Below are 115343 nucleotides of genomic sequence, written 5' to 3'. Positions count from 1 at the left end.
CACCCCGGCTACGGCTTTCTCAGCGAGAACGCTGGCTTCGCCCGCCGGGTGATCGACGCCGGACTGGTGTGGGTGGGTCCCGATCCCACGACCATCGAGCTGATGGGCGACAAGGCCCGCGCGATCGTCGCCGCACGAGCGGCCGCCGTCCCCACCCTCCCAGGCAGCGACGGAGCCCTGGGCGACGACGACGACGCGCCGGCTGCGGCCGCCGCCGTGGGCTTCCCCCTCCTGATCAAGGCGCGCGCGGGCGGCGGGGGCCGCGGCATCCGTCTCGTCCGCTCCCCCGACGAGTTCGACGAGGCGCTCTCCATCGCCCGCAGCGAAGCCCGCGCCTCGTTCGGCGACGACGCGGTGTACCTCGAGCGCTTCGTGAATCACGCCCGGCACGTCGAGGTGCAGATCCTCGGAGACGGTCGGGATGCCATCCACCTCGGCGACCGCGACTGCTCGATGCAGCGTCGATCGCAGAAGGTCCTCGAGGAGGCACCGGCGCCGGGACTCCCCGACGCCACGCGCGAACGCATCCGCCGATCGTCGGTCGACCTGGCCCGCGCGTGCGGATACTCCGGGGCCGGAACCGTCGAGTTCCTCTACGATCCGGCATCCGGAGACGCGTTCTTCATCGAGATGAACACGCGTCTCCAGGTGGAGCATCCCGTCACCGAGACGCTGACCGGGCTCGATCTGGTGGCAGAGCAGCTGCGCATCGCCGATGGCGAGCCGCTCTCGCTGACGCAGGACCTGGTCGAACTGAACGGCCACGCGATCGAATGCCGCATCAACGCCGAGGACCCCGCGCGCGGGTTCTTCCCGAGCCCCGGCACGATCGAGCGCTTCTCGTGGCCCGAGGGGGTGCGGATGGATGCCGGCTTCCGCACGGGCTCGGTGGTGACACCGTTCTACGACTCGCTCGTGGCGAAGCTCATCGTGCACGCCGACGATCGCGACACGGCGATCCGCGCCATGTCGAGCGCTCTCGCGGACACCGTGATCGACGGCATCCAGACGACCCTCCCCCTCCATCGCGCTCTCGTGGACGCCCCCGCGTTCCGGGACGTGGCGCACTACACGACGTTCATCGAAGCCGAACCGGAAGCGTGGAACCGCTCATGACCGATGTCTCGATCGCCCCCGCCCGTCTGACCTGGGGAGGGGATGAGTTCCTCTTCGCCGAGATCGACGAGGCGATGGGTCTCGCCGCCAACTTCCGCGCGATGACCATCGCGCGCGGGGTCGCCGACCGCGCCCTGCCGGGGGTGATCGACATCTGCCCCGCGAACGCGTCGTTGCTCATCCGCTTCGATCCCGATGTGCTCTCGGCGGGGACGCTCGAGAGGGTCGTCCGAGAGATCGAGGCCGGCGTGACGGATGCCGACGACGTTCTGCGCACGCGGATCATCGAGGTGCCCGTCTGGTACGACGATCCCTTCACCGCCGAGACCGCGCAGCGCTTCCGCGAGGGGTACCACCAGGACCCGTCGTCGGGCGACCTCGACTACGCGGCACGGGTGAACGGGCTCAGCGACAAGGCGGAGTTCATCCGACGCCATCACTCCCAACCGTGGCTGGTGTCGATGGTCGGCTTCGTGGCGGGGCTTCCGTTCCTGTACCAACTCGTCGATCGCGAGCAGCAGCTGGAGGTGCCGAAGTACCTCAGCCCGCGCACCGACACGCCCCGGCTGACTCTCGGTCACGGCGGGTGCTTCGGGGCGATCTACTCGGTCCGCGGGGCGGGCGGCTACCAGATGTTCGGCATCGTCGCCCCACCCATCTATCAGCCCGAGCAGACGCTGCCCGACTTCGCCGAGTCGTCCGTGCTCTTCCGCGCCGGAGACATCGTGCGCTTCCACCCCGTGGACGAGGCGGAGTACACCCGCATCCAGGATGACGTCGAGGCTGGCACCTACCGCTACCGTCAGGCTCCCGTCACCTTCTCGCTCGGCGCCACGCTCGCCGACCCGCTCGCCGCCAACCGCACGATGATCGAGGTTCTCGATGGCATGTGAAATCCGCCAGCCCGGGCTGGCCACCACCGTTCAAGACCTCGGTCGCATCGGGCATTACGCGCTGGGGTTCCCGCAGGGCGGGGCGATGGACCAGGAGTCAGCGCGCCTCGCGAACGCGCTCGTCGGCAATGGTCCCGAGGCGGCCGTGCTCGAGTGCGCGTACATGGGCCCGGTCATCGCCGCGACCGCTCCGATCGAGATCGCCGTCACGGGCGCGCCCATCGAGGTCCACGTGAACGGTGCGCCGCGCCCCGCCTGGACGCGTCTGCAGCTCGAGGCGGGCGACGAACTGTCGTTCGGCGTCATCCAGGGCGGCACGCGATTCTTCATCGCCCTGCGCGGCGGGATCGATGTTCCTCTCGCCCTGGGGAGTCGCTCGACCTACGCGATCGGCGGGATCGGCGGAATCGAGGGCCGCGCGCTGCGTGCCGGAGACGTCGTGGAGACCCTCGAGCCCACCCACCCGCTACCCGCCGGCGACACCATCGCCGAGTCCGACAGGCCCGTCTTCTCTCGCGAGCAGGAGGTGCGCATCATGTTCGGCCTCTACGACCACCTGCTCTCGAGCGAGGGGCGCCGTCGCCTCGTCGAGGAGGACTGGACGCTCACCCCGACCGCCGACCGCATGGGACTGCGCTACTCGGGTCCCGGCGTCGAGTGGAGGGAACGCGAACAGCCCTTCGGGGCGGGTCAGGACCCCTCGAACATCGTCGACGCCGGGTACGCGGTCGGCTCGATCCAGATCCCGGGCGGTACGCAGCCGATCGTGCTGCACCGCGACGCAGTGTCGGGCGGCGGCTACGCGATGGTCGCCACTGTCATTAGCGCCGACATGGACCTTGTCGCTCGCGCCGCTCCCGGCACGCGCACCCGGTTCGTTCCGATCGACATGGACACCGCCCTTGGCGCACGCGCCGAGCGACGTTCCCGCATCGCCCGGGTCGTGGGCGGTCTCACCACGGGCTGAGCCGCGCCGACGTCCGCCCCGCTCCTGTGCGTCGAGACCGCGGCCGAGAGTCGCGGCATCCCTCTCCGGCCCGATAAACGCCGTTCCTGCCGATACACGCCGCGACACCACGTGTCTCGACACGGACGGCGTTTATCGCGGGGTCCGTCCACCGCCGCGTGCATCGTTCGCCGCACATCACGGCGTAAAGCGGAACGCCCCGCCCCTCGCGAGAGGGACGGGGCGTTCCGCGTGGCGGTCAGACGCCGGGGTAGTTGCGCTCGGCGGCACCCGTGTACAGCTGCTGCGGGCGGCCGATCTTCGTCTGGGGGTCGCTGATCGCCTCGCGCCACTGGGCGAGCCAGCCGGGCAGACGGCCGATCGCGAACAGCACCGTGAACATGCGCGTGGGGAAGCCCATCGCCTTGTAGATCACGCCGGTGTAGAAGTCGACGTTCGGGTAAAGGCGACGCTCCTTGAAGTAGTCATCCTCGAGGGCGATCTGCTCGAGCTCCTTGGCGAGGTCGAGCAGCGGGTCGCTGACGCCGAGTGCGGTGAGCACCTCGTCGGCCGACTCTTTGACGAGCTTCGCGCGCGGGTCGTAGTTCTTGTAGACGCGGTGACCGAAGCCCATGAGCTTGACGCCCTGCTCCTTGTTCTTCACCCGCTCGACGAAGCGCTCGACGCTCTCGCCCGAGTCGCGGATGCGCGCGAGCATCTGCAGGACGGCTTCGTTCGCGCCACCGTGCAGGGGGCCGGACAGCGCCTGGATGCCGGCGGAGATTGACGCGAACTGGTTCGCTCCGGTCGAACCGACCAGGCGCACGGTCGAGGTCGAGGCGTTCTGCTCGTGGTCCTCGTGCAGCATCAGCAGCAGGTCGAGGGCCTTCGTCATGACCGGGTTGGCCTCGAAGGGCTCGCTGTGCACACCGAAGTTGAGCTTGAGGAAGTTGTCGACGAAGCCCAGGGAGTTGTCGGGGTACAGGAACGCCTGTCCGATGCTCTTCTTGTGCGCGTAGGCCGCGATCACGGGGAGCTTCGCGAGCATGCGGACCGTGTTGAGCTCGACGTGCTCGGGGTTGTGCGGGTCGGACTCGGCCTCGTAGTAGGTCGAGAGGGCCGCGGTCGCCGCCGAGAGCACCGACATGGGGTGCGCGGTGGGCGGCAGCGCCGAGAAGAGGCTCTTGAGGTCTTCGTGCAGCAGCGTGTGACGGCGGATCCGCTCGTCGAACGACGCGAGCTCGGATGCCGAGGGCAGCTCGCCGTAGATGAGCAGCCAGGCGACCTCGAGGTAGGTGCTGTTCTTCGCCAGCTGCTCGATGGGGTACCCGCGATAGCGGAGGATGCCCTGGTCGCCGTCGATGTAGGTGATGTCGGACTTCGTCGAGGCCGTGTTGACGAAGCCGTAGTCGAGCGTGGTGTGACCGGTCTGCTTCGTCAGCGACGCGATGTCGATGCTCGGAACGCCGTCGGTGCCTCGCAGGACCGGGAATTCGGCGGTGGTGCCCCCTACCGTGAGAGTGGCCTTGTCCTGCTGCGTGCCCGCGTCGCTCACCGCGCCTCCTTGCGATTTCTGGTCGCCCGTGTGGTCGACCGCGGGGCTTGCGGCACCCCGCGATCTTCTCGCCCGCTGAATGCCACGGGAATGGCATCCGGGTCGGCGGGGCGCACGGAGGATGACCCCGGACGACCTGCCTTTACAGCCTAGTAGGCACTCCGGCGTACAGATGACACCGCTAAAGGTTGCCCCCATCGAATGGAGGGAACCTCCTGGTCAGGCGCGCAGACGCTCCGCGGCGGCGGCGATGCGCTCGTCGGTCGCGGTGAGCGAGAAGCGCACGTGGTTCGGGAAGTGGGTGCCGTAGAAGTGCCCCGGTCCCACCAGGATGCCGAGATCGGCGAGCCGGTCGACGCTCTCCCACGCGTCGCGCCCCTCGGTCGCCCAGAGGTACAGGCCGCCCTCGCTGCGGTCGATCGTGAAGCCGGCGGCCTCGACGGCGGGCTTGAGGACCGCGCGACGGCGGGCGTAGCGCTCGCGCTGCGCGGCGACGTGCTCGTCGTCGCCGAGGGCGACGGTCATCGCGCGCTGCACGGGCGCGGGAGGCATGAGTCCGAGATGCTTGCGCCCGGTCAGCAGACGCGAGACGAGCGCGGGGTCGCCGGCGAGGAACGCCGCGCGATATCCCGCGAGGTTCGACTGCTTGCTCAGCGAATAGACCGAGAGCACGTCGGTGAGGTCGCCGTCGACGACAGCCGGGTCGAGGACGCTCGGGACGGGCTGCGCATCCCACGGGGCGTCCCAGCCCAACTCGGCGTAGCACTCGTCGGAGGCCAGGACGGCTCCGATCTCGCGCGCTCGGGTCACGGCATCCCGAAGCTCGTCCGTCGAGAGGACGCGCCCGTCGGGGTTGCCGGGTGAGTTGATCCAGATCAGGCGCGCGTTCGCGGGCCACGAGGAGGGATCGTCGGATGCCACGGCCTCGGCACCCACGAGACGCGCTCCGACCTCGTAGGTGGGGTAAGCGGCGCGCGGGTGGACGACGGCGTCGCCCGGGCCGAGACCGAGGAGCAGGGGCAGCAGGGCCACGAGCTCTTTCGAGCCGACCGTGGGCAGGACGTTCTCGGCCGAGAGGCCGGGGACGCCGCGCCGGCGGTGGTACCACTCGGCGATGGCCTCGCGCAGGGCCGGGGTGCCCGCGGTCTGCGGGTAGGCGTGCGCGTCTGTCGCGTCAGCCAGAGCCGCGGCGACAACGGCGGGAGTCGGGTCGACGGGCGAGCCGATCGACAGGTCGACGATGCCGTCGGGGTGGCGTCGGGCGCGTTCCGCGTACGGGGCGACCGCGTCCCACGGGTAGTCGGCGAGGTCGGCGACGCCCACGGGTCAGTGCGCCTGCGGGGGCAGTGCGGTGATGACGGGGTGGTCCTTGGCTATCACGCCGACCTTGGCCGCACCACCGGGCGAGCCGATGTCGTCGAAGAACTCGACGTTGGCCTTGTAGTAGTCGGACCACTCCTCGGGGAGGTCGTCCTCGTAGTAGATGGCCTCGACGGGGCAGACCGGCTCGCACGCACCGCAGTCGACGCACTCGTCGGGGTGGATGTAGAGCGATCGTTCACCCTCGTAGATGCAGTCGACAGGGCACTCATCGATGCAGGCGCGGTCTTTCACATCGACGCACGGGAGGGCGATCACGTAAGTCACCCGCCCAGTCTAATCGTGCGGGGGCGACCCACTCCGCCGCCGAGCCCGCGGGCTTAGGATTCGGCCGGGCGCGCCGGCGCCTGCATCCTGCTGAAGTCGGGCCACAGCGCGACCAGCACCATGAGCGCGGGTCCGACGACCGTCCACACGAGCGGGATCCACTCGGTCCCCGCGGTGGGCGCAGCGACGATCGCGGAACCACCCGGCCCCACCTGCGAGAACAGGTAGGTGGCGGCGGTGATCCCCAGTCCCCCGGCGAGGGCGTTGACACGGTCGCCCGTGAGGGTGCGCAGCGCGATGAGCAGGGCCGCACTGCCGATCGTCGCGAGGATCAGGCCGATCGGCACGGGACCGACGAGGAAAGCCTGGCCGACGGTGCCCGCGGCTCCGTAGAAGGCTCCGACGAGAAGAGCCACCACCCAGCCGACGACGCGAAGAATCGTGGAAGTCACCGCCCGAGTCTAGGCGGGACGGCTATGGGTCGGCCGGGGTGCGTCACGCCGCCCACCCCCAGAGCCGCAGCAGCGCCGCCGTGAGGGCAGCCGCGGCGACCACGACGAGAAACGGAGCACGCGCCCGGAGCAGCAGAGCCGCGACACCGACCGCTGGAAGTCGCGCGTCCACGACCACCGCCGACCCCGCGCCGAGCGTCTGCACCATCACGAGGGCGGAGAGCAGGGCGACAGTGAGGAGATCAGCGATCCGCGCGGGGCGCGGCTTGTCGAGCCAGTGAGCGGGAAGCAGATAGCCCGTCGCCTTGAGGGCGACGCAGATGATGGATGCCGTGAGCACCGCGGTCCACAGGGTCATGGCATCCGCTCCCCTGTCGCCGGCGGCGTGGCGGGCCGGGCGTCGAACAGCCCCACCGCGACCGCGACTCCCGCCGCCGCGATCACCGGAATCCCCGGCATGAGCCACGGGGTGAGCAGCGCGGCGACGATCGCCGCTCCCGCGGCCACCGCCAGGGGCTGACGTCCGCGAAGACGCGGCCACAGCAGAGCGAGAAACGCGGCGGCCGCTGCCGCATCGAGACCGTAGGCACGGGGGTCGCCGAGCACGTCGCCGAGGAGCGCGCCCACGAGGGTCGAGAGGTTCCAGCCGACCCAGATCGCGATGCCGGTGACCCAGAAGCCCGCCTGTCGGGCTCGGGGTTCGTCCTGCGCGAGGCCCACCGCGACGGATTCGTCGATCGTGAAGTGCGTCGCCGAGGCCTTCCGCCAGAATCCCCCCGCGACGACCGGAGCCATGCGCATGGCGTAGGCGGCGTTTCGCACCCCGAGCAGCACCGACGACGCGATCGCCGCGGGGGCTGCGGCAACTCCCCCGGCCGCGATCACGCCGACGAAAGCGAACTGCGACCCGCCGGTGAACATCAGCAGGCTCAGCACGCAGGTCTGCCAGATGTCGAGACCGGATGCCACGGACAGGGCGCCGAACGAGATGCCGTACGCGCTCGTGGCGAGGGCGACGGCAAGGCCCTGCCGAGCGGCAACGCCCTCGGGTGTTCGGTGAAGCGAACGCATGGACATCATCGTGAACGATCGGACGCGCGTTCGTCAAGTCGAACGTCCGGTTGCCATAATGAACACATGAGCGACCTCAGCGACCGCATCGCCGTGAGCCTGCGCCGCGAGCGAGAGAGACGCGACCTCAGCGTCTCGGAACTCGCCCGGCGGGCGGGAGTCGCCAAGGCCACCGTCTCGCAGCTCGAGAACGGGGGCGGCAACCCCAGCGTGGAGACCCTGTGGGCGCTGGCCTCGGCGCTCGAGATCACGTTCGCCGACTTCGTCGACGAGGGAGCGCACTCCCCCACCCTCATCCGGGCCGGCGAAGCCGGTACGGCCGTGGCCTCATCGGCATCCGACTACATCGCCGTCCTGCTCTCGGCGAGCCCCCCGCACGCTCGCCGCGACATCTACCTGCTCTCGGCCGAACCGGGAGCCCCCCGCCGATCCGACCCGCATCCCCGGGGGACGATCGAGCACCTCGTGATGGTCTCGGGTCGAGGACTCGCCGGCCCGGCCGATGCCCCGTTCGAGCTCGCACCCGGCGACTACCTCTCGTACGCCGGTGACGCGCCCCACGTCTTCGAAGCGCTCACGGCGGGTATGAGCGCCGTCTGCGTCGTCGAGTCCCGCTGACCCGACGACCGCGTCGACAGGGGCTGGACGCGGGGATATCGTGCTGGCATGTCCCGCGTCTTCGACATGACCTTCTCGTCGGTGTATCCGCTGTACGTCGCGAAGGTCCAACGCAAAGGGCGCACCACCGACGAGCTCGACACGGTGATCCGCTGGCTGACCGGCTTTGACGACGCAGACCTCGCCCGCCACGCGCAGGGGTCGACCACGTTCCGCGAGCTCTTCGACGAGGCGCGGCTCACCCCGCAGGCCGCCGAGATCACCGGAGTGGTCTGCGGAGTGCGGGTCGAGCAGATCGACGACCCGCTGATGTACCGCATCCGACTGCTCGACAAGGTCGTCGACGAACTGGCGAAAGGCAAAGCGCTCGCGAAGGTGATGCGCGCGGGAGCGTCCGGAGACAGCTGAACACCCGCCGGTCCGCGCCCGACCGCGGACGAATCCCCGACGCGCCGCCTACCCCGCCGCGCCACCCACGACCCAGCCGTCAGGCACGCCATGGCATCCGGATGCCACCCACCCGCAGACTCCGCAAAGCGAACGGCCCCGCCGAGCACGAGGCTGGGCGGGGCCGTTCGAGACGGGAACGCTTACGCGTTGGCGTCCTGACGCTTCAGGCGCGAGGCGGAGCGACCGCGCGCGGTCGCGTCGAGCTCGACCTTGCGGATGCGCACCTTCTCGGGCGTGACCTCGACGCATTCGTCGTCGCGGGCGAACTCCAGCGACTCCTCGAGCGTGAGGATGCGCGGGGGCGTCATCGACTCGAAGGAGTCGGAGGTCGACGAACGCATGTTCGTGAGCTTCTTCTCCTTGGTGATGTTGACGTCCATGTCGTCGGCGCGCGAGTTCTCGCCGATGACCATGCCCTCGTAGACCTCTTCGGTGGGCTGCACGAAGAAGCTCATGCGCTCCTGCAGGGCGATCATGGCGAACGGGGTGACGACACCCATGCGGTCGGCGACGATCGAGCCGTTCTGACGGGTCGTGATCGAACCCGCCCAGTCGTCGTAGCCGTGCGAGATCGCATTGGCGATACCGGTGCCGCGGGTGATCGTGAGGAACTCGCTGCGGAAGCCGATCAGGCCGCGCGAGGGCACGACGAACTCCATGCGCACCCAGCCGGTGCCGTGGTTCGTCATGTTGTCCATGCGACCCTTTCGGGCGGCCATGAGCTGCGTGATCGCACCGAGGTGCTCTTCGGGAGCGTCGATGGTCAGGTGCTCGAAGGGCTCCTTGAGCTTGCCGTCTTCACCGCGCTTGGTGACCACCTGGGGCTTGCCGACGGTGAGCTCGAAGCCCTCGCGACGCATGTTCTCGACGAGGATCGCCAGGGCGAGCTCGCCTCGACCCTGGACCTCCCACGCGTCGGGGCGTCCGATGTCGACGACCTTGAGCGAGACGTTACCGATCAGCTCGCGGTCGAGGCGGTCCTTGACCATGCGGGCGGTGAGCTTGTGGCCCTTGACCTTGCCCATGAGGGGCGAGGTGTTGGTGCCGATGGTCATCGAGATGGCCGGGTCGTCGACGGTGATCGCCTTCAGCGGGCGCACGTCCTCGGGGTCGGCGATGGTCTCGCCGATGGTGATGTCGGGGAAACCGGCGATGGCGACGATATCACCGGGGCCGGCGTCTTCGGCCGGGTAGCGCTCGAGGGCGCGGGTCTTCAGCAGCTCGGTGACGCGGGCGTTGCTGGTGGTGCCGTCGGCACGCACCCAGGCCACGGTCTGGCCCTTCTTGAGCGTGCCGTTGAACACGCGCAGCAGAGCGAGGCGACCGAGGAACGGCGAGGAGTCGAGGTTGGTGACCCAGGCCTGCAGGGGCGCCTCGTCGTCGTAGGCGGGAGCCGGAACGTGCTCGAGGATCGCGCCGAAGAGCGGCTCGAGGTCTTCGTTGTCGGGCAGCGAGCCGTTGTCGGGGCGGTTGAGCGACGCGGCACCCGCGCGGCCCGAGGCGTAGACGACGGGAACGTCGAGCAGGGCGTCGACGTCGAGGTCGGGCACATCGTCGACCAGGTCGGACGCGAGGCCCAGCAGCAGGTCGTGCGCCTCTTCTTCGACCTCGGCGATGCGCGCGTCGGGGCGGTCGGTCTTGTTGACCAGCAGGATGACGGGAAGCTTGGCCTCGAGGGCCTTGCGCAGCACGAAGCGGGTCTGGGGCAGCGGGCCCTCGGACGCGTCGACGAGCAGCACCACGCCGTCGACCATCGACAGGCCGCGCTCGACCTCGCCACCGAAGTCGGCGTGGCCGGGGGTGTCGATCACGTTGATCGTCACCGGAACGTCGCTGTGCACGCCGTTGTAGGTGATCGCCGTGTTCTTGGCGAGGATCGTGATGCCCTTTTCGCGCTCGAGGTCGTTCGAGTCCATAGCGCGCTCTTCGACGTGCGCGTGGTCGCCGAACGAGCCGGTCTGGCGGAGCATGGCGTCGACGAGGGTCGTCTTGCCGTGGTCGACGTGCGCGACGATCGCGACGTTACGGAGGTCAGGACGAAGGGCGTGCGCCATGGAGGGTCTCCAGGAAAATTCGGGGTGATGCCCGGAATCGGGCGTCCTTAGTCTACCGGGCGCCTACGACACTCCCGGGCAGGAGACGCACAGGTAACGGGAACGCACGGAAAAGGGGCGGAATCCCGCAGGATCCCGCCCCTTTCCGTCAGCGGATCAGGAGTTCGCGAAGCCCACGATCGTCCAGTCGATGGTCTCGAACTGGGTGGCTCCCCAGTTCACGAGGCCCTGCTTGACGGCGTAGACGTTCGGCAGCGGCGCGATCGGGATGATCGGCACGGACTCCCAGAGCACCTTGTTGATCTCCTGCGCGGTCTGCTGACGCGCAGCGGGGTCGAGCTCGGAGTTGGCCTTCTCCCACAGGGCGTCCAGGCGCGGGTCGGCGACGCCGGTGTAGTTCTGCGCCGAGTCGACCGGCGTGAACAGTGAACGGCTCGACGAGATCGGGTACGCGGTGCCCTGCCACGAGAACGTCACCATCTCGAAGTCACCCTTGATGATGTAGTCCGAGAAGTAGCTGCCGACGGGAACCGAGACGAGCTCGACCGGGATGCCGACCTCGGCGAGGTCCGCCTGGATCTGCTCGGCGCGCTGGATGTTCGTCGTCGTGTCGGCCGGGACCGTCACCTTGAACGACAGCGCGGTGCCGTCCTTCGTCCACGAGTCGCCGTTCTTGGTGTAGCCGGCGGCCTCGAGGTACTTGGTGCCCGCGTCGACGTCGTACGGAAGCGAGTCGTCGGTGTAGCCGTCCTGGCCGGGCATGAAGATGTAGCTGCCCTGCGTGATGGCGGGGACGCCGACCGGCGAGTTCGCGTTGGTGGCGATCTGACTGCGGTTGACGATGGATGCGATCGCCTTGCGGACGTTGACGTCGGCGAGGGGTCCGCTCGAGGCGCGCATCGTGATGTGCGTCCAGGTCAGACCGTTCGACGCCTGGATCTCGGCACCCGGGACGTTCTGGGCCGTCTGGTAGAGATCGGCGTTGGAGCTGATGTTCAGCGCGTCGATCTCACCGTTGCTGAACGAGGTGCCCTGCTGGGCCTGGCTCACGGCGCGGAAGACGACCGAGTCGAGCTTGGGCTTGGCGCCCCACCAGTTGGGGTTCCGCTCGAGCGTCGCCACACCGGCCGTCGAGTCGAAGCTCGCGAGCTTGAAGGGACCCGATGACGGAAGCGCCTTCGTGAGGTAGCCGGTGTTGAAGGTGTTCGGGTCGTTGGCGACACTCGCGGGCAGGACCTGGCCGAAGAGGCTCTGCCAGTCGGCGAAGACCGACGAGAAGGTGATGACGACGTCGAACTGGTCGGTGCCCTGCTCGACGGACGAGATCTGGTCCCACCCGGTGGTCGAGATGACCACGTACGCGGGGTTGCTGCCGTTGTTGGCCTTCCAGGTCGCCTGGTAGTCGGCCACCGTGATGGGCGTGCCGTCTTCCCACTTGGCATCCGGGTTGAGCTTGATCTCGACCTTCTGGGGGTCCGAACTGGTCAGCTCGACGGAGGAGGCGTAGTTCTGATCGACGATCGGCTTGCCGTCCTCGCCGATGCGGATGGGCCCACCCTGCATCGCGGCGACGATGTTGTTCGTGTTGGCCTCGTTGCCATCGATCTGGAAGTTGTTCCAGTTCACGGGCATGGAGTCGACCGCGAGAGTCAGCGTGCCGCCGTCCTTGACGTCTGCGGCATCGGCGCGCACCCACGCGGTCGACGGCAGCGAGTTCTGATCCTCGGGGTTCGCCGACGGAGCGGCGGTGTTGCCCGGCGCGCACCCGGCGATCGCCAGGGCGGCGGCGCTCAGCAGCGCGAGAGCGCTGAGGGCCTTCGCTTTACGCATTCTCATGTGATCAATCCTCTCGTTGGTGATCGGGGAGGGCCCCCGGCGACATGGTGCCGTCGGTCGGGGACGTTCGGGGGGAGCCGGCCGACACCGTCTCGAGGACGAGGTCGGACCGTTCGGCGTAGTGGCACGCCACCTGGGAGTGCGCCTGAGAGCGCAAGCCCGGGTCGTCGTTGTCGCACCGGCGCCGGTCGGCGTCGGGCAGCAGGCGGTAGAGCGGGCACCGCGTGCGGAAACGGCATCCCGAGATCTCCTGCGTCGGGCTCGGGAGGTCGCCGTCGAGAAGGATGCGCGTTCGTGCCCGCTCGATGCGCGGGTCGGGAATGGGCGCGGCCGAGATGAGGGCCTTCGTGTAGGGATGCCGCGGGTCGTCGAACACCTCGTCGACGGGACCCTGCTCGACGATGCGGCCGAGGTACATGACCGACACGTCGTCGGCGATCTGGCGGACCACGGCGAGGTCGTGCGCCACGAAGAGGAACGACAGGCCGAGTCGTTCCTTGAGGTCTTCGAGCAGGTTGATGACTCCGGCCTGGATCGACACGTCGAGGGCCGACACCGGCTCGTCGAGGACGACGACGGCGGGGTCGGTCGCCAGGGCGCGGGCGATGCCGATGCGCTGACGCTGACCGCCCGAGAACTCGTGCGGGTACCGGTCCGACATGTTCGGGTCCAGCCCGACGAGATCGAGCAGCTCGCGCATCTTGCGGTCGCGCTCCGCACGCGGCACGCCCTGGACCAGCAGGGGCTCGGTGATCACCTCGCCCACCGGCAGGCGCGGGTCGATCGCGCCCATCGGGTCCTGGAACACGATCTGGATGCCCTTGCGCAGCACGGCCTTGTCCTTGCGGCTCACCGTGGCCACGTCGGTGCCGTTGATGCGGATGCTGCCGCTCTGCGGGGCGACCATCTCCATGATCTCGAGGATCGTCGTGGTCTTGCCGCAGCCGGACTCCCCCACCAGTCCCATCGTGCGACCGGGCTGGATCGAGAACGAGATCCCGTCGACCGCGCGCACCGTGCCGACGCGGCGCGGGAAGACCGCGCCCTTCATCAGCGGGAAGTGCTTCACGAGATCGGTGACCTCGACCGCGGGGGTCGCGTCGGGGCGGAGCGGCGGGATCTCGCCGAGAGCCTCGGGCCGCGGGAAGATATCGGGCCGCGCGAGGGCGCCGGAGGCGATCTCGCCCGAGCGGATGCACGCCGCGACGTGGTCGGGCACCGCTCCGTGCACCTCAAGCACGGGCTCGATGTCGTGACACGCGTCGATCGCGATCGGGCAGCGCGCGGCGAAGGGGCATCCCTTGGGCAGCGAGGCGAGGGACGGCGGGCGCCCCTCGAGCGGGACCAGTCGGTGCGAGCCCGCGGTCTGCATGTTCGGCACCGAGCGCAGCAGCCCCACGGTGTACGGCATGTGCGGGTCGTGGAAGATCTCGTCGACCGTGCCCCGCTCGACGAGCTTGCCCGCGTACATGACCGCGACGCGGTCGGCGTGGCCGGCGACGACGCCGAGGTCGTGCGTGATGAGCACGACGGCGGCGCCCGTCACCTCGCGGGCCTTCTGCAGCACCTCGAGGATCTGCGCCTGGATGGTGACGTCGAGGGCGGTCGTCGGCTCGTCGGCGATGATCACGCGCGGGTCGTTGGCGATCGCCATGGCGATCATCGCGCGCTGTCGCATACCGCCCGAGAACTCGTGAGGGTACGCGCGCGCCCGACGCTCGGCATCCGGGATGCCGACGAGCTTGAGCAGCTCGACGCTGCGGGCGTGCGCAGCCTGTGCGCTCAGGGCGCGGTCGTGCAGACGCAGTCCCTCGGAGATCTGGTCGCCGACGGTGTAGACCGGGGTCAGAGCCGACAGGGGGTCCTGGAAGACCATCGCGAGCTCGGCGCCGCGGATCTTCGACAGTTGCCCGTCGTTCATGCCGAGCAGCGAACGACCGTCGTAGAAGATGTCGCCCTCGACCTGCGCGTTCGAGGGCAGCAGCCCCATCACGGCGAGCGACGACACGCTCTTGCCGGAGCCGGACTCGCCCACGATGCCGAGGAACTCCCCCTCGTGCACGTCGTACGAGATGCCGCGGACGGCGCGGACGGGAGAACCGTCGCGCTGCGGAAAGGTGACGCTGAGGTCGCGGACCGACAGCAGCGGCGAGCGGCCGGTCGAGGACAGCAGGGTGGCGGATCGAGTGTCAGTCACGGTTCGCTCCCGAGGTGGGGTCGATGGCGTCGCGCAGGGCGTCGCCGATGAGGCTGATGGCCAGGAGCAGCACGATCAGCACGCCGGCGGGGTACACGAACAGCCACGGGCGGGTCACCGCGGCCGACGTCCCCGACGCGAGCAGCGTGCCGAGCGAGACGTCGGGCGCCTGGACGCCGAAACCGAAGTAGCTGAGCGAGGTCTCGGCCATGATGGCCGCGACGATGCCGAGGGTCGCGTCGATGATGAGCAGCGACGCGATGTTGGGGATGATGTGGCGGCCGAGGATCTGCCGGGTCGGCATGCCCATGTACCGCGCCGCGCGCACGAAGTCGCGGTTGCGCAGGGACCGGGTCTGGTTGCGGACGACCTGAGCGAGGATCATCCAGCTGAACACCGCGAGGAAGAACGTGAGGGCGAGCCACGACAGTCCGCGGGTCAGCGGACTCAGCAGCACCAGAATGAAGAACGACGGGATGACGAGCAGAAGGTGGATGAGCCACCCGATGACCGCGTCGATCTTGCCGCCCAGGTAGCCTGCGAGGGATCCGACGGCCGCCGCGATGAGCGTGGCGCCGATGCCCGCCAGAGCGCCGATTATGAGCGACTTCTGCAGACCCACAAGCGTCTGCGCGTAGATGTCCTGCCCGATGCCGTTCGTCCCGAACCAGTGCAACTGGGTCGGCCCGAGGCCCACGTTCAGGAAGTCGCGCTGGGTCGAGTCGTAGGGGTAGAGCAGCGGGCCGATGAAGGCCCACAGCACGATGAAGACGAGGATGCTCGCGCCCACCCAGAAGCGGGGCATCTTGCGAAGTCGCGAGCGCACCAGCGCTCCGCGCGACAGCGGTTTGCGGTCGCGGGTGACAGGGCTCGTGGCGACGAGCGTTCCGTCGAGGGCTTCTTCCTGCATGGTCATGTCAGCTCCTCACTCTCGGGTCGAGTGCGGCGTAGAGCACCTCGGACAGGGTCGATGACAACAGCACCAGCACGGCGACGAAGAGCGTCGATCCGGCGACGGCGTTGATGTCCTGCTGGGTCACGGCGTTCAGCTGGAACTGCCCCATGCCCCGCCACGAGAAGACGATCTCGAGCATGGTGGAACCGGCGATGAGCGTGCCGAAGCTGTACGCGAAGAACGTCGACATCGGGATCAGGGCGATGCGCACGCCGTGGCGGAAGAGCGCCTGCGTGCGAGGCAGGCCCTTCGCGCGGGCGGTGCGGATGTAGTCCGCACCGAGCACGTCGAGCATCATGCTCCGCTGGTAGCGCGAGTACGACGCGGCGCTGATGAGCACGAGCGCCAGCGTCGGCAGCAGCAGGTGGACCGCCCGATCGGCGATCATCGGCCAGAACCCCTCGACACCGGCGGTGTACTCGCCGGTGAAGCGGATGAGCTGCGTTCCGGCGGCGTTGTTGAGGTTGGTCGCGCCGATCATCAGCAGCACGCCGATGACGAAGGTGGGGGTCGCGAAGACGAGGTACGAGGCGTACGTGGTCACCTGGTCGGGGGCCCGGTACTGGCGCACCGCACCCCACACGCCGATGAGCACGCCGACGATCGCGCCGATGAGCGAGCCGATCAGCAGCAGGCGCAGGCTCGTGCCGGCGCGCGTCGCGATCTCGGTCATCACGTCCTGGCCGCCGATGGTGGTGCCGAGAGAGAACTTCGTGAACAGGTTGACCAGCCAGTTCCACAGGCGGACGAGGATCGGCACGTCGGGGTTGGCACCGAGGGCGTCGAGGCTCGCGATGATCGACTCCTGGGGCGGCCGGGGGTTCATGCCGTAGAAGCGGTCCTGGGGTCGCAACAGCGCGCTGCCGAGGACGTACGCGAGGCACGTCGCCAACAGGCTCAGGACGGCGTAGTTCAGGAACCGTCGCAGAACGTACAGCGTCATGAGGTGCGCGGGCCCGTCCGGAACACGTCGGGGGTGTGCGTCATGGTGGTCCTCTCGCCTTCGAGATCCCCGCCTATTCGTTTGCCTGGCTAAGGATCTTCAGCGACCCTACGTCGGCTTCCCATGAAACGTGCGCCGGGGGAACACACTTTTCACGACCGTAACAAAGCTCTTACATGGCGCTTTGCCACCGCGGTATCCGTCGAGCGCAGCATCGCGCTCAGCCGAGACCGCCTCAGATGAACAAAGCGATAATAACCCAGCAGATCAGAACCAGCAGGGAAATGACCGAGGGAATGTCCCACGACCGGCGGACGACGCCGGTCTTCGACGCGGTCGGGCGCGCCGTCTCCCATGCTTCCTGGATGAGCTGCAGGTCGCGGATCGCGGGAGGCTCGCGCCGTCCTCGCTCATCGTCACGACGGATCGAGGGACGACCCGGACGACCCGCCACGGGGCCGCCGAAGGCCTTCACGACGCGGGGTTCGTCGGTGCGGACCTCGAGCTGCCAGCGCATGTCGATATCGGCGACGCGCGCCCACGCGATGTCCGCGATGCGCAGAGGATTGTGGATGCGGATGCCCTCGGCGTCGATGCGCACATGCGGGGCGAACAGCAGGGCGTAGACCGCCCACAGCGCCAACAGCACCCAGGGCGCCAACAGGAGCATCTCGCCCACCCCGGCGCGCAGCGCGGCATCCCCCAAGAGAACGAGCGCGAGCACCACGCCCAGGATCAGGCCGAAGATCGACGACGGGGCACGGAACACCCGCGGGTGTCCCGTGCCCCGGAAGCGCTCGTCGCGCGTCACGCGCCGCCCAGCGAGAGGGAGGCGCCGGGAATGGCGTCGAGCAGGCGCTGCGTGTACTCCTGCGAGGGCTGCGCGAAGATCTCGTCGACCGTTCCCTGCTCCACGAGCTTGCCGCGCTCCATGACGCACACCAGGTCGGCGGCGACACGGACGACGGCGAGGTCGTGCGTGATGAACAAGTAGGTCAGACCGAGCTCGGACTGCAGCTCCGCCAGCAGCTGGAGGATCTGCGCCTGCACCAGCACGTCGAGGGCCGACACGGCCTCGTCGAGCACGAGGATGTCGGGCTTGAGCGCGAGCGCGCGCGCGATGGCGACACGCTGGCGCTGTCCGCCGGACAGCTCGTTCGGATAGCGGGATGCCAGCTCCTGCGGAAGCGCGACCTGCTCGAGCAACTCCTCCACACGGGCTCGACGCGACGCGTTGTCGCCCACCTTGTGGATGTTGAGCGGCTCGGCGATGAGGTTGCCGATACTGCGCAGCGGATCGAGCGACCCGTACGGGTCCTGGAAGACCGGCTGCATCCGGCGGCGCAGGTTGAAGGTGTCCTTCGCGCTCAGCTTGCCGGTGTTGACCCCGTCGACCTCGATCGAGCCCGAGGTCGGGTCCTCGAGCTTGAGGACCATCTTCGCGATCGTCGACTTGCCCGAGCCCGACTCCCCCACCAGCGCCAACGTCTTGCCGCGCGGAATCTCGAACGAGACCCCGTCGACGGCGCGGAACTGCTCGCTGCGGAACCCGCCCTGGCGGATCTTGTACTCCTTGACGAGGTCGGTGACCTTGACCGTCGCGGGAGCGTCGATGTCGGACTCGCGCAGGATGCCGCGGTCTTCGACCTTCGCCTGGATGCGCTGCGACGCGATGCTGGGCGCGGCGGCGACGAGGCGCTGGGTGTACGGGTGCCGCGGGTTCTCGAGGATCTCGCGGCTGGGACCCGACTCGACGATCTCGCCCTGGTTCATCACGACGATGGTGTCGGCGCGCTCGGCGGCCAGACCCAGGTCGTGCGTGATGAGCAGCACCGAGGTCCCCCGCTCACGCGTGAGGGATGCCATGTGATCGAGGATCACGCGCTGCACGGTCACGTCGAGGGCCGAGGTCGGCTCGTCGGCGATCAGCAGCTTCGGGTCGGCGGCGAGGCCGATACCGATCAGCGCGCGCTGGCGCATACCGCCCGAGAACTGGTGCGGGTACTGGTGCAGTCGACGCTCCGCGTCGGCGAGACCAGCCTGCTTCAGCACCTCGATCGCGCGCTTCTCGACCTCTTTGCGACCGGTGGCGATGCCATTCGCGCGGATCGCCTCCTTGACCTGGAAGCCGATGCTCCACACCGGGTTGAGGTTCGACATCGGGTCCTGGGGGACGTAGCCGATGTCCTTGCCTCGGACCGACTCGAACTGTCGCGAGGTGAGGTCGGTCAGCTCGCGCCCGTCGAGCGTGATGCTGCCGCCGGTGACGTGCCCGGTGCCCGGGAGCAGACCGATGACCGCGGAGGCGGTCGTCGACTTGCCCGAACCCGACTCGCCCACGATGGCGACCGTCTGACCGGGGAAGACGTCGAGGCTGACTCCGTGGAGGACCTCGCGCGTTCCGCCTTCTCCCTCGAACGCGACCTTGAGGTCGCGGACGGACAGCAGCGGCGTCTGGGTGGCGTCGCTCATCGGCGGGCCCTCGCTCTCGGGTCGATGGCGTCTCGGATGAGCTCGCCCAGCAGGATGAAGGCCAGAACCGTGACGGTCAGGGCGATCGACGGCCAGATCAGCGCCATGGGCGCGATGCGCAGCGACTGCTGCGCCTGGCTGATGTCGTTCCCCCACGACATGGTGCTGCCGCCGAGGCCGACGCCGAGGAACGACAGGGTCGCCTCCGCGACGATCGCCGCGGCGAGGCTGATCGTGGTGACCACGAGGAGCGGGGCGATGGCGTTCGGGATGACGTGGGTCAGCAGCGTGCGGAAACGCGTCTGTCCGAGCGCCTGCGAGGCTGCCACGTAATCGGCCTGGCGCACGCGCAGAACCTCGGCGCGCACGACACGGGCCGTCGATGCCCACGCGAACCCGCCGATCGCGAACGCCAGGGTGAGGACGTTGCGGTACTGCGAGAACACGCTCATCACGACAATGGCCGCGAGGATGTAGGGGATCGAGAAGAAGATGTCGCCGACGCGCGAGATGACCGCGTCGAGCCATCCGCCGTAGAACCCCGACAGGGCGCCCATGATCAGGCCGATGATCGTGCCGATCGCGGTGGCCAGCAGGCCCACCGACAGCGAGGTGCGGGCACCCCACACGATGCGCGAGAACGTGTCGCACCCCTGGAACGTGAAGCCCAGGATGTGTCCCGCCGTGGGACCGCCGTTGCTGTTGGACAGCTGGCAGTCGTTGTCGGGCGGCACCTGCGTGAACAGGGTCGGGAACGCGGCCATCAGGATCACGATGGCCATGACGACCAGGGCGATCCAGAAGGTGGGGCGACGACGGAGGTCGCGCCACGCGTCGAGCCACAGGTTGCTCTTGCGGGCGGCGACGCGGACGGCGTCGACCGAGATGGTCTCGGTCTTGATCGGCGCGACGTAGTGGGGCGCCGGGAACTGACTACTTGACATAGCGGATCCTCGGGTCGAGAAGGCCGTACAGGAGGTCGACGACGAGGTTGACCAGCACGTAGATGATGACGAAGACGGTCACGAACGACACCACCGTGGGGCCCTCACCGCGGATGGTGGCCTGGTAGAGCGTGTTACCGACACCGGGGATGTTGAAGATGCCCTCGGTCACGGTGGCGCCGACGAGGAGCACACCGAAGTTCGTCGCGGAGTTCGTGATGACGGGGATGAGCGAGTTGCGCAGCACGTGCACGGGGATCACGCGGCGACGCGAGAGGCCCTTCGAGTACGCGGTGCGCACCCAGTCCTGGTTGAGCGTGTCGATGACCGACCCGCGCATGAGGCGCATGCTCGTCGCGAACAGGCTGAAACCGAGCACGATGGCCGGCAGCAGCAGATCACCCCAGTTGTTCTGGGCGCCCACCGTGGGACGGAACCATCCCAGCTGGATGGCGAGGAAGTACTGCGCGAGGAAGCACGCCACGAAGATCGGCAGCGCGACGAACAGCAGGGCGATGATGAGCGCGACGTTGTCGAACAGCTTGCCCTTGCGGATCGCCGAGATGGTGCCGACGACGACGGCGAGCACGAACTCGATGAGCAGAGCCATGACGGCCAGGCGCGCCGTCACGGGGAGCGTGCGGGCGAGCACCTCGTTGACGGACTGACCCGAGAAGGTCGTTCCCAGGTCCCCCTGGAAGATCCCGCCCAGGTACAGGAAGTACTGGACGATGAAGGGCTGGTCGAGGTGGTACTGGGCCCGCAGGGCTTCGACGACCTGGGGCGCGGGGGTCTTGTCGCCGAAGAGGCCGAGGATCGGGTCCCCCGGCATGGCGAAGACCATGAAGTAGATCAGCAGCGTGGCCCCGAAGAATACGGGGAGCACCTGCAGCAGACGTCTGAGGATGTAGCCGAGCATCCGCTCTCTTTTCGAACGTGGGAAACGCCTCATCAGACGTTTTGTGGGGGGGCACGGGCCGAAAAGGACCCGTGCCGTTCTATCACACGTCGTGATGAGGCCTGGCGGGCAGACCGCGAGGCGGTGACGAATCCGTCACCGCCTCGCGGGTGAGATCGGAAGGGTTACTTCGTGATCTCGTAGTACAGCGGAACCGAGTTCCAGCCGAACTGGACGTTGTTCACGCCGTCGGCGAAGCCGCCGGTGACGTTCGAGTACCAGAGCGGGATGGCCGGGAGGTCCTTCAGCAGGATCTCCTGAGCCTTGGCGAAGTCGGCGTTCTGCGTGCCCAGATCGGTCTCGGCGATGCCGGCCGTGATCTGCGCGTCGAACTGGGGGTTCGAGTAGTCACCGTCGTTCGACGAGGCGCCCGTCGCGTACAGCGGCGCGAGGAAGTTGTACGCACCGGGGTAGTCGGCCTGCCAGCCCGAACGGAACGTGGTCTCGATGCTGCGGTTGGTGACCGCCGAGCGCAGTTCCTTGAACGTCGGGTACGGAGCACCCGAGGAGTCGATGCCCAGGGTGTTCTTGAGCGAGTTCGTCACAGCGTCGACCCAGGACTGGTGTCCACCGTCGGCGTTGTACGCGATCTGCAGCGAGCCGCTCCACGGCGAGATGGCGTCGGCCTGGGCCCACAGCTGCTTCGCCTTGTCCGCGTTGTACTTCAGGACGTCGGCGCCCGTGAGGGAGTCGGACCATCCGGCGATGACCGGCGAGGTGAAGTCGCTGGCCGGGGTGCGCGAGCCCTGGAAGATCGTCTTGGTGATCTCGTCGCGGTTGATGGCCATCGAGATGGCCTGACGACGGAGCTTGCCCTCGTCGCCGCTGAAGTGCGCGAGACGCTCGGGGATCGTGAACGACTGGAAGATCGCGGCCGGCTGGTTGACCGCACGGTCGCCCAGGTCGGAGGTGAAGGTGGCCAGCGACGACGAGGGGACACCGTCGATCACGTCGACGTTGCCGCCGAGGAGGTCGGCGTACGCGGCATCCTGGGTGGCGTAGAAGACGATCGAGAGACCGCCGTTCTTGACCGTGCGACCGCCCTGGTAGTCGTCGTTCTTGACGAGGTCGATCTGCACGTTGTGCTGCCAGGCGCCGTCGCCCTTGAGCTTGTAGGGGCCGTTGCCGATCGGGTTCTCGCCGAACGCAGCCATGTCGGTGAACGCGACGTCGGGCAGCGGGAAGAACGCCGAGTAGCCCAGGCGCAGCGCGAAGTCGGCGGCGGGCTTGGAGAGGGCGATGGTGAAGGTGTAATCGTCGACCTTCTTCAGACCGGTCAGCTCGGAGTCAGCGTCGTAGCTGAATCCGACGATGTCCTCGAAGAACGAGCTGCTCACCTGGTTGTTCGACAGCTGGGCGCCGTAGTTCCACGCCTTGATGAAGTTGTCGGCCTTGACCTCGGTGCCGTCCGTGAACTTCTGACCCTTCTTCAGGGTCACCGTGAGGTTCTGGGGGTCGTTGGTGACGATGGACTCCGCCATGTCGTTGACCGGGGCGCCGGTTCCGTCGTAGTAGACCAGACCCGCGAAGATCGAGTCGAGGATCTTTCCTCCACCGACCTCGTTGGTGTTGGTCGGGATCAGCGGGTTCTGCGGCTCGGAGCCGTTCGTCCGAATGATCGCCGAGGCGTCGCCGCCTGATGACGAGCCGCCATTGTCTCCGCCGCCCGAGCAGCCGGCGAGCATGAGCCCGACAGCTCCCAGCAGGGCGAGACCGGAGAGGGCAATCTTGTTGCGCTTCACAGTTCCTCCAGGGAAGGGATGATCATCGCCCGCGCAGGGCTTCCACGCAGCACAAGGCGCGTCAAAGATCCGTCGGGCAGGATGAGAACACACTAGGCACGTTTACCCAGGTGCCCCAAACTCCTCTGAAAAACGTTACACAGCATTTACTCGAGAGGCTCTCGATGGAGCAATCTGACAAGCGCACCCGGCTGCAGGTCCCAGCGGACTGGACGTATCCTCCGACGCTGAAGCGCTCGGACACCTACCTCCGCCGCCGTCTCGGCTGGGAGATCGGGATCGTGCTGCTCGTCAGCGTCGGCCAGTCGGCGATCTACTCGGTGGTCTCGTTCATCCGCGCCGCCACCCGCGCACCCATCTCGCAGCAGCAGACGCAGCTGAATCCATCGCGCAGCGCCGAGCCGGTGTGGGACGCGATCTACCAGTTCCTCGACATCTTCTTCTCCCTGGCGCTCGTGGCCCTGGCGGTCTACCTCCTATGGGAGCCGACGAACAACGCGCTCCGCCGCATCGGGCTGGACTTCCGCCGCTTCGGAGGTGACTCCGCGCGGGGTCTCCTGCTCGTCGTCCTCATCGGCGCGCCCGGTATCGGTGTCTACGCGATCGGCCGCGCTCTCGGGCAGAGCATCGCGGTGATCCCCGCTCCCCTGGACTCGTCGTGGTGGGTGATCGCGCTGCTGGTCCTCGCGGCACTGCGCGCCGGCCTCACCGAAGAGGTGATCTTCCTCGGATTCCTCTTCGACCGTCTCCGCCGGCTCGGCTGGTCGTGGACGTGGATCATCGTGTCGACCGCCCTGCTGCGCGGCAGCTACCACCTCTATCAGGGGTGGCCCTCGGCGCTGGGGAACGTCGTCATGGGGCTCGTCTTCGGCTGGTGCTACAAGCGATGGGGGCGGGTGATGCCCCTGGTGATCGCACACACGGTCATCGACATCGTCGCTTTCGTGGGGTACCCGCTCGCCGCGGCCTGGTGGCCGGGGATCTTCGCCCCGACCCCCGCGCCGTCGCCGACGCCCTGACTGTCAGGACTGGGGCGGCGACCAGGTCCAGAACGCCGGGGGCAGCCCGTTGGGCTCGGAGGTGTACGTCACTCCCCCGACGCCCGCGGCGCTGACCACGGCGCCCGTGCGCTCGAGCAGAGGCACACCCGCGTACGCGGCGAACAGCGATCGGTCGATGAGCTTCGCCTCCGATAGCACGTCGACGGGGTCGGTGTGCGTGGTGAGGTCGTCGAAAAGCTCTTCGGTGTCGCCGCCGTCGATTCCCTCCGCAATGCGGTCACGCGCCGACCGGTAGAGGCTCTCATCCTCGCCGACCCACGAGAGGGTGGCATCCGGAATCTCCGTCGCGGTGGCGGCGCGGACCGCGATCCCGGCCTTGGCGGCCATCGAAACGAGGCGCGGGAACACCAGCGACGCCGTCGGATCGGTCGTGTCGTAGGCGACGCGGAGCACGGCCGCCCGGTCGTTCAGCGCGGAGCGCGCGCCGTTCACGTCGGCCCCCATGCCGGGAGCGCCGTTCCCCGAGACCAGGTCGTTGTACAGCTGCCCGGTCGCCGGAGACGACAGGAACGACTGGAGGGGCTGGGCGTCCGGACGCACGGCACCCAGCACGTCCTGGACGAGCGAGGCCCGATCGAGCGACAGCGTCGTCGCCTGACGGAGATCGGATGCCGCCGTCGTGGCGAACCGGAGTTGAAGCGTCTCGGAGGTGGGCCCGACCTGGACGTTGAACCCGGCATCGGTCAGGGTCTTGCGCTCCGCGACATCGAGATCGCCGACGTTGGCCACGTCGACCGTTCCCGCTTCGATCGCCGACAGCTGCGCCGCGCGATCGGGGAAGAACCGGACCGTCAGCCCCTCGAGACCCGGGAAGTGCGCCCCTTGGTAGCTGTCCCGACGGGCCAATTGGATCGTGTCGGCCGTGATCTCCGAGACCGTCCACGGGCCCGACGACACGACACCGGCCGGGTCGGGCGTCGTTCCCGGAGCGACGTCGAATCCAGTGTTCCACGCCTGCGCTGCCGCAGCCAGCACCGGATTCGGAGCCGCCGGAGCCTGAGGGTCGCCCTCCGGCGCCGTGAGGATCGCGGTGAGCAGATCCTTGACGCTCACGCCCGCCCGCTGCGCGACGACGTGGACCGGGCGGTCGAGCAGCCACTGCCGGTTCCAGTCGGCGAAGGGCTGGTCGTAGGTGAGCATGAGGGTGTCATTCGCCCGGTCGAGGCGCGGACGCGTCGTGCGGGCGTTGGGGTCGGCGGGGAGCGCGGTGTCGAAGTACCGCGTGCCCGAGACGACCTGGCCGTTGGCGTCGTAGGTGGCGTCGTCGAAGAAGTGGGAGGTGACAGCCCACCCGAACAGCAGGTCGTCGAGGGTCACCGGAGTGCCGTCGGACCAGACGCGGTCGGCGAAGAGTTCGTAGCTGACGGTCAGCGGGTCGCCCTCGACCCGCGTGATGCGCCCGAGACCGTTGTTGGGCACGACCTGGAGGTTCCCATCGAGGGAGCCGAGCTTTTCGTCGAGGAGGGCCGACACCGCGCGGTTCGCCGCGGTGTCCCCGGTCGCGCTGGCGGCGTTGAAGCTCGTGAGCGAGCCGACCACACCGACCGTCAGGCTCGTGCGCTGCTCTTTCGCGGGGACCGGCGCGGGGTCGGTCGCCGAACAACCGGCCAACGCGAGACCGGCGGCGACGAGAAGGGCGATCACCCGTCCCGGGCCGCCACGGCGTCGAAGCGGTCGAGGAACGTCGTTCAGCCCGTGGTGCACAGGGGCACTTTACTAAACGCCCCCTGAGGATCTCCCGGTCCGCCGGGTGCGACCGGACACGCGCGGCGCCGACCCCGGACGCCGAGACCCACCGCTGTGCCCGCGATAAACGCCCTCGCGAGTGAAACACGCGGTGGCGCGGCGTGTCTCGCTCGGCGGGGCGTTTATCGCGAACTGGGAGCGTTGGCGTGCGACCTACGCGAACGCCTCCGGAGGCGGGCACGAGCAGACCAGGTTGCGGTCGCCGTACGCCTGGTCGATGCGGCGCACCGGGGGCCAGTACTTGCCGCGGATCAGCGAGCGGGTCGGGTACACCGCGGTCTCGCGCGAGTACGGGTGCTCCCACTCGCCCACCACGACCGTCTCGGCGGTGTGCGGGGCGTTGACCAGCGGGTTGTCGTCGGCGGGCCACTCCCCCGCGGCGACCGCCAGGGCCTCCTGCTTGATCGCGATCATGGCATCGACGAAACGATCAAGCTCGGCGAGGTCTTCGCTCTCGGTCGGCTCGACCATCAGGGTGCCGGCGACCGGGAACGACATCGTCGGGGCGTGGAAGCCGTAGTCGATGAGGCGCTTGGCCACGTCGTCGACGGTGACGCCGGTCTGCTCCTTGAGGGGACGCAGGTCGAGGATGCACTCGTGCGCGACGAGTCCGCCCTCACCGGCGTACAGCACCGGGTAGTGCTCGCGCAGGCGCGTGGCGATGTAGTTCGCCGAGAGCACGGCGGCGGCCGTCGCCTGACGCAGCCCCTCGGCGCCCATCATGCGCACGTACGCCCAGGAGATGGGCAGGATGCCGGCAGAGCCGTGGGGAGCTGCCGACACGGGGCCACCGTCGAACACGCCGCCGGCGTGATCAGCCCGCTGCGAGAACGGGTGCGACGGCAGGTACGGCGCGAGGTGCGCCTTCGCCGCGACCGGGCCCACGCCGGGTCCACCGCCACCGTGCGGGATGGCGAACGTCTTGTGCAGGTTGAGGTGCGACACGTCGCCGCCGAGGTCGCCGAAGCGGGCGAAGCCCAGCAGCGCGTTGAGGTTGGCGCCGTCGACGTAGACCTGTCCGCCGGCGTCGTGCACGGCCTGCGTGATCTCGAGCACGTCGTGCTCGTACACCCCGTGGGTCGAGGGGTACGTGATCATGAGCGCCGAAAGCTCCGCGGCGTGCTGCGCGATCTTCGCGCGCAGGTCGCCGAGGTCGACGTTGCCAGCCTCGTCGCACGCGACGACGACGACCTTCATGCCCGCGAGGATCGCCGAGGCGGCGTTCGTGCCGTGCGCCGACGACGGGATGAGGCACACCGTGCGCTCGGTGTCCCCGTTCGCGAGGTGGTAACCGCGGATCGCGAGGAGGCCTGCGAGCTCGCCCTGCGACCCGGCGTTCGGCTGCAGAGAGACCGCGTCGTAGCCGGTCACCTCGGCGAGCCAGCGCTCGAGCTGCTCGATCATCTCGAGGTAGCCGTGGACGTCGGCCTCGGGGGCGAAGGGGTGCACCCGCGAGAACTCCGGCCACGACACCGCCGCCATCTCGGTGGCCGCGTTCAGCTTCATCGTGCACGAGCCCAGCGGGATCATGCCGCGATCGAGCGCGTAGTCGCGGTCGGCGAGGGTCTTCAGGTACCGCATCATCGCCGTCTCGCTGCGGTGCGCGTGGAAGACGGGGTGCGTGAGGAAGGCGTCGTCACGGTGCAGGGCCGCATCGATCCCGCGCAGCGCCTCGCCCTCGGGCAGCAATTCCGTGGCGAGGCCGAAGGCGTCGAGGATGACCGAGACATCGGCATCCGTCGTCGTCTCATCGACCGAGACGCCGACCGTCGCGTCGTCGACCCAGAGCAGCTGATATCCGCGCTCGCGGGCGCGGTCGATCACGTCCTGCGCGCGCCCCGGCACGTGCACGCGCACCGTGTCGAAGAAGGCGTCGCTCGTGAGAGTCAGGTCGGAGGAGCGCAGAGCGGATGCCAGGGCGTCGGCCTTGCGCGCGACCTGCATCGCGATCGCGCGGAGTCCGTCGGGACCGTGGTACACCGCGTACATCGCCGCCATCACGGCCAGCAGCACCTGCGCGGTGCAGATGTTCGAGGTCGCCTTCTCGCGGCGGATGTGCTGCTCCCGAGTCTGCAGTGACAGGCGGTAGGCGGGGGCGCCCACGGCATCCTGCGACACGCCGACCAGGCGGCCGGGCAGCTGACGCTCGAGGCCCGCGCGCACGGCCATGTAGCCCGCGTGGGGTCCGCCGAAGCCGAGCGGCACGCCGAAACGCTGGGTCGTGCCCACCGCGACGTCGGCGCCGAGCGAGCCGGGCGAGCGCAGCAGGGTCAGGGCGAGCAGGTCGGCGGCGGCCACGACGAGGCCGCCCGCGGCGTGCACCGTCTCGGCCACGGTCGAGAAGTCCCAGATACGACCGGTCGCACCGGGGTACTGCACGAAGGCGCCGAACGCCTCGGGCAGATCCCCCTCGTACGAGGTCTCGACGACGCGGATGCCGACGGCCGCGGCGCGGTGGTGCAGCAGCGCCTTGGTCTGGGGCAGGGCGTCGACGTCGACCAGGAAGAGGTCGGTCTTCGCCTTCGACGCGCGGCGGGCGACGAGCATGCCCTCGACGACCGCGGTGGACTCATCGAGCATCGATGCGTTCGCCGTCGCGAGCCCGGTGAGGTCGGTCACCATCGTCTGGAAATTGATGAGCGCCTCGAGCCGGCCCTGCGAGATCTCGGGCTGATACGGCGTGTAGGCGGTGTACCACGACGGGTTCTCGAGGACATTCCGCGCGATCACCGACGGCGTGAAGGTGTCGTAGTAGCCGAGACCGATCATGGGGCGGGCGGAGCGGTTGGCGGATGCCAGCTCCCGCAGTTCCGCCAGGGCCTCGGCCTCGGTGGCCGCGGTCGGAATCGCGCTCGTGGCGCGGGCCTGCACGTGGATCGAGGCCGGGACGGCGGTCTCGACGAGCGCCTCGACGCTGTCGTAGCCGACCACCTCGAGCATGTGCGCCTGAGCGCCGGCACCGATGCCGATGTGGCGGTCGGTGAAGGCGGCCGGGGTCCCGGCATCCGTGCGGGGAGGGAGGACGGAGGTCATGCGGTGAGGTCCTCGTAAGCGGCGCGGTCGAGCAGGTCGGAGGGAAGATCGCCCTCGACGCGAATCTTGATGAGCCACCCGCCGGCGAAGGGCTCGGCGTTCACCAACGAAGGGTCGTCGACCACGGCGTCATTGACCTCGACCACCGTGCCGTTCAGGGGCGCGTAGAGCTCGCCGACAGACTTGGTCGACTCGATCTCGCCGCAGACGTCGCCGGCCGAGACGGCCGAGTCGGCGCCGGGCAGCTCGACGAAGACGACGTCACCGAGCTTGTCGGCGGCGAAGTCGGTGATGCCGACGGTGGCGATGTCACCCTCGAGGGCGATCCACTCGTGCTCGGAGGTGTAGCTGAGGGCGGTGAGGTCGGTCATGCGTTTCTCCGATAGAAGGGAAGGGCGGTGACGGTCGCGGGGATACGGGTTCCGCGCACGTCGATGGACAGTTCGGTTCCGATGGCGGATGCCGCGGGTGCGACGAACGCCATGGCCACGGGGTGGCCGAGGGTGGGGCTGAGGGCGCCGCTGGTGATCTCGCCGACGGTGTCGTCGCCGTGCAGGACGGCGTAGCCCGCGCGACCGGCGCGACGTCCCTCCGAGACGAGGCCGACGAGCACGGGGGCGTCGGCGGGGCCGGACGACAGGCCGTCCTTGCCGACGAACGCTTCTTTGTCGACGGCGACGACGCGGCCGAGACCCGCCTGTGCGGGGACGATGTCGCGCGAGAGCTCGTGGCCGTACAGCGGCATGCCGGCCTCGAGGCGCAGGGTGTCGCGCGCGGCGAGACCGCACGGCACGAGGCCCCGGTCGGTGCCCGCGGTGAGAGCGGCATCCCACAGGGCGGCGGCCTGCGCGGTGGGGATCATGAGCTCGTAGCCGTCTTCGCCGGTGTACCCGGTGCGGGCGACGAACAGTGGCGCCCCGTCGAAGGTGCCCTCGGTCCAGGCGTAATAGCCCAGCTCGTCGAGGGCGGTGCCGGTGATCTCGACTCCCGGGGTGGAGTTCAGGATGCCGCGGGCCTCGGGGCCCTGCAGGGCGATGAGGGCGTAGTCGTCGGTGACGTCGGCCACCGCGAGGGTTCCGGTCCCTTCGACAGGCTCCGGGACCTCGGTCGCTGGCGCGGGGACCCACGTGCGCTGAGCCAGGTCGAACGCCGAGGCCACGGCATCCCGATTGCCGGCATTCGAGATGACGAGGAAGCTCTGCTCCCCCAGGCGGTAGACGATGACATCGTCGACGATGCCGCCGCTCTCGGCGAGCACGAGCGAGTACTTGGCCTTGCCGATCTTCATGGTCGACAGGCGGCCGGCGAGCACGTAGTCGAGGAACGCGGCCGCTTTCTCTCCCTCGACGCGGAACTCGGCCATGTGCGAGATGTCGAACAGGCCCGCGGCCTCGCGCACGGCGCGGTGCTCGGCGAGGTCGGAGGTGTAGCGCACGGGCATGTTCCAGCCGCCGAAGTCGGTGAACGAGGCGCCGAGGGCCTCGTGCCGATCGTTCAGCGGGGAGGTGCGCGGTGGAGCGGGGGTTTCGGTCATGAGTTCTGCCGTTCGCGATGACGGACAGACGCCGGACGGCGCCTGAAGAACTCCCCCTCTGTCATGGGCCTGAGAGTTTCACCGCGCGGATCGCGCGGCTTTCACCGTCGGCGGGCTCGGGGACGTGGCATCCCGAACCTCTTTCCAGAGTGGCCCGATCGACGCGGTACGCGTACCTGAGAGATTGGCGGGGAGGCTTGCTCCTTCGGTGCCCGGCTGCGTTCGCCGGAGCTCTCCCGCATCGATCATGGGGCCGGTGTGGACTTGTGGGGTCAGCCTAGCGGAGCTTCGGCGAGCGCCGTGAGATGTTCAGGCGTTGTCCTGCTGGCGGAAGGCACCGGGCGAAGAGCCCCTGTGGAGGACTTCGCCCGGTGGATCGCCTCGCGCCGCGTGTCACCCCGTGGGGGCGAGGCCCTTCAGCCATGACGCGTCGCTCGAGGGGGTGTCGTCGCCGAAGGTGACCGCGTAGGCGAGGGTGTCGAGGCCCGCGGCCATCTTCTTCTGCATGCACGCGGCGAAAGCGTTGGTACCCGCCTTGTCCGTCCACACGCCAGCTGCCGTCTGCCCGCCCTTGGCCGCTCTCGCCTTCGCGTTCGTGGCGGCGACCGTTGCCTTGATGGCCAATCCGGTGGCCGACGCGCCGGTCATCGCGGGTTCAGCCGCGATCAGAGCCCTCTCCACCGAGTTGACCATCTTCGTGAAGCTGGTCGACTTCGCGAAGGCCGTCGTCGTCTGCGTTCCGTACGTGGCTCCGAGAGCGATGCCACCGCCGACGAAGTTCTGCATGGCGAACAACATCGTGTCGTCGCCCCCGGCGGAGTAGGCGGTCAGGCAATCGAACGGAGCCGCCAACATGTCCACCACGGAGTTGATGGTCTGTCCCGCGGCTCGGATTCCGTCGACGGCCTTTCCGCTCACGTTCAACACCGTCAGCACATCGGCGGTGGCGGACAAGGCGACGCCCGCAATCCCCACCACGCTGGTCAGGGAGCGAACATACGCGCCCGCCGCAGCGGTGGCGAAGCCGGTCATGACCTTCGCTGTCGTCGACATCGTCATGACGAAGCCGTCGCCGAAATCCTTGAACTTCTCGGAGGTCGACGTCGACGAGTAGTAGGCGACGAGGGTCTTGTCGCTCGACATGTGGACGCCGGCGTACTCCCCGTCTTCGCTGCTCGTGGAATCCGCGCCGGAACTCCAGTGTCGGAATCGCGGGTTGCCTCCCGTGCTGGCGCTCACCACGACGTCCGTGCCGCCGAGGTAGCGATACGTCGTGGGGTGCGGGACCGTGAACCCCAGAGGGCCCATCGAATCGTCCAACCAGGGCAGCGTCTGCTCCTCGCCGGGACAGTTCGGCGGTGTCATGACCGTGAGCTGCTGCGTGTCGTGCGGCAGCGACAGCGTGTAGCACTTGGCCTGGAACGTCGCGGTCACGCGCTTGTGCAGGTAGTCACCGTCCGCCGTTCGCCCGGCGCCGGAGAGCACCACGGGGGCGTCGGGGCTGGTGCCGGTGCCCGCGGCATCCCCCTCCCAGGAGACGACGCTGAACGCCTCAGGGTCGACGGCCGCCCGCAGCTGCAGGTCGGTCCCCGCGAGCCAGGCGTAGCCACCCCGGGTGTACTTCGGGTTCGCCCCGACCCCGCAGTCCGCCGGAGCGGTAGAGATGTAGTCCTCGATCGGGCTGCCCTTGACCTGGTTGGTCGCGTAGAGGTCGGGCAGTACCGCTCCCGAGGGCGAGAGAATCCGCGCCGAGATCGAGGCGAACTCGCACGCTCGCGCCACGACGGCCGAGTCTCCATGGAACTTCTGCGAGAGATACGAACCCTCCTGCCACAGGTTGACCGCGGGGCGGTCCTCCTTCGCCGCGGGCCCGTTCCCCACGTCCGCGAAGGTGTTGGACTTCGACGCCCAGACGATCGTGGCGCCCTTTGCGGCCTCGCTGATCGGGGTCGCGTTGAACGTGAGTTCCTGACCGCCCTCGGTGCCCTGATCGTAGAAGCGAGCGTTCACCCCCTTGTAGGCAACGTCGCACGGGTTGCCCTGCGGACCGAAGTCGAGGCTGACGTCGAGAGCACCGGCCGGCTGCGACGACAGGTCGATGCGCTTGCAGTTCTGCCACTTGCCGTATGCCGCGACGGCGGAGGTGTCCTGGGTCAGAACAGCGGTCACCTTCGCTACCGCGTTGGCCGAACCCTTCACGGGCAGACCAGCCCACCCGAGGAATGACAGTCCGCTGGAGCCGCCCGTCGCCTCCATCGTCACCGCGGTGCCGGAGATGTACCAGGGCGAGGACGCGGTGCCGCCCACCGCGGGACAGTTACCGGGCGTTTGGATGTCGACCTTTCCGTCGTCGTACAGATCACCCACCATCGATGTCGAGAGCGACACACAGGTGCCGTACGTGGCACCGATGGTGAAGGGACGGTCGCCGATCGAGAACGAGAACCGGCGGCTCCCCAGAGGCGCGGTGCTCTCCGAGATCGGCGAGTATCGATCCGTGCTGCCGGCCCAGGCGGCGAAGTAGGTCTTGGCGCCGGCCCCCGTATCCTTCAGCGTTCCCGCGACGGTCGTCCCGTAGCGGTACGCCGACGTACCGGTCACCCGGTCATAGCAGTTCGTCGGGGTGTCGACGGTGATGGTGCCGCCGATCGGCTGGGCGATCTCGGGAAGCGCGTAGCATTTCGGCTCCACCGCAGCCGATACGAAGGCCGTGTCAGGCGTCACCTTGACCGTGATCGAGTCGGCGCGGACGCCGCCGCCGCTGATGAGCTGTGCGCCGTCTCCCCATCCCACGAACTGCTCGCGTGAGCGCACCTTCGAGCGGTCGAGGGTGACGGTGAAATCGAAATCCCACGCGGCCATCGTCTCGATGCGATCGCCGGTCCTCTTGACGTCGTAGCCGCACTTGCCGCGAACGTCGTACCGCAACGCGTCGCTGGGAAGGACTGCCCCGTCGTAGTTCTGGACGGACAGCACGACCGGAATGCAGCGTGCGCTCGCTGTCGCGGTGACCGTCATGGGGCGGAGCGAATCCGGTCCGGCGATCGACACGGGCGGGTTCACGAACTGCCCGACGGTCGCACCGATCGAGACGCCGTTGACGGTGACATCGTCGACGTCGTACTTCTCGCCCGCTGCGACTCGGACGAATACCGGGGTCGACTCGAAGTACCCGGTCCCGCCGCCGCAGTCCGGGGCCGTGACGAGCTCGACGCTCGCGGAACCGGCGGGCGAGGCGGTGGGTGCCGTAAACGGGACGCACGCGACGATCTGCCCCTGGCGGGTGACAGTGGTCGCCTTCCAGGCCTTCGTCCCGCTGTAGTCGAGGGTGAAGAGAGCGTCGCCGTTCGTGCGCTGATACGCCGGCAGGGTGACCTGACAGGTGCCGCTGAGGACGGCCGCCGTGCACACCACGGTGTCACCGCGGCGGATCTCGACCGTGCCGAGATCGCTCCCGGCACGCGGGCCCGCCACCGACCACGACACGGGAACGGTGGTCAGGCCGCCCCAGCGCTCGTTCTGCCCCACGGTCAGGCTGACCGTCGGCTCCGACAGGCCGAACTCGACGAAAGCCGAGCCGGTGCCCGCGGCGTAGTTGTCAGCCCCCGCGTACGTTGCGGTCACGATGCGATAGCCGCCGCCATCGAAGAGAAGGTCGCATGAGCCGGATGCCGCACGATCGGCGTCGCCGTCGGTGGGACCGACGTACGCGGTACAGGTCGCGCCCTGGCCGTCGCCGATGACGACGGCACCCTGAGGCGCGCGCGCGGGAAGGGCGCTGCCGAGGAGGAGGGGGTTCGCCTCGTGGGCGTATCGAACCGCGACCTTCACCGGGTTCAGACGACCCGCCTGCGGCTGACCGGGGTCGACCGTCACGACGACCGGAGCCGCGATCCAGTCCTGCGCGATCTGCGCGGAGCTGGGCGCGAAGCGATCGTCACCGGGGAGGAACTGCGCCTCGACCGTGCCGGTCTGGATGCCGGATGTTCGAGCGGTCACTCGCACCGAGCCCGTCGGACCGACGACACCGGTCGCAAAAGGCTTGCCGTTGCGCGAGAGCCGCACGAGACCGGTCGGCTGCGCACCGGCGGCGTCTACCGACACCTGGTACGAGGTGACCGTGTCGGCGAACACGGCGTCCGCGCCGGGGCGCTGATCACCGGGAGCCAGCAGCACCCGCGTGGGGATACGGGTGACGCGGACGGTGAATTCCTGGCTGGTGCCCTCCGTGTTGGCCGCGTCGCCCGAGTAATCGACCACGAAGCGGTAGTCGGTATCCATGCGCAGTAGCGTCTGCGGCAGCGGGAAGGTCGCCGTCGCGGAGCCGTTGACGAGGGTGGCGTCCGATCCGAGGTCATCGACGAAATGGTCGGCGCTGCGAATGCGGACCGTTCCCGTCGGCTGAACGACGCCGGTCACCGTCACCGGGATCGACAGCGTCGATCCCACTGAGACGGAGGACGGGGGCGTCAGACCGAACGCGACCGCGCCCGGGAAGAGCTGCACGGTGTCGAAGGCGTAGTTCCCTCCCTGCGGCGCGACGTACCGGTCGTCGCCGTTCTGCCCGAGGTACGAGACCGACACAGTGTACGACCCTCGACTGGTGGCGCGAACCTTGCCGAGCCACGTCGACGACAGCTTGGCGACACCTCCGACGAGACTGGCGCTGTCATTGCCGATGTCGCGCCCGTCGGGTCCTCGAAGGGTGAAGCGCACGCCCCCCTGAGCCACGAATCCCGCCGGGGCGCCCGGTACAGAGATGGATGCCACAGCCTCGACGAAACCGCCGAGCTCTGCGGTCGTCTTCACGCTGGCTCGCGTCTCGAGCGCGGTCAGGGTGATCGTCTGCGACGCGGGGGCGTTCCAGACGTCGGTCGCCGTCGACGATGCGAAGGCACCGGTGGCCTCGAAACGCGCGGTGAGGGCGCCGGAGGAGCGCAGACTCTGGATCTGCTCGCCGAAGTGGGCGGGGACGACGACGTGTCGCTCCCCCGCGACGCCGGTATCGTCCGCCGCGGACACCGTCGTGCGGCCGACCTCGATGCCCGAGAGGGTGACGATGACGAGCCCCTCGGGCCGCGCCTCGCCGGAGCGGTTCATCACGCTGACCCCGACGCCGAGGTCGCTGTTCCACGACACCGTCCTCGGGGAGTCGCTATCGAGGGAGGTGCTCGTCGACGCGGCGTTGACGACGAGCGTGCGCGTCGCCGAAGCGGGTTCGAAGCGCTCGTCCCCCGCGAAGTCGGCAGTCACGGTGTAGGTGCCGGGGACCAGGGTGGTCCCGGCCTGCAGGCGGACCGCACCGTTCGAGAGAGACGGCGTGCCGAGCGGAATCGAGGTCCCGTCGGCCGCGACCGCGCGGAGGGTCACGACGCCGTCCTCGGGGTGCAGGCCGTCCGCAGCGACCTTCACGTCGACGGTCGCATCCGCCGAGTAGGCGATCGCCCCGGGGGCGTCGAGGGTCAGGGTGGGAATGGCGCGAGCGACCGTGAGGGCGACCTCGTCGGACGTGGATGCCGCGAAGACGGGCGAGCCGACGTACCTCGCGACGACCGGCCCGCCGCCGACGCCCAGCGATCCCGCCGGGGCGGCGAAGGTCGAGGTGGCGCAGCCCGGGCCGCTCGCACACGCGGCGAGAGCCACGGAGGCGAGCACCGTCGTCCCGCGCACGAACTGCACCGAACCCGAGGGGGTTCGGGAGTCACCGGCGGCCGTGACCGTCGCGGTGAAGGTCACGGCATCGTTCCAGCGCACCGCGGTCGCCGAGGCCTGCAGCGACGTGACTGTGGCGGTCGCGACGACCCGGACCGGCTGCGCGGCACTGGTGGAGGCCGAGAATCCGCTGTCGCTCGCGAAGGCGGCGGTCAGGACGTGGTCCCCGGCGGCGAGCGCGTCGCCGGGGACGACAACGGTGAAGCTCGTTCGAGTTCCGTTGGCGGAGTCGATGCCGATTCGCGCACCGGTCACCGGGACGCCGTCGGACAGAAGCGTGAGAGCACCCCGGGGGATGACGGCGCTGGGAGCGACGGCATCGACGAAGACGGTCGCTGTCACCGGCAGACCGGCCGTCACCGACGACGGAGTCGCGGAATCGAACGCGGTGGTCGTCGCTGCCTCGGTCACCCGGAGCGGGACCGCCTCGGACGCGGCTCGTCCGTAGACCTCGTCGCCGAGGTAGGTAGCGGTGAAGGAGTCGACGCCCCACGGGATGTTCGCGCCGTTCACGACGGCCCGCCCCTGCGCGTCGAGCGTGGCGGACTGACCGCCCACGAAGACCGTTCCCGTCGGCACGGGGCCCGATCCAGTGACCGTCACCGTCGCCGCGGAGCGCACGGGGTCGCCGTACAGCGCTGTCGTGCCCGGGAAGGACAGCGTCACGGTGGCCGATGAACGGATCAAGAGCGTCTGCGAGCGTGCCGTGACTCCGCCGCCGGACGAATCGTCGCGGGTGTACACCGCCCAGAGGACGTGCCGACCGGCACCGAGGGTTGCGCCGGACAAAGAGAATGATGCCGTGCCGTCGGTCACGGCCACCGGTCCGGCGACCACGGTCTTGCCGGTGGCGTCTGAGGACAGCACCACCGTGCCCGGCTGATCGTCGGCGACGGTCACGACGGCGGAGAGAGCAGCGGCATCCTCCAGCGTCCAATCCGCTCCCGAACACACCCCGCGGGGCGTCTCCGCCGCACAGTCGAGAGAGACGGCGACGACGTCGCCCGCGATCGTGAGGGTCTGCGTGATCGACGCACTGTCGGTGTAAGGCGCTGTGCCGGTGAATACCGCCGCGTAATCGTACGAGGCGCCGCCGCGCAACCCCGGCACCTGCACGACGGCCGTGTCCATGATCCCGTTCGGAATCGAGGCCTCGGTGAGGCGAACAGGGCCGTAGGTTTTGCCGTCGACGGTGAAGGTGACAGTGCCCTGCGCCGCTCCGGGGGTGGTCGCCCGGACCGTCGCCCGGAAGGTCGCGCTGCCGCGCACATCGGTGTCGGTACTCGCGCTGGCCGCCAGGGAAGTGGAGCCGTCGAACTGCACGGCTCCGAGGTCGCAGCCCTGGGCCGGACGGTGGCCGCCGCGCGCGTCGAGGCTCGGGCAGTCGGTTCCCGTGCCGGCCACCACGTTCAGCTGTGCCCCGCCGAGGGGGTAGACGGGGACGGCGCCGGTCTCATCGAGGGCCCCGAAGTAGGACTGGCCGCGGTTCACGGTCGGCGAGCCGGGGCAGCTGCCGTCGCCCTGCGCGTGCGCGTTGTGGTCGCCCGACAGTCGACCGGAGCAGGCGAGGGCCGGGGTATCGATCGCGTTCGTGCTGAACAGGGAGTTGCGCACCGTCGAGGTCGGAACGGCGCCCCCGTCGGTGCTGGTCGACGGGCTGCCCAGCGATCCGCCGTCGAAGTCGACGAAGGTCGAGTTGACGACCGTCATGCCGGCGTCGGCCCACACGTCCGCGCCTTGGTTGCGCGTCTTGTCCCACTGGTCGGTGATCTTGTTGCGGCCGAACGTGGAGTTGACGATGGTCGTCGCACCCGTGGTGTAGATCGCCGCGCCGCGCGAGCCCTCGGAACCCAGCGAGAGGGTGTTGTCGAGGAAGCTGCTCGAGTCGACGGTCAAATCGCGCGCGAAGACGGCACCGGCGCTGAAGCCGCCCTGGTTGCCGCGGAAGACCGTCCGCGTGAGGGTCGTTGACGTCATCGCGGCGATGAGCGCTCCGCCGGTGTACGTGTCGAAGCCGCCCCGCAGGGTGAGGTCGCTGATCGAGAGCGCCCAGTGATCGCTCGCGGCCCACAGCAGACGCATCGTTCCGCCACCGTCGATCACGGCGCCGTTGCCGATGATCTCGAGCGTGCCGCTGGTGATTGCCGAGGGAGTTCCTCCGCTCGACCCGCCGCCCGTCTCCGAGCCGGTCTCCCCGGACGACGCCTCGGTGGTGGTCTGCGCCGAGGAGACGACGTTCGACGCGAGCTTCATCACGGCACCGCCGAGCTCGCCCGCGGACGACGCGGAGGGAGCAACGGATGCCGAGGGCTCGGGCGTGGGCGAGGGCGCAGGAGTCTCCGAAGACGCCGGCGACGGGTCACCGCCCTCCGACGGACTCTCCGTCTGCACCGGAGCGGGGGTCTCCGAAGGAGTCGTCTCGGACGGGGCCGGCGTCGGGGTGGGGTGGTCCTCCCCCGTTCCGGGCTGTTCCTCTCCCCCGGTGCCGCCGGATCCACCGCCGGTGGTCACCGTGTCGGGCTCGAAGCGCAGAGGAGCCGCCAGCGTGATGACCGGGGCACCCGAGATCGTGATGGTCGCTCGCGGCGCCCCCGACGCGGCGACGTCCGCCGCAGCGGCGAGCGCGGCGCGCAAGGTGCAGTCCCCGCTGCCCGCGAGACACGAGGCCTTCTGAGACGCGAGGGCCGTGGCATCCGTCGTGTCCGCCGCCGAGGTGACCGTGAACGAGGTGACCGGGGTGACGGCATCCTGAGCGATCGCCGCGGAGCCCGTGGTCGCCGTCCCCAGGGGCAGGACCAGCGCCATCACCACGGCCGTCGCCACGCGCGCCATCACCGGAGAGGGCACCGGCGTCGTCGAGGGCACTACGGGCGATGCCACGGGGAGGACACGCCCCGACGGGCCCGCAGCACGACGGTAGAGCGCGACGGCCACCACCAGCGGCAGCGGAGCGAGCAGTAGCGGCACGATCCCCGACAGCAGAGCGCCGGAAGTGGCATCGAGCGTCTGCCCGAGCAGACCGGCCCCGGTCACGACGGCGAGAGCGACGAGCACGCTGAGCAGCCACGCCCCGAGAACCTGCCGGCGACGACCGGCTGCTGCCTTCTCTGCGGCGATCACGGCCGCGCGCGGCCACGCCGGTTCGAGCACGGCGGCCGGCACGAGCAGCACCGCCGTGGGGAGCACGCGCCCCAGCACCCCGAAGGGCACAGCGAGCACCAGCCACAGGCGCCAGCGGGTGACATTCGGTCGTCCGCTTCGGCGGCGGATGAGGGAGCGGATGCCGAGGACTGCGAGCGCGAGAACGCCCAGCGCGCTCACGAAGGGGGCGCAGATGAAAGCGAGGGCGACGGCGAGGACGGAGATCCCCGCGGCGAGGAGAAGACGCGGGACAAGCCGCACCCCGGCCAGCAGCGAGCGCCACATCCGCGGGCGCTGGCCCGCCAGCGAGGCGTCGACCAGGCGCGCGAGCGCTGCGATCGTGACGAGGACGAGCGGGGAACCCGCCAGGGCGACGATCGCCGAAGCGAGCACTCCGACCGCGGCGATGCGAGGCTCGACCGTAGCCGGCGCCTCGGACACCCAGTCGTACAGAGCGGTGCCCTGGGCCGCGAGCGCAACCCCGAGGGCGAAGAAGACCACGGTCAAAGCGACGGCGAAGATCGCCTGAACCACCAGTAGCCTCCACCACGACGACGCGATGGCTCGACCGGAATCACGCAGGGCACCCAAGAGCATGTGCTCATGTTCGCTGACGGCGGACTGTCAACCCCTAGGTGGAACCCACCTACTCATGCTGACACCACCTGGGCACGGCTCCGGCGACGCGAATCGGACAGGACTGCGCCGAGGGGCCTCACGCGCACGGCATACTGATCGACGTGAAGAGCCCGGGTGCCCCCGACGGCGACCGGGTCGCCGCCCTCGCCGACCGCATCGAGGCCGGGCGGGGCCGCGCGTGGCTCATCGAGGGCGTGCCCGGCGCGGGCGCCACCCATCTCTCCGAGCACCTCGCCGATCGCCTCGGCGAGCGCGGGTTCGACGTCGTGCGCACCTTCGCGCTGCCCGAACTCCGTGGCATCCCTCTCGCTACTCTTCTTCCGCTGCTGCGGCTTGACCCGACTCGAGAAGTCGACGACGATCCCTCTCGCCGCCTGCAGCGCGTGACGGCGCGACTGGCGGGCACGGCGAAGACGACGGTTCTGATGATCGATGCCGCCGCGTGGCTCGACGACGTGTCCGCGGCCGCGGTGCATCAACTCGTCCGGTCGTACGGGGTTCGGGTCGTGTTGACGGCGCGCGTCGGGCAGACGCTCCCCGCGCCCCTCCGCCGCCTCGGTGATGAGGGGCTTCTCGAGCGCATCGCGGTGCCCCCGCTCAGCGACGACGAGGCCGTCGCGGTGATCGACCTCGCCTCGGGAGGCCGGGTCTCCCCGCCGAGCCTGGTCGCGTTCCTGGACCGCGTGGGCGCGCATCCGCTGTTTCTCAGCCTCCTCGTCGCGCAGTCCCTGCGCTCGGGACTCGCCCGGCAGACCCCGCTCGGGCTGGACCTGGGGCGGCCGTCACCTCCGAGCCGTCTGCGCGAGCTCGTCGCCGAGTGGGTCGAGCTCGCTGGAAGCGCTCGAGCGGAGGCGCTCGGACTGCTGGCGGTGTCGACGTCGCTTCCCCGGGATGTCCTCGCCGAAGCCGATGTCGCCGCCCTGGTCGAGGCAGGGCTCGCCGTCGGCACCCCCGATCGCGTGCGCATCGTCTCGCCGCTCGTGGGCGAGGTGATCTCGGACGGGATGCCACCCGCCCACCGCCGCGAGACCGCTGCGCACGCGTCCGCCCGACTCACCGGGTACGACGATCCCCGCAGTCGACTCACCCGCATCACCCTCGCCAGCGCCGGCGACACCCCGCCCGCGACGGAGGAGCTCGCTGCCGCCGCGCGGACCTGCACGGCCCTCGGCTCCCACGCGCTCGCCGTCGACCTGAGCTCTCGCGCCCTCGCCCTCGCGAAGCAGCGGCGAGAACCGGTCCCGCCCGACGCGGTCGTGCTGCGGGGAGAATCGCTCTGGCTGCTCGGACGCCACGACGAAGCCGACCGGGCGATGGACCTCGCCGTCCGCGTCGCACCCGATGACTCCACCCTGGCGCTGGCCGCCTCGCGCGCCGGTTCGTACTGGTCGCTTCGGCGGGAGGATCCCGCGCGGGCCTACCGCGTGACGGGCGACGCCCTCGATCGAATCACCGACCCCCAGGCCGCCGCGTTCCTGCGCACGAGCATGACCAAGTGGCAGATCATGCTCGGCGACCTGCCCCGTGAGGCCCCGACCGGCGGCCGCCTGGGCACCGACGGCGCCGGGGTGGCGGTCGCGTCTCTCGACCCCATGCTGTCGACCGTCCTGGCGGCCTGTCTGTCGGGCGACACGGGCGCCGCCCGCGCGGGAATCACCGCCGGGCGCCCGCACGCGCAGGCGGCCCTCGCCGTCATCCGGCACGCGGCAGAGCTGTTCGACTACGCCGAGGCGATCGCCGATTGCGCGGACGGCAACCTCTCCGCCGCGCGCGACGCCTTCCGCGAGCACGTGACGCACCGCTTGAGCGAGGCCGTGGGCATCTGGACGCTCGGCGCCTCGTGGAGTGCGTTCATGCAGGGGGATGCCGACAGCGCCCTCCTCCACGCCCGCGAGGCGACGCACCAGCTGGCGTGGAGAGACCTCCTCGCCTTCGAGGGGCTGGCCGTCAGCACGCGCGCGACGGTCGCCGCGTGGCTCGGGCGTCCCGCGGAGGCGCAGGAATGCCTGGACCGGCTCACCCCGGGCATGCGGGCTCTGGTCATCACCGACCTCGAGGCGGCGCAAGCCGAATCGTGGCTCGCCTTCCGCGCGGGTGCGCCGTCACCGGCCGCCCCGGTCGAACGCGCCGTGGAAGCAGCCGAGGGACGCCACCACGACTGGTGGCTCGCTCTCGCCGCCCTGAGTGCCATCCGCATGGGGCAGCCGTCCGCGGTCCTTGCGGTGCTGCGACGGCTTCCGGCCGCCCACGCCGGCGCCTCGGTGCGCCTGTTCGTCGCGTACGGAGCGGCCCTCGAACAGGGTGATCCCACCGCGCTCGTCGCCGCAGCCCAGGGGCTCGAGACTGCCGGATACCTCGCCGCCGCTTACGACGCGGCCCGCCAGACTCTGGCGCTCGGAGCCCACCCCGACGCGGCGACCGCCGCCCGCCGCGCCCGCGTCATCGTCACCCGCGTCGGTGCGCTCCTGTCGCCCTCGCCGACGGCGCGGTCCGGCATCGCCGACCTGCTCACGGCGCGCGAGTGGGCCGTCGCCAGCGCCGCCGCCACACGCGCACGCAACCGCGAGATCGCGGAGAGCCTGGGCCTGTCGCACCGCACGGTCGAGAACCATCTCGCCGCCGTCTATCGCAAGCTCGGCGTGAGCGGGCGGGATGAACTCCGCGAGGTCGTCACCGCCGCAGCGACCGCGTGACCTCTCGTCGCGCACGGGTGACGGCCCTCGACGCGTGACGCGGCCGCCGACGGGCGGGCTCCGTCAGCCCCGCGTGCAGCTCCCGGATGCCACGGGTGCCGACAACGACCCCATCTGGGCCATCACGGGCTCGAGTTCGGCGGGGGTCATGGCGTAGCCGACGTTGTCGTCGGTGTCGGATCGGGCGAACACGATCCCCGCCACCTGACCGGACGTCGTCAGCAGCGGGCCGCCCGAGTTGCCCGGCCGGACGATCCCGGCCAGGGCGTAGATGTCACGCGGGGCGGAGGAATCGTCGTAGATGTCGGGCACCGGAACCGTGCCCTCCGACAGGATCTGCGCGCTCCCCGAGGTGAAGGGGCCGCCACCCGGGTACCCCTGCACGACGGCGGGGGAACCGACGGCCAGCGTCTGCGCGATCGGCAGGGCGGCGGCATCCAACTGATCCACGGAGATCACCGCGATGTCGTCGACCGGGTCGAAGTACACCACGCGTCCCTCGCGCGCCGGACGGCCCGGCAGCTCGACGAGCGGGGTGTCCACGCCCGCGACGACGTGGGCGTTGGTGACGACGCGGCCGTCCGCGACGACGAAGCCCGACCCGCTCGAGGTGATGCCGCAGGCGTAGGCGGTGCCCGAGATCCGCGCCACCGACTGTGCCGCCTGAGTCAGTGCGGGGTCGTCGAGGGCGATGCTCGGGGTCGTGGGGACCGGGCCGATCTGGATGAGCTCGCCCAGGCGCGGGATGCCGTCGGCGAAGATCGTTCCGCGCAGGTCGGCGAGCGCTCCGCGCACGGGTGCTGGGGTGAGGTCGTCGATCGTGCGCACCACGGTCGAGGAGCCGAGCGCGGCGGAGACGACGGGCACCCCGACCGGGGTCAGGGAGCCGGCGACGAACGAGATCGTGAGGGCGGCGGCGGCCACGTTCACCACCCCGCCGAGGAGGCGCTCGGGCACGCGCAGCTTGATCCGGTCGGCGCCGCGCCGGAAGACGTTGCCGACGGCGCTGCCGAGACCCGAGCCGATGACGAGCAGGGCGATGCCCGCGCCGATCATGGCGGGTCCTCGCCACGCGAGGTCGGTGACCCACTGCCCCACGAACGGAAGCACCCAGTAGGCGGCGACCGCCCCGAGCGCGAGGCCCGCGAAGAAGCCGATGGTGGCGAGGAAGCCCCGGGAGAGCCCCACGGCGAGTGCGACCGCCAGAAGGGCGATCAGGGCGATGTCGACGACCGGCATCCGACCTCCTGTGTTCGCTTCGAGGCTAGAACGCCCGTCTGGGAGAACCCTTTCGACGCGCGGCGGGTCGGCGGCGCGGCGGATCCGCGGCGCGGTCGGCGGCGCAACCCGCAGAACATCCCGCCCCCGTGGTTCGGGGCGGATCCCGTCGCTCGGGGCGTGAAAACTCCGCCCCAACCGACGGAATGCGCCCCGAACCCACTGGCTGGACCCGACGGGTCGCTCTTCGAGTCGAGTTGACACTAAGATCGATCCCGGAGATATGGTCACCATGACACGAACCCCTCAGTCCGAGTCCCGCGACGCCGATGTGCGCGTCGCGGTGTCGACCGTGATCTTCAGCGTGCGCCGCGGCGCCGACGACGACCCCGTCCTCTCGCTCCCCCTGGTGCGCCGCACGCGCGACCCCTTCGACGGGCGGTGGGCGCTGCCCGGCGGCTGGCTCGACGCGAGCGAGGGGCTCGACGCCGCGGCATCCCGAACCCTCGCCGAAACCACCGGCCTCACCCCCAGCTACCTCGAGCAGTTGTACGCGTTCGGGGCGGTCGACCGCTCCCCCACCCGGGTGGTCTCGATCGTGTACTGGGCGCTGCTGCGCTCCGACGAGGTCGACGCCCAGGTGGCCGCGCACGCCCGCGAGGGCGATGCCCCCGAGAACGTCGAGTGGTTCGACGCGACCGACCTCCCGGCCCTCGCCTTCGACCACAACGACATCGTCGAGTACACGCTGTGGCGCCTGCGCAACAAGGTCGGCTACAGCCGCATCGCCCACGGCCTGCTGCCCGACGAGTTCACGCTGGCGGACCTCCGCGAAGTGACCGAGTCGATCCTTGGCAAGCGCCTCGACCCGGCGAACTTCCGGCGTCAGGTCGACACGTCCGACACCCTCATCCCGACCGAGCGCTTCCGCACCGGAAGCCACCGACCCGCCCGCCTCTACCGCTACAACCGCGACGTGGAGCTCGCCGACCGCGGCCCGCTCCCGTCCCGTCACTGATCGGAAACGCCCATGTCCGCCACGCCTCTCACCCTGCAGCCCCGCCCCGCGATCGACCCCAGCGTCGACCACGCGATCCAGGCGATCGTCTCGGGCGCCTCGACCGATGCGACCTGCACGACCGACCTCGCCGTCGGTCCCTGGGACTTCGACACGCGCCCCGGCTACGGCCCCGGCTCGTCGATGGGCGACGTCATCCCCACGGGGGCGCCGCGCCAGGGCGAGCTGCCGCAGAAGTACCGCGATGCCTCCGCCGACGAGCTCGACGCCCGCGTCCGCGCGGCGAAGGCGACGCTCGGCGACCGGGTCGTGGTGCTCGGGCACTTCTACCAGCGCGAAGAGGTCGTGCGTCACGCCGACTACGTGGGCGATTCGTTCCAGCTCGCGAACGCTGCCAAGGAGCGCCCCGAGGCCGAGGCGATCGTGTTCTGCGGCGTGCACTTTATGGCCGAGACCGCCGACCTGCTGTCGCGCCCCGACCAGGCCGTGATCCTGCCGAACCTCGCCGCGGGCTGCTCGATGGCCGACATGGCCGACATCGACCAGGTCGAGGAGTGCTGGGAGCAGCTCGAAGACGTGCTCGGAGACCTCGAGACCCCGGATGCCGAGGGCCTGGTCCCCGTGATCCCGGTGACGTACATGAACTCCTCCGCCGCCATCAAGGGCTTCGTCGGGCGTCACGGCGGAATCGTCTGCACCTCGTCGAACGCGCGCACCGTGCTCGAGTGGGCGTTCGCGCGCGGCCGACGCGTGCTGTTCTTCCCCGACCAGCACCTGGGCCGCAACACTGCCAAGGCCATGGGTGTACCCCTCGAGCAGATGCCGATGTGGAACCCGCGCAAGCCTCTCGGCGGCTCGACGGCCGAGGTGATCGAAGACAGCCGCGTCATCCTCTGGCACGGCTTCTGCTCGGTGCACCGCCGCTTCACCGTCGACCAGATCGACAAGGCCCGCGCCGAACACCCGGGCGTGCGCGTGATCGTGCACCCCGAGTGTCCGATGGACGTGGTCGACGCCGCCGACGAAGCGGGCTCGACCGACATCATCCGCAAGGCCATCGCCGCCGCGACCGCGCCCACGACCTTCGCGATCGGCACCGAGATCAACCTCGTGCAGCGCCTGGCCGCCCAGTACCCGCAACACGAGATCTTCTGCCTCGACCCCGTGGTCTGCCCCTGCTCGACGATGTACCGGATCCACCCCGGCTACCTCGCCTGGGTGCTCGAGTCGCTCGTCGCGGGCGAGGTCGTCAACCGCATCACGGTCCCGGCCGACGTCGCCGAGCCCGCGACCGTCGCGCTCGAGCGCATGCTCGCCGCCAAGCCGAACGGCGCGGTGAAGTGACCACCGTCGTCGTGGTGGGCAGCGGCATCGCCGGTCTCACGGCGGCGCTGCACGCAGCCGAGTCCGGATGCCGTGTCACGGTCGTGACGAAGGGCGCCCTGCCCGACACCAACACGCGGTGGGCGCAGGGCGGGATCGCGGCGGTCACCTCCCCCGCCGACACCGTGGCCTCGCACGCCGCCGACACGCTCACGGCCGGCGCGGGTCTGAACGATCCGGATGCCGTGGACGTCCTCGTCGGCGAGGGCCCGACCCGCATCGCCGAGCTCGTCGCGCGGGGCGTGGACTTCGATCGCGCCGCCGACGGCGACTTCTCGCGTGGGCTGGAGGCAGCCCACGCCGTCGCGCGCGTGCTCCACGCCGGCGGAGACGCGACGGGAGCGGCGATCCAGGCCGCTCTCGGCGACGCCGTCCGGGCCGCGGGCATCGAGCTGCGCGAGCACGCGCTGCTGCGCGACCTGCTGATCGCGAACGGACGCGTCGTCGGCATCGAGCTCGACGGCGGCGAGCGCCTCACCGCCGACGCGGTGATCCTCGCCACCGGCGGCGCCGGGCAGCTCTACGCCCACACCACCAACCCGCTCGGGGCGACGGGCGACGGCATCGCCGCGGCGATCCGCGCCGGCGCCGCCGTGGCCGACCTCGAGTTCGTGCAGTTCCACCCGACCGCGCTCGCCGTGGGCGCACCGTTCCTCGTGTCGGAAGCCGTGCGCGGAGAGGGCGCGACCCTCGTCGACGACACCGGCCGCCGCTTCGCGTTCGACGCCCACCCCGATGGCGAGCTCGCCCCGCGCGACGTCGTGGCCCGCGCCAACGCGCGCGCGATGGCGGCGCAGGGCGATCGCCCGGTGCGGCTCAATGCCACTGCCATCGGCGACGAGCACCTTGCGCAGCGCTTCCCCACGATCGACGCCGCCGTGCGCGAGCGCGGTCTCGACTGGGGTCGCGAGCCGATCCCGGTGACCCCCGCGGCGCACTACCTGATGGGCGGGGTCGTGACCGACCTCGACGGACGCACGACGGTTCCCGGGCTCTACGCGGTCGGCGAGACCGCCCGCACGGGCGTGCACGGCGCCAACCGCCTGGCCTCGAACTCCCTGCTCGAGGGCGCGGTGTTCGGCGCACGCGCAGGAGAGGCCGTGGGCCGCGACACGGTCTGGCCCGTCGCCGCCGTCGCGCCCGTCCCCCTTCGGGAAGTCCCGGATGCCGCTGCCCCGCCCTTCACACGTGCAGCGCTCCAGCAGCTGATGTGGACCGACGCGGGGCTCATGCGCGACGCCGCGGGTCTCACCCGGGCCGCCGGGATCCTCGCCGCGTGGCGCACAGCCGGCGCAGCTCTCGGTGTCGAAGACGCGAACCTGCTGCTCGTCGCATCGCACGTGGTCGACGCGGCGCTGCGGCGCACGGCATCCGTCGGCGCGCACTTCCGCTCCGACGCCGAGATCGGTTCGGTCGCTGCCGCGGCGGCCGGCGCCGACACTGACGTCCCCGCCGCCGTCGTTGCGGTCGCTGCCCCCGCGACCGACGCCGACCCGCGCGACGCCTCACCCGCCCGCGTGCCCGCCGCCGCGGCATCCGCCCCCTCCTCCCCCTCGAAGGTGCTCGCATGCTGACCCGTTCCGCCATCGACCGCGTCGTCACCGCCGCCCTCGAAGAAGACGCCCCGTGGGGCGACCTCACGAGCGAGACCCTCATCCCCGAGAACGCCGTCGCCCGCGCGGAACTCGTCGCTCGGGTCGAAGGAGTCTTCAGCGGGGCCGCGGTGTTCGCCGCCGCCTTCACCCTCACCGACCCCTCGACCTCCGTCGAGCAGCTCGTCGCCGACGCCGGGCGCTTCTCCCCCGGTGACACGCTCGCCGTGGTCACGGGCCCTGCGCGCGCGGTGCTGACCGCCGAGCGCATCGGGCTCAACTTCGTGCAGCGCATGTCGGGCATCGCCACCCTCACCGCCCGCTATGTCGCCGAGGTCGCCCACACCGGCGCGCGCATCGTCGACACACGCAAGACCACGCCCGGGCTTCGCGCGATCGAGCGGCAGGCCGTGCGCGACGGCGGCGGACACAACCACCGGTTCTCGCTCTCGGATGCCGTGATGGCCAAAGACAACCACCTCGCTGTGCTGACCGCTCAGGGTCTGTCGGTGACCCAGGCACTCGAGAGTGCGATCGCGCGTCTCCCCCACACCACGCACGTCGAAGTCGAGGTCGACCGACTCGACCAGATCGACGCGGTGCTCGCGGCCGGGGTCGGCACGATCATGCTCGACAACTTCTCACTCGACGACCTGCGCACCGGCGTCGCCCGCATCGCCGGAGCCGCACAGGTCGAGGCGTCCGGAGGCGTGACGCTCGAGACCGTCCGCGCGATCGCCGAGACCGGCGTCGACGTCATCTCGGTCGGAGCCCTCACCCACTCGGCATCCGCCCTCGACCTCGGGCTCGACATCCGCATCGAGACGGCGTGAGCCTCTACCTCGACAACGCCGCCACCGCTCCCGTGCGCCCCGAGGTGCTCGAGGCCATGACCCCGTACCTCACCCGCTACTTCGGCAACCCGTCGAGCCATCACGAGGTGGGTGAGGCCGCGGCATCCGCCCTCGACGACGCCCGCCGTCGCGTCGCCGCCGTGCTGGGCATGCGCCCCGGAGACGTGCTGTTCACCTCGGGCGGCACCGAATCGAACAACGCCGCGATCAAGGGGATCGTCCTGGGGTCGCAGCGGCGGCACCTCGTCACCACCGCCATCGAGCACGAGTCGGTGCTCGCCTCGGCCGACTACCTGCAGCGGCTGCATGGTGTCGAGGTCACCCACGCCCCCGTCGACGACACCGGAACCCTGACCCCCGAGGCGCTCGCCGCGGAGCTGCGCGACGGCACGGCCCTCGTGTCGGTGGGCTACGCCAACAACGAGATCGGCACGGTGCAAGACGTCACCGCGCTCGCCGCCGTCGCGCACGCCCGCGGGGTGCCCCTGCACCTCGACGCCGTGCAGGCCGCGGGGTGGCTGCCGCTGTCGGGGACGGGGGCGGATGCCGTCACCATCGCCGGACACAAGCTCGGCGCCCCCAAGGGCACGGGAATCCTGGCCGTGCGCGGACGCCTGCCGTTCGAGCCGCTGCTGCACGGCGGCGGGCAGGAACGCGGCCGTCGCTCGGGCACTCCCGACGTCGCCGGAGCCGTGGGGATCGCCACCGCCCTCACCCTCGCCGAGACCGAGAGGGCCGACGAGGTCGACCGGGTCGGCGCCCTGCGCGACGCGTTCATCGCCCGCGTGCTCGACCTCGTTCCCGGCGCGCGTCTGACCGGTCACCCGACGCATCGCCTCCCCGGGACGGCGAGCTTCGTCTTCCCCGGCACCAACGGCGAGACCGTGCTGCTCGAGCTGGAGCGGCGCGGCATCGTGTCCTCCAGCGGATCCGCGTGCGCGGCCGGCAGCGACGAAGCGTCGCACGTGCTGCTCGCGATCGGCGTCGCGCACGACGACGCCCGCACCGCCGTGCGGTTCACGCTCCCGCACGGTCTCATCGCATCTCTCGACGACGTGGCAGATGCCGTCGCCGCCGCCGTCACCGCCGTAGGATCGCGCGGGTGAGTTCCACCCCCGTCACCGTCATCGTCCCCGGGTTCGACGTCGCCGCCTTCGCCGAGGAAGCCCTCGACTCCCTGCGGGCGCAGACGCACCCGCACTGGAGCGCGATCCTCGTCGACGACGCCTCTAACGATGACACGGCGCGCATCTTCGCCGACGCCGCCTCCGCCGACCCCCGGTTCCGCCTCGAGCGGCACACCTCACAGCGGGGGCTCGGAGCCGCCCGTAACACCGGCCTCGCACGGGTCGACACCCCGTACACCGCGTTCCTCGACGCCGACGACGTGATGCGCCCCCACGCCCTCTCGCGCCTGGCCGACACGCTCGACCGCACCGGCAGTGACTTCGCGGTGGGCGCCTACGTACGTCTGCGACCGGATGCCGACACCCCCGCCTACATCGCCGGAGAGGTGCAGCCCTGGGTGTCGGCATCCACCGATCCCGCCCGTGAGCGCACGACGCTCGCGGAGCACCCCGCCGCCTCGGGCAACATCGTGGCGTGGTCGAAGATGAGCCGCACCGCCTTCTGGCGCGAGCACGACCTGCGGTTCCCCGAGGGGCGTTACTACGAGGACCAGGTGCTCACGCAGCGCATGTACACGCTGGCGAGGGCCTTCGACGTCATCCCCGACGTCGTGGTCGACTGGCGCCAGCGCCGCGAGGGCGGGTCGATCACCCAGCGACTCAGCGAACTCGACATCCTGCGCGATTACCTCGACGCGCTCGGTGAGGGCATCGCCGTCCTGCGGGCCGCCGGAGCCGACGCGGCCGTGCGGGAACGCGGGGCGCTGATCCGCACCCTGGACGTGCCGCCGCTCGAACGCATCGCCCAGTCGCACCCCGACCCCGCGTACCGCGTCGCGCTCGAGGCGTTCGTCGAGACCCTGCCCGGCTGACGCCCGCCCCGGCCCAACCGCGGAGCCCCCGCCCGACACGCCGATGGCGGATGCCGTTACCCGGCGCGCCGTCCGAAAGCTCCGCTGTTGTGCACGCGGCGGACCCGCGACAGCCCGGCCTGATGGCGGGCGCCTCAGGCGGGTGCCTCGTCGGCGCGTCGCGCGGGAAGGGCGGCACGGGCGAGGCCCGCTTCGTCGAGCTGCTCCTCGGCGAGGACGAACGACGCCGCGAGCTGTTCGGCCGCGAGGCTCGCGTACAGGCCGCCCTGGGCCAGCAGCTCGCTGTGCGTTCCCGATTCGACGATGCGGCCGGCATCCACCACGTGGATCCGGTCGGCGCCGATGACCGTCGACAGGCGGTGCGCGATCGACAGGGTCGTGCGTCCGTGCGAGGCCGTCTCGAGGGCCTCTTGCACGATGCGCTCCGACACCGTGTCGAGAGCGCTCGTGGCCTCGTCGAGCAGGAGGACCGGCGGGTCCTTCAGCAGCACGCGCGCGATCGCGATGCGTTGCTTCTCTCCGCCCGACAGGCGGTAACCGCGCTCGCCCACGATGGTGTCGTAGCCCGCCTCGAACGAGGCGATGACGTGGTGGATGTTCGCCGCGCGGCACGCGGCCTCGATCTCGGCGTCGGTGGCGTCGGGGCGGGCGTAGCGCAGGTTCTCGCGCACGGTCGCGTGGAACAGGTAGGTCTCTTGCGAGACGATGCCGATCTCGTCGATGATCGAGGCCCGGTCGAGGGTGCGCACGTCGGCGCCCGAGAACATCACCGCTCCCCCGGTCGCCTCGTACATGCGCGGGGTCAGGTAGAGGATCGTCGTCTTGCCCGCGCCCGACGGGCCGACGAACGCGACGTGCTGGCCGGGCTCCACCGTAAACGAGACACCGTCGAGGGTGGGCCGCGCCTGCGCGGGGGCGTCGGGGTAGCGAAACTCGACGTCACGGAACTCGATGCGCCCCACCGGTCCCGGAGCGGCCGAGACGGGCCGCGCGTCGGGCTCGTCGACGATCGCGGGACGCAGGTCGAGGTACTCGAAGATGCGGGCGAACAACGCCGACGAGGTCTGCACGTCGAGCGCGACGCGCATGAGCCCCATCAACGGCATGAGCAACCGAGCCTGCACGGTGGTGAACGCCACGATTGTTCCGGCCGTGATCGCTCCCGCGCCGCCTCCGATGAGGTACCCCGCGACGAGGTAGATGACCGCGGGAACACTCGACATGATCACTTGAACCACGGCGAAGAAGCCCTGGCCGCTCATGGCCCGGCGCACCTGCAGACGGACCTGATTGTCGTTCTCGGCGTCGAAGCGGGCGGATTCCGTGCGTTGGCGGTTGAACGACTTCGACAGCAGGATGCCGGAGACGCTCAGGGTCTCTTGCGTGATCGCCGACAGCTCCGACAGCGACTCCTGCGTCTCGCCCGCGATGCGCGCGCGCACCTGGCCCACGCGGCGTTGCACGAAGAGGAGGAAGGGCATGAGCGCGACCGCGATCAGGGTCAGTCGCCAGTCGATGAGGATCATCGCCACCAGCGACGCGATGACCGTCACGGCGTTTCCGAGGATGCTCGTGACCGTGTTCGTCAGCACGCCCGAGACACCGCCGACGTCGTTCTGCAGACGAGACTGGATGACGCCCGTCTTGGTGCGGGTGAAGAAGCCGAGCTCCATGTCTTGGAGGTGATCGAACAGGCGCGTGCGCAGATCTCCGGTGACCCGGTTGCCGACCGTGGCGGTGAGCCAGGTCTGGCCCACGTTGAGGGCTGCCGAGACCAGGAAGAGTCCGATCATGATGCTGACCAGGAAGGCGAGCAGTGAGAGGTCGGGGCTCGACCCGTCGACGGGGAACAACGCGTCGTCGAAGATCCGCTGCACCAGCAGCGGCGGGACGACGGCGACGGCCGCGCCCACCACGACGAGGAGCGCGGTGAAGACGATGCGACCGCGGTAGGGCCGGAACAGGTCGACGACGCGGCGACCGAGGTGGGCCACGCGCGGGGCCTGCGCGTTGCGACGGCGCTGCACCTTGGCATCCACGCCGCGGAACATACTCCCGCCCATCCCCATGCTCATGATCGTCAGCCTACGTCCGACCACCGACACCGGCTCCGGCTCCGGCGATGTCGGGGGCACCCGATAGGGTCGCGAGCGGGTCTCCTCCGATCCGTGGACCCGCCGTCGGAATAACCCGGGCCGCACCTCCGTTGTCACCCTCGCAGTCGCCCTCCGTGACGCCACGAAGCCCCCCGCACGTAAAGGACCTCGTCATGGCCGCCACCGGCACCGTTCCCGTCTCCCGACCCCACGCCGCCGCACCCGCGGCGCCCGCGCCCCGCCCGGGCCCCGTCATCGCTCTGCTCGTCGTCGCCGCGTTCGTCGTCATCCTCAACGAGACCACGATGTCCGTCGCTCTGCCCGCGATCATGGCCGACTTCGGCGTGAGCGCCGCCACCGGACAGTGGCTCACTTCGGCGTTCCTGTTGACGATGGCCGTCGTCATCCCCCTGACCGGCTTCCTCCTCGAGCGCTTCCCCATCCGCTTCGTCTTCTTCAGCGCAATGGGCGTCTTCGCTCTCGGTACCCTCGTCGCCGCACTCGCTCCGGCCTTCGGCGTCCTGCTCGCGGGCCGCATCGTCCAGGCGATGGGCACGGGCGTCATGATGCCGTTGCTGTTCACCACCGTCCTGAACCTGGTCCCCGCGAACAAGCGCGGTCGGGTCATGGGCGTCGTCACGATCGTCATCGCCGTCGCTCCCGCGGTCGGCCCGACCGTGTCCGGCCTCATCATGTCGGCTCTCACCTGGCACGCGATCTTCTGGCTCATCCTCCCGATCGCCCTCGTGGCCATCGCGCTCGGCGCGCGCTGGGTCCGCAACGTCACCCAGACCCGTCCCGACGCGCGATTCGACGTGCTCTCCGTGGTCCTGTCGGCGATCGGCTTCGGCGGTCTCGTCTACGGCCTCAGTGCCATCGGCGAATCGGCGTCCGGACACTCGTCCGTTCCCGTGTGGATCCCCCTCGCCGTCGGCGCGGTCTTCGTCACCGTCTTCGTGATCCGTCAGCTCCGCCTGCAGCGCTCCGACTCCGCTCTTCTCGATTTGCGCGTCTTCCAGAGCTCGTCGTTCCGTCTCGCGGTGCCCCTGGTCGCGATCGTGATGGCCGCGCTCTTCGGCTCGCTCATCCTGCTGCCGATCTTCCTGCAGCAGGCGCTCGGCCTCAGCAGCCTCACGGTGGGTCTCATGCTGCTTCCGGGTGGCGTGCTCATGGGCGTGATGGCCCCGATCGTCGGCCGCCTCTTCGACCGCTTCGGGCCGACCCCGCTCGTCATCCCCGGCATGCTGATCGCGGCCGCGGTGCTGTGGACGATGGCGCTCACTTTCGGTCAAGACACGCCCATCTGGTGGATCGTGACGGTGTACCTCGCCCTCAACCTCGGGCTGGGCCTCGTCTTCACGCCGCTGATGACCTCCGCGCTCGGCTCGCTCCCCCGCCGGTTGTACTCGCACGGCAGTGCCGTGGTGGGCACCGCGCAGCAGGTGGCCGGCGCGGCGGGTACGGCCGGTTTCGTGGCGATCATGACCGTGTTCTCCAGCGCCGCTCTCGCCGGTGGTGTCGATCAGGCCGGAGCCGTCGCGTCGGGCGTCCACGCCTCGTTCATCGTCGGCGCGGTCATCGCCACCGCAGCGGTCGTCCTCGCGTGCTTCGTCCGCAAGCCGGCGGAGGCCGAAGACGCCGACGCGCCCGTCGCCGCACACTGACTTCCGCACCGGGTGGGCGCGCCCGCGCCCGCCCGGTCTTGCGAGACACGGCAGAGCTCCCCGAACCGGGACGGGCGGAGGGTCTGCAGCCGCCCGGATACGTCTTCGTCCTAGGCGGCCCCGCACTGAGGCACGCGCCGGCGCGGCGTCGATGCGATACGCGAAGCGTGCGGTCAGCGTGACAAGCGCTGGCTGAAGTCAGAGCGATAAGCCACGGCGCGAAATCATTACGACAAGCGCCGGCACAGCGTCAGAGCGCGCACTGCGGCGAGCGCGACACGCACCAGGACTGAATCAGAGCGAGCAGGAACCGCCGCCGCAGCACTGCGACGCGGAAGGCTTCTCTGTGGTGTCGGTCTCGACACCGGGAGCGTTGAGCAGCGCGATCAGCGGCTTCGACGCGGCGGTGGTGTCAGAGGTGGTGTCAGCGGACATGCGCTCCATGCTACGCCTGCGCGCGAGCGCGGGGGCCGCGCGATTCCGCTAACGCCGGGGTCCGGCATCCGCAACCCCCGTCTCTCCGTCTCGCCCGGTTCTTAGCGTGGAAGCACCCCCGATCGAGAAAGAAGGGCTTCCCATGACCGACCTCACCGGAAAGCGCATCGCGTTCCTCGCCACCGACGGATTCGAAGACAGCGAGCTGACCAGCCCGTGGGAGGCCGTGACCTCCGCCGGAGCCGAGGCGGTCCTCGTCTCGCCGAACGACGACAGCATCAGCGGCGAGAAGGGCCACGAGCAGAAGGTCGACCTCTCCGTCTCCGGCGCCTCGGCGGGCGACTTCGACGCCCTCGTGCTCCCCGGCGGCGTGCAGAACGCCGACGACATCCGCATCGTGAAGGACGCCGTGTCGTTCACCCGTGGCTTCTTCGACCAGCACAAGCCGGTCGCCGTCATCTGCCACGGCGGATGGATCCTCACCGAGGCCGACGTGCTCAAGGGCCGCACGCTCACGAGCTACCCCACGCTGCAGACCGACCTGCGCAACGCCGGTGCCACCTGGGTCGACGAAGAGGTGCACGTCGACCAGGGCTTGGTCTCGAGCCGCAACCCCGATGACCTGCCCGCGTTCAACGCGAAGCTCGTCGAAGAGGTCGCCGAAGGAAAGCACTCCGGCCAGACCGCCTGAGCGTTCCGTGACGAAGGGGCCCCGCACTTCGGCGCGGGGCCCCTTCGTCGTCCCCGCCGCGCGAGGGGTCAGAACGTGTCGCCGAGCGACGCGCGGGGCGACTCGTATCGACCTCTCAGACGGGGTGCGCGCCGGGGCGCGCCGCTCAGGCGTCCGCGGGCAGCGTCTGGCAGGACGGGCACCACTGCCCGCCGCCCTTCGTGCCGGGGATGTCCTCGATCACCCCGCCGCAATCGGGGCAGGGCTGTCCCGTACGCCCGTGCACGCGCATCGACGCGACCTTCGCGGCCTTCTGCTCGGCGATCGGGACTCCTCGACGTGCGATGACGGCAGCGGTCAGGGTGTCGTGCAGCGCGTGGTGCAACCGGGTGATGTCATCATCGCTGAGGGCTGCGGCGTGAGCGGTGGGCGACAGTCGCGCGGCGAAGAGGATTTCGTCCGAGTAGGCATTGCCGATGCCCGCGAGCGTCTCCTGCTCCTGCAACAGCGCCTTGAGCTGCTTGCGCCGACGCCCGAGGGCTTCGGCGAGCTTGTCTCGCGAATAGCCGGGGTCCGCGGCATCCGGTCCGAGTTTCGCGACCGAGGGCACCTCGTCGGCCGCATCGACGACGTGGAGCTGCACCGACAGCCACTCCCCGGCATCGGTGATGCCCAGGATGCCGTGGTCGAACACGATACGCGCGATGACAGCCGCTCCCGCGGGGGCGTCGTCGTCCGCGGGCCCGTCACTCCAGGTCGCCCACCCGGCCCGCCCGAAGCCCAGACCCAGGTGCACACCGTCGAGATCGAGGTCGATGTGCTTGCCGTGGCGGGTCACCGCGGTCACGGTACGACCGACGATCTCGTCGAGCGGCCGCGCTCGGCTCTTCAGCGCCCTCCCCTCGACGAGCTCGACACCGGTCACAGCGCGACCGGTCAGGCGCTCGCGCAGGAAGAGCGCGAGCGCCTCGACCTCGGGTGCCTCAGGCACCGGTCGATCCGATCACGACTCCGACGACGCCGGGGGCGTGGTCGGGGCCGGGTACGAGCGCGTCTGGGCGGGTTCGCCGGCGTGCTGAGGGTTCGTGAACGCGTCGGCAACGACCCGACCCTGGATGATCTGCGTCAGGTCGATGCCCGTCGCCGCCTTGACCGCTTCGAACGACGAGCGCAGGCCCGTCGCCGATTCCGTCGCGAGGTGACCGCTGGCGCCCTCGCCGCCGAGGACGGTGATGTTGCCGACGCGGTCGTAGCCCTTGGCGAACTCCGCCATCATCGGCACCAGGGCCTCGAGGGCGCGCTGCGCGAGCAGGGCCTCCTGGTTGTGCGACAGCGCCTCGGCCTCGGCGCGGATCGCCTCGGCGCGAGCTTCACCGGCCAGGCGGACGGCCTGGGCGTCGGCCTCGGCGCGCACGCGCACGGCGGCGGCTTCTTGCTCGGCGATCTCGGCGCGGGCCTGGGCGGCCTTGATCTGCGCGTAGGCCTCGGCGTCGGCATCCTTCTGGCGCTGATAGAGGTCGGCGTCGGCGACGCGGGAGACCTCGGATTCCAGGCGGGCCTGCGTGTTCTGGGCCTCCTGCTGCAGGACGGCCTGGCGGCGCTCGGCGCGGGTCAGTGCCTCGGCCTGCTCGGCCTCGGCGTTGGCGCGACCGACCTCGGCCTTGGCCGCGGCGCTGTTCTTGTCGAGCTTGGTCTGCTCGATGAGGTTGGCCTCGTCCGTGGCGATCTGGCGCGCGCGAATCTCGCGGACCGCGTTGATGCGGGCGACCTCCGCCTCGCGCTTGACGCGCTCGACCTCGGTCGCACCGAGGGCGGAGATGTACCCGTTGGTGTCGGTGACGCCCTGGATCTGGAACGAGTCGAGGATCAGGCCCTGCGACGAGAGGTCGGCCTTGATCCCCTCGGCGATCTGGTCCGAGAGACGCTGGCGGTCGCGCATCAGCTCTTCGACGGTCAGCGTCGCGACGACACCACGCAGCGCACCCTCGAGCTGCTCGGTCGTGAACTGCTCGATCGCCTTGTCCTGCGAGGCGAAACGCTCGGCCGCGCGGCGCACCGACTCCGGGTCGGATCCGATCTTGACCAGGGCCACGCCGCTGACGTTGACGGTGACGCCGTTGGACGACTGCGCGGTCGGCTCCATCTTGATCTGACGCGCGCGCAACGAGATCATCTCGCCGCGCTGCGTCAGCGGGTTGACGATCGCGCCGCCGCCCGTGATCACGGTGATGCGCGAGGACTCGCCGTCGGCGCTCTTCTGCCGCTTTCCGACGATGACCAGCGCTTCGTCGGCCTTCGCGACGCGATACCAGCCGCGGATCACCAGGCTGAGCACGATCATCACGACGATCGCGACCACCACGACGATGGCGGCGATGACGCCGATGGCTCCGAGGGCGGCGAGTTCCATACTTCTCCTTCGACGGGTACCGCGAACCGCGGTACGGGGGAATTCCCTCCAACCTATCCGGGGGCCCGCGGGCAGTGTCCACCCCTTCTGCGCACGATTCCGGTCCCCGCCGGGGTGGGGAGGAGCGTACCGTTGAGGGTGGGCGGCCCGAACCGCCCGAGAAGGGTCCCCCATGAAGATCGTTTCGTCGCAGGACTGGCGAGATGCCATCCGCTTCGATGCTCCCGTGCTCGTCTCCGAGGTCGTCCCGGGCGAAGCCACCCGCTGCGTCGCCTGCGGCACCGACGGTCCGCTGTATGAGCGCACCGAGCTGTGGGCCGTGAAGCACCGACACCCCAAGCACCATGGCGGGTTCGTGCGGTTCTACTGCGAGGCGCACAAGCCGGCCGCCCCACCACCGCCGCCCGCCCCGACCATCGAGGCCCGCCGTGCCCGTGCCGCGTCCGCTCCCAAGGAGCGTCGCGCGCCGAGCCTCAAGCCCACCCCGATCACGGACCGCCCCACGCGCGCGATGTGCCCCGACTGCTTCGTCGAGGTCTCCGCGGGTGGCGACTGCGGGATGTGCGGGGCCCAGGTCCTCTGACCGACGGACCACCCACTTGAACAGAACCGCCCCGGATCACTCCGGGGCGGTTCTGTCGTTGACAGGGTCTCAGCGCGCCGCGATGATCCACTCGGCGTCGTGCGAGGCTCCGGGGTCGAGCGAGACGACGCCCGTGTCGAAGTCGTAGGCGTCGTCGTTGAACGCGTCGGGTGCGCAGGTCATCGGTTCGACGGCGAGGCCGGCGCGATGACCGGGTGTGCCGGGACCGTCCGGCAGATCGGCGGTGTGGATCTGCACCCACGCGCACTCCGCCGCCCAGCTCATCTCGACGCCGGTGCCCGAGGGATCGGTGAGCGTGACGGTCGCGCGGCCGTCGGCATCCCGGGTCAGCCCCGTGTAGGCGTGGTCGATCTCGACGGCACCCAGCACCCGCTCGTCGCGGAAGTCGAAGCGCTCGGCGTCGGAGGTGACGGATGCCAGTGCCACCGGCGCGAGCCGATCGGGGGTGACTTCGAGAACGGTGTCGGCGGGCAGGCCGAGCGTCCACTCGTCAAGGGTCGCGGGGCCCGCGACGAGGTACGGGTGGGGTCCCGTGCCCCAGGGCGCCGGTGTGTCCGACAGGTTCGTGGCACGGACGGTCTGCGTGAGGCCGTTCGCCGCGAGGCGGTAGGTGGTCGAAACGACGAGCCACCAAGGGTACCCGGCCTGGGCGGTGACGGTCGCGGTCAGGGTGACGGCGTCATCGGACGCCTCGAGGATGTTCCAGTCGACCCATGACAGCAGCCCGTGCAGCGCGTGCCCGCGGTTCGGCTCGGTCAGCGGCAGCTGGTGCTCGACGCCGTCGAAGTGGTGGATGCCGTCGACCACGCGATTCGGCCAGGGGGCGAGCGTCGTCCCCCGGTAGCCGGGACGAAGCTCGTCGGCATCGAAGGGAACGACGAGGTCGCGGCCCTCGTACGTCAGGGAGCGGAGGGAGGCGCCGACGCTCGCGATCGCGGCTTCGTAGCCGTGTGCGCGGAGGACGACGGGGGTGCCCGAGACCACGGTGGGGGTCTCGGTGGGAACGGCAGCGGTCATGTCGCCATTATCCCGGCCGCGGCCCCGGCACCCCGGCATCCCCTCCGCCGGATTTCATCCGAACAGACGAAATGCCCCGATCCGCACGGATCGGGGCATTTCGGGGAGGGCGACTTACTTGAAGGCGTCCTTGACGTTCTCGCCGGCCTGCTTGGCGTGGGCCTTGGTCTGGTCAGCCTGACCTTCGGCCTCGAGGCGCTCGTTGTTCGTCGCCTTGCCCGTGGCTTCCTTCGCCTTGCCAGCGATGTTCTCCGCAGCGTTCTTGATCTTGTCGTCGAGTCCCATAGTCGGCTCCTCCCGTGTGGTCTTCGGGTATCTCCCGATGTGCGTACACGGTAAGCCGCCGACCTCCGGAGAAAAGGGGGGCTTGAATTTCAGGTCGTGGTGGGGAAGAGAAACCAATAGGTTCGAGACGTGGGGACCCCTGGAGATATCTCGTGAGCACGCTCGCCGATTTCGGCGACCTCCTCGAGGAGGCACCGCGAGAGCCGCAGCCGAGCGGTCGTGCCGGGCGCGTCGTCCTCATCGTCTTCCTCGTCGTCACCCTCCTCATCCTCGGCGGGGGCGGTGGCTACGTGTGGTGGGCCTCGTCCGCCGCTCTACCTGCCCCGACCGTCACTTCGCAGGCTCCCGCCGCGAACGCCGGGGCGGCGGCATCCCTCGCCCTCCCCGCCGGAGGCGAGACTCTGCTGCGCGTCGACGGGGGCGCCGACTACCTCGGTCCTGACGCGGCCCAGTCCTTCGCCGCGTCGGGAGGGAACGACTCGCGCCCCCTCGCGAGCATCTCGAAACTCGTCACCGCCCTGGTCGTCCTCGACGCCCACCCACTGAGTGGACCGACCGACCCCGGCCCGACCATCTCGTACACCGAGGCCGACACCGATCTGTACGACCAGTTCTACGTGCAGGGCGCGGTCATCGCGCCGATGCCCGACGGGCTCAAGCTGTCGCTGCGCGACTCGCTCACGACCATGCTGCTGCCCTCGGCCGCCAACTACGCCGTCGCCATCGCCCGATGGGGGTTCGGTTCCGAGGGGGCCTACGTGTCGGCGGCTCGATCGTGGCTGAGCAAGAACGGTCTGAACGACACCCGGATCGTGGATGCCACGGGCCTCGACTCCCGCAATGCCAGCACCCCGACCGATCTGCTGGCGCTCGCAAAACTGGCCGAGGCGAGCCCGGTCATCGCCCATATCGCCGGTACCCGATCGGCGCAGATCACCGGCGCGGGCACCGTCACCAACACGAACGACCTGCTGGGGACCCTCGGCGTCACGGGTCTGAAGACCGGCAACCTCGGCGACGGCACCTTCAACCTGCTGTTCACCTCCTCGCTCGACGTGGGAATCGGTTCTCCCCTGCAGATCACGGGCGTGCGGCTGGGTGGCGAGACCCACGACAGCACCGACGCGGACGTCCGAAACCTCCTCCAGAGCATCAGCGACGGCTTCCACGACATCCCGCTCGGAACGGTCGGCGACGACCTCGGCACCATCTCGACCCCGTGGGGCTCGAGCGCGTCGCTCGTGCTGGCCAAGACGACCACACTGCATACGTGGTCGGACACACCCGTATCGGTCACCCTCGACACCACGACCCCGCAGAACTACGCCGACGGCGAGGTCGTCGGCTCGGTCACGTGGACCGCGGGGCCGCAGACGACGTCGGCCGAGGTGAAGATCAAGGGAGCCATCGAGGAGCCGTCCCTCTGGTGGCGGCTGACGCACCCGAGCGAGCTGGGCTGAGCACCGACGACGCCCGCTTTCCCGGGAACGGGTCGACCGGATGCCGAACCCTCGCGGTGTCGTCGACCGCGGCGCGTCCGGGGCTCGTTGATGACCGACCGCGGGGCCGATAGCGTTCGTCTATGAGGCGAACAGTCCCCCTTCTGACATTCACGGCCGTTCTGGCCCTCGGCCTGAGCGCGTGCGTCCCGCAGCCCTCGCCCGAGCCGACGGAATCGGCTTCGCCGACGCCCGCCTTCACCCCGTCGGAGAAGCCCACTCCGACGGTCTCACCCACGGCCGACGCGGCAGCCCCGGCGAGCGATGCCGTCCTGATCGTCGCTCTCGACAGCGCCTCCATCGCCGCGGGGTCGACCCTCGAGTACTCGCTGAACGCCGTCGACGCGTGGACGGCAGCGCTCGGCACGGCGCCCACGCAGTCGGCGGTCGAGGGCCCCTACGGCGGCACCCTCGAGCTCACCGAACTCACCTGGCCGGGATTCACCCTGACCGTGCCCAACGACGGATCCACCCGCGGCGCCACCGTTCGCGTGACCACGCCCACCGTTTCCGACCACCCGGTCGTCACCACGGGCGGCATCGGTGTCGGCTCGACCCGCGCCGAGGCGGTCGCGGCGGGCGCCACGGAGGGCTTCGACGCCACCGAGCTGCGCCTGGACACGCGCGACGCACCGGGGACGCAGTCCCTGCAACGCCCGGGCGAGGTGGGGCGCCAGTACGTGATGCTCGTCCTCGAGGGCGACTCGGTGACGCAACTCATCCTGCCGGCGAACGACTACAGCGACATCTGACGCCCGTTCGCGGGTGAGAGCGCGGATCGTGCGGGTGAAAAACAGTGCATCTCCTCGCCCCCGACCGGTGCCTCGCCCTAACGTGAGGGGCATGTCGCCACTCCCTCTCGAACCCGGAACCCTCGCCGATTGGGTCGCGGCGCTCGCCGCCGTCCTGGGGTGCATCTTGAGTATCTTCGCGCTCCGCGTCGCGCTCGCAGCCAACAGGACCGCTGACGAGACGCGTCAAGAGGCCGTCGCCTCCGCGCGCGACTCGGCCACGCGCGAAGCCCAACGAGACGAGGTCGACCGTGCGCGCGACCGTCGCCAGTTGGCGGGCAGTGTCGCCTCGTGGTGGGCGGCCGACCGAGATGAAAGCGGTCGCCGATACGGGGTCGTCGTCTCGAACCAGAGCCCGACCTCGGCCGTGTTCTACGACGTCGAAGTTCACGTGGCGGGCCCGGGCGAGAACACCCACATCATCCGCATGAAGGTGCTGCCGCCCGGACAGTTCTTCGTCCAGAACCGGGGGCTCGCCCTGCAATCCTCCTGGGACGGTATTCCCCGACCGGTCCGCGAGGCTGACGTTCTCGACCCCTTCACCGTCGCCGGCGATCGCTCCATCACCCGGTTGGAGTACGCCGATGGCCTCGGCACGAGGTGGCGGTGGACGCCAGGGGAAGGTCTCGTCGAGCTTTCACCAAGCGCCCTCAGCGCTGCACGCGTCTGAGAAGAGACGTCGCTCCTAGGCTGAGGTCATGAGCGCCCCCTCCCCCGCCCAGGTCGATCGCGCTGTCGGCGCCGTCCTCGTCTCGGCCGCGGGCGACGCCCTCGGCTCCGCCTACGAGTTCGGCCCTGCCCTCGCCGACGAGGTCGTCCCCGCCTTCGGACGGGGGCACTTCGGCCACGGCGAGCGCGAGTGGACCGATGACACGAGCATGGCCGTTCCGATCCTCGACGAACTCGCCGCCGGGCACCGCCTCGAAGACCCCTCGTCGCTCGAGACGATCGTGCACCGCTGGAAGGAGTGGGCGCGCGACGCCCTCGACGTCGGAGCCCAGACGCGCCAGGTCCTGTCCCGCATCCCCGTCGGCGGAGGAATGGATGCCATCACCGCGGCATCCCGTGCCGTGCACGACGCATCGGGTCGCAGCGGAGGCAACGGCTCGCTCATGCGCACGGGTCCCGTCGCCCTCGGCTACCTCGATCGCCCGCGCGAGGAACTCGCCGCGGCCGCAGGCGCCGTCGCTCGCCTCACCCACTGGGAGGACGACAATCTCGACGCGTGCGCTCTGTGGTGCGGGGCGATCCGCCACGGCATCCTGACCGGGGAACTCGACATGCGTGCGCAGCTCGACCTCGTGCCCGCCGAGCGCCGCGGTCGGTGGGCCCATCTCATCGACGCGACCGAGGGCCGGCATCCGCGGGACTTCGAACAGGCGAACGGGTGGATCGTCCGGGCCTTCCAGGGCGCCCTCGCCGCCGTCTCAGGCGCGGCGACGCCGCTCGACGCGATCGAGCGCGCCGTGCGCGGCGGGAACGACACCGACACGGTCGCGGCCATCGCCGGCTCGCTCGCGGGCGCGGTGTGGGGCGCCGACGCGCTTCCCGCCTCGCACGCCGAGGGCCTGCACGGCTGGCCGGGTATCGACGGCACCGAGCTCGCGCGCCGCGCGCGAGCAGCCGTGGGGGCCTGACGCCGCGTCAGAGCGAGTTCGCCACGCTGAACACCGTGATCAGCACCCCCACCGGAACGAGCAGGGCAGCCGCGGCGATTCCGATCCCGATCCCCACCCATCGCGGCAGACTGCGCTTCAGCCGGCGCCCCTCCGGACCGACGGATGCCGACAGCCCCGGCACCGCGCGATCGTCACTGTACCCGTCGGTCTGGGTCCACGCCTTCGCGCCCACCGTGGCCCGGATGCGAGCGAATCGTTCCCAGACCGCGGGGTCATGCAGGTCGAAGCCGCCCGGCCGGTAGACGATCAGCATGTCGTCGCGCACCTCGACGTCGAGGTCGCCCGTCTCGTCGATCAGCAGCGCCATGAGGTCGGGCGTGAAGACGTACAGCGCATCGCGCTCGTAGCCTTTCGGCGCGAAGAGGTGGAAGTGCGTGTCGAAGTCACCTTCGAGAGAGAGTCGCTGCCTCCGCTGCGGTCGGTGCTGGAGCGATGACAGGATGCCGTCGTTGCTCCGCGCATCGAGCACGAAGTGCGGCAGGTGCCGGGGCAACCGGATCGCCAGGTAGCCGAGGTTGATGCTCTTCACCGGCACGTTTACCGACACGCTCGTCCGAATGGTGACGATGCCGTTCTGGCGAACGTTTTCGGCCTTCCTCGCCCCGCCGACGATCCGGCCGACCTCCCAGCCCGGTCCGGCGATGCGGTCCTGGACGTTGCCCGCCGTGGCGTACTCCCACATGTCACCCGAAAGCGCGGGAGGCTCGGCGGTCGGCTGGTACGTCCAGCCGTTGGCCGCGGCGAAGGCGGCGAGGTCGTCGATACGCGTGTGCTCGGGGGTGGTCACGGGGCCGACCCTTCCTCGCCGAGGAACGCGGTGCCGTAGAGATGGCATCCGAGGACACTGATCTTCGCGAGAAGGTCCGCTTCTAGGACGAAGCCTCCCTGCGTGCTGTCGGAGTCGCCCGACCACCAGATGATCGTCTCTCCGTCGTTTCGAAGGTCGGCGAGCTTGTGGGCGACGGGAAGCACCCGATCGACCACTTTCCGCACAGCGGAGAAGCCGGTCTGATCCTCGGCGCCCGTGTCGTCCGCGTCTTCGTGCAGGCACCAGAACGTGCGCTGATACCTCGCGTAAGGCGGCGCGAGGTTCCGACCGGCGCGCCCGGACGGCGTCGGGTCGCCGATGTCTCCCGAGCGTTCCGGCTCCACTCCGAGCATCTCGGTGATTTGCGCCACGCTGTACCTGTCGCTGTACACGCACAGCGACGCACGGTTGTGCCTGATCATGTGCGCAAGGCTAGTGCTGCGCCAGACCGAGCGTTCTACCGGCGCCCAGTCGCTGCGTGCAGGGTCCCGTTCGGCGGGAATATGAGCCGTTCTGACAAGCAGCGCACGCCGCTCGCAGCACCTGCCATAACTCGCCGCAGTGGCCGCCGCTATTTCGCACACCCTCTCGGCAGCCCCGCGAAACACCCGCTACGCGGAAGCCGTCCCGCCGAGCGCATCGACGAGGATCCGCGGATCGATATCCAGGTTCTCGGCGGAGACCGTGCGGCGCCGGAGCCTGCCGCCGTCCTGCCGAGTGAAGACGACGAGGGGCGTCTGGAACAGACCGGATGCCGGGCGGATCTCGGCGGTCGTGCCTTCGCGGACCCACTGCTCAGCGCGCACCCGGGGAGCAAAAGCAGACGGTCGTTCGAGGGCGGGAAACTGCACGCTCGTCGGGGTGATCGCGACCGCGATCTCGGGCATACGCGGCCGCCGCCTGAGCTGGCGCACGCCCAACGCGCCGATTGCCAGAGGGACCACGAGCGTCACCGCGAGCACGAGGGCCGCGGTCACCTGTCCGTCCGCGGACACGACCGCGATCGGCAGGAGCGTGACGAATCCCCACACCACCGCCAGCGCGATCGCCGCGATGCCCTGTGCGCGCACGGCCTTTCGCAGAGTCCGTTCGACCGCCGCACGCTTTTCCTCGTCGAAGCGCGCGACGACAGACGTGTCGGAACTCATTGCGCGTCCCTCCGAGAGGGGTACGCGTCATCGTCCGTCCCAGCGGACTGCGCAGACAGATCGCCACGCTCTCGCGACACGAATTCCTCGACCTGAACGGTCATCGAACATCTCCCCCCGAAGCGAGCCCCACGGTATACGGAGTCACCGCCAGTTAGGGAGACGCTCACGCCTCCACCGCGCGGCCGGGGCCGCGCGGCGCTCGCTCAGTTGTTGAAGCGGAACTCCACGACGTCGCCGTCCTGCATGACGTAGTCCTTGCCCTCGAGGCGGGCCTTGCCCTTCGAGCGGGCCTCGGCGACCGAGCCGAGCTCGACGAGGTCGTCGAACGAGATGACCTCGGCCTTAATGAAGCCCTTCTCGAAGTCGGTATGGATGACACCGGCCGCCTGCGGCGCCTTCGCGCCCTGCGGGATCGTCCAGGCGCGCGCTTCCTTGGGGCCGGCGGTGAGGTAGGTCTGCAGGCCCAGCGTGTCGAACCCGATGCGGGCGAGCTGATCGAGACCCGACTCGTCCTGGCCGGTCGACGCGAGCAGTTCGGCGGCGTCCTCGGGGTCGAGGTCGATGAGCTCCGACTCGATCTTGGCGTCGAGGAACACGGCCTTCGCGGGAGCGACCAGCGCCGCCAACTCGTCCTTGCGCGACTGGTCGGTGAGCACGGCCTCGTCGACGTTGAAGACGAAGATGAACGGCTTGGCGGTGAGCAGTCCGAGCTCACGGATCGGCAAGAGGTCGATTCCGGATGCCGACAGCAGCACGCCACGCTGGAGGGCGTCCTGCGCGGCCTTGGCGGCCTCGAGCACCGAGGGGTCGAGCTTCTTGCCCTTGACCTCCTTTTCGTACCGGGTGATCGCCTTCTCGAGCGTCTGAAGGTCGGCGAGCTGCAGCTCGGCGTTGATGGTCTCCATGTCGTTCGCCGGGTTGACCGAACCGTCGACGTGGACCACGTCGTCATCGGCGAATCCGCGCACGACCTGCGCGATGGCATCCGCTTCACGGATGTTCGCGAGGAACTGGTTGCCGAGGCCCTCGCCCTCGCTCGCGCCGCGGACGATTCCGGCGATGTCGACGAACGACACCACAGCGGGCACGAGCCGCTCGCTGCCGAAGACGTCGGCGAGCTTCTGCAGGCGCACATCGGGAAGGTTCACGACCCCGACGTTGGGCTCGATGGTCGCGAACGGGTAGTTCGCCGCGAGCACCGAGTTCTTGGTCAGAGCGTTGAAGAGGGTCGACTTTCCGACGTTGGGAAGGCCGACGATTCCGATGGTAAGAGCCACGGGAGTCCAGGTTACCCGGCTCGGAGCCCGGTCACCGCGTCACGGTCGCCGTGCGCGGAAGGCGTGGGTGACGTACGGCAGGGCGACGGAGCCTCCGTCGGCGAGTTCGGGGACGGATGCCACGACCCCGTCGACCGCGGCCTCGATGCCCGCGCGTTTCTCGGGACTGGCCGTGATGATGTCGCTGCGCGAGACGACGAGGTCGCGCAGCTGCGGCAGGGTGATGCGCCTCTCCCACGACCATTCACGATGCTCGAGCTCGCCGTAGGGCTCGGCGACGCGCGGACCGGTCGTGGCGAGGAGGACCTCGGCGTTCGAGCCGCCCATGGCCGCGGTGAGCCGCCGCACCCAGTCGACGCGGTCGTCGCGGATGTTCCAGATGAGCCCGAGCACTCCCCCGCTGCGCAGCACGCGAGCGGTCTCGAGCGACGCCGGCTCGACGTCGACCCAGTGCCAGGCCTGGCCCATGACGACGGCGTCCAGACCGGAATCGGGCAGGGGCAGATGCTCGGCCGTGCCGACGAACGTGGGCACGCCCCGCGCGTTCTCGCGCAGGGTCGCGAGCATGTCGGCATCCGGATCCACCGCCACCACGTCGGCGCCGAGCTCGACGACCGCGCGGGTGAGCTTGCCCGTCCCCGCCCCGACATCGGCGACGCGCAGCGCGCGACCGGCCTCGCGCACGGGTTCGAGCAGCCATGCCACCGCCTCGGCGGGATACCCGGGCCGCCCGGATTCGTAGGCGGAGGCCGCCTGCCCGAACGAGGTCGACTTCTCGCGATCGGTCATGCCCCGACCCTACGCCGCCCCTCCGACATCGCATCCGCCGCAGGCCCTCCCCCAGCCCCGCGGTCACGACGCAGGACTATCGGCCGGCGTCGGGTAACCGCACACGCCTCCCGGTCCTCGCCGGCAGTTATCTCCTGCGCAGTGTTCGAGTGACCGCCGCCGGAGCCAATTGGCGGACCGGATGCCGCCGACCCCGGCGCGCCTCTTCGTCCCCGCGGGAGCGCGGGTGAGGGTGGAGACGTGGCTCTGGACTTCACCGCGATCGACTTCGAAACGGCGAACTCCAGCGGTGCGTCCGCGTGCGCGGTGGGTCTGGCCCGCGTCCGCAACGGCCGCGTGGTCGCCACGGCGGCCTGGCTCATCAAGCCACCGCCGGGTCACGACCACTTCGCCCCGATCAACGTCGGGATCCACGGCATCCACCCCTCCGATGTCGTGAACGCGCCCGATTGGACGACGCAACTCGCGCGCCTCACCGCATTCGCGGGAGCCGACGTCCTGGTCGCGCACAACGCCGGTTTCGACATGTCGGTGCTGCGCCGGGCGTGCGCGGCGACCGGCGACGAGTGCCCGCCCTACCGCTACATGTGCAGCGTGCAGATGTCTCGCAAGACCTACACGCTCGACTCCTACCGGCTTCCGCTCGTCGCCGAGGAAGCCGGCTGCTCCCCGTTCGCCCACCACGATGCCCTGGCCGACGCCGTCGCCTGCGCCGAGATCACGATCGACTGCGCCCGCCGCGCCGGCGTCGACGACGTGCACGCCCTCGCCGCGCACCTGGGCGTCCGTGTGTCGCAGATCGCGGCGGAGCCGGTCGAGCGCGCCGTCGCCTGACGCCTCTCGGCCCGTCTTTCCGACGATGTCGGAGGTCTGGTGCAAGCTGACCCCATGGATGCCATCGCTCTCGTCTTCGTGATCCTTGCTCTCGTCGTGGGCGTCGTCGGCGGGTGGGTCGTGGGTTCTTCCCGAACCGCGGCCCGCGCCGCCGAAGAGCAGCGATCGCTCGGCGCCCGCGTCGCCGCCGCCGAGACCGCGCGGACGGGCGTGCAGGCGCAGCTCGACCACCAGGTCGCCCTGTACCGCGAGCTCGTGGGGCAGTCGCGCGCGGATCAGGCAGCCCGCGAAGAACGCGAGCGCCGCGAGCAGACGGTCCTTCGCGCCCTCGACCCGGTGCGCGAGACGCTCGACGCAATGCAGCGCAAGGTCGACGGCCTCGAGCGCGACCGGGTCGAGCAGTACACCGCGCTCGGCGAGCAGCTGCGCCTGTCCCGGGAGGCCGACGAGGCACTCCGAGTGACGACCGAGTCGCTCGCCTCCGCGATGCGCTCCGGAACCACGCGCGGCGTCTGGGGCGAGACGCAACTCCGCCGCGTCGTCGAAGCCGCGGGCCTCACGCGCTACGTCGACTTCGACCTGCAGACGGCGATCTCGAGCGACGCCGGAGCCGGCCGCCCCGACATGGTGGTGCGCCTTCCCGGCGGCAAGTCTTTGGCGGTGGATGCCAAGGTCCCCCTCGACGCATATCTACAGGCCAGCGCGATCCCCGTCACGGCGCACGGCGACGACGGAGCCCGCCGCGCCGCATTCCTGACCAAGCACGCCCGCGCGGTGCGCGCCCACGTCGACGCCCTCGCGAAGAAGGCGTACTGGGCGGGGCTCACCACGAGCCCCGAGTTCGTCGTGTGCTTCCTGCCGAGCGAGTCGCTGCTGGCCTCGGCCCTTGACGAAGACCCGACGCTGCTCGACTACGCGTTCACGCGCCGCGTCGCCCTCGCCTCGCCCGTCAACCTCTGGGCGGTGCTCAAGACCGTCGCGTTCACGTGGACCCAGCAAGACGTCTCCGACGAGGCGCGCACGCTCTTCGCCCTGGGCACAGAACTCTACGAGCGCGTCGGCAAACTCGCCGAGCACGCGAACGATCTGCGCCGCGCGATCGAGAAGACGGTCGACAGTTACAACCGGTTCGCCGGATCGCTCGAGACACGTGTGCTCGTCACGGCGCGGAAGTTCCCCGGCATCGACGAGACCAAGCTCGATGCGGTCGCCGCTCCCGTCGCGATCGAGGCGACTCCCCGCCGATGGACCGCGCCGGAGATGATCGAGAACCTCGATGGCGCCGGCCAAGCCACCCCGTCACCGGTCGAGACGGCCGAGGCGACCGCGAGGGCCGACCTGGGTGTCATCCGCCAGCGAGCGGGGCTCGCCGACACGGAATCGTGAGCGCAAAGATCATCCCTCGCGATGCACGAATCCGTACCGGCATCGAGCCGGACGCGAGGGCCGAGAATGCGCGAGCCGCCGTCCGGGAGGCCAGCTTCCGAAAGACGAGAAGGTTCAGGCCCCGCCGGGAACCCAGCTCAACAGGCTCACCACGGCCGCAGAGACGGCGACGAACGCGCCGACCATCCACCACGCGCTGACCTCGTGACCCTCGTCGCGCCGGACGCGCAACAGCACGTCGGGGCGGCGCGCAGGGTCGACCGCGCTGGCGATGACCGCCTGTGCACCTGTCTGAGGTGCGGTCTGATTCGTCGGAGCTGTTGCCATGGACGATCCCCCTTCGGGTCTCGGAAGAACACAGCGTCGCCGTTGACACTCCTAGAGATTCTGCCAGACGGCCCCTCTGACACCGGTCACGCTTGCGTCACGACACGCCCGGCTGTATCTGCACGTCGAGGCGACGGCCGCGCGCCTCTCGCCGAACGCCGAAACAGCACCCCGCTGATGTCACGACTGCCCCGGGCGACCGCTCCATCCGCGAGATGCTGTCTCGGGAAACGACGAATTCAGCGCCGCGGCGTCACAGCCACTTCGACGTCAGGTGCTCGGAAGAAATGCGGCGGAGCGTTCCCGAGGCGCCGCGCAGCACGACGCTCTCGGTGTAGATGAAGTCGCCATCGCGGCGGACTCCCTGCACGAGCTGGCCGTCGGTCACGCCCGTGGCGACGAAGATCGTGTTCTTGCCCTTCACCAGACCATCGGCTTCGTAGACCTGGCCGTCGACGTCGAGGCCGGCATCCCGACCCTTCTCCTTCTCGTCGTCGGTCCGCGGGGCGAGCACGCCCTGGATGTGACCACCCAGCGCCTTGATCGCGCACGCGGTGACGATGCCCTCGGGGCTGCCGCCGATACCGACGCACATGTCGGTACGGGCGTTGTGGCGGGCGGCGTTGATGCCACCGGCGACATCGCCGTCGCTCATGAGGCGCGTGCCCGCCCCCGCCTCGCGGATCTCGGCGATGAGCTTCTCGTGACGCGGACGATTCAGCACCGAGACGACGATCTCGTCGACGGGCTTGCCGAGAGCCTTTGCCAGCAGACGGATGTTCTCGGCGATGGGGAGGCGGATGTCGACGACACCGACACCGGCGGGCCCGGTGACGAGCTTGTCCATGTAGAAGACGCTGGACGCGTCGAGCATCGTGCCCTGGTCCGACACGGCGATGACCGACAGGGCGTTCTGGCGGCCCGCGGCCGTGAGCGAGGTGCCGTCGATCGGGTCGACCGCGACGTCGCACTGGGGCCCGCGGCCGCTTCCGACACGCTCTCCGTTGTAAAGCATGGGGGCGTTGTCCTTCTCGCCCTCGCCGATGACGATCGTGCCGTCGAAGTTGACGGTGCTGAAGAACGCACGCATCGCGTCGACGGCTGCGCCGTCGGCGGCTTCCTTGTCGCCGCGGCCGATGAAGGGGACGGCGCGGATGGATGCCGCTTCGGTCGCCCTCACCAGCTCGAGCGCCAGGTTCCGGTCGGGGTGCAAAGGGCTCATGTCGGCAGTCAGGCTCACCATGGGGCCACTGTATCCAGCGATCCGGTGACAATCGCGGGATTTGACCGGACGTGCAACGAAGGAATCGCCGTTCTTAACGGTTCAGCAGAACCGCCCGGTTCCTGCCGCGCCCGCACCGTCACGATCCGGCGGCTTCGCTAGAGTGACGGTGTCCCGACAACACCAAGGAGCACCTCCATGCCCGTCGCTTCCCCTGAGCAGTACGCCGACATGCTGGACCGCGCGAAGGCCGGCGGCTTCGCGTATCCCGCGATCAACGTTTCGAGCTCGCAGACCATCAACTCGGTGCTCCAGGGCCTGACCGAGGCCGGCTCCGACGGCATCCTCCAGGTCACCACCGGTGGTGCCGACTACTTCGCCGGTCACACGGTCAAGGCCCGCGCCACCGGCGCCCTCGCCTTCGCCAAGTACGTGACCGAGGTCGCGAAGAACTACCCCATCACGGTCGCCCTGCACACCGACCACTGCCCCAAGGACGCGCTGCCCGGCTTCGTCCTTCCGCTGCTCGAGGCCTCCGAAGAAGAGGTAAAGGCCGGTCGCAACCCGATCTTCCAGTCGCACATGTGGGACGGCTCGGCCGTTCCCCTCGACGAGAACATCGACATCGCGGCGGAGCTCCTCCCCCGCATGAAGAACATCAACGCCATCCTCGAGATCGAGGTCGGCGTCGTCGGCGGCGAAGAGGACGGCGTGCAGCACGAGGGCTCGAACGAGGCCCTGTACACGACGGTCGCCGACGTGACCAAGGCCGTCGAGCGCCTCGGCCTCGGCGAGAACGGCCGCTACATCTCGGCCCTCACCTTCGGCAACGTGCACGGCGTGTACAAGCCCGGTGGCGTCAAGCTCCGCCCCGAGCTGCTCGGTGAGATCCAGGAGGGCATCGCCGCCGCCTTCGGCACCGGCCCCAAGCCCCTCGACCTCGTCTTCCACGGCGGCAGCGGCTCGACCGACGAAGAGATCGCCCTCGCGGTCGCCAACGGCGTCGTGAAGATGAACATCGACACCGACACCCAGTACGCCTTCACGCGCTCGATCGCGGGCTACATGTTCTCGAACTACGAGGGCGTGCTCAAGCTCGACGGCGAGGTCGGCAACAAGAAGCAGTACGACCCCCGCGCCTGGGGCAAGGTCGCCGAGTCGGCGATGGCCGTCCGCGTGGTCGAGGCCACCAAGCAGCTCGGCTCGTTCGGCCACTCGAAGAGCTGACACCTCGTCATCCCGCGAACGCCCCGGCTCTCACGCCGGGGCGTTCGTCGTTTCGGGATGCCGTGCCTCCGGCCCCCGCAGCTGTGCCGGAATCCCCCGCACGCGCCCCTCCTGCACGCCGAGACGGCATCTCGCTGACAACCGGGTGTCAGCCTGCAACGGACGAGTCAGCGAATTGCCGTCTCGCGCCACCGGCGCGGCAGGACGCCCCGCGCGATCGCACAGCCGCGCGGGGGTGCGCCGACCGGGGCCGGACGCGCCTCAGCCGCGGTACACCTCGAGCACCGTGGGCGCCCCGTCGGGCGACGAGAGCACCTCGATGGCATCCCCCGCTCGGATCTCTCCGGCGCGACGGACACGCAGGTAGGCGCCGAGGCGCCCCTCGTCCGAGAAGCGCTTGACCCAGCCACGCGCTGCCGACCCACCGACCCACCGGGCGAACGTCGCGCAGGGCGTTCGGGGCATCGTAACCTCGAGCTCGACGGTGTCGCCGATGCGCCAGACCTCGCCGATCCGCGCCCCGTTGACGTCGAGCCCCTCGACGCGGAGGTTCTCGCCGAACCATCCCGGGTGCAGCTCCCGACCGAGCTCGCCCTCCCAGAAGTCGGCGTCGTCCTGGGCGTAGGCGTAGACGGCCTTTTCCGGCCCGCCGTGGTGTTTGCGGCTCGCCTGCACGTCGGAGCGGACGCCGAGCTTGCCGACGCGGACCTTTCCCTCGAGCGGACGCTTGTCGATCGCCGTCACCCCGATCGACCCGGAATCCGGGCGCAGGCTGTGGACGACGCAGACGGCGACGAGTCGAGGCATGCGTCGATGCTAGAGCGTGCGGCGACGGAGCGCGGACGCGACCGTCAGTCGAACTCGCGCCGCATCACGACCGTGTCGCCGTCGAGGGAGCGGATCTCGACCGCGCCGATGTTCGAGGCCGAGAGGTCGGTCCCCGCGCTCAGTTCGGTGGTCGAGCCCGGGTCGGCGCGCCAGGTCGAGAGCACGCTCGTCGTTCCCGAGTCGTCGGTGATGGCGAGAGCGTAGGGCCAGCCCCCGGGCGGGGCGTCGAGCACCTGACCGGTGTACTGGCACACGAGGTCGATGCGGGTCCCCCACGGCGCGGAGGTGAGCTTCACCGAGGCCTCGAGGGGTGCACCGGCGACATCGTCGAGGGCGTAGACGGTCCCCGCCGACTGCTGCATCGCACTGTTCACGGCGAACACGCTCGGCACCGCGACCGTCACCAGGGCGATGGATGCCGCGAGCGTCCACGCGGTGATGCGCCGCTTCCGGCGACGCCGCGCGACCTCGACCACGCGTCCGCGCAGAGACGGATCGGGCGAGGCCAGCGGGATGGGGCCGGTCGTCGCGCTGAGCGCTCGGGCGCGTTCGGGCGACAGTCGCGAGAGGAGTCCCGCGGTCGGAGCCAATTCTGCGACGGAGGCGCGACAGATGGCGCACACCGCCAGGTGCGCTTCGAATTCGGCGCGGTCGGAGGCGCACAGCGCTCCGAGCACGTAGGCGCCGTCCGACATCGACAGACGTTCGTGATCGTCGTTCATCGGGTCACCCCCCTTTCCTGCAGCGCGAGCCGCAACGCCCGCACCGCGTAATGCAGTCGCGATTTGACGGTGCCCGTCGGGATGCCGAGCTCGTCCGCGGTCTGTGCGACGCTGCGTCCGCCGTAGTAGGCGCTGACGATGACGGCGCGGTGATCGGGTGTGAGGGTAGCGAGCGCCTCCTCGACCAGAAGCGCGTCGAACATCGCGTCGGTGTCGTCGTCGCGGACGGTCTCGGGGAGCTCGTCGACGGGCTGCTCGTGCCGGCGCCGCGCGCTCCGCGCCTCGTCGATGACGATGTTGCGGGCCACGGTGTACATCCACGAGCGCAGGGAGGCCGGGTCGTCGCTCATGACGCGTGGCGTACGCCACGCGCGCAGCAGCGTCTCCTGCACGACGTCGTCGGCGCCCGCGTGATCGCCGGTGAGGCTCACGACGTAACGCCAGACGGGGGTCGCGTGCGCGTCGTACAGCGCGGTCAGTTGCGCGTGGTCGTCTCGCACAGCGGCATCCCCTCTCCCTCTCCTTCTAGGAACACGGGATGCCGTGGGGTTCGGTTCAGTTCGAGACCGTGCCCATGACGGCCGTCAGGAACTGCGGGTCACTCGCCATGCCGATGAGCGACAGGACGGCCGCGATGACGGTCGAGACCAGCGCGCCGACGATCGGGATCCAGAACGAGATACGCCCGCGCTTCATGGACCGCCAGGTGAACATGGCGGTCAGAAGCCACCCGATGCCGGTGACGGCCGCGGCCGCCGCACCCCAGAGGTACCCGGCGGTCAGGTTGGTGAACGTCGCGTCGACCTGGAACACGCGCGCGAAGTTGTTCGCGTACTCGGGGAAATTGAGCAGCTGGATGATCGTGGTGACGACGGAGAACAGCCCGTAGATCAACAGACCGAACGTCACGATCCGGTCGACCTGGCCGCCGCGGGTGGTGGGGGCGGGCATGGGCCCGGGCTTCGCCGCGGAGCGGGGTTCGGGGGCATGCTCCGGCTGCGGGGCCACGCCCGCCTCGAGGGCCTCGGTCACCTCCGGACGGCGGATGCGCGCCCGCTGCTCCTCGGGGGTGGCGTACTCGCCGTACTGCGGGCGGGGACGAGCCTCGTCCGCCGCGGACGGGGTGCGCGGGTCGACGTCGCTCACGCGCGGCCCCGGCCGCCCAGTGCGCGCTCGTCGCGCTTGCCGCTGGCATCCTGTCGCAGCTCCTTGGGGAGCGAGAAGATCAGGTCCTCTTCGGCGGTGCGCACCTCTTCGACGTCGCGGTAGCCGGCCCCGGCGAGCTCTTCGAGGACCTCGGTCACGAGCACCTCGGGCACCGAGGCGCCGCTGGTGACGCCGACGGTCTCGACGCCCTCGAGCCATTCCTGCTTCACCTCGTCGACGTAGTCGACGCGATACGCGGCCTTCGCGCCGTGCTCGAGGGCGACCTCGACCAGACGCACGCTGTTGGAGCTGTTCGCCGAACCCACGACGATCACGAGGTCGGCGCCGACGGCGACCTTCTTGATCGCGACCTGGCGATTCTGGGTGGCATAGCAGATGTCGTCGGAGGGCGGATCCTGCAGCTCGGGGAAGCGCTCGCGCAGGCGCCGCACGGTCTCCATCGTCTCGTCGACCGACAGCGTGGTCTGCGACAGCCACACGACCTTCGACGGGTCGCGCACCTCGATGGTGTCGGCGTGGTCAGGAGAGTTCACGACGGTGACGTGCTCGGGGGCCTCTCCGGCGGTGCCCTCGACCTCTTCGTGGCCTTCGTGGCCGATCAGCAGGATCTCGAAGTCGTCGCGGGCGAAGCGCACGGCCTCGCGGTGCACCTTCGTCACGAGGGGGCACGTGGCGTCGATGGCCTGCAGACCCCGATCGGATGCCGCGGACACGACGGCTGGCGAGACACCGTGCGCGCTGAAGACGACGTGGGAGCCGGCGGGGACCTCGTCGACCTCTTCGACGAAGATCGCGCCCTTCTTCTCGAGCTCGGTCACGACGTGGATGTTGTGCACGATCTGCTTGCGCACGTACACGGGGGCGCCGTAGCGCTCCAGGGCCTTCTCGACGGCGATCACCGCTCGGTCGACACCGGCGCAGTAGCCGCGGGGTGCGGCGAGCAGCACCTTCTTCTTGCCCTGGACGGGGACGTCCTGAAGCCGCCCGCGTCGACCCGGGATGCGGGGAACGGGCAGGTGCACGGCAGGTGAGCTCACCCCTCGATTCTACGGGGGCGCCCCTGGACGACGGCCGAACCTCCCCGGCGCGACCCGGCCGGATAACATGGGACCTTTCCTCCCGAGAGACGTCCGGCTCTCGCGGCCCCCGCCGACGGCGTGCATCCCAGCGAGTGACATGACCTCTTTCCAGCCCGAGACCGTCGCAGGTCACGCCCCGCCCGCCGACAGCGTGCACCCCCGCGACTCCTCCACCGATGCCCCCACCTCGGTGTCACGACTGAACGACACGATCCGGGGTTTCATCGAGCGCTGGGGGTCGGTCTGGGTCGAGGGTGAGATCACCTCGTTCAACCGCCGCGGCGGCAACGTCTTCGGGCGGCTGAAGGACCTCGGCACCGAGTCGACGGTGGCCTTCCGCATCTGGTCGAGCACGCTCAACCGGTTGCCCAAAGACCTCAAGGTCGGCGACCACGTCGTCGCGTGCGTGAAGGCCGACTACTTCCCGCGCACCGGAGACTTCTCGTTCGCGATCTCGTTGATGCGACACGTGGGCTTGGGCGAACAGCTCGAGCGCCTCGAGCGCCTGCGCGTGCAGCTGCGTTCGGAGGGGTTGTTCGACCCCGTCCGCAAGAAGAAGCTGCCCTTCCTCCCCCACTGCATCGGTCTCATCACGGGCGAGAACTCGGATGCCGAGAAGGACGTGCACCGCAACGCCGAACTGCGCTGGCCCCGCGTCCGTTTCCGTACGCAGCACGCCGCCGTGCAGGGCGACCGGTGCGTTCCCGAAACGCTCGCGGCCCTGAGGATCCTCGACGCCGACCCCGAGGTCGACGTGATCGTGATCGCACGCGGCGGCGGGGATCCGCAGACGCTCCTCGGCTTCAGCGACGAGCGCCTGCTGCGTGCGGTGGCCGCGGCGTCCACTCCGATCGTCAGCGCGATCGGGCACGAGAACGACCGGCCGCTCCTGGACGAGGTCGCCGACGTGCGCGCTTCGACGCCCACCGACGCCGCCAAGCGCGTGGTCCCCGACGTCAGTGAGCAGCGGGCCCTCGTCTCGCAGTTGCGCGCCCGGCTGACCGGACGTCTCACCCAGCGCGTCCTCCACGACATCGCGCAGCTCGAACAGATCCGCTCGCGTCCCGCTCTGCGGAACCCGCACTCCCTGCTCACCTCCCGCGCGCAGGAGCTGTGGATGCTCTCGAACCGGGGGCGCGACATCGTCGATCGCCGCATAGAAGGAGAGCGTCGGCGCACCAGCGAGCTCGGGGCGGGGCTCCGCGCCCTCTCGCCGCTCGCCACTCTCGCCCGCGGGTACGCCATCGCCCAGCTCCCCGACGGCTCGGTGCTGCGCGACGCCGCCCACGCGCCGGCCGGAACCGCCCTGCGGCTCACGGTCGAGCAGGGAACCGTGGCCGCCCGTTCGGACGGCGCCGTGCCCGATGCCGTCGCACACGGCGCTTCCTCGGCCGACCTGGCCGGCTCCGCGGCATCCGTCGATCGTCCGCTCGACGACGAGGCACCCGGCGACGGGGTGTCGGTGGGGCGCGCCTAGAATGGATGCCATGACCGCGACGACCCCCGGCCCCGCCGTCGACGTCGCCACCCTGTCGTTCGAACAGGCCCGCGACGAACTCGTGCGCGTGGTCGCCGAACTCGAGCAGGGCGCCCCGACCCTCGAAGAATCCCTCGCGCTCTGGGAGCGCGGCGAGAAGCTCTACGCCCGCTGCGAGGAGTGGCTGCTCGGGGCCAAGCGCCGCCTCGACGCCGCCCGCGGCGAGGGAGACGACTGATGGCTCGCGTCGTCGCGCATCTCGGCCGACCCGAGACCCCGCAAGAAACCGCCGACCGCAAGGCCGAGTCCTCGCGTCGGTACCGCTCGAGCAAGACGTTCCGCAACCTCATCGCGGCCCTGCTCGTGACGGTCGCGGTCGTCCTGGTCGTCGTGGCGGCCGTCCCCCGCGGCGAGCCCGCGCCCCGCCCCGAGCTCGACGTGCCCGCGCTCGCGGCCGACATGCAGCGCGATCTCGGTCGACCGGTGCTCTCGCCGTCTCTCGGCGAGGGATGGCGCGTCAACCAGGCCACCACCGAGGGCGTCGGCGGCACCGAGGCGTGGACCATGGTCTACGTGCGATCGGGCGAAAGCGGGTTCCTCCGCGTCGCTCAGGGTCTCGACGCCGACGAGGCCTGGGTCGGTCAGGTCCTCGACGGCACGCGCAGTACCGAGACGACCGAGATCGACGGCATCACGTGGAACGTCTACCGCCCCTCGAACCCCTCGGGTACGGGCAATGTCGACTACGCCCTCGCCACCCCGGCCGGGCCCGACTACGTGCTCGTCTACGGCGATGCCGCCCCCGAAACCGCGGCCCTCGCGGCCGCCTCCGTCACATCGCAGATCGAGCAGTTGAGAGAGGTCCCGTGAGCGAGCGCATGAGCCCCCGTCAGGTCTGGCAGCAGATGGTGGAGGGCAACGAGCGTTTCGTCTCCGGCGCACCCGCGCACCCGCGTCAAGACGTGGAGCGTCGCACCGAGCTCGCGAGCTCGCAGCACCCGACGGCGGCGCTCTTCGGATGCTCCGACTCGCGCCTCGCCGCCGAGATCATCTTCGACGAGGGCCTCGGCGATCTGTTCGTCGTCCGCAACGCCGGCCAGGTCATCTCGGACTCGGTCATCGGCAGCCTCGAGTACGCCGTGGGCGTGCTGGAGGTCCCCCTCATCGTGGTGCTCGCGCACGACGCCTGCGGGGCGGTCGGCGCCGCGATCGAGAGCACGGGCGTCGACGCCCCGACCCTCCCCGCGTACATCTGGCGCCAAATCGCCCCGATCGTGCCCGCCGTCCGCCGCGTTCAGCGCGCCTCGGCCGTGGACGGCCACCTGCCCGACGTCGTCGACCCCGAGCTCGTGGGCCGCGAACACCTCCGCCACACCGTGGGCGAACTGCTGCGCGCCTCCGAGCTGATCAGCGAGGCCGTGGCCGAGGGCCGCGTCGCCGTGGTCGGCGCGAACTACCGCCTCGACGAGGGCGAGGCCTTCCCCGTCGTCATCGTGGGCGATGTCGACGACCCGCGCGTCGACGACCCCCGCGTCGAAGACGCCCGCATCTGACAACCGAACGAACGACCTGGAGGAACGACGACGTGACCGACATCGAGTACCGCATCGAACACGACACCATGGGTGAGGTGCGGGTCCCCAAGGACGCCCTCTACGCCGCGCAGACGCAGCGCGCCGTCGAGAACTTCCCCATCTCGGGCTCGGGCCTCGAGTCGTCGCAGATCGCGGCGCTCGCGCGCATCAAGAAGGCCGCCGCCCTCGCCAACAAAGAGCTCGGCACCCTCGACGGGGGCATCGCGGATGCCATCGCCCAGGCCGCCGACGAGGTCGTCACGGGCGCGCACGATGCGCACTTCCCGGTCGACACCTACCAGACCGGCAGCGGCACCTCCTCGAACATGAACATGAACGAGGTGCTCGCGACACTCGCGACCCGCATCCTCGGCGACACGGTTCACCCCAACGACCACGTCAACGCCTCGCAGTCCTCGAACGACGTCTTCCCCACCTCGGTGCACATCGCGGTCACCCAGGCCCTCATCACCGACCTCATCCCGGCGCTCCAGCACCTCGCGACGGCGCTCGAGACCAAGGCCGACGCCTGGAAGGGCATCGTGAAGTCGGGCCGCACCCACCTCATGGACGCCACGCCCGTCACCCTCGGTCAGGAATTCGGCGGCTACGCGCGCCAGATGCGCCTCGGCATCGAGCGCGTCGAGGCCGTCCTCCCCCGCGTCGGCGAGGTGCCCCTCGGCGGCACGGCCGTCGGCACCGGCATCAACACCCCCCTCGGCTTCCCGCAGAAGGTCATCGAGCTGCTCGCGGCCGAGACCCAGCTGCCCATCACCGAGGCGAAGGACCACTTCGAGGCGCAGGCCAACCGCGACGGCCTCGTCGAGGCATCCGGAGCCCTCCGCACCATCGCGGTCTCGCTCACCAAGATCAACAACGACATCCGCTGGATGGGATCGGGCCCCAACACCGGCCTCGGCGAGCTGCACATCCCCGACCTGCAGCCCGGCTCCTCGATCATGCCCGGCAAGGTCAACCCGGTCGTCCCCGAGGCCACGCTCATGGTGTGCGCCCGCGTGATCGGCAACGACGCCACCGTCGCCTGGGCGGGCGCCTCGGGCTCGTTCGAGCTCAACGTCGCGATCCCCGTGATGGGCACCGCTCTGCTGGAGTCGATCCGCCTGCTCTCCAACGCGATGCGCGTGCTGGCCGACAAGACCATCGACGGCCTCGAGGCCAACGTCGCGCGCGCCGAGGCGTTCGCCGGCATGTCGCCCTCGATCGTCACGCCGCTCAACAAGGTCATCGGTTACGAGGCCGCGGCCAAGATCGCGAAGCACTCCGTCGCCAAGGGCATCACGGTGCGCGAGGCGGTCATCGACCTCGGCTACGTCGAGCGCGGAGAGATCACCGAAGAGGTGCTCGACGCCAAGCTCGACCTGCTGTCGATGACCCACCCGGGCTGATCGACCGCACCCGTACATCCACGACGCCGAGGCGCGCCATAATCAGAGGATGAGCCGCACGCCGAGACCCGTCTCGACGCGCGTGCGTTTCCTCGGCGCGATCCTCGGCGTCGTGCTGCTCGGCATGATCATCGCGGGCGGCGTCACGTTCCTCGTGCAGAGCGAGCGTGTCGTGGCCAATGCCGAGCGCCAGCTCGACGGTTTCGTCTCGACGCTGTCGACGAGCAGCCAGGATGCCGCCGCCCTCGTCGCCGCGACCATCCCCGGCCGCACCGATGGCACGGTGGCGCTCGACGGCACCCGCGTGCTCGCGACGACGCCGGCCCCGCCGGGTTTTTCCGTCGGCGACGACGCGGGGCTCGTGGCATCCCTCGCCGATCAGATCAGCCTCGGCAACGACCGGGGCCGCCTCGACAGCGATCACGGCCCCGTCCTGTACGCGGCCGTCGAGACGCGAGGCGGAGTCGTCGTGCAGGTCATCTCGATCGATCAGCGCATGGAGCTCGTCACGCTCTCGACCGTCACCTATGGGATCTCGGCGCTCGTGGTGCTGCTGCTCGTCGGGGTCGCCGGCTGGTTCGTGACGGGACGCCTGTTCTCGCCGCTCCGGCGTCTGCGCGACACCACCGACGCCATCACGATCGACGACCTGGGCACGCGCCTGCGCGCGCACGGGAACGACGAGATCTCCGACCTCACCACCTCGGTGAACTCGATGCTCGATCGCCTGGCGATGTCGGTCGACGCGCAGCGGCAGTTGCTCGACGACGTCCGGCACGAGCTGAAGACCCCCATCACGATCGTCCGCGGCCACCTCGAGATGATGAATCCCGCCGACCCCCACGACGTCACCGAGACGCGTGAGCTCGGCATCGCCGAACTCGACCGGCTCTCGCGACTGGTCGACGACATCGACACCCTGGCCGACGTCGAGAGCGGTGCGCTCGAGGCCGCGGTCATCGACGTCGGGGCGCTCACCGACCGCGTCGCCGAACTCGCCGGCGCCATCCCCGGCCACACGTGGACGATCGACCAGCGGGCTCGCGTCCGCATCCACGGCGACGCGGACCGCCTCGTCCAGGCATGGCTGCAGCTGGCCGACAACGCCGCGAAATACACCCCCGAGGGCACCTCGATCGAGATCGGCAGCACGGCCGACGACACGACGGCGCACCTCTGGGTGCGCGACCACGGCCCCGGCATCCCGCCCGCCGCACGTCATCGCGTCTTCCGCCGCTTCGACCGGCTCTCGACCGGGCGCGGAGTGGACGGATCGGGGCTGGGGCTGTCGATCGTGGATGCCATCGCCAAGGCGCACGACGGACACTGCACCGTCGGCGACACTCCCGGCGGTGGCGCGACCGTGGCCCTGCACATCCCCGTGACCGGGGCCCAGTCCCCCGCGGAGCTCCCAACGCCCGTGCGCGCCGGTGACGTCGTCATGCAGAGAGAGGCCACCGGATGACTCGCATCCTTATCGCGGAAGACGAGGAACGCATCTCGGCGTTCGTCGCGAAGGGACTGGAGTCCGCGGGCTATCAGACCCTCATCGTCGCCGACGGGGCGGAGGCCCTCGACACCGCACTGTCGGGCGACGTCGACCTCGTCCTCCTCGACGTCGGGCTGCCCACGCTCGACGGCTTCGAGGTGCTGCGGAGCATTCGCGGCCAGGGGTCGCAGATCCCGGTCATCATGCTCACCGCCCGCACGAGCACGAGGGACACCGTCGACGGGCTCGACGCCGGGGCCAACGACTACGTCGCCAAACCCTTCAAGTTCGACGAGCTCCTCGCCCGCGTACGGTCGCGCATGCGCGAACCGATGACCGTGGGACCGATGACGGTCGCGCACGGAGACGTCTCGCTCGATGTCCTCGCGCGGCGGGCGACGGTCGGCAGTCGCGAGATCGACCTGAGCGCGCGCGAGTTCTCGCTGGCCGAGGAGTTCATCCGCCACGCGGGTCAGGTCCTCAGCCGCGAGCAGCTGCTCAGCCGCGTCTGGGGGATGGACTTCGACCCGTCGTCCAACGTGGTCGATGTCTACGTGCGATATCTGCGGGCCAAGATCGGCCAATCCCATATCGTCACCGTGCGCGGCGCGGGCTATCGCTGGGAATGACGTAGAAAACCCGAAAACCCCCGGCGGGGGAACCGGGGGTTTGGGGAGACGCCCACGGTGGTCTTCCGACTCACCCGAAGAGCGGTGACCTGCACGTGACGTTCTCGTGTTTTTCCTGGGGGAACCGCCGAGGCGGGTGACGAGGTCTCCCTCGTCGATGGCTCTACTCTGACGGGCCATTGTGAGAACCCGGCGAGCCCCGAATGAGAACCCTCTCATCTTCCGTCGCGGCCTCGCCCCGCGCGGTCCAGCCCGGTCGAGGTACGCCTCAGCCACTCCGGTACAGACAGAGAGGGGCCGGGATGCCACGGCATCTCGGCCCCTCTCTTCTCACCGTTACGAGAGCTCGCCGGCCTCCAGCAGCTCCGTCACGAGCGCGGCGATGGCCGAACGCTCGGACCGCGTGAGGGTGACGTGACCGAACAGACCGTGGCCCTTGAGCGTCTCGATCACCGAGGCGACGCCGTCGTGCCGACCGACGCGCAGGTTGTCGCGCTGGCCCACGTCGTGCGTCAGCACCACGCGGGAATTCTGGCCGATGCGGCTCAGCACGGTGAGCAGCACGTTGCGCTCGAGCGACTGCGCCTCGTCGACGATCACGAACGCGTCGTGCAGTGACCGGCCGCGGATGTGCGTGAGCGGGAGCACCTCGAGCAGACCCCGAGCGAGCACCTCTTCGAGCACGTTGCCCGAGACGACCGAACCCAGCGTGTCGAAGACCGCCTGCCCCCAGGGGCCCATCTTCTCGGCCTGGTCGCCGGGGAGGTAGCCCAGCTCCTGACCGCCGACGGCGAAGAGGGGGCGGAAGACGATGATCTTCTTCTGCTGCTGACGTTCGAGCACGGCCTCCAGCGCCGCGCACAACGCGAGCGCCGACTTCCCGGTGCCGGCCCTGCCGCCGAGCGAGACGATCCCCACCTCGGGGTCGAGGAGCAGGTCGAGCGCGATGCGCTGCTCGGCCGAGCGCCCGTGGAGGCCGAACGCGTCGCGGTCACCGCGCACCAGGCGATACTCCCCCTTGCCGGTCACCCGGCCGAGCGCCGATCCGCGCTCGGAGTGGATGACGAGGCCGGTGTTGATCGGCAGCCCCTTCACCGTTTCGCTGACGCCCACTTCGGTCTCGTAGAGGTCGGAGATCTCATCGCCCGAGAGGTCGATCGAGGCGATCCCGGTCCACCCGGAGTCCATCGCCTGCTCGGCGAGGTACTCCTCGGTGCTCAGACCGAGGGATGCCGCCTTCACGCGCATCGGGAGGTCCTTCGACACCACGGTGACCTCGGCGCCGTCCTGCGCGAGGTTCATCGCGACGGCCAGGATGCGGCTGTCGTTGCCGCCGGTGCGCATCCCCGAGGGCAGCACCTGCTGGTCGGTGTTGTTCAGCTCGACGCGGAGCGTGCCGTCGGTCCCGACCGGGACGGGGAAGTCCAGGCGGCCGTGCTCGATGCGGAGCTCGTCGAGGTGACGCAGGGCCTGGCGGGCGAAGTACCCGATCTCGGGGTCGTGACGCTTCCCTTCCAGCTCGGTGATCACCACGACGGGGATCACGACGGAGTTCTCGGCGAAGCGGAAGAACGCTCGCGGATCACTCAGCAGGACGGAGGTGTCCAGGACGTACGTGCGAAGAGCCTGGTCGACTCCCGCTTCGGACTCGGTGCTCTCGACGACGTGACGCTGGTCGTACGGTGCTCGTGCAGTCACAACCCACTCCCGACCCGGGTGAATCACCCGGTTGTCACGAGTCGACCTGTGGGTCACGAGTCGCGATCCGAAGGTCGACTCGACCGGACTCCGTGTCCGATGTGATCACCGTACGACTTGGCGACACCCTCGTGGGTCGTTAACACGCTGCGAATATGACGAGTTCGTGAACACCGCGTTCGCGCGGCTCGCGACCGCGAAGTAGTTCACCGGATGCCGTGCGCCGGCGCCGCCGCGCGGGGCGGGTGCTACTGCCCGAAGCGTCGGTCGCGCGCCGCGAAGTCGCGGATCGCGCGGAGGAAGTCCACCTCGCGCAGGTCGGGACCGAGGGCCTCGACGAAGTAGAACTCCGAGTGCGCGGACTGCCAGAGCAGGAAGTCGCTGAGCCGCTGCTCGCCCGAGGTGCGGATGACGAGGTCGGGATCGGCCTGGCCGCCCGTGTACAGGTGCTCGCCGATCTGCTCCGGGGTGAGACTCGCGGCGAGCTCTTCGAGGGACCCACCCGACTGATCGTGCTTGGCGATGATCGAGCGCACGGCATCCACGATCTCGCTCCGCCCGCCGTACCCGACGGCGAGATTGACGTGCAGACCCTTGTGCCCCCGCGTGCGCTCGGTGACCTCGTGCAGCACCTCGGCGAGCTCCGTCGGCAGGCCCTCGGCGCGGCCCACGTGCTTGACCCGCCAGTTCGGCTCGTGCGAGAGCTCCGCGGCCAGCTCGGCGATGATCTCGAGCAGGTCCTGCAGCTCCTGGCTGTCGCGCTTGACGAGGTTGTCGTTCGAGAGCAGGTACAGCGACACCACCTCGATGCCGAGGTCGTCGCACCAGCGGAGGAACTCGTGCATCTTGGCCGCCCCCGCGCGGTGACCGTGCGCGGCGCTGTCGTAGCCGAGCTGCCGCGCCCACCGACGGTTGCCGTCGATCATCATCGCGACGTGGTGCGGCACGGTGGCCGGCATGCGACGGCGAAGGCGCGAGATGTAGAGACGGTAGAGGGGGCCCCGCCCCTCGTTCTTCCGCATACGCGCCACCCGCCTACGCTACCGCGTCACGGGCGGCGTCACGGGTCTGAAACGGGTGAGGCTTCCTGGGGGAACGGTGAGCGGATCGCCCATGTACCACCCGGAGCATGGGTGCCGACGTAGGGTCGAAGCGTGACGAGCTCAACCCCCGCAGACGGCCCCGACATGCCCCAGCTCCCCCTCTTGGAGGCGGGCGCTCTGGGCGCGCAGGCCGATCTCAAGCCCACCTGGCGCGGCTGGATCCACGCGGGCACGTTCCCCGTCGCGATCGTCGCCGGCATCGTCCTGATCGCCCTCGCCCAGGGCACGCCCGCCAAGTGGGCGGCGGCGGTGTTCATGGCGACGTCGATGCTGCTGTTCGGCAACTCCGCGCTCTACCACCGCTTCCGCTGGAAGCCGAAGACGCTGGCCGTGCTCAAGCGCATCGACCACGCCAACATCTTCCTGCTGATCGCCGGCACGTACACGCCCCTGGCCGTCCTGGCCCTGCCGACCCCCAAGACCACGCTGCTGCTGTCGATCGTGTGGGGTGGGGCGATCCTCGGCATCCTGTTCCGGGTCTTCTGGATCAACGCTCCGCGCTGGCTCTACGTCGCGCTGTACCTCGCGCTCGGCTGGGCCGCCGTGATGTACCTGGGCGACCTGCTCGCGGCGAACGTCGCGATGATGGTGCTGGTCGTCGTCGGCGGACTGCTCTACACGGCCGGCGCGATCGTCTACGCGCTCAAGAAGCCCAACCCGTGGCCGGGGCACTTCGGGTTCCACGAGATCTTCCACGTGTGCACCGTCCTGGCGTTCCTCTGCCACTGGACGGCGTGCCTGCTGATCTCGCTCGCCCCCGCGTATCACGGCGGCTGATCCCGCCGAAGCTCTCGCGTGAGTCGCCACGATCTGTCGCTTCCGTAGGGTCTAAGGCGACAAAAATTGGCGACTCACACGACGCAAGCGGCGCCGAGGTCTCCGGCGTCCGCTCAGCGGCGGGGAGCCGCCGGGTCGATGTCTTCGTCGTCGGTCTCGCTCGCGGCCTGGGCGGCGCGCGCCTGCTCCTCGGCATCCAGCTCCGCATTCACTTCTTCGCGGTACCGACCACGGCGGATGCGACGCAGCATGTCCCACACGAGCAGGAAGACCGCGACGCCGATGAAGGCGATCGCGGCGAAGCCGAGCGGCCCGGGCGTCACGATCGACTCGTCGGGGGTGACGACCGGGGAGGGTGTGGTCGCGAGAGCGACGATCACGGAGTGCATGGAGTCCTTCGGTCCGGGCGGAAGCGCGTAGCCTGGTACTCCAGCCTAAAGCCCGGGGAGACCATGACGACGCAAGCCCTGCTCGACGACCGTTACGGGCGCACGCGGTCGCCCCGACGGCGCATCGTCGGCTGGTCGATCGTCGCGGTGCTCGCGCTCGGAGCCATCGGGTATCTCGGCTACACGACGTTCGCCAGCAGTGCCGCCTCGGTCACGGCCACCGACACCGGCTTCACCGTCACCGACGACAAGTCCGTCACGGCGAGTTTCCAGATCACCGCCCCCGTCGGCAAGCCGGTCGCCTGCGCCCTCGAGGCACGCGACGAAGACCACGGCACCGTGGGCTGGAGGGTCGTGCAGTACCCGGCATCCGACGACGCATCCCGCGCCTTCTCCGAGACGATTCCGACGCTCTCGCTGGCGACCACGGGTTTTGTCAACGCCTGCTGGGTGCCGTAAACTCGCGGAATCACGACGCGCCCCGGCTCGATGCCGGGGCGTTCGACATATCCCCCGCCGGCGGCCGCACGCGTGCCGTCAGCGCCTCGACGAAGGAGTACCCGTGTCCAACGACGCTCAGGTGACGTTCCTCACGCAAGACGCCTACGACCGCCTTCACAACGAACTCGAGCACCTCTCGACGACGGGCCGGGAAGAGATCGCCAAGCGCATCGAGGCCGCCCGCGAAGAGGGAGACCTCAAAGAGAACGGCGGCTACCACGCAGCCAAGGACGAGCAGGGCAAGCAGGAGGCCCGCATCCGTACCCTGCAGCAGCTGCTCAAGGACGCCAAGGTCGGCGAAGCGCCCGAGAGCCACGGCGTCGTCGAGTCGGGCACCGTCGTGACCGCGATCGTCGCGGGCGGCGAGGAGAAGTTCCTCCTCGGCAACCGCGAGATCGCGGCCAACTCCGAGCTCGACGTCTACAGCGAGGCCTCGCCCCTCGGCGCGGCCATCATGGGCCTCAAAGAGGGCGACAAGGGCTCGTACACCGCGCCCAACGGCAAAGAGATCTCGGTCGAGGTCGTCAAGGTCGAGACGTACTCGGGCCAGTAACCCGCCTGTCGCCCGCGAGCCGCTCCCCCGTCATCGGGTGGGCGGCTCGCGGCGTTTCTCAGCGGTACGACCCAGGGATCGCGCCGCGTCACGCGCTGACCGTGTCGCAGTGCCCGCGCGGCCCGTTCCCCCGCGTATCGGGGCGCCCTCGGTGCACGGGGGCGCACGCCGACCGCCCCGGTGCACGCGGGACGCCCCGGTGCGTGCCTGCGCGGAGGGACGCACCCAGGGACGGGTCGGCTGGGAACGGGACGCCCGCCGTGCACGGGGCGCCCGCCGCGCACGGGGGGGGGGGGGGGGGGGCACGCCGACCAGCCCGGTGCACGCGGTGCGCCCCGGTACGACCAGGCGGCGTCAGTTCGGGACGACGGTCGCGACGAACCCGGCGTCCTCGAGCGTCTGGATGACCAGAGCGCGGTGTTCCTCACCGCGCGTCTCGACGCTCAGCTGCAGGATCACCTCGCTGATCTGCAGTCCCTGACCGTGGCGCGTATGCAGCACCTCGATCACGTTGGCGCCCACGCCGGCGAGCAGCTCGGACACCCGAGCGAGCTGGCCCGGGCGGTCGGGCAGCGGAATGCGCAGGGACATGTAGCGACCGGATGCCGAGAGCCCATGCGCCACGACCCGTTGCAGCAGGAGGGGGTCGATGTTGCCCCCCGAGAGGATCGTGACGGTCGGGCCGGTCGCTTTCACCTTGCCCGCCAGGATCGCGGCGACACCCACGGCCCCCGCCGGTTCGACGACCTGCTTGGCGCGCTCGAGGAGGACGAGGAGCGCTCGCGCGATGTCGTCCTCGGTCACGGTGACGACCTCGTCGACGTACTGGCGGATCAGTTCGAAGGGCAGGTCACCGGGGCGGGCGACGGCGATGCCGTCGGCGATCGTCGGCGTCGTCTCGACCTGCATGGGGTATCCCGCGGCGAGCGACGAGGGGTAGGCGGCGGAGTTGTGCGCCTGCACGCCGATGATGCGGACCTCGCGCCCCTCGGCGGCCGCCCGGGCCTTCACCGCGGCGGCGACGCCCGCGGCGAGCCCTCCCCCGCCGATCCCGACGATGACCGTCTCGAGGTCGGGCATGTCCTCGACCAGCTCGAGGCCCAGCGTCCCTTGACCCACGACGATGTCGCGGTGGTCGAAGGGGTGGATCAGCACGGCTCCCGTGCGCTCGGCGAACTCAGCGGCAAGGCGGAGCGGCGTCTCGACGGTCGCGCCCTCGAGGATCACCTCGGCGCCATACCCTCGCGTGGCAAGGAGCTTGGGCACGGGCACGCCCAACGGCATGAAGATCGTCGCCGCGATGCCGAGCTGCTGCGCGGCCAGGGCCACGCCCTGAGCGTGATTGCCCGCGGATGCCGCGACGACGCCGCGCGCGCGCTCCTCGGCCGTGAGACGCGAGAGGCGGTAGGTCGCGCCGCGGATCTTGAACGAACCGGTGCGCTGGAGGTTCTCGAGCTTGAGGCTCACCGGCACGCCGAGGAGCTCGGTCAGGTGCAGCGACTCATCGAGCGGGGTTCGCGTGATGATGCCGCGCAGGTTCTGCGCGGCATCTTCGAACTCGGCCAGGGTGGGAGTGTCGTTCATGATCTCCTTCCGCGCTCGCGCGGGACGGTCCGCCAGATCAGATCCGGGGATGCCAAAACCTCACCGTCGCGCTTCCACGCCTTGGTGCTCAGATAGACGGCGACGACGTTCACGAATGCGGCGAGCGGCACCGCGAAGAGCGCTCCGGCGATGCCGCCGACCATCGCGCCGCCCGCCACCACGAGCACGACCGCGAGGGGGTGCACCTTCACTGCGGAGCCCATGAGGATCGGCTGCAGGATGTGGCTCTCGATCTGCTGCACGGCCAACACGACGATGAGCATGAACAGGGCGATGAGCGGACCGTTGTAGACCAGCGCGATGAAGACGGCGAGGGCTCCCGTGGCGACGGCGCCGACGAAGGGGATGAACGCGCCGAGGAACACAAGGACGGCGATGGGGATCGACAGCGGCACACCCAGCAGGAAGGCACCCAGGCCGATACCGATCGCGTCGATCGTGGCGACGAGCAGCTGCGTGCGCGCGTAGCTCTTCACGGTGCGCCACCCCGCGCGACCGGCTCCGTCGACGGCGGGACGCGCGACGCGCGGGAACAACCGGGTCGTCCAGCGCCAGATGCCGGCGCCGTCGGCGAGCAGGCAGAGGAGGATGAACAGCGTCAGGAGCACGCCGGTTCCGACGTGACCGATCGTGGTGCCGATCGCCAGAGCGCCGGTCCAGAGCACCTCCGCCTGCTGCTGCAGGAAGGTGCCCGCCTGTCGGAGCCCGTCATCGATCTGCTGGGCGCTCAGGTGGAGCGGACCGTCGATGAGGTACTGGCGGAACTGCGAGATGGCTTCGACGGTGCGCTGACGCACCGAACCGAACTCTCGCGTGATCTGCCAGACGGCCAGCCAGACCAACCCCGAGATGACGGCGATGGTACCGAGGACCGTAACGACGATGGCCAGCCACTTCGGCCACCGGTGGCGCTGCAGGAACGAGAAGGCCGGCCACACCAGCGCGGTGACGAGGATCGCGATGAGCAGCGGCACGACCAGCAGCTTCAGCTGGATGACCACGAACACCACGACGGCCAGGGCGGCCGCGATCACGAGCAGGCGCCAGGCATAGGCCGTGGCCTGCCGCAGCGCCGGAGGCACCGGCGGTTGCAGGTCGCTTGAAAGCGTGCGCCGCTTGAGGGCGTCGAGGAACGATCCGCGAGGTTCGGGATCAGTGTCGCTCATCCCGTCAGCCTACCGCCGCCCTCCGACATGCACCGCCGAGCATGTCGGAGGTGGCCGATACGGTGACAGACATGACCACGACGCTCCGTCGCGCCGACGCCCGCCGCATCGCCTTGGCCGCCCAGGGCTTCGCCCGCCCCCGGCCCGGCACCGTCGGCACCCGGCAGATCACCAGCGCTCTGCACCGCATGCGCATCCTTCAGATCGACTCCGTCAACGTCTTCTCGCGCTCGCACTACATGCCGCTATTCGCGCGCCTCGGCGCCTACGACACGGCCCTGCTCGACAAGCTGGCCTTCGCCCGGCGTCCGTCGTGGGTGGAGTCGTGGGCGCACGTCGCCTCGCTGGTGTCGGTCGACGACTGGCCGCTGCTGCAGTTCCGCCGCGACGATCTGCGGGCGAAGTACGGGCACGATGCCTGGGCCGAGGCCAATCAGCCCCTTCTGCAGTGGCTCCGCGGCGAGCTCGCCGACCGCGGCCCGCTGCGCCCGGCAGAGATCGATCACGACGCGCGCAGCGGGTCGCGTGGGTCGTGGTGGGGCTGGGACGACGTCAAGAACGGCCTGGAACGCCTGTGGCTGTTCGGAGAGGTGGCCATCGCGGGGCGGCGCGGTTTCGAGCGCCGCTACGCCCTGGCATCCGACGTCCTGCCCTCCGAGGCCCTACAGACCGCCGTCCCCCGTGCCCAGGCGATCGCCGAGCTGGTGCGCCGCGCCGCTGTGGCCTACGGCGTCGCGACGGCCGCCGACCTGGCCGATTACTGGCGCATCCGCGATCGTCCGGCGGTGATGGCCGCGATCCGCGATCTCGTCGACGACGGAGAGCTGATCCCCGTCGAGGTCGACGGCTGGGCGATCGCCGCTCGCCCCGCCAAGGCGTGGCTGCACCGCGACGCCGCGCGCCCCCGCAGAGTGGATGCCACGGCGATCCTCACCCCGTTCGACCCGGTGGTGTGGTTCCGCAACCGCGCCGAGCGTCTGTTCGACTTCGACTACCGCATCGAGATCTACACACCGGCCCCACAACGCCGGTTCGGGTACTACTCGCTGCCCGTCCTCGTCGGAGACGACGTGGTCGGCCGGGTGGACCTCAAGGCCGATCGCGCGTCGAGCGCCCTGCGCGTGCAGTCCGCGTGGTGGGAGCAGGATGCTCCCCGGGATGCCGCCGAGCGCGTCGCCGCCGAACTGCTCGCGGCAGCGCGCTGGCAGGGTCTGGACCGCGTCACCGTGTCGCGGTGGGGCGATGCCGCCGAAGAACTCGCCGGGGCTCTCCGGGCAGAGCGGCACGACCACCCCGATGGCCGTACGAACTGAAACGCGCCGCCTCTGCCGAAGCGGAAAGGGCGCGATTCGTCAGAACTGCACGCGGGGCGGTTCGGCGATCGCGGCGCCGTCGATGACCTCGAAGAACTCCCGCTCGTGGAAGCCGAGCTGACGGGCGAAGAGGTTGTTGGGGAACACCTTGATCTTGGTGTTCAGCTCGCGCACTCCGCCGTTGTAGAACCGGCGCGACGCCTGGATCTTGTCCTCGGTGTCGACGATCGAGTGCTGGAGCTGCAGGAAGTTCTGGCTGGCCTGGAGCTGCGGGTACGCCTCGGCGACCGCGAACAGCGACTTCAGCGCCTGCTGCATGTGGCCCTCGGCGACACCGGCCTCGGCAGGGCTCTGCGCCGAGAGCGTCTCGGCGCGGGCGCGCGTGACGTTCTCGAACACGGCCTTCTCGTGAGCCGCGTACCCCTTCACCGTCTCGATGAGGTTGGGCAGCAGGTCGGCGCGTCGCTTGAGCTGGACCGTGATGTCACTCCACGCCTCGTCGACGCGCACGTTCAGCGCGACGAGGGCGTTGTAGGTGGCCCACAGGTAGATGCCGGCGATGATCAGGATGCCGACGATCACGATGACCGGTACGAGCCACTCCCACATAAGTCCCCACACTCCGTTCGAGAGGTTGCCCTTCAGTGTAACCGCGGGCCGCACCGCGTTACGGGCAGTGGCCGGGACTCCCAGGCGATGTCCACGAGACGGAGCACTGGTACCCCCGGTGGGACTCGAACCCACACTGAAGCGATTTTAAGTCGCCTGCCTCTGCCATTGGGCTACGGGGGCCCGAGCCTCCACCGTATCGCGGGGCGGCCGTGCGCCCGGCGCGCGAGGTTCCTCACCCGTTATGGGGCGGCGAAAGTGGCCCCGGGGCGTCGTAGGTGGCCCCGGGGCCACGACGAGACGCCGCACCGCCCCGACCACGCACGCCCGGCACAGCCACCCCGACGCGCGGACCCCGCAACCCGGCGCCTCGACCGGCGAAGCGCACGACGGCGCGGGCACGTCGCCCCGCGGCATCCGGAAACGACGAGACCCCCGCACCCAGGGCGCGGGGGTCTCGAACGAGGGCTTACTTGGCTACGACGGGCTCGGCCTTCTTCTCGGCCGGAGCCGCGGGGGCCTCGGCGGCGGGAGCAGCCGGACGCGGACGCGCGGCGAACTCCTCGAACGCGGCGCGCGGCTTCTGAACGGCCTCGAGGTTGACGACCTCGCGACCGTGGAAGAAGTTCTGCATCCAGTCGCCGACCACGCGGAACTTGCGCTCCCACGTGGGCATGGCCAGGCCGTGGTACCCACGGTGGGCGAACCACGCGATGAGACCGGTCAGAGCGATGTTGCCCGACTGGAACGCACCGTTGTACAGGCCCAGGCCGGCGACGGCGCCGAGGTTCTTGTGGTTGTACTCCTTGGGCTCTTCGCCGCGAAGGACGGCCACGAGGTTCTTGGCCATGAGCTTGCCCTGGCGCACCGCGTGCTGCGCGTTGGGGACGCAGAAACCGCCGACACCGCCACCCGAGAGGTCGGGAACCGCTGAAACGTCGCCGGCGGCCCAGGCACCCTCGACGATTTCGTCGTCGGTTCCGACGCGCAGGTCGGGGCGGGTGCGGATACGACCGCGCTCTTCGACGGGGAGGTCGCTGCCACGGACGACCGTGGGGTTGGCCATGACTCCGGCCGTCCAGATGATCAGGTCGGTCGGGAGGTTCTCACCGGTGGAGAGCTCGACGATGCCGTCGACGGCACCCTTGACCTGCGTGTCGAGGTGCACGAAGGCACCCTTCTTCGCGAGGTCGGCGAGAACCCACTCGCTCGTCTTCTGCGAGACCTCGGGCATGATGCGCCCCATGGCCTCGATGAGGTGGAAGTGCGTGTCGTCGAACGACAGGGTCGGGTACTGCTTCAGCAGCGACGACGCGTAGGCACGGAGCTCGGCGAAGACCTCGATACCGGCGAATCCGCCGCCGACGACCACGACGGTCAGCAGACGGTCGCGCTCGGGGCCGGCCGGCAGCACCGACGCCTTGTCGAAGTTCGACGTGAGGCGGTCGCGGATGGCGACGGCCTCTTCGATCGTCTTGAGTCCGATCGCGTTGTCGGCGATGCCGGGGATCGGGAAGGTGCGCGAGACGGCACCGGCGGTCACGACGATGTGGTCGTAGCTCTGCTCGAAGGTCTCGTCACCGGCGATCGGCGTGATCGTCGCGGTCTTGGTCGCGTGCGAGATGCCCGTGATCTTGCCCGCGATGACCGTCGTGCGCTTGAGGTGGCGGCGAAGGCCCACCACGACGTGGCGCGGCTCGATCTCGCCCGCAGCGACCTCGGGGAGGAAGGGCTGATACGTCATGTACGGCAGCGGGTCGACGAGCGTGACGTCGGCTTCGTTACGGCCGAGGAGCTTCTCGAGCTTCCAGGCGGTGTAGAAACCTGCATAGCCCCCACCGACGATGAGGATTCTGGGCACGGTAGTGGTCACGATGTGAGGGACTCCTCGTTTGTGGTGCGGCTCGGCTCGCGGGAGACGCGCGCCTGTCGGATTCGCCGGGCAGCAGCAGTGACACCGAGCGCAATCATTATAGCGGCCAGTGTGGCGGCACCGAGCGGCAGCGATCCGTACAGAACGCTATCGCGAGACGGTAGCAGGGGCGAGCCCGCCGCCGGCGCGGCTTCGATCGGCGGCAGCGGGGGGATGACGACCGGGGTCGAGCTCGGCTCGGGCGACGGCTGCGCGTCCGCCCGGCGGTACAGCCGGATCCATTCCTCGAGGCTACCCAGCGGGTTCTCCGACACGGTCTCGACCCGCGCCGACACGGCGGCCGCGGCATCCACCAGACCGTATCCGTAGAGCTTGTCGGGCCGCGCGGAGGCGCCCGCGGCCGGCTTCGCTGTCTGGATCAGGCGGTTGAGGACGTTGTCGGCATCCATTCCCGGATGCGCGGCGCGGACGAGAGCGGCGATGCCGGCGACGATCGGGGCGGCGCCACTCGTTCCGTTCCACTGCACCAGGGTGCCGTCGGCCGAGACGCCGATGAGCCGCTCGCTCGGGGCGGAGAGCCCGATGGTGATGCCCTGCGTCGACGCGTCGTTGCTCGCCGCGCCGGTCGGGTCGACGCCTCCCACGGCGAGCACCCCCGGAATGGTGGCCGGGGCGCCGACGCGGTCGGTGCCGCTCCCCCGGTTGCCCGCGGCCACCACGATCACGACGTCGTGGTCGAAGGCGTACTCGAAAGCGGTATCCCAGCTGGTGTCCCAGTCGAGGGTGTTGGTCGTCAAGGACATATTGATGACAGTCGCACCGTTGTCGACCGCCCAGCGGATGGCGTCCGCGATCTGGTCGGTGAAGGGCTTGGTGCTCGCAGCACCGAAGCCGACCGAGATGGACAGCAGCTCGGCTTCGGGCGCCACGCCGATCATGCCGCGACCGTTGCCGGTGCCGCGCGCCGCGGCGAGAGAGGCCACCCAGCTGCCGTGGTTCGCGTCGACGGCACCGACAGGGGTGCGTCCGTCGGCGGCCCCCACGCCCGAGACGTCGGTGCCACCCGCGACGGCTCCGTTGAACTCGGCGGGACCGCGCCCGATCCCGGTGTCGATGACGGCGATCTTCTGCCCCGCGCCGCGCGTCGTCTTCCAGGCCTCTCGGACGCCGTACTGGTCGAGCCAGTACTCGCCCGCCCGGACCGAGTCCGTCGGATCCTCAGGCACAGGATTGGCGGGCGCCTGCGGACTGACCGACGCCGGGACCGACACGGCCGCCGCGGGCATGGTCGTCGCGCCACTCAGCACCGTCACGAGAAGGACGGATGCCACGACGGCGACGACGCGCTTCATCCGCCGGTCCCGGGGCTTTCGCACTGGCACCGCTCGGGCGACCAGGTGCCGCGCGCGAGGGCGCGGTCGCCGATCGGATTGACGCCGGGGCCGGCCGCGAGCGCGTGCCCCGCCAGGGCGTGCAAGCACTTCACGCGCGTGGGCATGCCCCCGGCCGAGATGCCGGCGATCTCTTCGGGCTCGCCGTACGCTGCGCGGTCGCGGAGGTAAGCCTCGTGGGCCGCGCGGTACTGCTGTTGCAGCTCTTCGTCTTCGGCGAGCTCGTCGGAGAACTCCTTCATGACGTGCCCCGCCTCGAGCACCGACATCGCCGCCGTCGCGGCGGGGTGGGTGAGGTAGTAGAACGTGGGGAACGGGCTGCCGTCGTCGAGACGCGGCGAGGTCGCCACCACGGTCGGATTGCCGCACACGCAGCGCGCGGCGATCCCCACGACGCCGCGCGGTACACGGCCGAGCTGCGACTGCAGGACGGCCAGGTCGGCGTCGGAGGCGGGGGGAAGCGTTGCGGTAGTCATCGACTCCAGGGTACCCGGGGTCTCCGACACTCCGTCGGGGCCGCTCAGCCGGCCGGGGCGTCGGGCGCGGGAGTCGGGTCCGGGACGCCGATTGTGATGTCGGGGACGGCGACCTGCGCGGCGCCCGACGAGGTGACCGAGCGGACGAGCTGCGCCATCCAGTCGGTACGGGTCTGCCCCACGTCTCCGCTGACGTCGTCCTGCTCCTGCGGTGTCGCCGAAGCGGGGAGGTCGTTGTCGATGAGGTACACGACCTCGCCGGGGAAGGTGTACCCGAGCCGCTCGCGCGCCTGTGTCCGGATGTACGCGGGGTCCGACCATCGATCGCGCTGGGTCTGCAGGTCGGCGACCTCGGACTGGCTCAGCTGCACAGCGCTCCGCAACGCCTGGATCTGCTGACGCTGGTCCATGTACGTCCCTACCGTCGGGACGAGCACGAAGGTCCCGAGCACGACCAGGCCCAGCATGATCACGACGAAGCCCGAGATGCGCACCCGCCCGAGCCACTCGCGCACGTCGACGCGGCGTTCCTCGGCCGAGGGGCGCACGGGCTGTCGCACGGGACGCGCGGGCGCCTTCGCCGAGCTCCTCGCCGCCTTGGGGCGCGACGTCGGAGCCTCGGATGCCGCGGGACGGCGGGGCGGCAGTGTCGGTCGCTCCACGGCATCCCTTCCGTCGTCATCCCGCCCGGCATTCGGGCCGCGAGTGAGTCTACGTCGCCGGCCCGGGGGCCCCTGGGGACGCGCCGGGTGCTCGGCATCCGTCCAGCGAAAACGACGAAGGAGGGGGAACCGTGCGGCTCCCCCTCCTCGATGGTCGGTCGATCAGCCCTTGAAGCGGGGGAACGCCGAGCGGCCCGCGAAGACCGCGGCGGTGCCGAGGTCTTCCTCGATGCGGAGCAGCTGGTTGTACTTCGCGACGCGCTCGCTGCGCGCGGGGGCACCGGTCTTGATCTGACCCGCGTTGACCGCGACGGCGAGGTCGGCGATGGTGGTGTCCTCGGTCTCGCCCGAGCGGTGCGAGAGCATCGAGGTGTAGCCCGAGCGGGTGGCCAGCGAGATCGCGTCGAGCGTCTCGGACAGCGTGCCGATCTGGTTGACCTTGACCAGCAGCGAGTTGGCGACGCCGAGGTCGATGCCCTGCTGCAGGCGCTTCGGGTTGGTGACGAACAGGTCGTCGCCGACGAGCTGGACCTTGGAGCCGATGGCATCCGTCAGCTTCTTCCAACCGTCCCAGTCGTCCTCGGCGAGGGCGTCCTCGATCGTGACGATCGGGAAGTTCGCGACGAGGTCGGCGAAGTAGTCGACGAGCGTGTCGACGCTCCACTCCTTGCCCTCGACCGTGTAGACACCGTCCTTGTAGAACTCGGTGGCGGCGACGTCGAGGCCGACGGCGATGTCCGTGCCGGGGGTGAACCCGGCCTTCTCGATCGCGCGGATCAGGAAGTCGAGACCCTCGCGGTTGCTGGGCAGGTCGGGGGCGAAGCCGCCCTCGTCGCCGAGGCCGGTGTTGTAGCCGGCCGACTTCAGCTCGCCCTTGAGGACGTGGTAGACCTCGGTGCCCCAGCGCAGCGACTCACCGTAGGTTTCGGCGCCGATGGGGGCCAGGAAGAACTCCTGGAAGTCGATGCCGTTGTCGGCGTGCTCGCCACCGTTGATGACGTTGAACAGCGGAACGGGCAGCAGGTGCGCGTTGGGTCCGCCGAGGTAGCGGAAGAGGGGAAGGTCGGCGCTGTCGGCGGCGGCCTTGGCCACGGCGAGCGAGACGCCGAGGATGGCGTTGGCGCCGGTGCGCGACTTGTTCTCGGTGCCGTCGGTCTCGATGAGGATCTCGTCGATGATGCGCTGCTCGCTGGCCTCGACGCCCTCGATGGCGGGGCCGAGCTCGTCGACGACCGCGGCGACGGCCTTCAGCACGCCCTTGCCGCTGTAGCGGCTCTTGTCGCCGTCGCGCAGCTCGTAGGCCTCGAACGCGCCGGTGGACGCGCCGGAGGGGACGGCCGCCCGCTGGACGATTCCGTCGTCGAGGAGCACCTCCACCTCGACGGTCGGGTTACCGCGCGAATCCAGGATCTCGCGCGCGTTGACAGCCTCGATAAGTGCCACGAAGGACTCCTCGTTGGTTCTTGGGTGGAGAGGGGGCGGAGCGTCGTCGGTCCGTGGTCGAGTCTAGTGACCCCGTCCGTCGGGCGTGCGGCCGAGTCAGGACGCGGTCGGATCCACCACGATCGCCACCGCCACCCCGTCCCACCCCTTCCGGTCGAGGGTCTGCAGGGCGGTGGCGTCGAAACGGGGGTCGGCGCCGAGCATCAGGACGCCGCGGCGAGCGCCCTGCACCTTGCCGTCGGGCGTGTCGGCGTCGGCGACCTCACCCCCGCGCACGACGTTGTCGAGCACCACGACCGTGCCGGGTCGGCCGAGGCGCGCGGCCCAGTCGAGGTAGGTCTCGTTCGATTCCTTGTCGGCGTCGACGAAGACGAGGTCGAACGGCTCCTGGTCGACGAGGGTCGGCAGCACGTCCGCTCCACGGCCGACGCGCACCTCGACCCGCTCCGCGACTCCCGCACGCGCGAGGTTGGCGCGGGCGATCTCGGCGTTCGCCGGCTCCGCCTCGATGGTGACGACCCGTCCCGTCTCGCCGACGGCCCGGGCGAACCAGATCGTCGAGTACCCACCGAGAGTGCCGACCTCGAGCACTCGCCGCGCGCCGGCGATCCGCGTGAGCAGGTGCAGGAATTTCGCGTTGACCGGAGCCACCTCGATCGCGGGGAGCCCGGCGTGGTGTTGGGCGGCGAGCGCGGCCTCTCCCGCGGGGTCGGCCCCGATGAGGGTCTCGGTCAGGAACGCGTCGACGTCTTCGTGGGTGCGCACTCCCCCAGCCTGTCGGCGTGCGAGCGGCGGGTCAACGCTCTCCGCGCAGGTGGGCGCGCGTCATCTCGTCGTACTCCTCGTCCGAAAGGTCGTCGAAGCCCTTGGCCTCGACCCGGTCACTGCGCATCCACCGGACCATGAGGATCACGAGGATCGGCACGTCGGCGAACTCGGCGATGAACCAGATCATGTCGCCCGCGAGGTGCTGGTCGTGCAGCAGCGAGGGCCACCACGACACCGCCTGCGTGGCATCCGGGATCAGATCCAGCACGTTGTCGTTCAGACGCATCAGCAGACCGGGCACCGAGTCGATCAGCAGCTCGACGAACGCGAGCAGGAACTCGATCGCTATGAAGGTGCCGGTGTGGACCGCGCCGAGCGCCATCATCGGCAGCACCATCGCGAGCCCGACGAGGGGCACCACGATCCCGAGGGACGCCTCGACCACCGGATTCACGCGCAGGATGCCGGCGATCGGGGTGAGGAAGAGGCAGAAGACCGCGGCGATGACGACGGTGGCGACCATCGCATTGCCGAAGACGCGCGTGATCCTCGACGCGAGGAAGCGTTCCCGGATGCCCGAGGGGACGAGGTCGAGCGGGCGCCCGGCCGCGATACCGGCGGGGACCGCGAAGATGAGCAGGGCGAGGCGCGTCGAGAACGCCCACCGCAGCTCTGCCGAGTACACCCCGAGGAAGCCGAGCTCGATCACCGCATAGGGGAGCAGCCCGAGCGCGAAGAAGCCGATCGTGCGCAGCACGGGCCAGGTCTCTCCGCGTCGGCGGACGCGTCGAACGCCCGAGAGGTAGACCGCGGATGCCACGAAGAGCACGCCGAGCGTGATCGGATCGGCGCGCCAGGTGCTGAGGAAGACATCGATGGGAGGCGTGGAAGAACGGTAGAACCGCGAGCTATGCGTCCGCCGGGGATCGGGGGCGGACCGAACTCCTGAGGTTTCGGCGCGCGTGGCGCCTGGGCCGCAGGAATCCGGCGCGGGACGTGCGCGCCCGATCAGCGATTCAGGAGTTCTGCTCGCTCGCGCGGTCCAGCACATCGCCGGCGCGCGCGCCGGGCCGACGCGCCGGTTCGAGAGCCGCGAGCACCGCCGGGAGCAGCGCGTCCGCCGTCCGCCGGTACCCGAGTGCGCTGGGGTGGAACCGGTCCTCGCTGAACATCTCGTCGGGTCGCTCGGCGAACACCGGACCGACCGCCCGCGCGAGGGCCACGACCCGGCCTCCGGCACGGTGGACCGCCGCGGCCTGGGCCGACGCCAGCTGCCGCGACGAGCGGGCCGCGAGAGCGCGCAGCGGCTGCGGGATCGCTCGGAGGGTCCCGAGGTCGGGACACGTGCCGACCACGACGGGTACCCCGCGCCCGCGCAACTCGCGAACGACCTGTTCCAGCTGCTCCGCCGAACGCGACGCCGGTATCCGGTGCGTCACGTCGTTCCCGCCCACGACGATGACCGCGGCATCCGGCCGGTACCCCTCCGGGAGCGCGGCGACCTGACCGGCCAGGGCCGAGGTCTCCGAACCCACCACCGCGGCGGTCCGCAGCCGCACCGGACGCCCGGCCTCGCGGGCGATGCCCTTCGCCAGCCGCGCGCCGAGCGTGTCTCGACGGTGTCCCGCGCCGAGACCCGCGGCGATCGAGTCGCCGAGCACGAGCAGCTCGACCGGCTTACCCGGGTGCTTCTTGCGGCGCCAGACGCGGTCGGCGTCGAGCGCCTGCTCGCCGAGGGGCTTGCCGATCCGGCGCCGGGCGATCGCCGCCTGGCGGGAGATGAGGGTCCGCAGCCCCACGGCCCCGGCGCCGGCGAGCGCGACGACCGACGCCGCGGTCAGGGTCACCGGTCGACGCGTTCGCATCCTCCGATGACACCCGCCCGCGGTGAACGAGCGGTGGACGCGCCGTGACGATGGGGAGACGTCGGGCTCCCGGCATCCCGTGAACACCATCGAGACGGGATGCCGCGACTCACCGCGCCGCCGACCGGCTCCGCGCGCGCAGGGCTACGGCGAGAGCGAGCACGGCCACCGCCAGCACGATGTCGAGGGCGAGCCCCGCGAGCAGCTCGGTGCGGCCGGCGACGCCGGTGAGCGTCACGATCCCTCCGATGACGATCACACCGAACGAGAGGGCGAGCTGCTGCGCGGTGCTGAACATCCCGCCCGACAGGCCGGCAGCCTCGACGGGCACCTCGCGCACCACGAGCTGGGTGAGCGGCGAGAAGATGAGCGCCTGCCCCACCCCGAGCACGACGAGAGCGGGCTGCAGCCACAGGCCGATGTCGTGCCCCCACCCGAAGACGAGCGTCACCGCCATTCCGACGAGCGCGACGATCTGCATCGAGACGCCGAGCACGAGGGTCGAGTCCCCGATCTTGGCCTGGATGCGAGCGACGGCCAGCGACATCGCGGCGAACACGACGGCGAACGGCAAGAGAGCCATCCCGGCCTCGAGTGACGACAGCCCTCCGGCCTCGACCGCGCGCGGGAAGACGTAGAGCAGGGCCGAGTACCCGGCGAAGAAGAGCGCCGCGGCGGCCAGGCCCAACTGCAGGGGCCGCAGTCGCAGCACGCTGGGCGGCAGCAGGGGGACCCGGCCCGAGCGTTCGATCGCGTTCTGGTGCATCCACATCGCCCCCAGAGACACCGCCGCGACGACCAGCGCGACCGCCACGGGCCACGACCAGTTCCAGACCGGACCGAAGGTCAGCGCCACCGAGACAGCCAGGATGCCGAGGCCGAGCGCCGCCGTGCCCACCAGGTCGATCGCGACGACCTCGTGCGCGCGGGAGCGCGGTGCCAGAGGGGCGAGCGAGATCGCGGCGACGGCGATGAGCGCGACGACCACGAAGACCGCGCGCCATCCCTCGACCGGCCCGAACGACAAGGCTGCCAGTGCCCCTCCCGCGACCTGGCCGACGGCGGCGCCGATGCCGCCGCTCGCCCCGAACGCGGCGATCGCGCGGGTGCGCGCCGCGCCCTGCGATGTCGCCTGGATCGTCGCGAGCACCTGGGGTGTGCAGAGCGCCGCTCCGACTCCCTGCACGATCCGGGCGGCGATGAGCGTCTCGATCGACGGTGCGAGGGCGCAGGCGATCGCCGAGATGAGGAAGAGCCCCATCCCGACGACGTAGAGACGGTGCCGCCCGAAGCGATCGCCCAGTCGGCCGCCCAGGATGAGGAGCACGGCGAACGGGATGCCGTACCCCGCGATCACGAGCTCGAGGGCGACGTCCCCCGCCCCGAACCGCTCACGGAGAGTTGGCAGGATCACGGTCACCGCGTTGAAGGCGAAGGTACCCGCCCCGGGCCCCAGGAGGAATCCGAGGTAGCGCCACGTGGGCACCTCGGCGGAGGCGCCGGGGCGGATGGGCACCGGAGCGGTCCCGGTGCCGGGGTGTGCGGAAGTCGTCATGGTGCCAGCCTGCGGGCCATCGCATCCTGGTACCAGGAGTGCGCTCATCCTGGTAGTGGCACCACTCCCCTCCGACGTCGCGATGGCGGGAGCGCGTCCTATGATCGCCGGAGAGGGAGGGATGCCATGACTCGATCCGACGATGTGCGCGCCGAATTCGCGGGGTTCCTGCGCAGCAGACGAGCGCGCCTCCGCCCCTCCGACGTGGGGCTTCCCGAGGGGACACGACGCCGCGTCGCTGGCCTGCGCCGCGAAGAGGTCGCACAGCTCGCCGGGGTGGGGCTGACCTGGTACACCTGGCTCGAGCAGGGGCGTCCGATCGCGGCCTCCGCCCAGGTGGTCGCCGCGATCGCGCGTGCACTCCGGCTGAGCGATGACGAGCGAGACCACCTGTTCGCCCTCGCCGACCTACCGGTGCCCGACCGCGAGGCACGGCTGTGCGTCGGAGCCACCCATCTCGACCTGCTCGAGAAGCTCCTCCCCTACCCGGCCGCGGTCCAGACCGCGCGCTTCGACATCCGCGCCTACAACCGCGCGTACCGGTACCTCTTCGACGACCTCGACGAGATGCCCGCCGAGCGACGCAACTGCGCCGTTCTGCTGTTCACCGATTCCGAGTGGCAGCGTTCGCACGTCGAGCTCGACCACGCCCAGCGGAGGATCGCCGCGCGCCTACGCGCCGCGTACGGCCGCCACCACGAGGAACCCTCCTGGCAGCGTTTCGTCGCCGAACTCGAGGAGGAGTCCCCGCGCTTCGCCGAACTGTGGCGGCTCGGCGACGTCGGGGGAGAACGCAACGCGAACAAGCACCTCGTCCACGCCCGCGTGGGCGAACTCCACCTCGAGATGTCCAGTCTCTGGATCGACGATGGTCTGGGCTCGCGTGTGGTGTGGTTCTCTCCGCGCGATGCCGAGACCGCGGCTCGCCTGGAACGCCTCGCCGCGGACGACCCGGCCGAAGCCCCCATCAGCGCGGTGGCGTGACCCCGGCCCACGCGCCGTGGATCGGGGCACGGCAGCGAGGGCCGGCATCCCCTCCCGTCGTCGTCAGGCGAGCGGTTTGAGCTCGAGGGACTCGGGGGTCGTGTCGGCGTTCACGCTCGCGAACGAGGCGTAGCCGTCCGCTGCGGAACGCTCGAGCAACGCTTTCATGTTCTTCGCGCGTTGCTCCACGCGCACGCGTGCGCCGTCGGCGATGAGCGCCGTCTTCAGCGCGAGCAGTCGTGCGAACGGCACGTCGCGATCGTGGACGAGGACGACCGCGCGCTCGCCGCCGGCGTCGGTGGCCGGCAGCAGGTCGACGATGCGCTCGAACCCGATCGAGAAGCCCACGGCCGGAACCTGCTGGCCGAGGAAGCGCCCGATCATGCCGTCGTACCGGCCGCCGCCGCCGAGCGAGTAGTCGACGCTCGGGTGGGCGAGCTCGAAGATCGTGCCCGTGTAGTAGCCCATGCCCCGCACGAGGAACGGGTCGAAGACCAGGGGAACTGCTCCCCCGCGCGCGGCGGCCACCGTGTCGCCGAGATCGACGAGGTGCGCGACGACCTCGTCCGGGATGCCGTCGGGCAGCGCCGCGCGGATGCCGGGCTCATCGAACGACGGCTCGGCCGCGGGCCGCTCCAGGTAGGCGGCGAAAGCGTCGACGGCCGAGGCGTTCACCCCGCGTCCGCGCAGCTCTTCCACCACCCCCGAGGGGCCGACCTTGTCGAGCTTGTCGATCGTGATGAGCACCCCCGGGCGCTCATCGGGCGCGAAGCCGAAGACGTCGAGCACCGCGTCGAGGGCGCGCCGGTCGTTGACGCGGATCGACCCGCCCTCGAGACCCAGCGCGTCGAGGACGTCGAGGCTCGCGGTCATCAGTTCGGCCTCGGCACGCGCCGAGGCGTCGCCGATGATGTCGATGTCGCACTGCACGAACTGGCGGTAGCGCCCCTTCTGCGGGCGCTCGGCGCGCCAGACCGGGGCGATCTGGATCGAACGGAACACCGTAGGAAGCTGTGCGCGGTGCGTGGCGTAGAACCGGGCGAGGGGCACGGTGAGGTCGTAGCGCAGGCCCAGGTCGGCCAGCGCGGCAGGGTCGTCGGCGGCGGCGTGGATGCCCTCGGCATCCATCCCCCGCTTGAGGATGCTGAACGACAGCTTCTCGTTGTCGCCGCCGATCCCCGCGTGCAGGCGGTCGTAGTCCTCCACGACGGGGGTCTCGATCTCGTCGAAGCCGTGGGCGCGGTAACGCTCGCGGATGACGGCGAGCACGCGCTCGCGACGGGCCTTGTCAGCGGGGAGGAAGTCGCGCATGCCGCGCGGCGGGTTCACGGATGCCACGGCCCCATTCTTCCAGAGCGACGCGGGCGGTCCGTCGTCCGGCGCGTCGCCCGCCGGCGGTGGAGATCACCCGCTCCGGCCGCACCGGACCGTGTGCGCTCGCGCGGAGCCCGTCATCGCGGGCCCGCCTCCGCCTCACGCACCTCGGTCCGCAGGTCGCGCACGCGTTCGCGCAGGGCGCGCTCGGCGTCCCAGCCGCGCGAGCGCGCCAGATGCACGAGGGTCAGCAGCGCGTCGCCGAGCTCCGCTTCGGTCGCGGGGTCGGCCAGGTGATGCGTCGGCGCGCAAACACCGACCTGCGCGGCCTTCCCCATCACCTTCTGCGCGAGGGCGAGAGCGGGCATGTGGTCGCTGACCCCGTCGAGCACGCTGGTGCGCGTGCTCTTCTCGGCGGCCTTGGCCGCATTCCAGTGCACCAGCACCTCTTCGGGTGTGGTGGCCACGGCATCCGCGAACACGTGCGGATGCCGCCGCACCATCTTCTCGGTGAGTCCCCGGGCGACGTCGTCGATGTCGAAGGGATCGTCGGCATCGCCCGCGGCGATCTCGGCGTGGAACAGGACCTGCCAGAGCAGGTCGCCGAGCTCCTCGCGCAGGTCGGCGCGCGTGCCGGACTCGACGGCGTCGATGACCTCGGCACTCTCTTCGACGAGGTACGGCACGAGGTCGCGGTGGTCGATGGTCCGCGTCCAGGCGCAGCGCGCGCGCACGGTTCGCATGGTGTCGGCGGCCTCGCGCAGGGCGTCGTCGCTCACGGTTCCTCCTTCGGCGGGCCCGGCGGTCCGCTCGCCACGAGTATCCCCCGCGCCGAGGCGCGCGGCGCCCGCCCGTGCCGTACGCCGGAGATTTCGGGATGCCGAGCCCCCGCGCCCCGAATCACTGCGGTGACACCCGGGCGCGGCCGGAGATCGTCCGGTGCTCGACCCGTCGGACGGTCGCATGCCGTTACACGTGAATCGGTGCGCCCTCGACGCCGATAATCTGGGGCGTGTGCGTGAACTGACCCCGACCGAGGCCATCGACCTCGTGGGCCGCTTCGAAGCCGGCCAGGAGCTCCCCGAACAGATGCGTGCCGATGTGCGCCTGCTGGGATCGCTCCTGGGCCGCGTCCTTCAGGAGAGCGGCTCCCCCGGACTGTACGACGACGTCGAGCGACTGCGATCGGCGACGATCCAGGCCTACACCGACGAGACGCCCGAGGCGTTCGAACGGGCGGCCGCGATCGCCGACGGCTTCTCGATCGAGCGGGCGGACGAGGTGGCCCGGGCCTTCACGGCCTACTTCCATCTCGTGAACCTCGTCGAGGAGCACCAGCGCGTCCGCGTGCTGCGCGAGCGTGGCGATCATCCCTCGCGCAGCGGCACCCCCGACACGATCGCGAGCGCTTTCGAGCGGCTCTCGAGCGAGGTCGGCGAAGAGACGGCGCTCGCACGCCTCCAGGCGCTCCGCTTCCACCCGGTCTTCACCGCGCACCCCACCGAGGCCCGCCGCCGCGCGATATCGACCAGCATCCGACGTCTGTCCGAGCTGCTGTCGGAGCACGACGACGCCTCCGCGGGTGGCACCGAGAGCCGTCGTGCCGAGCGTCGCATGCTCGAAGAGATCGACACGCTCTGGCGCACCGCCCCTCTACGGCGTGAGAAACCGTCGCCCGTCGACGAGGTCCGCTCCGTCATGTCCGTGTTCGACGAGACGCTCTACACCGCGGTCCCGCGCGTCTACCGCCGCATCGACGACATCCTGCAGGGCGAGAACGCCGGATCCCGCGCGCCGATCGTCAAGCCGTTCGTGCGCGTCGGCTCGTGGGTCGGCGGCGACCGTGACGGAAACCCCTTCGTCACGGCATCCGTCACCCGCAAGGCCGCCGCGATCGCGAGCGAGCACGTGCTCCTCGGGCTCGAGCGCACGACCCAGCGCGTGGGGCGCGGTTTGACCCTGGATGCCGAGAGCACCCCGCCCAGCGACGCTCTTGTCGCGCTGTGGCACCGCTTGCGCGCCGCCGACGAGGACGCGGCGGCCGAGATCGCCGAGCGCTCCCCCGACGAACCGCACCGGCGGATCCTGCTGCTGCTCGCCCGCAAGATCGCGGCGACCCGTACCCGCAACGCCGACCTCGCGTACCGCGACCCCGAGCACCTGCTCGCCGACCTGCGCACCGTGCAGGATTCGCTGGTGGCGGCGGGTGCCGCTCGTCAGGCCTACGGCGCCCTGCAGCGTCTCGTGTGGCAGGTCGAGACCTACGGCTTCCACCTGACCGAGCTCGAGGTGCGTCAGCACTCCGCCGTGCACCGCAAGGTCCTCGACGAGCTGCGCGCCGGCGGAGCCCGGAGCGAGCAGACCGACGAGGTCCTCGAGGTCTTCCGCTCGATCGCGTACGTGCAGGAGCGCTTCGGGCCGCGCGCCGCCGGACGCTACATCGTGTCCTTCACGCAGTCGGCCGAAGACCTCGCCAACGTGCACGAGCTCGCCTCGTACGCGATGGGCCCGGGCGAGACGCTTCCGGTGCTCGATGTCATCCCGCTGTTCGAGACCTTCGCCGACCTGCAGGCGGCTCCCGGCATCCTGGCCGAGATCGTGTCGCACCCCTCGTTCGTGAGCCGACTGGATGCCACGGGTCGCCGCCTCGAGGTCATGCTCGGCTACTCCGACTCGTCGAAGGACGTCGGCCCGGTCGCGGCGAACCTCGCCCTCTACGAGGCCCAGGCCGAGATCTCCACGTGGGCCCAGGCCGAGGGCATCGAACTGACGCTGTTCCACGGTCGCGGCGGAGCCCTGGGCCGCGGCGGTGGGCCCGCCAACTCCGCGATCCTCGCGCAGCCGCCCCACTCGGTGGACGGCCGGTTCAAGCTCACCGAGCAGGGCGAGGTCATCTTCGCTCGGTACGGCGACGCGGACATCGCCATGCGTCACATCGATCAGGTGGCGGCCGCCGTTCTCACGGCATCCTCCCCCTCGATCGAACGTCGCAATCGTGGCGCCGCCGAGGCGTTCGCCGACGTGGCGAGCACGATGGACGTCGCTTCGCGCGAGCGGTTCTTCGCCCTCGTCAAGGCTCCGGGCTTCGCACCGTGGTTCGCCACGGTCACCCCGATGGAAGAACTCGGACATCTGGCGCTCGGTTCGCGTCCCGCGCGACGCGGTCTGTCGGTCGAATCGCTCGAGGATCTCCGCGCCATCCCGTGGGTGTTCTCGTGGACGCAGGCGCGCATCAACCTCGCCGGCTGGTTCGGTCTGGGCACGGCCCTCGACGCTGTGGGCGACGAACAGCGTCTGCGCGACGCGTACGAGCAGTGGCCGCTGTTCCGCACGATGATCGACAACGTCGCCATGAGCCTCGCCAAGGCCGACGAGCGCATCGCCCGCCGCTACCTGGCCCTCGGCGACCGCGACGACCTCGCGCAGCTCGTGATGGACGAGATGCTCCTCACCCGATCCTGGGTCGAGCGCATCACCGGAGGCGATCTGCTGGGCAACAAGCCCATCCTCCAGCGCGCCGTCAAGATGCGCAGTCCCTACGTCGACGCGCTCTCGCTTCTGCAGCTCCGGGCTCTGCGCGCGCTGCGGGATGCGGACGCCGACAACCCGACTCCGGATGCCGAACACCAGCGCCTCCTGCTGCTGTCGGTGAGCGGAGTGGCCGCCGGTCTGCAGAACACCGGCTGACGTTCAGGACCGATACGGCGCGCCGCTCCTCTCTCAGAGGGGCGGCGCGTCTTTCGTGATGTCGACGGTCTCGTGGTCCACGCGTCGATCCGTCCGGTGCCGCGACAGGCTTCGACCGTAGCGTTCCGTGAGCTGCACCATGAGATCGGGCGTCTGCCGATCCAAGGCGAAGACGTAACCCGGGAAGTCGAGTTCCTTCTGTGCGGCCCAGATCTCCTCGTGCCGGTCGGGAGGGAGGATCTGCAGGGGATCCCCCACGGCCACCCAGGCGATCGGGACGACGGTGTCCGGGGGCAGCAGGGTTCGCACGTGCACGACGGCGTTGATCCGCACTTCGCTGCGATCGCCCACCACCGCGCCGTTGAAGATGCGCGTGCCCGTCGCGAGGAAGACCTCTTCGCCGATGTCGGCGCCAGCGATGCTCGCCATCGGGCCGATCAGGGTGTGGGCACCGACGTGGACGGCGTGCGCCGAGCTCGCGCGCACGAGGGCGTTCTCCATCACGATGGAGTCGTCGCCGAGGACGACGGGGCTCCCCTCGGACGTGACCACCGCGCCGTGGAGAACTTGGCATCCGGCGCCTATCCTCACGTCGCCGCTGATCACCGCCGTGGGGGCGATGGCGGCGTCGGGGTGGATCCGGGGCTCGACCCCCAGGTGTGTGTAGAGCATGACGGCGTCCCTTCTCGGTGCCGTCAGCGTAGACCCGGGGTCGCCCCCATTGATATGCCGGGGTACGGCGAAGCGCCGGTGCCCACACCCACCCTTTTCTGGGTGGTGTGGGCACCGACGCTGAAACCCAATCCCCGGGGGTTCGACCCGGGGTCGATCACCGGGGAAGTGTGCCCGTAAATGCGAAATGGCCACCCAACTTTGGGTGGCCATTTCGACGAAAAGAAGTCCGGCGGTGTCCTACTCTCCCACAGGGTCCCCCCTGCAGTACCATCGGCGCTGAGAGGCTTAGCTTCCGGGTTCGGAATGTAACCGGGCGTTTCCCTCTCGCTATGGCCGCCGAAACACTATTGATGTTTCAAAAACCAACAACGACATGATCATTGTTGAGTTCCCGACCGTACATCGAGAACCACTCAGTGGACGCAAGCACCAAAAACAGGTGTGTTATCAAGTCATCGGCTTATTAGTACCGGTCAGCTTCACGTATTACTACGCTTCCACATCCGGCCTATCAACCCAGTAGTCTGGCTGGGAGCCTCTCACCATAAATGGTATGGAAGTCTCATCTTGAGGCCGGCTTCCCGCTTAGATGCTTTCAGCGGTTATCCATCCCGAACGTAGCTAATCAGCGGTGCTCCTGGCGGAACAACTGACACACCAGAGGTTCGTCCAACCCGGTCCTCTCGTACTAGGGTCAGATCCTCTCAAACTTCCTACGCGCGCAGCGGATAGGGACCGAACTGTCTCACGACGTTCTAAACCCAGCTCGCGTACCGCTTTAATGGGCGAACAGCCCAACCCTTGGGACCTACTCCAGCCCCAGGATGCGACGAGCCGACATCGAGGTGCCAAACCATGCCGTCGATATGGACTCTTGGGCAAGATCAGCCTGTTATCCCCGAGGTACCTTTTATCCGTTGAGCGACAGCGCTTCCACAAGCCACTGCCGGATCACTAGTCCCGACTTTCGTCCCTGCTCGACCTGTCAGTCTCACAGTCAAGCTCCCTTGTGCACTTACACTCGCCACCTGATTGCCAACCAGGTTGAGGGAACCTTTGGGCGCCTCCGTTACATTTTGGGAGGCAACCGCCCCAGTTAAACTACCCACCAGGCACTGTCCCTGAACCGGATCACGGTCCTAAGTTAGATATCCAGAGTGACCAGAGTGGTATTTCAACAATGACTCCACACTCACTGGCGTGAATGCTTCACCGTCTCCCACCTATCCTACACAAGCCACACCGAACACCAATACCAAGCTGTAGTAAAGGTCACGGGGTCTTTCCGTCCTGCTGCGCGTAACGAGCATCTTTACTCGTAATGCAATTTCGCCGAGTTCGCGGTTGAGACAGTTGGGAAGTCGTTACGCCATTCGTGCAGGTCGGAACTTACCCGACAAGGAATTTCGCTACCTTAGGATGGTTATAGTTACCACCGCCGTTTACTGGGGCTTAAATTCTCAGCCTCGCCTTGCGGCTAACCGGTCCTCTTAACCTTCCAGCACCGGGCAGGCGTCAGTCCGTATACATCGTCTTGCGACTTGGCACGGACCTGTGTTTTTAGTAAACAGTCGCTACCCACTAGTCTCTGCGGCCACCACACCCTTTCGGAGCAAGTCCTAATAAGTGGATGGCCCCCCTTCTCCCGAAGTTACGGGGGCATTTTGCCGAGTTCCTTAACCACGATTCTCTCGATCTCCTTGGTATTCTCTACCTGACCACCTGAGTCGGTTTGGGGTACGGGCAGCTAGAACCTCGCGTCGATGCTTTTCTCGGCAGCATAGGATCACCCACTTTTTATCCGCATCGTGTCTCAGCCGTAATGAGTGACGGATTTGCCTATCACTCGGCCTACGCACTTGCACCAGGACTACCATCGCCTGGCTTGGGCTACCTTCCTGCGTCACACCTGTTAATACGCTAGCCGCACCAGCATGGGGTCGAGCGTTCACACGGACGCGTCTCACCCCGAAGGGATCAACAACATTCCGAGCTAGGACTCTTAGCACCACTGGATTAGCTTGGGCGGTTCTTCGCCGGTACGGGAATATCAACCCGTTGTCCATCGACTACGCCTGTCGGCCTCGCCTTAGGTCCCGACTTACCCAGGGAAGATTAGCTTGACCCTGGAACCCTTGGTCTTTCGGAGGACGTGTTTCTCACACGTCTTTCGCTACTCATGCCTGCATTCTCACTCGTGTAGCGTCCACGGCTGGGTCACCCCGCCGCTTCACTCGCCACACGACGCTCTCCTACCCATCAACACGGCTGGACCACGAAGGCCTACCAAAAATGTCAATGCCACAACTTCGGTGGCGTGCTTGAGCCCCGTTACATTGTCGGCGCGGAATCACTTGACCAGTGAGCTATTACGCACTCTTTCAAGGGTGGCTGCTTCTAAGCCAACCTCCTGGTTGTCAAAGCAACTCCACATCCTTTCCCACTTAGCACGCGCTTAGGGACCTTAGTTGGTGGTCTGGGTTGTTTCCCTCTCGACTATGAAGCTTATCCCCCACAGTCTCACTGCTGCGCTCTCACTTACCGGCATTCGGAGTTTGGCTGACGTCAGTAACCTTGTAGGGCCCATCGGCCATCCAGTAGCTCTACCTCCGGCAAGAAACACGCAACGCTGCACCTAAATGCATTTCGGAGAGAACCAGCTATCACGAAGTTTGATTGGCCTTTCACCCCTATCCACAGCTCATCCCCTCAGTTTTCAACCTAAGTGGGTTCGGTCCTCCACGACGTCTTACCGTCGCTTCAACCTGGCCATGGATAGATCACTTCGCTTCGGGTCTAGGACACGCGACTGAATCGCCCTATTCAGACTCGCTTTCGCTACGGCTACCCCACTCGGGTTAACCTCGCCACGTATCGCTAACTCGCAGGCTCATTCTTCAAAAGGCACGCTGTCACCCCTACTAAGGAGGCTCCAACGGTTTGTAAGCAAACGGTTTCAGGTACTATTTCACTCCCCTCCCGGGGTACTTTTCACCTTTCCCTCACGGTACTTGTCCGCTATCGGTCATCTGGGAGTATTTAGGCTTATCAGGTGGTCCTGACAGATTCACACGGGATTTCTCGGGCCCCGTGCTACTTGGGATACTCTTCACGCCAAGAACAGGCATTTCGACTACGGGGTTCGCACCCTCTATGACCGGCCATTCAAAACCGTTCGTCTATACCCTCTTGTCACGTCGATCATTCGGCAGAACAATCAGAAAAGTCCCACAACCCCCAACATGCAACGCCTGCCGGCTATCACACACGCTAGGTTTAGCCTCTTCCGGTTTCGCTCGCCACTACTTACGGAATCGCTTTTGCTTTCTCTTCCTGTGGGTACTGAGATGTTTCACTTCCCCACGTTCCCTCTACCCGCCCTATATATTCAGGCGGGAGTCACCAGGTACGCACGCGCCCTGGCGGGGTTTCCCCATTCGGACACCCTCGGATCAAAACTCGCTTATCAGCTCCCCGAGGCTTATCGCAGATTGCTACGTCCTTCTTCGGCTCCAGATGCCAAGGCATCCACCGTTTGCTCTTAAAGACTTGAAATCACATGAGTTGAATCGTCAAAAAATTGACTAATGATCTTTAAGATCATCTTCACGACACAAACCAAAAGGCTCATGTCGAAGATGCTCGCGTCCACTGTGTAGTTCTCAAAGTACGGGCGGCACCCCTCCCACACCCACCAACCGGCAAGCGCAAGAAAGGCCCTCGAGGAACAGCCACCAACAAAGAATCCAAAGACCCCCGTCAGCGCCCGGCCCCTCAGGACCCAACAGCGTGCATGCCCCGCCAACGAAACCCCCCACCTTTCCCGTCACCAAAGCGACGTACTCAGCAGAAAGCCCCACAAAACGAGACCCCATCAAATGTTCCACCCATGAGCTAACCGGCAGACACATTCGGTCTGATCCGGCGCCTGAACAACCCCATGACAGGGCGTCAGATGCTCCTTAGAAAGGAGGTGATCCAGCCGCACCTTCCGGTACGGCTACCTTGTTACGACTTAGTCCTAATTACCGATCCCACCTTCGACGGCTCCCTCCACAAGGGTTGGGCCACCGGCTTCAGGTGTTACCGACTTTCATGACTTGACGGGCGGTGTGTACAAGACCCGGGAACGTATTCACCGCAGCGTTGCTGATCTGCGATTACTAGCGACTCCGACTTCATGAGGTCGAGTTGCAGACCTCAATCCGAACTGGGACCGGCTTTTTGGGATTCGCTCCACCTCACGGTATTGCAGCCCTTTGTACCGGCCATTGTAGCATGCGTGAAGCCCAAGACATAAGGGGCATGATGATTTGACGTCATCCCCACCTTCCTCCGAGTTGACCCCGGCAGTATCCCATGAGTTCCCACCATTACGTGCTGGCAACATAGAACGAGGGTTGCGCTCGTTGCGGGACTTAACCCAACATCTCACGACACGAGCTGACGACAACCATGCACCACCTGTTTACGAGTGTCCAAAGAGTTGACCATTTCTGGCCCGTTCTCGTATATGTCAAGCCTTGGTAAGGTTCTTCGCGTTGCATCGAATTAATCCGCATGCTCCGCCGCTTGTGCGGGTCCCCGTCAATTCCTTTGAGTTTTAGCCTTGCGGCCGTACTCCCCAGGCGGGGAACTTAATGCGTTAGCTGCGTCACGGAAACCGTGGAATGGTCCCCACAACTAGTTCCCAACGTTTACGGGGTGGACTACCAGGGTATCTAAGCCTGTTTGCTCCCCACCCTTTCGCTCCTCAGCGTCAGTTACGGCCCAGAGATCTGCCTTCGCCATCGGTGTTCCTCCTGATATCTGCGCATTCCACCGCTACACCAGGAATTCCAATCTCCCCTACCGCACTCTAGTCTGCCCGTACCCACTGCAGGCCCGAGGTTGAGCCTCGGGATTTCACAGCAGACGCGACAAACCGCCTACGAGCTCTTTACGCCCAATAATTCCGGATAACGCTTGCGCCCTACGTATTACCGCGGCTGCTGGCACGTAGTTAGCCGGCGCTTTTTCTGCAGGTACCGTCACTTTCGCTTCTTCCCTGCTAAAAGAGGTTTACAACCCGAAGGCCGTCATCCCTCACGCGGCGTTGCTGCATCAGGCTTCCGCCCATTGTGCAATATTCCCCACTGCTGCCTCCCGTAGGAGTCTGGGCCGTGTCTCAGTCCCAGTGTGGCCGGTCACCCTCTCAGGCCGGCTACCCGTCGACGCCTTGGTGAGCCATTACCTCACCAACAAGCTGATAGGCCGCGAGCCCATCCCAGACCGAAAAATCTTTCCAAACACGACCATGCGATCACGTCTCATATCCAGTATTAGACGCCGTTTCCAGCGCTTATCCCAGAGTCCAGGGCAGGTTGCTCACGTGTTACTCACCCGTTCGCCACTGATCCACCAAGCAAGCTTGGCTTCACCGTTCGACTTGCATGTGTTAAGCACGCCGCCAGCGTTCATCCTGAGCCAGGATCAAACTCTCCGTAAAAAAGAAATGCATACAACCACCGGGAAAACGGGGCCGCAGCGAGTTTGAAACTGACCAAAGAAAAACATCATTACTGACGAATTTCACGCCAACCCCCAAAAGGGTTGGACTTTGATCCAAAGGAATTTCTCGCAATCCAACAAAAGTCAGACCGACGAGGAAAAAATTGGCATTTGACAAGTGCACGCTGTTGAGTTCTCAAGGAACGGACGCACCCACAGAAACGATCTCTCGACCTACCCGTGAGGCAGTTCACTTCAATTGACAGCCGCCAGCACACGGAACCTCATTGGGATCTCAAAAAGATCAACCTCGGGAACCGGCCGAACGACCGAACCAAAACCATACACCATTCGGAGCAGGTTTTGGGTGGTCCGCCACTTGAGACGATGCGGGGCCTTCCGGCCGCTCCGCTCTCCCCTGTGGGGCGAACA

94 protein-coding genes, 1 tRNA gene, 3 rRNA genes and 2 riboswitches (1 of these 100 running past the window's edge) are annotated in these 115343 nt (G+C 69.3%); of the genes, 36 read left to right on the top strand and 62 right to left on the bottom strand.

Annotated elements, in window-relative coordinates:
* The 3 genes in view from QBE02_RS00490 to QBE02_RS00480 are tightly spaced (each overlapping or abutting the next) and all read left to right on the top strand, a layout consistent with a single transcriptional unit that may run on beyond the window.
* Nucleotides 1-1116 carry the 3' portion of an acetyl-CoA carboxylase biotin carboxylase subunit gene (locus tag QBE02_RS00490; RefSeq protein ID WP_279366687.1) on the top strand. It extends 231 nt beyond the left edge of the window, so only the last 1116 of its 1347 coding nucleotides appear in the window; its start codon lies beyond the left edge, outside the window; it ends in the stop codon at nt 1114-1116.
* Nucleotides 1113-2009 carry a 5-oxoprolinase subunit B family protein gene (locus tag QBE02_RS00485; protein ID WP_279366686.1) on the top strand — a complete coding sequence of 299 codons (897 nt, stop codon included), beginning with the start codon at nt 1113-1115 and terminating at the stop codon, nt 2007-2009. Before QBE02_RS00490 ends, QBE02_RS00485 begins: the two co-directional genes overlap by 4 nt.
* Complete coding sequence (locus QBE02_RS00480) at nt 1999-2976, top strand: biotin-dependent carboxyltransferase family protein (RefSeq protein WP_279366685.1); 978 nt, start codon at nt 1999-2001, stop codon at nt 2974-2976. Before QBE02_RS00485 ends, QBE02_RS00480 begins: the two co-directional genes overlap by 11 nt.
* Nucleotides 2977-3214: 238 nt before the next feature.
* Here QBE02_RS00480 and QBE02_RS00475 read toward each other — a convergent pair whose 3' ends face one another.
* From QBE02_RS00475 to QBE02_RS00450, 6 genes are all read right to left on the bottom strand, one after another.
* Nucleotides 3215-4510 carry a citrate synthase gene (locus tag QBE02_RS00475; RefSeq protein ID WP_279366684.1) on the bottom strand — a complete coding sequence of 432 codons (1296 nt, stop codon included), beginning with the start codon at nt 4508-4510 and terminating at the stop codon, nt 3215-3217.
* A gap of 219 nt (nt 4511-4729) precedes the next feature.
* Nucleotides 4730-5833 carry a succinyldiaminopimelate transaminase gene (dapC, locus tag QBE02_RS00470; RefSeq protein ID WP_279366683.1) on the bottom strand — a complete coding sequence of 368 codons (1104 nt, stop codon included), beginning with the start codon at nt 5831-5833 and terminating at the stop codon, nt 4730-4732.
* Between the two features lie 3 nt (nt 5834-5836).
* Nucleotides 5837-6157, bottom strand: a complete 321-nt coding sequence (fdxA, locus tag QBE02_RS00465; protein WP_055836218.1) for a ferredoxin — start codon at nt 6155-6157, stop codon at nt 5837-5839.
* Nucleotides 6158-6210: 53 nt separating this feature from the next.
* Entirely contained in the window at nt 6211-6609 is a 399-nt protein-coding gene (locus tag QBE02_RS00460; protein ID WP_279366682.1) for a histidinol dehydrogenase, read from the bottom strand.
* Between the two features lie 43 nt (nt 6610-6652).
* On the bottom strand, nt 6653-6967 hold the full coding sequence (locus QBE02_RS00455; RefSeq protein WP_279366681.1) for an AzlD domain-containing protein: 315 nt from the start codon (nt 6965-6967) through the stop codon (nt 6653-6655).
* Nucleotides 6964-7680, bottom strand: a complete 717-nt coding sequence (locus QBE02_RS00450; RefSeq protein WP_279366680.1) for an AzlC family ABC transporter permease — start codon at nt 7678-7680, stop codon at nt 6964-6966. The genes QBE02_RS00455 and QBE02_RS00450 overlap by 4 nt, the downstream gene beginning before the upstream one ends.
* A 66-nt stretch (nt 7681-7746) precedes the next feature.
* Between QBE02_RS00450 and QBE02_RS00445 the strand changes: the two genes are divergently transcribed.
* Together QBE02_RS00445 and QBE02_RS00440 are read left to right on the top strand one after the other, a co-directional pair.
* Complete coding sequence (locus tag QBE02_RS00445; protein ID WP_279366679.1) at nt 7747-8298, top strand: helix-turn-helix domain-containing protein; 552 nt, start codon at nt 7747-7749, stop codon at nt 8296-8298.
* Between the two features lie 48 nt (nt 8299-8346).
* The gene (locus QBE02_RS00440) at nt 8347-8706 is read left to right on the top strand and encodes a DUF2200 domain-containing protein (RefSeq protein ID WP_279366678.1); all 360 of its coding nucleotides are present in this window, start codon (nt 8347-8349) and stop codon (nt 8704-8706) included.
* A 182-nt stretch (nt 8707-8888) separates the two neighbouring features.
* Here QBE02_RS00440 and typA read toward each other — a convergent pair whose 3' ends face one another.
* From typA to QBE02_RS00390, 10 genes are all read right to left on the bottom strand, one after another.
* The gene (gene typA / locus QBE02_RS00435; protein ID WP_056230447.1) at nt 8889-10802 is read right to left on the bottom strand and encodes a translational GTPase TypA; all 1914 of its coding nucleotides are present in this window, start codon (nt 10800-10802) and stop codon (nt 8889-8891) included.
* A 156-nt stretch (nt 10803-10958) separates the two neighbouring features.
* The gene (locus QBE02_RS00430) at nt 10959-12638 is read right to left on the bottom strand and encodes an ABC transporter family substrate-binding protein (protein WP_279366677.1); all 1680 of its coding nucleotides are present in this window, start codon (nt 12636-12638) and stop codon (nt 10959-10961) included.
* A gap of 4 nt (nt 12639-12642) precedes the next feature.
* A complete protein-coding gene (locus QBE02_RS00425; protein WP_279366676.1) occupies nt 12643-14835 on the bottom strand; it encodes an ABC transporter ATP-binding protein in 2193 nt (730 codons plus the stop codon).
* A complete protein-coding gene (locus tag QBE02_RS00420) occupies nt 14828-15751 on the bottom strand; it encodes an ABC transporter permease (RefSeq protein ID WP_056230443.1) in 924 nt (307 codons plus the stop codon). Before QBE02_RS00420 ends, QBE02_RS00425 begins: the two co-directional genes overlap by 8 nt.
* Before the next feature lies 1 nt (nt 15752).
* Nucleotides 15753-16733 carry an ABC transporter permease gene (locus tag QBE02_RS00415; protein WP_279366675.1) on the bottom strand — a complete coding sequence of 327 codons (981 nt, stop codon included), beginning with the start codon at nt 16731-16733 and terminating at the stop codon, nt 15753-15755.
* Between the two features lie 235 nt (nt 16734-16968).
* Nucleotides 16969-17544: a PH domain-containing protein gene (locus tag QBE02_RS00410; RefSeq protein WP_279366674.1), complete on the bottom strand. Its 576-nt coding sequence runs from the start codon at nt 17542-17544 to the stop codon at nt 16969-16971.
* Nucleotides 17541-19205: an ABC transporter ATP-binding protein gene (locus tag QBE02_RS00405; protein ID WP_279366673.1), complete on the bottom strand. Its 1665-nt coding sequence runs from the start codon at nt 19203-19205 to the stop codon at nt 17541-17543. Before QBE02_RS00405 ends, QBE02_RS00410 begins: the two co-directional genes overlap by 4 nt.
* On the bottom strand, nt 19202-20149 hold the full coding sequence (locus QBE02_RS00400; protein WP_279366672.1) for an ABC transporter permease: 948 nt from the start codon (nt 20147-20149) through the stop codon (nt 19202-19204). The genes QBE02_RS00405 and QBE02_RS00400 overlap by 4 nt, the downstream gene beginning before the upstream one ends.
* Nucleotides 20139-21068: an ABC transporter permease gene (locus QBE02_RS00395; RefSeq protein ID WP_279366671.1), complete on the bottom strand. Its 930-nt coding sequence runs from the start codon at nt 21066-21068 to the stop codon at nt 20139-20141. Before QBE02_RS00395 ends, QBE02_RS00400 begins: the two co-directional genes overlap by 11 nt.
* Before the next feature lie 164 nt (nt 21069-21232).
* On the bottom strand, nt 21233-22849 hold the full coding sequence (locus tag QBE02_RS00390; protein ID WP_279366670.1) for a peptide ABC transporter substrate-binding protein: 1617 nt from the start codon (nt 22847-22849) through the stop codon (nt 21233-21235).
* 164 nt (nt 22850-23013) lie between these two features.
* On the opposite strand from QBE02_RS00390, the gene QBE02_RS00385 reads away from it, so the two are divergent.
* Nucleotides 23014-23868 (top strand): CPBP family intramembrane glutamic endopeptidase, encoded by an 855-nt coding sequence (locus QBE02_RS00385; protein WP_279366669.1) that lies wholly within the window; start codon nt 23014-23016, stop codon nt 23866-23868.
* 3 nt (nt 23869-23871) lie between these two features.
* Here QBE02_RS00385 and QBE02_RS00380 read toward each other — a convergent pair whose 3' ends face one another.
* From QBE02_RS00380 to QBE02_RS00360, 5 genes are all read right to left on the bottom strand, one after another.
* Complete coding sequence (locus QBE02_RS00380) at nt 23872-25614, bottom strand: ABC transporter substrate-binding protein (RefSeq protein WP_279366668.1); 1743 nt, start codon at nt 25612-25614, stop codon at nt 23872-23874.
* A 195-nt stretch (nt 25615-25809) separates the two neighbouring features.
* Nucleotides 25810-28689: an aminomethyl-transferring glycine dehydrogenase gene (gcvP, locus tag QBE02_RS00375; RefSeq protein WP_279366667.1), complete on the bottom strand. Its 2880-nt coding sequence runs from the start codon at nt 28687-28689 to the stop codon at nt 25810-25812.
* Complete coding sequence (gene gcvH / locus QBE02_RS00370; protein ID WP_056230424.1) at nt 28686-29060, bottom strand: glycine cleavage system protein GcvH; 375 nt, start codon at nt 29058-29060, stop codon at nt 28686-28688. The genes gcvP and gcvH overlap by 4 nt, the downstream gene beginning before the upstream one ends.
* Nucleotides 29057-30223: a glycine cleavage system aminomethyltransferase GcvT gene (gcvT, locus tag QBE02_RS00365; RefSeq protein WP_279366666.1), complete on the bottom strand. Its 1167-nt coding sequence runs from the start codon at nt 30221-30223 to the stop codon at nt 29057-29059. Before gcvT ends, gcvH begins: the two co-directional genes overlap by 4 nt.
* A 48-nt stretch (nt 30224-30271) precedes the next feature.
* A riboswitch (glycine riboswitch) is annotated at nt 30272-30377 on the bottom strand.
* Nucleotides 30378-30472: riboswitch (glycine riboswitch) on the bottom strand.
* A 144-nt stretch (nt 30473-30616) separates the two neighbouring features.
* The gene (locus tag QBE02_RS00360; RefSeq protein WP_279366665.1) at nt 30617-39673 is read right to left on the bottom strand and encodes an Ig-like domain repeat protein; all 9057 of its coding nucleotides are present in this window, start codon (nt 39671-39673) and stop codon (nt 30617-30619) included.
* A 143-nt stretch (nt 39674-39816) separates the two neighbouring features.
* On the opposite strand from QBE02_RS00360, the gene QBE02_RS00355 reads away from it, so the two are divergent.
* Nucleotides 39817-42408: a LuxR family transcriptional regulator gene (locus QBE02_RS00355; protein WP_279366664.1), complete on the top strand. Its 2592-nt coding sequence runs from the start codon at nt 39817-39819 to the stop codon at nt 42406-42408.
* Between the two features lie 63 nt (nt 42409-42471).
* Here the strand turns inward: QBE02_RS00355 and QBE02_RS00350 are convergent, their stop codons facing one another.
* Entirely contained in the window at nt 42472-43647 is a 1176-nt protein-coding gene (locus QBE02_RS00350; protein ID WP_279366663.1) for a MarP family serine protease, read from the bottom strand.
* Between the two features lie 271 nt (nt 43648-43918).
* Between QBE02_RS00350 and QBE02_RS00345 the strand changes: the two genes are divergently transcribed.
* From QBE02_RS00345 to QBE02_RS00320, 6 genes are read left to right on the top strand one after another with little or no spacing between them, the layout of a single operon-like run.
* The gene (locus QBE02_RS00345) at nt 43919-44644 is read left to right on the top strand and encodes an NUDIX hydrolase (protein ID WP_279366662.1); all 726 of its coding nucleotides are present in this window, start codon (nt 43919-43921) and stop codon (nt 44642-44644) included.
* Nucleotides 44645-44656: 12 nt separating this feature from the next.
* Nucleotides 44657-45988, top strand: a complete 1332-nt coding sequence (nadA, locus tag QBE02_RS00340) for a quinolinate synthase NadA (RefSeq protein WP_279366661.1) — start codon at nt 44657-44659, stop codon at nt 45986-45988.
* Complete coding sequence (gene nadB / locus QBE02_RS00335; RefSeq protein ID WP_279366660.1) at nt 45985-47601, top strand: L-aspartate oxidase; 1617 nt, start codon at nt 45985-45987, stop codon at nt 47599-47601. The genes nadA and nadB overlap by 4 nt, the downstream gene beginning before the upstream one ends.
* Nucleotides 47595-48452, top strand: coding sequence for a carboxylating nicotinate-nucleotide diphosphorylase (gene nadC / locus QBE02_RS00330; RefSeq protein ID WP_279366659.1), 858 nt, complete (start codon nt 47595-47597; stop codon nt 48450-48452). Before nadB ends, nadC begins: the two co-directional genes overlap by 7 nt.
* Nucleotides 48449-49579, top strand: coding sequence for a cysteine desulfurase family protein (locus QBE02_RS00325; RefSeq protein ID WP_279366658.1), 1131 nt, complete (start codon nt 48449-48451; stop codon nt 49577-49579). The genes nadC and QBE02_RS00325 overlap by 4 nt, the downstream gene beginning before the upstream one ends.
* Nucleotides 49576-50472 (top strand): glycosyltransferase family 2 protein, encoded by an 897-nt coding sequence (locus QBE02_RS00320; protein WP_279366657.1) that lies wholly within the window; start codon nt 49576-49578, stop codon nt 50470-50472. The genes QBE02_RS00325 and QBE02_RS00320 overlap by 4 nt, the downstream gene beginning before the upstream one ends.
* A gap of 134 nt (nt 50473-50606) precedes the next feature.
* Here QBE02_RS00320 and QBE02_RS00315 read toward each other — a convergent pair whose 3' ends face one another.
* Nucleotides 50607-52547, bottom strand: coding sequence for an ABC transporter ATP-binding protein (locus tag QBE02_RS00315; protein ID WP_279366656.1), 1941 nt, complete (start codon nt 52545-52547; stop codon nt 50607-50609).
* Nucleotides 52548-52741: 194 nt separating this feature from the next.
* On the opposite strand from QBE02_RS00315, the gene QBE02_RS00310 reads away from it, so the two are divergent.
* Nucleotides 52742-54232: an MDR family MFS transporter gene (locus tag QBE02_RS00310; RefSeq protein WP_279366655.1), complete on the top strand. Its 1491-nt coding sequence runs from the start codon at nt 52742-52744 to the stop codon at nt 54230-54232.
* Between the two features lie 294 nt (nt 54233-54526).
* Here the strand turns inward: QBE02_RS00310 and QBE02_RS00305 are convergent, their stop codons facing one another.
* Nucleotides 54527-54667 carry a hypothetical protein gene (locus tag QBE02_RS00305; protein ID WP_156371708.1) on the bottom strand — a complete coding sequence of 47 codons (141 nt, stop codon included), beginning with the start codon at nt 54665-54667 and terminating at the stop codon, nt 54527-54529.
* Nucleotides 54668-54809: 142 nt separating this feature from the next.
* On the opposite strand from QBE02_RS00305, the gene QBE02_RS00300 reads away from it, so the two are divergent.
* A complete protein-coding gene (locus QBE02_RS00300) occupies nt 54810-55358 on the top strand; it encodes a type 1 glutamine amidotransferase domain-containing protein (RefSeq protein WP_056230112.1) in 549 nt (182 codons plus the stop codon).
* 145 nt (nt 55359-55503) lie between these two features.
* Here QBE02_RS00300 and QBE02_RS00295 read toward each other — a convergent pair whose 3' ends face one another.
* Both QBE02_RS00295 and QBE02_RS00290 read right to left on the bottom strand, forming a co-directional pair.
* A complete protein-coding gene (locus tag QBE02_RS00295) occupies nt 55504-56328 on the bottom strand; it encodes a DNA-formamidopyrimidine glycosylase family protein (protein ID WP_279366654.1) in 825 nt (274 codons plus the stop codon).
* 12 nt (nt 56329-56340) lie between these two features.
* Nucleotides 56341-57747: an SPFH domain-containing protein gene (locus QBE02_RS00290; RefSeq protein ID WP_144785474.1), complete on the bottom strand. Its 1407-nt coding sequence runs from the start codon at nt 57745-57747 to the stop codon at nt 56341-56343.
* A 172-nt stretch (nt 57748-57919) separates the two neighbouring features.
* Between QBE02_RS00290 and QBE02_RS00285 the strand changes: the two genes are divergently transcribed.
* Nucleotides 57920-58330, top strand: coding sequence for a glucose-6-phosphate dehydrogenase (locus QBE02_RS00285; protein WP_144785475.1), 411 nt, complete (start codon nt 57920-57922; stop codon nt 58328-58330).
* Between the two features lie 69 nt (nt 58331-58399).
* Here the strand turns inward: QBE02_RS00285 and QBE02_RS00280 are convergent, their stop codons facing one another.
* Complete coding sequence (locus tag QBE02_RS00280) at nt 58400-59368, bottom strand: aldose 1-epimerase family protein (protein WP_279366653.1); 969 nt, start codon at nt 59366-59368, stop codon at nt 58400-58402.
* Nucleotides 59369-59482: 114 nt separating this feature from the next.
* Nucleotides 59483-59653, bottom strand: coding sequence for a CsbD family protein (locus QBE02_RS00275; RefSeq protein WP_279366652.1), 171 nt, complete (start codon nt 59651-59653; stop codon nt 59483-59485).
* Between the two features lie 152 nt (nt 59654-59805).
* Here QBE02_RS00275 and QBE02_RS00270 point away from each other — a divergent pair, with 152 nt between their 5' ends.
* From QBE02_RS00270 to QBE02_RS00255, 4 genes are all read left to right on the top strand, one after another.
* Nucleotides 59806-61113, top strand: coding sequence for a D-alanyl-D-alanine carboxypeptidase family protein (locus QBE02_RS00270; protein WP_279366651.1), 1308 nt, complete (start codon nt 59806-59808; stop codon nt 61111-61113).
* Nucleotides 61114-61235: 122 nt separating this feature from the next.
* On the top strand, nt 61236-61904 hold the full coding sequence (locus QBE02_RS00265; RefSeq protein ID WP_279366650.1) for a hypothetical protein: 669 nt from the start codon (nt 61236-61238) through the stop codon (nt 61902-61904).
* Between the two features lie 91 nt (nt 61905-61995).
* Complete coding sequence (locus tag QBE02_RS00260; RefSeq protein ID WP_056230093.1) at nt 61996-62613, top strand: hypothetical protein; 618 nt, start codon at nt 61996-61998, stop codon at nt 62611-62613.
* Between the two features lie 28 nt (nt 62614-62641).
* A complete protein-coding gene (locus QBE02_RS00255) occupies nt 62642-63580 on the top strand; it encodes an ADP-ribosylglycohydrolase family protein (RefSeq protein ID WP_279366649.1) in 939 nt (312 codons plus the stop codon).
* 7 nt (nt 63581-63587) lie between these two features.
* Here the strand turns inward: QBE02_RS00255 and QBE02_RS00250 are convergent, their stop codons facing one another.
* The 5 genes from QBE02_RS00250 to QBE02_RS00230 form a co-directional block, all read right to left on the bottom strand.
* Nucleotides 63588-64409: a hypothetical protein gene (locus QBE02_RS00250; RefSeq protein ID WP_279366648.1), complete on the bottom strand. Its 822-nt coding sequence runs from the start codon at nt 64407-64409 to the stop codon at nt 63588-63590.
* Nucleotides 64406-64852, bottom strand: a complete 447-nt coding sequence (locus QBE02_RS00245; RefSeq protein ID WP_279366647.1) for a DUF4279 domain-containing protein — start codon at nt 64850-64852, stop codon at nt 64406-64408. Before QBE02_RS00245 ends, QBE02_RS00250 begins: the two co-directional genes overlap by 4 nt.
* Nucleotides 64853-65041: 189 nt before the next feature.
* Nucleotides 65042-65578 (bottom strand): hypothetical protein, encoded by a 537-nt coding sequence (locus QBE02_RS00240; RefSeq protein ID WP_279366646.1) that lies wholly within the window; start codon nt 65576-65578, stop codon nt 65042-65044.
* Between the two features lie 206 nt (nt 65579-65784).
* Nucleotides 65785-66858, bottom strand: a complete 1074-nt coding sequence (gene ychF, locus QBE02_RS00235; protein ID WP_279366644.1) for a redox-regulated ATPase YchF — start codon at nt 66856-66858, stop codon at nt 65785-65787.
* 39 nt (nt 66859-66897) lie between these two features.
* Nucleotides 66898-67647 (bottom strand): class I SAM-dependent methyltransferase, encoded by a 750-nt coding sequence (locus QBE02_RS00230; RefSeq protein ID WP_279366643.1) that lies wholly within the window; start codon nt 67645-67647, stop codon nt 66898-66900.
* A gap of 240 nt (nt 67648-67887) precedes the next feature.
* On the opposite strand from QBE02_RS00230, the gene QBE02_RS00225 reads away from it, so the two are divergent.
* On the top strand, nt 67888-68481 hold the full coding sequence (locus QBE02_RS00225) for a 3'-5' exonuclease (RefSeq protein WP_279366642.1): 594 nt from the start codon (nt 67888-67890) through the stop codon (nt 68479-68481).
* 54 nt (nt 68482-68535) lie between these two features.
* Nucleotides 68536-69867, top strand: a complete 1332-nt coding sequence (locus QBE02_RS00220) for a DNA recombination protein RmuC (RefSeq protein ID WP_279366641.1) — start codon at nt 68536-68538, stop codon at nt 69865-69867.
* Between the two features lie 114 nt (nt 69868-69981).
* Here QBE02_RS00220 and QBE02_RS00215 read toward each other — a convergent pair whose 3' ends face one another.
* Both QBE02_RS00215 and glpX read right to left on the bottom strand, forming a co-directional pair.
* Nucleotides 69982-70194 (bottom strand): UDP-N-acetylmuramyl pentapeptide phosphotransferase, encoded by a 213-nt coding sequence (locus QBE02_RS00215; RefSeq protein ID WP_083708993.1) that lies wholly within the window; start codon nt 70192-70194, stop codon nt 69982-69984.
* A gap of 253 nt (nt 70195-70447) precedes the next feature.
* Nucleotides 70448-71437, bottom strand: coding sequence for a class II fructose-bisphosphatase (gene glpX, locus QBE02_RS00210; protein WP_056230063.1), 990 nt, complete (start codon nt 71435-71437; stop codon nt 70448-70450).
* Between the two features lie 177 nt (nt 71438-71614).
* On the opposite strand from glpX, the gene fbaA reads away from it, so the two are divergent.
* A complete protein-coding gene (gene fbaA, locus QBE02_RS00205; RefSeq protein ID WP_279366639.1) occupies nt 71615-72643 on the top strand; it encodes a class II fructose-bisphosphate aldolase in 1029 nt (342 codons plus the stop codon).
* A 261-nt stretch (nt 72644-72904) separates the two neighbouring features.
* Here the strand turns inward: fbaA and QBE02_RS00200 are convergent, their stop codons facing one another.
* Genes QBE02_RS00200 through QBE02_RS00180 form a run of 5 tightly spaced genes read right to left on the bottom strand, consistent with a single transcriptional unit; the run spans nt 72905 to nt 76397 of the window.
* Nucleotides 72905-73450: an MOSC domain-containing protein gene (locus tag QBE02_RS00200; RefSeq protein WP_279366638.1), complete on the bottom strand. Its 546-nt coding sequence runs from the start codon at nt 73448-73450 to the stop codon at nt 72905-72907.
* Between the two features lie 44 nt (nt 73451-73494).
* On the bottom strand, nt 73495-74193 hold the full coding sequence (locus QBE02_RS00195; RefSeq protein WP_279366637.1) for an anti-sigma factor family protein: 699 nt from the start codon (nt 74191-74193) through the stop codon (nt 73495-73497).
* Nucleotides 74190-74693, bottom strand: coding sequence for a sigma-70 family RNA polymerase sigma factor (locus QBE02_RS00190; RefSeq protein ID WP_056230049.1), 504 nt, complete (start codon nt 74691-74693; stop codon nt 74190-74192). Before QBE02_RS00190 ends, QBE02_RS00195 begins: the two co-directional genes overlap by 4 nt.
* 55 nt (nt 74694-74748) lie before the next feature.
* Nucleotides 74749-75339, bottom strand: a complete 591-nt coding sequence (locus tag QBE02_RS00185) for a DUF6264 family protein (RefSeq protein WP_279366636.1) — start codon at nt 75337-75339, stop codon at nt 74749-74751.
* Nucleotides 75336-76397, bottom strand: coding sequence for a 4-hydroxy-3-methylbut-2-enyl diphosphate reductase (locus tag QBE02_RS00180; RefSeq protein WP_176786405.1), 1062 nt, complete (start codon nt 76395-76397; stop codon nt 75336-75338). Before QBE02_RS00180 ends, QBE02_RS00185 begins: the two co-directional genes overlap by 4 nt.
* Nucleotides 76398-76536: 139 nt before the next feature.
* Between QBE02_RS00180 and xseA the strand changes: the two genes are divergently transcribed.
* From xseA to QBE02_RS00145, 7 genes are read left to right on the top strand one after another with little or no spacing between them, the layout of a single operon-like run.
* Nucleotides 76537-77916, top strand: a complete 1380-nt coding sequence (gene xseA, locus QBE02_RS00175) for an exodeoxyribonuclease VII large subunit (protein ID WP_279366635.1) — start codon at nt 76537-76539, stop codon at nt 77914-77916.
* 10 nt (nt 77917-77926) lie between these two features.
* Nucleotides 77927-78154: an exodeoxyribonuclease VII small subunit gene (locus tag QBE02_RS00170; protein WP_174799685.1), complete on the top strand. Its 228-nt coding sequence runs from the start codon at nt 77927-77929 to the stop codon at nt 78152-78154.
* Entirely contained in the window at nt 78154-78786 is a 633-nt protein-coding gene (locus QBE02_RS00165) for a DUF4245 family protein (RefSeq protein ID WP_279366633.1), read from the top strand. Before QBE02_RS00170 ends, QBE02_RS00165 begins: the two co-directional genes overlap by 1 nt.
* Nucleotides 78783-79469, top strand: coding sequence for a carbonic anhydrase (locus tag QBE02_RS00160; protein WP_396652383.1), 687 nt, complete (start codon nt 78783-78785; stop codon nt 79467-79469). Before QBE02_RS00165 ends, QBE02_RS00160 begins: the two co-directional genes overlap by 4 nt.
* Nucleotides 79470-79501: 32 nt before the next feature.
* Nucleotides 79502-80896, top strand: coding sequence for a class II fumarate hydratase (locus tag QBE02_RS00155; RefSeq protein WP_279366632.1), 1395 nt, complete (start codon nt 79502-79504; stop codon nt 80894-80896).
* 49 nt (nt 80897-80945) lie between these two features.
* Entirely contained in the window at nt 80946-82361 is a 1416-nt protein-coding gene (locus tag QBE02_RS00150) for a sensor histidine kinase (RefSeq protein WP_279366631.1), read from the top strand.
* Nucleotides 82358-83014 (top strand): response regulator transcription factor, encoded by a 657-nt coding sequence (locus tag QBE02_RS00145; RefSeq protein ID WP_056230022.1) that lies wholly within the window; start codon nt 82358-82360, stop codon nt 83012-83014. Before QBE02_RS00150 ends, QBE02_RS00145 begins: the two co-directional genes overlap by 4 nt.
* 336 nt (nt 83015-83350) lie before the next feature.
* Here QBE02_RS00145 and QBE02_RS00140 read toward each other — a convergent pair whose 3' ends face one another.
* Nucleotides 83351-84712 carry a PhoH family protein gene (locus tag QBE02_RS00140; protein ID WP_056230019.1) on the bottom strand — a complete coding sequence of 454 codons (1362 nt, stop codon included), beginning with the start codon at nt 84710-84712 and terminating at the stop codon, nt 83351-83353.
* Between the two features lie 248 nt (nt 84713-84960).
* Nucleotides 84961-85734, bottom strand: a complete 774-nt coding sequence (locus QBE02_RS00135) for an isoprenyl transferase (protein WP_056230016.1) — start codon at nt 85732-85734, stop codon at nt 84961-84963.
* Between the two features lie 165 nt (nt 85735-85899).
* Here QBE02_RS00135 and trhA point away from each other — a divergent pair, with 165 nt between their 5' ends.
* Nucleotides 85900-86592, top strand: a complete 693-nt coding sequence (gene trhA / locus QBE02_RS00130) for a PAQR family membrane homeostasis protein TrhA (protein ID WP_279367833.1) — start codon at nt 85900-85902, stop codon at nt 86590-86592.
* A 113-nt stretch (nt 86593-86705) separates the two neighbouring features.
* Here trhA and QBE02_RS00125 read toward each other — a convergent pair whose 3' ends face one another.
* Complete coding sequence (locus tag QBE02_RS00125; RefSeq protein WP_144785510.1) at nt 86706-86981, bottom strand: hypothetical protein; 276 nt, start codon at nt 86979-86981, stop codon at nt 86706-86708.
* Nucleotides 86982-87044: 63 nt separating this feature from the next.
* On the opposite strand from QBE02_RS00125, the gene QBE02_RS00120 reads away from it, so the two are divergent.
* Nucleotides 87045-87440 (top strand): DUF4307 domain-containing protein, encoded by a 396-nt coding sequence (locus QBE02_RS00120; RefSeq protein WP_056230004.1) that lies wholly within the window; start codon nt 87045-87047, stop codon nt 87438-87440.
* A 103-nt stretch (nt 87441-87543) separates the two neighbouring features.
* Nucleotides 87544-88035, top strand: coding sequence for a transcription elongation factor GreA (gene greA / locus QBE02_RS00115; protein ID WP_056230000.1), 492 nt, complete (start codon nt 87544-87546; stop codon nt 88033-88035).
* Between the two features lie 354 nt (nt 88036-88389).
* Here greA and ilvA read toward each other — a convergent pair whose 3' ends face one another.
* Nucleotides 88390-89619 carry a threonine ammonia-lyase gene (gene ilvA, locus QBE02_RS00110; protein ID WP_056229997.1) on the bottom strand — a complete coding sequence of 410 codons (1230 nt, stop codon included), beginning with the start codon at nt 89617-89619 and terminating at the stop codon, nt 88390-88392.
* Nucleotides 89616-90806 carry an AI-2E family transporter gene (locus QBE02_RS00105; protein ID WP_279366630.1) on the bottom strand — a complete coding sequence of 397 codons (1191 nt, stop codon included), beginning with the start codon at nt 90804-90806 and terminating at the stop codon, nt 89616-89618. The genes ilvA and QBE02_RS00105 overlap by 4 nt, the downstream gene beginning before the upstream one ends.
* 71 nt (nt 90807-90877) lie before the next feature.
* Between QBE02_RS00105 and QBE02_RS00100 the strand changes: the two genes are divergently transcribed.
* Nucleotides 90878-92119: a winged helix-turn-helix domain-containing protein gene (locus tag QBE02_RS00100; protein ID WP_279366629.1), complete on the top strand. Its 1242-nt coding sequence runs from the start codon at nt 90878-90880 to the stop codon at nt 92117-92119.
* Between the two features lie 39 nt (nt 92120-92158).
* Here the strand turns inward: QBE02_RS00100 and QBE02_RS00095 are convergent, their stop codons facing one another.
* The 11 genes from QBE02_RS00095 to QBE02_RS00045 all read right to left on the bottom strand — a co-directional run bounded on the left by QBE02_RS00095 (nt 92159) and on the right by QBE02_RS00045 (nt 102761).
* Entirely contained in the window at nt 92159-92728 is a 570-nt protein-coding gene (locus QBE02_RS00095) for a LemA family protein (RefSeq protein ID WP_056229986.1), read from the bottom strand.
* A 107-nt stretch (nt 92729-92835) separates the two neighbouring features.
* Nucleotides 92836-92911 (bottom strand) — tRNA-Leu (locus QBE02_RS00090).
* 286 nt (nt 92912-93197) lie between these two features.
* Nucleotides 93198-94601, bottom strand: a complete 1404-nt coding sequence (locus tag QBE02_RS00085) for an NAD(P)/FAD-dependent oxidoreductase (RefSeq protein WP_279366628.1) — start codon at nt 94599-94601, stop codon at nt 93198-93200.
* Entirely contained in the window at nt 94598-95953 is a 1356-nt protein-coding gene (locus tag QBE02_RS00080; protein WP_279366627.1) for a S8 family serine peptidase, read from the bottom strand. The genes QBE02_RS00085 and QBE02_RS00080 overlap by 4 nt, the downstream gene beginning before the upstream one ends.
* Nucleotides 95950-96468: a DUF501 domain-containing protein gene (locus QBE02_RS00075; protein ID WP_056230150.1), complete on the bottom strand. Its 519-nt coding sequence runs from the start codon at nt 96466-96468 to the stop codon at nt 95950-95952. Before QBE02_RS00075 ends, QBE02_RS00080 begins: the two co-directional genes overlap by 4 nt.
* Nucleotides 96469-96512: 44 nt before the next feature.
* Nucleotides 96513-97130: an FtsB family cell division protein gene (locus tag QBE02_RS00070; RefSeq protein ID WP_279366626.1), complete on the bottom strand. Its 618-nt coding sequence runs from the start codon at nt 97128-97130 to the stop codon at nt 96513-96515.
* Between the two features lie 162 nt (nt 97131-97292).
* Entirely contained in the window at nt 97293-98573 is a 1281-nt protein-coding gene (gene eno, locus QBE02_RS00065) for a phosphopyruvate hydratase (protein WP_144785515.1), read from the bottom strand.
* 96 nt (nt 98574-98669) lie between these two features.
* Nucleotides 98670-99338, bottom strand: a complete 669-nt coding sequence (locus QBE02_RS00060; protein WP_279366625.1) for an O-methyltransferase — start codon at nt 99336-99338, stop codon at nt 98670-98672.
* A gap of 31 nt (nt 99339-99369) precedes the next feature.
* Nucleotides 99370-100161 carry a cytochrome c oxidase assembly protein gene (locus QBE02_RS00055; RefSeq protein ID WP_279366624.1) on the bottom strand — a complete coding sequence of 264 codons (792 nt, stop codon included), beginning with the start codon at nt 100159-100161 and terminating at the stop codon, nt 99370-99372.
* A 196-nt stretch (nt 100162-100357) separates the two neighbouring features.
* Nucleotides 100358-101188, bottom strand: a complete 831-nt coding sequence (locus QBE02_RS00050; RefSeq protein ID WP_347710268.1) for an SGNH/GDSL hydrolase family protein — start codon at nt 101186-101188, stop codon at nt 100358-100360.
* Between the two features lie 127 nt (nt 101189-101315).
* Nucleotides 101316-102761, bottom strand: a complete 1446-nt coding sequence (locus tag QBE02_RS00045; RefSeq protein WP_279366622.1) for an MFS transporter — start codon at nt 102759-102761, stop codon at nt 101316-101318.
* A gap of 126 nt (nt 102762-102887) precedes the next feature.
* Between QBE02_RS00045 and QBE02_RS00040 the strand changes: the two genes are divergently transcribed.
* Nucleotides 102888-103745 carry a helix-turn-helix transcriptional regulator gene (locus tag QBE02_RS00040; RefSeq protein WP_279366621.1) on the top strand — a complete coding sequence of 286 codons (858 nt, stop codon included), beginning with the start codon at nt 102888-102890 and terminating at the stop codon, nt 103743-103745.
* Nucleotides 103746-103808: 63 nt separating this feature from the next.
* Here the strand turns inward: QBE02_RS00040 and hisS are convergent, their stop codons facing one another.
* Both hisS and QBE02_RS00030 read right to left on the bottom strand, forming a co-directional pair.
* Complete coding sequence (gene hisS / locus QBE02_RS00035; protein WP_279367832.1) at nt 103809-105056, bottom strand: histidine--tRNA ligase; 1248 nt, start codon at nt 105054-105056, stop codon at nt 103809-103811.
* Between the two features lie 140 nt (nt 105057-105196).
* Nucleotides 105197-105802: a MazG family protein gene (locus QBE02_RS00030; protein WP_279367831.1), complete on the bottom strand. Its 606-nt coding sequence runs from the start codon at nt 105800-105802 to the stop codon at nt 105197-105199.
* 271 nt (nt 105803-106073) lie between these two features.
* Between QBE02_RS00030 and QBE02_RS00025 the strand changes: the two genes are divergently transcribed.
* The gene (locus QBE02_RS00025) at nt 106074-108746 is read left to right on the top strand and encodes a phosphoenolpyruvate carboxylase (RefSeq protein ID WP_056229956.1); all 2673 of its coding nucleotides are present in this window, start codon (nt 106074-106076) and stop codon (nt 108744-108746) included.
* Between the two features lie 33 nt (nt 108747-108779).
* Here the strand turns inward: QBE02_RS00025 and QBE02_RS00020 are convergent, their stop codons facing one another.
* The 4 genes from QBE02_RS00020 to QBE02_RS00005 form a co-directional block, all read right to left on the bottom strand.
* The gene (locus QBE02_RS00020; protein ID WP_279366620.1) at nt 108780-109418 is read right to left on the bottom strand and encodes a gamma carbonic anhydrase family protein; all 639 of its coding nucleotides are present in this window, start codon (nt 109416-109418) and stop codon (nt 108780-108782) included.
* Nucleotides 109419-109645: 227 nt separating this feature from the next.
* Nucleotides 109646-109762 (bottom strand): 5S ribosomal RNA (rrf, locus tag QBE02_RS00015).
* A 102-nt stretch (nt 109763-109864) separates the two neighbouring features.
* A 23S ribosomal RNA gene (locus QBE02_RS00010) occupies nt 109865-112976 on the bottom strand.
* A 411-nt stretch (nt 112977-113387) separates the two neighbouring features.
* Nucleotides 113388-114909, bottom strand: a 16S ribosomal RNA gene (locus QBE02_RS00005).
* Together the 16S, 23S and 5S rRNA genes form the textbook arrangement of a ribosomal RNA operon.
* Between the last annotated feature and the right edge of the window lie 434 nt (nt 114910-115343).

Origin of the sequence: Microbacterium testaceum (assembly GCF_029761935.1) — a bacterium.
In the GTDB taxonomy this organism is placed as follows: domain Bacteria; phylum Actinomycetota; class Actinomycetes; order Actinomycetales; family Microbacteriaceae; genus Microbacterium; species Microbacterium testaceum_A.
The sequence above is the reverse complement of the archived record's forward strand: the minus strand, read 5'-3'. Positions and strand labels throughout refer to the sequence as shown.

What these genes read in the sequence shown, in the direction of transcription:
- QBE02_RS00485 (WP_279366686.1), top strand. Translation starts at nt 1,113, where the DNA reads ATGACCGATGTCTCGATCGCCCCCGCCCGTCTGACCTGGGGAGGGGAT.
- QBE02_RS00480 (WP_279366685.1), top strand. Translation starts at nt 1,999, where the DNA reads ATGGCATGTGAAATCCGCCAGCCCGGGCTGGCCACCACCGTTCAAGAC.
- QBE02_RS00455 (WP_279366681.1), bottom strand. Translation starts at nt 6,967, where the DNA reads ATGACCCTGTGGACCGCGGTGCTCACGGCATCCATCATCTGCGTCGCC.
- QBE02_RS00450 (WP_279366680.1), bottom strand. Translation starts at nt 7,680, where the DNA reads ATGCGTTCGCTTCACCGAACACCCGAGGGCGTTGCCGCTCGGCAGGGC.
- QBE02_RS00445 (WP_279366679.1), top strand. Translation starts at nt 7,747, where the DNA reads ATGAGCGACCTCAGCGACCGCATCGCCGTGAGCCTGCGCCGCGAGCGA.
- QBE02_RS00440 (WP_279366678.1), top strand. Translation starts at nt 8,347, where the DNA reads ATGTCCCGCGTCTTCGACATGACCTTCTCGTCGGTGTATCCGCTGTAC.
- typA (WP_056230447.1), bottom strand. Translation starts at nt 10,802, where the DNA reads ATGGCGCACGCCCTTCGTCCTGACCTCCGTAACGTCGCGATCGTCGCG.
- QBE02_RS00430 (WP_279366677.1), bottom strand. Translation starts at nt 12,638, where the DNA reads ATGAGAATGCGTAAAGCGAAGGCCCTCAGCGCTCTCGCGCTGCTGAGC.
- QBE02_RS00420 (WP_056230443.1), bottom strand. Translation starts at nt 15,751, where the DNA reads ATGACCATGCAGGAAGAAGCCCTCGACGGAACGCTCGTCGCCACGAGC.
- QBE02_RS00415 (WP_279366675.1), bottom strand. Translation starts at nt 16,733, where the DNA reads ATGACGCTGTACGTTCTGCGACGGTTCCTGAACTACGCCGTCCTGAGC.
- QBE02_RS00405 (WP_279366673.1), bottom strand. Translation starts at nt 19,205, where the DNA reads ATGAGCGACGCCACCCAGACGCCGCTGCTGTCCGTCCGCGACCTCAAG.
- QBE02_RS00400 (WP_279366672.1), bottom strand. Translation starts at nt 20,149, where the DNA reads ATGTCAAGTAGTCAGTTCCCGGCGCCCCACTACGTCGCGCCGATCAAG.
- QBE02_RS00395 (WP_279366671.1), bottom strand. Translation starts at nt 21,068, where the DNA reads ATGCTCGGCTACATCCTCAGACGTCTGCTGCAGGTGCTCCCCGTATTC.
- QBE02_RS00385 (WP_279366669.1), top strand. Translation starts at nt 23,014, where the DNA reads ATGGAGCAATCTGACAAGCGCACCCGGCTGCAGGTCCCAGCGGACTGG.
- gcvP (WP_279366667.1), bottom strand. Translation starts at nt 28,689, where the DNA reads ATGACCTCCGTCCTCCCTCCCCGCACGGATGCCGGGACCCCGGCCGCC.
- gcvH (WP_056230424.1), bottom strand. Translation starts at nt 29,060, where the DNA reads ATGACCGACCTCACCGCCCTCAGCTACACCTCCGAGCACGAGTGGATC.
- gcvT (WP_279366666.1), bottom strand. Translation starts at nt 30,223, where the DNA reads ATGACCGAAACCCCCGCTCCACCGCGCACCTCCCCGCTGAACGATCGG.
- QBE02_RS00360 (WP_279366665.1), bottom strand. Translation starts at nt 39,673, where the DNA reads ATGCTCTTGGGTGCCCTGCGTGATTCCGGTCGAGCCATCGCGTCGTCG.
- QBE02_RS00350 (WP_279366663.1), bottom strand. Translation starts at nt 43,647, where the DNA reads ATGCCGGTCGTCGACATCGCCCTGATCGCCCTTCTGGCGGTCGCACTC.
- QBE02_RS00345 (WP_279366662.1), top strand. Translation starts at nt 43,919, where the DNA reads ATGACACGAACCCCTCAGTCCGAGTCCCGCGACGCCGATGTGCGCGTC.
- nadA (WP_279366661.1), top strand. Translation starts at nt 44,657, where the DNA reads ATGTCCGCCACGCCTCTCACCCTGCAGCCCCGCCCCGCGATCGACCCC.
- nadC (WP_279366659.1), top strand. Translation starts at nt 47,595, where the DNA reads ATGCTGACCCGTTCCGCCATCGACCGCGTCGTCACCGCCGCCCTCGAA.
- QBE02_RS00315 (WP_279366656.1), bottom strand. Translation starts at nt 52,547, where the DNA reads ATGAGCATGGGGATGGGCGGGAGTATGTTCCGCGGCGTGGATGCCAAG.
- QBE02_RS00310 (WP_279366655.1), top strand. Translation starts at nt 52,742, where the DNA reads ATGGCCGCCACCGGCACCGTTCCCGTCTCCCGACCCCACGCCGCCGCA.
- QBE02_RS00305 (WP_156371708.1), bottom strand. Translation starts at nt 54,667, where the DNA reads ATGTCCGCTGACACCACCTCTGACACCACCGCCGCGTCGAAGCCGCTG.
- QBE02_RS00300 (WP_056230112.1), top strand. Translation starts at nt 54,810, where the DNA reads ATGACCGACCTCACCGGAAAGCGCATCGCGTTCCTCGCCACCGACGGA.
- QBE02_RS00290 (WP_144785474.1), bottom strand. Translation starts at nt 57,747, where the DNA reads ATGGAACTCGCCGCCCTCGGAGCCATCGGCGTCATCGCCGCCATCGTC.
- QBE02_RS00285 (WP_144785475.1), top strand. Translation starts at nt 57,920, where the DNA reads ATGAAGATCGTTTCGTCGCAGGACTGGCGAGATGCCATCCGCTTCGAT.
- QBE02_RS00280 (WP_279366653.1), bottom strand. Translation starts at nt 59,368, where the DNA reads ATGACCGCTGCCGTTCCCACCGAGACCCCCACCGTGGTCTCGGGCACC.
- QBE02_RS00275 (WP_279366652.1), bottom strand. Translation starts at nt 59,653, where the DNA reads ATGGGACTCGACGACAAGATCAAGAACGCTGCGGAGAACATCGCTGGC.
- QBE02_RS00265 (WP_279366650.1), top strand. Translation starts at nt 61,236, where the DNA reads ATGAGGCGAACAGTCCCCCTTCTGACATTCACGGCCGTTCTGGCCCTC.
- QBE02_RS00260 (WP_056230093.1), top strand. Translation starts at nt 61,996, where the DNA reads ATGTCGCCACTCCCTCTCGAACCCGGAACCCTCGCCGATTGGGTCGCG.
- QBE02_RS00255 (WP_279366649.1), top strand. Translation starts at nt 62,642, where the DNA reads ATGAGCGCCCCCTCCCCCGCCCAGGTCGATCGCGCTGTCGGCGCCGTC.
- QBE02_RS00245 (WP_279366647.1), bottom strand. Translation starts at nt 64,852, where the DNA reads ATGATCAGGCACAACCGTGCGTCGCTGTGCGTGTACAGCGACAGGTAC.
- QBE02_RS00240 (WP_279366646.1), bottom strand. Translation starts at nt 65,578, where the DNA reads ATGAGTTCCGACACGTCTGTCGTCGCGCGCTTCGACGAGGAAAAGCGT.
- QBE02_RS00230 (WP_279366643.1), bottom strand. Translation starts at nt 67,647, where the DNA reads ATGACCGATCGCGAGAAGTCGACCTCGTTCGGGCAGGCGGCCTCCGCC.
- QBE02_RS00220 (WP_279366641.1), top strand. Translation starts at nt 68,536, where the DNA reads ATGGATGCCATCGCTCTCGTCTTCGTGATCCTTGCTCTCGTCGTGGGC.
- QBE02_RS00215 (WP_083708993.1), bottom strand. Translation starts at nt 70,194, where the DNA reads ATGGCAACAGCTCCGACGAATCAGACCGCACCTCAGACAGGTGCACAG.
- glpX (WP_056230063.1), bottom strand. Translation starts at nt 71,437, where the DNA reads ATGGTGAGCCTGACTGCCGACATGAGCCCTTTGCACCCCGACCGGAAC.
- fbaA (WP_279366639.1), top strand. Translation starts at nt 71,615, where the DNA reads ATGCCCGTCGCTTCCCCTGAGCAGTACGCCGACATGCTGGACCGCGCG.
- QBE02_RS00200 (WP_279366638.1), bottom strand. Translation starts at nt 73,450, where the DNA reads ATGCCTCGACTCGTCGCCGTCTGCGTCGTCCACAGCCTGCGCCCGGAT.
- QBE02_RS00195 (WP_279366637.1), bottom strand. Translation starts at nt 74,193, where the DNA reads ATGAACGACGATCACGAACGTCTGTCGATGTCGGACGGCGCCTACGTG.
- xseA (WP_279366635.1), top strand. Translation starts at nt 76,537, where the DNA reads ATGACCTCTTTCCAGCCCGAGACCGTCGCAGGTCACGCCCCGCCCGCC.
- QBE02_RS00170 (WP_174799685.1), top strand. Translation starts at nt 77,927, where the DNA reads ATGACCGCGACGACCCCCGGCCCCGCCGTCGACGTCGCCACCCTGTCG.
- QBE02_RS00165 (WP_279366633.1), top strand. Translation starts at nt 78,154, where the DNA reads ATGGCTCGCGTCGTCGCGCATCTCGGCCGACCCGAGACCCCGCAAGAA.
- QBE02_RS00150 (WP_279366631.1), top strand. Translation starts at nt 80,946, where the DNA reads ATGAGCCGCACGCCGAGACCCGTCTCGACGCGCGTGCGTTTCCTCGGC.
- QBE02_RS00145 (WP_056230022.1), top strand. Translation starts at nt 82,358, where the DNA reads ATGACTCGCATCCTTATCGCGGAAGACGAGGAACGCATCTCGGCGTTC.
- QBE02_RS00135 (WP_056230016.1), bottom strand. Translation starts at nt 85,734, where the DNA reads ATGCGGAAGAACGAGGGGCGGGGCCCCCTCTACCGTCTCTACATCTCG.
- trhA (WP_279367833.1), top strand. Translation starts at nt 85,900, where the DNA reads ATGCCCCAGCTCCCCCTCTTGGAGGCGGGCGCTCTGGGCGCGCAGGCC.
- QBE02_RS00125 (WP_144785510.1), bottom strand. Translation starts at nt 86,981, where the DNA reads ATGCACTCCGTGATCGTCGCTCTCGCGACCACACCCTCCCCGGTCGTC.
- QBE02_RS00120 (WP_056230004.1), top strand. Translation starts at nt 87,045, where the DNA reads ATGACGACGCAAGCCCTGCTCGACGACCGTTACGGGCGCACGCGGTCG.
- ilvA (WP_056229997.1), bottom strand. Translation starts at nt 89,619, where the DNA reads ATGAACGACACTCCCACCCTGGCCGAGTTCGAAGATGCCGCGCAGAAC.
- QBE02_RS00105 (WP_279366630.1), bottom strand. Translation starts at nt 90,806, where the DNA reads ATGAGCGACACTGATCCCGAACCTCGCGGATCGTTCCTCGACGCCCTC.
- QBE02_RS00100 (WP_279366629.1), top strand. Translation starts at nt 90,878, where the DNA reads ATGACCACGACGCTCCGTCGCGCCGACGCCCGCCGCATCGCCTTGGCC.
- QBE02_RS00095 (WP_056229986.1), bottom strand. Translation starts at nt 92,728, where the DNA reads ATGTGGGAGTGGCTCGTACCGGTCATCGTGATCGTCGGCATCCTGATC.
- QBE02_RS00080 (WP_279366627.1), bottom strand. Translation starts at nt 95,953, where the DNA reads ATGAAGCGCGTCGTCGCCGTCGTGGCATCCGTCCTTCTCGTGACGGTG.
- QBE02_RS00075 (WP_056230150.1), bottom strand. Translation starts at nt 96,468, where the DNA reads ATGACTACCGCAACGCTTCCCCCCGCCTCCGACGCCGACCTGGCCGTC.
- QBE02_RS00045 (WP_279366622.1), bottom strand. Translation starts at nt 102,761, where the DNA reads ATGACGACTTCCGCACACCCCGGCACCGGGACCGCTCCGGTGCCCATC.
- QBE02_RS00040 (WP_279366621.1), top strand. Translation starts at nt 102,888, where the DNA reads ATGACTCGATCCGACGATGTGCGCGCCGAATTCGCGGGGTTCCTGCGC.
- hisS (WP_279367832.1), bottom strand. Translation starts at nt 105,056, where the DNA reads ATGCGCGACTTCCTCCCCGCTGACAAGGCCCGTCGCGAGCGCGTGCTC.
- QBE02_RS00030 (WP_279367831.1), bottom strand. Translation starts at nt 105,802, where the DNA reads ATGCGAACCGTGCGCGCGCGCTGCGCCTGGACGCGGACCATCGACCAC.
- QBE02_RS00020 (WP_279366620.1), bottom strand. Translation starts at nt 109,418, where the DNA reads ATGCTCTACACACACCTGGGGGTCGAGCCCCGGATCCACCCCGACGCC.